Here is a 112,164-nt window from a genome sequence, read left to right as displayed (position 1 = left end):
GCGGCATGCGGGTTGCCGCCGACGGCGTAAAAAGCGCGGCCCAGTGTGGTGCGGGTCATCAGGATGTAGACCGCGATCACCGTCACGATGGCGATCCAGCCCAGCACCGGCAGGCCCAGCACCAGGGTTCGCGGGAACGCCTTGAAGGCGGCGCCCATCTCGTGGCTGTTGACCCATTTGCCGTCGGAAATCAGGAAGATGGTGCCACGAAAGATGGTCATCGTGCCCAGCGTGGCCACGATGGGCGGAATGTCCAGTTTCCACACCAGCAGGCCGTTGATCATGCCCAGCGCCGTGCCCAGGGCGACGGCGATGGCCAGCGTGGCAACGACCGGCAGGCCGGGCAGCGCGATGTTCAGCATCGCCACGACCATGCCGGTCAGCGCGAGGTTGGCGGCGACCGACAGGTCGATGCAGCGGGTCAGGATGACGATCATCTGGCCGGTGGCCAGCAGGATCAGCGGTGCGGTGTCGTTGAACACGTTGGCCAGGTTCGACGGGGTGACAAAGCCGGGAAACCGGGTCGCGATAAGCCCCAGCAGAAGGCCGATGGCCCCCAGCAGCAGGACTTCGCGGGTGGTCAGCAGGCGGTGCAGCATGATCAGTCCTCAGATCCCGGCCGCGTGGCGGACCAGCGTTTCAGGGGTCAGCGCGTCCTTGGTCAGTTCCGCCACCATGCGGCCTTCGCGCATGACGATCACCCGGTCGGCCATGCCCAGGATTTCGGGGATCTCCGAGCTGACCATGATCACCGCCAGGCCCTGCGCGGCCAGTTCGGCCATGAACTGGTGCACGGCGGCCTTGGACCCGATGTCGATGCCCTTGGTCGGCTCATCGAGGATGATGACCTTGGGCTGGGTGGCCAGCCACTTGGCGATGACGACCTTCTGCTGGTTGCCTCCGGACAAGGTGCCCACCGGCGCATCCAGCGCGGCGGCGCGCAGGTCGAGCCGCTGGGTATAGCTGCGCGCCATGGCGAATTCCTCGGCCAACCGCAGAAAGCCGTTGCGCGAGGTGCGCCGCAGCGACGGAAGAGTAACGTTCTGAAAGATCGGCAACGCGGTGATGGCGCCCTGCTTGCCGCGATCCTCGGGCACGTAGACGATGCCGTTGGCCACCGCATCGGCGGGTGAGCGGATCACCCGGATCTGCCCGTCGATCCGCGTCACGCCCTTGGTCGGTTTCGTGATCCCGAACAGCGCCTGCATGAACTCGGACCGCCCTGCCCCGACCAGCCCGTAAAAGCCCAGGATCTCGCCCTTGTGCAGGCTGAAACCGATGTCGGCGAACTCGGTGGGGTGGTCGTAACCCACGACCTTCAGAACCTCCTCGCCGATGTGGCTCTGGCGCCTGGGAAAAATCTGGCTGACGTCGCGGCCGACCATCATCCTGACCAGCTCGGCCTCGGTCACGTCGGCGATGTGCCCTTCGCCGACGAACTGCCCGTCGCGGAACACGGTGTAGCGGTCGGCGATGCGAAAGATCTCGTCGAACTTGTGGCTGATGAACAGGATCGCCTTGCCCTGCGCCTTCAGCTTGGCGACCAGTTCGTAGAGCTCCTGGATTTCCTTGTGCGACAGCGCGGCGGTGGGTTCGTCCATGATGACCACCCGCGCGTCGATCGACAGGGCGCGGGCGATGGCGACCAGGTGCTTGTTGGCGATGCCGAGGTCGCGCAGCTTGTGCGCGGGGTCGATCTGCGCGCCGATCCCCTTGAGGATCCCGGCGGACCGCCGCGTCATCTCGGCCCAGTCGATCAGCCCGAACCGGCCGCGCGGGGCATGACCCAGAAAGATGTTCTCGGCCACGGTCAGCTCGTCGAACAGCACGGTTTCCTGGTGGATCGCGGTGACACCGGCCTCCGCCGCGGCCTGCGCCGTGGGAAAGCGGGTGGCCACGCCGTCCACGAGGATCGACCCGCCGTCGGGCTGGTAGATGCCGGTCAGGATTTTGACCACGGTGGACTTGCCCGCGCCGTTTTCGCCGATCAGCGCCGTGACCTGGCCGGGATAAAGGCTGAGCGCGACCTCGGACAGCGCCTTGACCCCCGGAAAGACCTTGGTGATGCCGTCCAGGGCAAGGATCGGGGCCGCAACGGCTGTGGCTTTGAGGGGGGTCTGCATCCGCATGTCGTCCATCCGTGACGGGAACCCCGGCGTCGCTGACGCCGGGGCCATGAGATTGCTCGATCAGAAGATCGACTTGAACGCGTCGATGTTGCTGCTGTCGTAGACGAAGGGATCGGCCATCGCGCCCGAGTTGGTGTCGTCCAGCGTGACGGCGCCCATGCGGCCCATCGGGATCGAGGCGCCCGGCTCGGCCGTGGCCGCACCCGTGGCCAGCGCGTGGGCGATCATCGTCGCGGAATAGCCCAGGTCGATCGGGTTCCAGATCGCAAACGACTTGGACGCGCCCGAGTCGATGGCGCCGGCCATCTCGGAGGGCAGGCCCAGGCCGGTGACGTTGATCTGGCCGATCTTGCCGGCGTCCGCCACGGCCTGCGCGGCGGCGACGATGCCCACCGAGGTCGGCGCGATGATCGCGTCGAGGTCCGGGTAGGACTGCATCAGGCCCTGCGCCTCGCGGTAGGACTTGTCGGCCAGATCGTCGCCGTAGACCGTCGCGACAACCTCGATGCCGGGGTAGTTGCCCATGACCTTTTCCATCTCGGCGATCCAGATGTTCTGGTTGGTCGCCGTGGCGGTGGCCGACAGCACCGCGACCTGGCCACCATTGGGCAGGTGATCGGCGGCCAGCTTGATGATCATGTTACCGATCAGCGGGCTGGACGAGGGGTTCAGGTGCATCTGGCGGCCCTCGGGGGCGACGCCCGAGTCCCAGGAGATCACGGTGATGCCGCGGTCCATCGCCTTTTTCAGCGCCGGGACCAGCGCGTCGGGATCGTTGGCCGAGATCGCGATGGCGTTGACGCCCTGCGCGATCAGCGCGTTGATCACTTCGATCTGGCCTTCGGCGGTGGTGGAGGTCGGGCCGGTGTAGATGATCTCGACATCGCCGAGTTCGGCGGCGGCCTGCTCGGCGCCCTTGGCGGCAGCCTCGAAAAAGCCGATGCCCAGCGCCTTGACCACCAGCGCGACGCGGACCTTGTCCTGCGCCATGGCGGTGGTGCCCAGCAGGCTGGCGGCGATGGTGGTGACGGCAAGCAGCCTGGTAAAGTTACGACGGATCATGGTGGGTTCCTCCCTGGAAGCACGATGCAATGAGGCGGTCACGAGGCCGCCTCGTCCTCTTGCTGCGCGCCGCCCGACTGGGCGACGATCAGCGACACGTCTGCCGCCTCGATCATGGCGGCGGCCTTGTCCGGGATCCCCTCGTCGGTGATCACGGTATCGATCCGCTCCAGCGGGCAGAGCACCAGGCTGGAGCGGTTTTCGAATTTCGAGGAATCCACCAGCACGATCAGCTCGTCGGCCTGGCCGATCAGCTTTTGCTCGGCCTGGATCAGCAGCGGATCGGCCTCCATCAGGCCCAGCCGCCCCAGCCCCTGCGCGCCCATGAACATGCGTCGCGCGTAGAAGTTGCGCGTCACGTCGTTGTCAAAGGGGCTGAGGATGATGTTCTGTTCGCGGTAGATCACGCCGCCGGACACCATCACCGTGTTCTTGGAATGCTTGAGCAGGTGTTCGGCGATGGGAAAGGAATTGGTGAACACCTGGCAGCGGCGCGAGGCCAGCGGGTGCACCATCTGAAAGGTGGTCGTGCCGCCGTTGATGATGATCGGGTCGCCGTCCGCGCACAGATCGACCGCCGCGCGGGCAATCGCCTGCTTTTCGCGGATGTGCATGGTCTCGCTGACCGCGAAGGGTCGCCCGGCCAGCCCGACGAACTGCGGCGGGCTGATCGCCTCGGCGCCGCCGCGCACCCGGCGCAGCTTGCGCGCGTCGTCCAGCGCGGCGATGTCGCGCCGGATCGTCGCCTCGGAGGCGTCGGTCAGGCTGCACAGGTCCGCCACGGTCACGACGGGCCGGTCCTGCACCGCGGACAGAATGATCCTGTGGCGTTCCTTCTCGTGCATCGCGTCCTCCCCTGAGGTTTGACAATGCTGAGATTCGCGGCACCAGTCAATCATCTATCATCACAATCAATCATGCTGCACCGCAGTATGACTGAACATGATTGACCTTGATTGACAGAGCGGTGTCCGAGGTGCATCGTCACCGGGAGAATTGCACCGGCGCGCGGCGCCGTTTGGGAGGTCACCGTGCTGAAAACGTCAGGAAACAAGTTGCTTGAGAACCGCTGGGACGCGGAGGCCACGCAGGGCATGTCCGAATCGGAATTGCTGCTCTACCGCTCCAACATCCTGGGCGCGGACAAGCGCGTGACGAACTACGGCGGCGGCAACACCTCGGCCAAGGTCATGGAACGGGACCCGCTGACCGGCGAGACGGTCGAGGTGCTCTGGGTCAAGGGCTCGGGCGGCGACATCGGCTCGATCACGATGGACGGTTTCGCCACCCTCTACATGGACAAGCTGCACGCGCTGAAGGGGCTGTACCGCGGCGTCGCCTTTGAGGACGAGATGGTCGGCTACCTGCCGCACTGCACCTTTCGGCTGAACCCGCGCGCCGCCTCGATCGACACCCCCCTGCACGCCTACGTCCCGCGCAAGCACGTGGACCACGTCCATGCCGACGCGATCATCGCCATCGCCGCCGCGCAGAATTCGCGTCAGCTGACACAGGAGATCTTTGGCAGCCGCATCGGCTGGCTGCCGTGGAAACGGCCGGGCTACGAGCTGGGGCTGTGGCTGGAGGCCTTTTGCAAAGAAAACCCCGAGGCCGAAGGCGTCGTGCTGGAAAGCCACGGGCTGTTCACCTGGGCCGACACCCCGCGGGACTGCTACGACACCACCATCGACGTCATCAACACCGCGACCCGCTGGCTGGACGAGCGCACCGCCGGCACGCCCGCCTTTGGCGGTCCGCTCCATGACAGCCTGCCGCCGGAGGCGCGGCGCGCCGTCGCCGCCCGCCTGATGCCGGCGATCCGCGGCTTTGTCTCGGGCAGCCATCACATGGTCGGCCATTTCAACGACAGCGAGGCGGTGCTGGACTTCGTCAACGCGCGCGACATGGCGCCGCTGGCCGCGTTGGGCACCTCCTGCCCGGACCATTTCCTGCGCACCAAGATCCGCCCGCTGGTCATCGCCTACGACCCGGCGCGCGACAACCTCGACGCGGTGCTGGAGGGTCTGCCCGCGCAGGTCGCCGCCTACCGAGAGGACTATGCCGCCTATTACGCGCGCTGCCGGCATGACGACTCCCCTGTCCTGCGCGACCCCAACGCGGTGGTCTACCTGGTGCCCGGTGTCGGCATGATCACCTTTGCCCGCGACAAGGCGACCGCGCGGATCTCGGGCGAGTTCTATGTCAATGCGATCAACGTGATGCGCGGCGCGTCCTCGGTCAGCACCTATGTCGGCCTGCCGGAACAGGAGGCTTTCGACATCGAGTATTGGCTGCTGGAAGAGGCCAAGCTGCAACGGATGCCGAAGCCCAAGAGCCTCGCGGGACGCGTGGCGCTGGTCACCGGCGGCGCAGGCGGGATCGGCAGCGCCACGGCCGAGAAATACCTCTCCGAAGGCGCCTGCGTGATGCTGGCCGACATCGACGAGAGCAGCCTGAAGGCCGTGTCCGACCGCCTGGTGCAACGCTATGGCAATGACATGGTGCGCACCGTGACCATGAACGTGACCGACGAGACCGCCGTCGCGCACGCCTTTGACGAGATCGCTGTCGCCTTTGGCGGGGCCGACATCCTGGTGTCGAACGCGGGCATCGCCTCTTCGGCGCCGGTGGAGGAGACCACGCTGGCACTGTGGCAGCGCAACATGGACATCCTGTCGACCGGCTATTTCCTGGTCTCGCGCGAGGCCTTCAGGCTGTTCCGCAGGCAGGGCATCGGCGGCTCGGTGGTCTTTGTCGCCTCCAAGAACGGTCTCGCCGCCAGCCCCAACGCCGCCGCCTATTGCACCGCCAAGGCCTCGGAGATCCACCTGGCCCGCTGTCTCGCGCTCGAGGGGGCCGAGGCGGGCATCCGGGTGAACGTGGTCAACCCGGATGCCGTGCTGCGCGGGTCCAAGATCTGGGAGGGCGAATGGCTGGAGCAGCGCGCCGACACCTACAAGACCGACAAGGAGGGGCTGGAAGAGATGTACCGCCAACGCTCGCTGCTGAAACGGTCGGTCCTGCCCGAGGACATCGCCGAGGCGGCCTATTTCCTGGCCTCCGACCTGTCGGCCAAGTCGACCGGCAACATCCTCAACGTGGATGCGGGCAACAAGGAAGCCTTTACCCGCTGACCGCCCGCGCCGGGCATCCAGCGGGCACCGCCCGCGCACAGGAGCAAGACGATGACGACCAGAGCCTATGACGCCGCGCGCGAGACATTTGCCGAATGGGGCGCCGACACCGAGGCGGCGATGACCGCGCTGGCCGCTATCCCGATCTCGGTGCATTGCTGGCAGGGCGACGATGTCGTCGGCTTCGAGACGCGCAAAGGCAACTCGGGCGGCGGCATCCAGGCGACCGGCAACTACCCCGGCCGCGCCCGCACCCCCGCCGAGCTGCGCGCCGACCTCGAATTCGCCTATGCGCAGATCCCCGGCCGACACCGGCTGAACCTGCACGCCTTCTACCTCGACACCGACGAGACCCCCGACCGCGACGAGATCGAGTACCGGCACTTTGAGCCCTGGGTCGACTGGGCCCGCCAGCAGGGCATCGGGCTGGATTTCAACCCGACCTTCTTTGCCCACCCCAGGGCCGACGACAACCTGACCCTGAGCCACCCCGACAAGGGCATCCGCGACTTCTGGATCGAACACGGCCGCCGCAGCCGCGACATCGCCGCCCGGATCGGCGAGGCGCTCGGCTCGCCGGCGGTCAACAACATCTGGGTGCCGGACGGCTACAAGGACACCCCGGTCGACCGGATGGCGGCGCGGCGGCGGCTGGAGGCCTCGCTGGACGAGATGCTGAGCCCGCCGCAGGACCCGCGCCACATGCGCGACGCCGTGGAATCCAAGCTGTTCGGCATCGGGGTCGAGGCCTGCACCGTCGGCAGCCACGAATTCTATCTCGGTTACGCGATCCGCAAGGGCACCCTGCTGTGCCTCGACATGGGGCATTTCCATCCGACCGAGAACATCGCCGACAAGCTGTCGTCGGTTTCACTCTCGGTCGACGAGATCCTGCTGCATGTCTCGCGGCCGATGCGCTGGGACAGCGACCATGTAATCCTGCTGAACGACGACATCCTCCAAATGGCGCAGGAACTGGTCTTTGCCGACCTGCTGGGCAAGACCCGCATCGGGCTGGACTTCTTCGACGCCACGATCAGCCGCACCGCCGCCTGGGTGATCGGTGTGCGCAACATGCAAAAGGCGCTGCTGCGCGCGCTGCTGCTGCCCCGCGCCCGGTTGCAACAGGCCGAACACGACCTCGACCACAGCACCCGGCTGATCCTGACCGAGGAACTGAAGGACCTGCCCTATGCCGCCGTCTGGGCCGAGTTCTGCGACAGGATGGGTGTGCCGACCGGCGCCGGGCTGATCGCCGGTCTGAACGCCTACCAGTCCTCCGTCGCGTCGCGCGGCTAGGGAGAGCGACACGATACCCTTCACCCACACGATCCCGTTTGTGCAGGAGTTCGCGCACCTGTGCTGGAAGATGGGCTGGAATTAGGCCAACGGCGGCAACCTCAGCTGGCGCCTGCCCACCGAGGAGATCACCGGCACCTGTCGCGGTTCTACCCGGAGCTTCAACCCTCCGAGCCAAGGCCGGTGCCGGTCGCCCAGCCCGATCTTGACGGAGAATGCTTCCTGGTCACCGGCACCGGGTGGTTCTTTCGCCACGCGCTGGAAAAGCCCAACCAGGTCTTTGGCATCGTGCAGCTGGTCGACGGCGGCGCGGCCTACCGCAAGGTCTGGGGGTTTTCCGACGGCGGCCGCCCGACTTCGGGCTTCGCCACCCACCTCGTCGCCCACGCCGTGCGCAAGCCGGTGTCCGGCGGGCGCAAGCGCATCATCCTGCACGCCCACCCGCGCGAATTCATCGCGCTGTCGTTCCTCGAACCGGTGGAGACCGCCACGCTGCAACACAGCCGGATCATCAGCTGGACCCACCACGGAATCCTTGTCTCTGAAAGCTGCCCGGACGGGGTATTCGCGCTGGTCGAGACGGTGGAAAAGGCGGCGGCGATCCATCGCAAGGCGCTGTGCGCCGAGCGGTCCTAACTGCGGGTCTTGTAGTGCCTATCGGGCAGGTCGCGCAGGCGCTGCGCCGCCTGTTCGGCGGTGAGGTCGCGCTGCGCCTCGGCCAGCAGCTCGTACCCCACCATGAACTTCCGCACCGTGGCAGAGCGCAGCAGCGGCGGGTAGAAATGCGCGTGCAGCTGCCAATGCCCCATCGGCTCTGCCACCGTCGGCGCGCCGTGCCAGCCCATCGAATAGGGAAATTCCGTCTCGAAGAGGTTATCGTAGCGCGTACACAGCACCCTGAGCAGGTCCGCCAGCGCGTCCCGCTCCTGCCCATCGAGGTCCGGCAGCCGCAGCACGTGGCGGCGCGGCAGAACCAGCGTCTCGAACGGCCAGACCGCCCAGAACGGCACCACCGCGATCCAGTGGGCGTTCTCGACCACCACCCTGTCGCCCAGCGCGGCCTCTTGCGCGGCGTAGTCCAGCAGCATCGGCCGGCCGTGCCGTGCCTGGTAGGCCGCCTGGGTGCGGTCCTCGTGCAGCGCCTCGTTGGGCAGGAAATCCGATGCCCAGACCTGGCCGTGCGGATGCGGGTTGGAGCAGCCCATGACCGCGCCCTTGTTCTCGAACACCGCCACCCAGGGGTAGGTCCGGCCCAGGTCCTCGACCTGCCCGGCCCACATGTCGACGACACGTCGGATCTGCGGCTGGGGCAGTTCCGGCAAGGTCAGGTCGTGCCGCTCGGAGAAACACAGCACCCGCGCGGTGCCCCGCGCGGTGGCGGCGCGAAACAGCGGGTCCTCCGGCATGGCCCCTTCGGCGGTGTCCGGCAGCAGGGCCGGGAAATCGTTGTCAAAGACGAAAGGGCCGGAATAGACCGGGTTCTGCACCCCGTTGGCGCGCAGGGTGCCCGAACACAGGTAGCAGGCCGGATCATGCGGTGGCTTGCCCTCGGCGGGCGCGGGCTCGGCCTGGCCCTGCCAGGGCCGCCGGTTGCGGTGCGGCGAGACCAGCACCCACTCCCCCTTCAGCGGGTTGAAGCGGCGGTGCGGGTGGGTGTCGAACAGCGCGCCGTCCATCGTCGGGTCCTCCATCCAGCCGGCTGCTCAGCCCGAGGCCAGCCGGCTTTTCAGCAGCTTGCCGCTTTCGTTCAGCACCGGGTAGGCGATCATGGCAAAGGACGCGTTCACGGTCTTGATCGCGCGCAGCAGGTCGAGGTGGATGCCGCTGGTTCGCAGCGTGTCCACCGCGCCCTGCTGCAACCGCAGCAGGTGCCGCGCCTCCAGCGTGCGGGCCATGTCGCGCACCTTGTCCTTCTGTTCGACCAGCGTCTCGGCCAGCGCGGGATCGCCGTTCATCAGCACCGAGACGGCCAGTTGCACGTTGCGCAGCACGGTGTCGTGGAACTCGGTCAGCTCCTTGCGGCCCTCGTCGGAAAAGCGCAGCTTTTCCAAGTCCTTCTGCGCCGCAAGCTGCACCATGTTGCGGGCGATGACATCGGCGGCGGCCTCCAGGTTGACGCCGGTGCCCACGAGGTCGAAGGCGCGGGCGACGATCTGGTCGCGCGCATCGTCGGCGCGGATGTCGGCCAGGTAGATGCGCAGGTTCAGCGAGATCCGCTCTACCTGGGCGTTGGCCTCGGTGATGCGCGTCGCCGCCGACTCGTCGTAGGCATCGAACAGGGCCATGGACTGGCGGAACATGCCCTCGACGATGCCGCTCAGGTGCACCAGTTCGCGGGTGGCGCAGGACAGGGCGCGCTTGGGGTGGGCCAGCGCCTCGGGGTCGAGCGCGCTCTGGTGCCGGGTGGCGGCACTGTCAGACACCGTGTCCGGCAGCACCCTCTGCGCCAGCCGGTGGATGACCCCGACCAGCGGCACGCAGGCCACCAGGACCAGCGCGTTGAAAGCCAGGTGCAGGTGCAGCGCCGCCTGACCGGGCGCATCGCCCAGCCAGCCGGGCGGCTGGTCCAGCACCGACAGTCCGTAGAGCACCAGCAGGGCACCGCCGCCGCGCAGCGCGAGGTTGGACCAGACCACCCGGCGCACGGTGACATCGGCGTTCAGCGTCAACAGCAGCGCGATGACGCAGCCGCCGAAGTTCGCGCCCAGAACCATCGCCAGCGCCGCCTCCATCGGCAGGATGCCCTGCGCCGCCATGGTGGCGTACAGCAGGACGGCGGCCACGCTGGAATGCACCAGCCAGGCGAACAGCGCCGAGACCGCGAAGGCGGTCAGCAGGTCGCTGGCGAAATAGGTCATCAGGGTGCGCGCGCCGGGGCTGTCGACCAGCGGCGCGCTGGCCGCGCGGATCAGGTCCAGCGAGACGAAGATCAGCGCCAGCCCGATCAGCACGCGCCCGATCTGCCGCGCCGCGCGGCGCTGGCTGCGCAAGAAGATCAGCACCCCCGCCAGCATCAGCACCGGCGCCACGGCCGAGAGCCCCGAGTTCAGCACCAGCGCCACGATGGCCGAGCCGAGGTCCGCCCCCAGCAGCATGGCCAGCGCCGACACCCCGCCGATGCTGCCGGCCGAAACGAACCCCGCCATCATCACCGCGACGGCGGTCGAGCTTTGCAGCAGGATCGCGGCGACCGTGCCGCAGAGCGCCGCGCGCAGCCGGTTCGACGTGGAATGCCTCAGCCAGACGCGCATCTGCGCGCCAAAAGCCCGTTCGAACCCGGTGCGGACCAGCCGCACCGCCCAGACCAGCAGCGCCGCGGCGCTGGCGATGTTCAGCACGAAGAGCATGATCGGCCCTCCGCCCTGCCCTGCGCCAAGGACGTGCCCGGCTCAGCCATGGGTCTGCCTGCGCCGGCCGGGGAAATAGGCCTCCGACACCTCGACCCCCAGCTGTTCGGTCGCGGCGGCGACCATGTTGCCCTGCCGCATCAAGGGTGAATAGGGCGTGTCGCCCCCGACGGCGGACCAGCCGCCCGCCTCCTGCACCACCAGCTGACCGGCCGCGTGGTCCCAGGGGTTCAGCCCGGAGGACACCATGAAGTCCGCCTCGCCGGTCGCCAGCAGGCGGTAGTCGTGGCATGAGCAGCGCAGGTCCAATACCTGGCCGGCGCCTTCGAACCGGGCCATGACCGGCGCGCGCTGTCCCGGTGGCAGCGAGTTCAGCGGCACCAGGCCGGTGCTGTGCGCCACCTGCCGCGCGCCGCTGGCCGACAGGCGCGCGGGCGCGCGCCCCGCCCCCGCCAGCCACGCGCCTTCGCCGCGCCGTGCCAGGATCCAGTCATCCACGACAGGATCGTAGAGCAGGCCCAGCACCGTCTCGCCCCGGGCGACCACCGCGACGATCATGCCGAACAGGGCCAGCCCGGCCGCGAAATTCGCCGTACCGTCGACCGGGTCGAGGATGACGCACAGCTCTGCCTCGGCCAGCCTGTCCAGTGCTGCGGGCTCTCGCGACACCCGTTCCTCACCGATCACGGCGGCCTGCGGCAGGATCTGCGCGATGGCGCGCTCCAGCGCGCGTTCGGCGGCGATGTCGGCCTCGGTCACCAGGTCGTGCGGACCGGACTTGGTGGCGATCTCGTCCGGTGACAACCGGCGGAACCGGGTCATGATCTCGCGCCGCGCGGTGTCCCGCACCGCCTCGATCAGGTCGTCCGTGGTGCGGTCATCCAGCATCGCGCGCCCCGCTCGCCCCCGGAGGGACGCTCCGGGTCGTGAGGACATGGGCGCCGTCCGCGCCGACCTGGTGAACGAGGTAGGCATAGGCCTCGTCCGACGGCGCGATGTCGCCGTCGCCAAAGGGCAGCGGCGCGGCAAAGGGCGCCACCGGCGTGCCGGCGGCGAGGCAGAGCGTGCCGTGGACCAGCGCGGTATAGGGCCGGTGGATGTGGCCGCAGAGGATCGTGGGCTTGTGTGCGGCCCCCTCCAGCAGCGCGGCAAAGCGCGCGGCGCCCTCTATGACCGAGATTTCGTCGTACACGCGCTGCCCCGGCACGAACGGCGGGTGGTGCATCACGATCACCAGCGGGCCGTCCTGCGGCGCGTCCAGCGCCCCGGCCACCGTGTCTAGCGCCTGTTCCGACACCGCGCCCGTGGTCATCCCTTCAAGGCAGGTGTCGATCCCCAGCAGCCGCACGCCACCGACCTGCACGATCCGCCCGGCGATGTCCGCCCCGCGCAGGAAGGCGCTGCGCGTCTTGCGGTCATGATAGGCGGCGGGGCCGTCATGGTTGCCCGGGATGGTGAAGACCGGCACGCCGATCCCGGCGAACATCTCCTCGAACTGGGCAAAGGACTCGTCGTGTGCGTCGTCGGTCAGGTCCCCGGCGACGATCACGCAGTCGAGGATGCCGGCAATGCGCCGCAGGTCGCGGGCCAGCGCCGCGACGATGGCGGGCGTGTCGTCGCGCAGCGCCTCGATCCGGTCGGGGTGCCGGCAGAGGTGCAGATCGGATACCTGGGCAAATCGCATTGTGCTGTCCGTTCCCTGTTCATCGAAAGCCGCCCTTGCGGGACGGTCACTTGATCCCGGCGCGCATGAAGTTGGCGACGAACTGCCGTTGGAAAATGATGAAGGCGATGATCAGCGGCGCGGTGGTCATCAGCGTCGCGGCATTGACCAGCGACCATTCGATGCCGCTTTCGACCGTGGCAAAGACGCTGAGACCCACCGTCACCGGCCGCACCTCGGGCGAGTTGGTGATGATCAGCGGCCAGAGGAAGTTGTTCCAGTGAAAGCTGATCATCACGAGGCCATAGGCCAGGTAGATCGGCCGCGCCAGCGGCACGTAGACCGTCCAGAGCACGCGCCAGGCCCCTGCCCCCTCGATCTGCGCGGCCTCGTCCAGTGACTTGGGCACCGTCATGAAGGTCTGCCGCAGCAGGAAGATGCCAAAGGCCGAAGTCAGGTAAGGCAGCGCGATGCCGATGATCGTGTCCGTGAGGCCGATCTGCGACAGCGTGCGGTAGTTCTCGACGATCAGGATCTCGGGCGAAATCAGCAGCTGCACCATCACCAGGCTGAACAGGAACCCCGCCCAGCGAAAACGGTAGCGCACGAAGGCATAGGCGACCAGTGTGCAGAGGATGAAGTTGGCCACCAGAACGATGGTGATCAGGATGAAAGTGTTGACGAAGTACAGCGCAAACGGCGCCGAGTTCCAGGCGGTGACGAAGTTCTCGAAGACGATCGGCGCGTCCCACTTGAAGTTCGCGGCGTAGATCTCGTCATGAAACGCGGTCCAGACCGAGTAGAAGAAGGGCAGGCCCCAGACCCCCGCCAGGACGACGGACATCGTGCCGAACAGGATGCGGTTCAACTCGCGGGTCATTGGTAATGCGCCTTTCTGTTGAGCACCCAGAACTGGAAGGCCGCCAGCACGCCCAGGATCAACACCATGAGCACGGTCAGCGTCGCACCATAGGCAAAGTCGCGGTGGCCGAAGGTCACTTCGTAGACGTAGTACAGCAGCAAGGCGCTGGAATTGTTGGGGCCGCCCCGCGTCATGACGATGATGTGGTCAACCAGGCGAAAGGCGTTGATCAGCGCGTTGACCGCGACAAAGATCGTCGTCGGGCGCAAGAGCGGCAGCACCACATCCCAGAAGACCCGCACCGCCCCCGCACCTTCGAGCCGCGCGGCGTCCTTGAGGTTGGCCGGGATGCTTTGCAGCGCGGCCAGGTAGAAGATCATGAACAGGCCCGCCTCCTTCCAGATCGCCACCACCATCATCGATACCAGCGAGGTATCGGTGCGGCCGAGGAAGTTGATCGAGGGCAGCCCGAAGACCGACAGTATCTGCGAGGCGAGGCCGATGCCCGGCGCGTAGAAGAACAGCCAGATGTTGGCGACGGCGACCAGCGGCAGCATGGTCGGCATGAAGAACGACAGCCGCATCAGCCAGGTGCCGGGAAGTTTCGAATTGACCAGCAGCGCCATGCCGATCGACAGGCCGATCGCCAGCGGCACGGTGCCGATGGCGTAGATCGCGCTGTTGATCAGAACCTGCGCCAGCCGGTCGTCGTCCATCAGCGCGCGGTAGTTGTCCAGCCCGACAAAGCGCGACGGGCGGAAGGAACTGGAGTTGTTCCACAGCGAGTTCACCAGCGCCTTGATCGCGGGGTAATGCGTGAAGGCCACCAGCAGGCTGCACGGGATCACCAGCAGGACAAAGCCGAGACCCCAGGGCAATCGCTTGTTCATGGTTTCCGTCTCTCCGCTGGTGCCGGGGCTTGAAGGGGATGGGGTGGGCGCGCGCCCGGATCGTCGGGGCGCGCGCCGGGGGGCTTAGCGGTAGTCCTTGAGGACCGCGTCGGCCTTTTCCTGGGCCTCGGCCACGGCGGCGGCCGGGTCCTTGCTGCCGGTGACGACACCCTCGATGGCCTCCACCAGGTACTGCGTGACCTTGGAGCGCTGGAAGGTGGCGAACTCGCGCTCGGCGTAGGGCAGTTGCTCAAGTGCGACCAGTGCCTGCGGCAGTTCCGCGGCATAGTCCTTCATCACCTGGGTTTCCCAGGTGTCGGGGCGCGGCGCGACATAGCCGGTGGCGATGCTCCAGCGTGCCGCCGCCTCGGGCGAGGTCATGAACTTGATGAAGTCCAGCGCCGCCTCCTGTTCGTCCGGAGTGGTGTTGGAGAAGATGTAGAAGTTGCCGCCGCCCACGGGCGCGCCCGGACCGTCGCCGCCGGGCAGGAAGCCGACGCCCCAGTCGAAGGTCGCGTTGGAGTTCACGAAGGCGAGGTTGCCGGTCGAGGTCCACATCGAGGCGGTCTGTCCTTCGAGAAAGGCCTTGGGCGTGTCACCCCAGGAAATGCCGCCCGGCGCCATCACACCCTCGGCCGCCAGCCGCTGCATGAACTCCAGCGAGGCGATGGCCGCCGGCGTGTTGATGCGCGCCTCGGTGCCCGTTTCGGTCGACAGCACGTCACCCTTGGAGATCACCAGGCCGCCGAACATCCAGGCCCCGGCCAGCCCGAGGTTCGGAATCCGCGTGCCCCACTGGGTGACGTTGCCGTTGGCATCGCGCTTGGTCAGCTTCTTGCCCACCTCGACCATCTCGTCCCAGGTCTTGGGCGGCGCTTCGGGGTCCAGCCCGGCCTCGCGGAAGGCGTCCTTGTTGTAGTAGAACACCGGCGTCGAGCGCTGGAACGGCACCGAGTAGATCTTGCCGTCGAACTTGGTGTCGTTCATGAAGCCTTCGTAGAAGCCGGCCAGCCATTCCTGCTCTTCGGGCGAATCCGCGATGTCCGAGATCGGCACCACGGCGCCTTCCTCGATCAGGGTAAAGATGTCGATCGCCAGCAGAACGGCAACCTGCGGCGGATCCCCCGCGGCGGCGGCGGTCAGCGCCTTGGTGGTGGTCTCTTCGTAGTTGCCGGCATAGACCGCCTTGACGTTGTGCTGCGGGTTTGCTGCGGCCCATTCGTCGGTCAGGGCCTGGATGGTTTCCACCGCCGGGGCGTTCACGCCGACCGGAAAGTAGAATTCGAGGTCCGCCGCGCTGACGGCGGTGCCTTGCAGCCCCAGCAGCCCGCCGGCCACCAGCGCCAGTGCCGTGTTGTTCCTGAATGTCATGTTGGTTCCTCCCATGGTCTTCGTTGTCCGGCGGCCCGATGCTTCGGGTCCGCCCGGTTTCAGCTTGTCTGCGGGATCGCCGCGCCGTCCGCCTTTGCAAAGAAATGCGTGGCGCCGTGCGACCAGCCCACCGTCACCTCGTCTCCCGGCGCGGGGGCGTCGTGCCCGCCGTGCGCCACGATCACCTTGGCGCCGGATGCCGCCTGGAGATGCAGCAGCGTCACGCTGCCTTCGTATTCCAACGACAGCACCCGCCCGCGCAGGGTGAACGCCTCTCCCTCTCCCGGGTGGCGCATGTCCTCGGGGCGCACGCCGACCAGGCAATCCTTGAGCGCCACGCGGCCGTCGATGCCCAGGTTTGCGGGCACCGTCACATCGGCGGGCTCCAGCAGGTTGGTCGGCGGCGTGCCGATGAAGCTGGCGGAAAAGGTGTTGGCCGGGTTCTCGTAGAGGTCGCGCGGGGTGCCCCACTGGGCGATCCGGCCGGCGTTCAGCAGCACCACCTCGTCGGACATCGACAGCGCCTCGCTCTGGTCGTGGGTGACGTAAATGACGGTGATGCCCAGCTTCTTGTTCAGCGCGCGGATCTCGCTGCGGATCTCGGTGCGCAGCTTGGCGTCGAGGTTGGACAGCGGCTCGTCCATCAGCACCAAGGGTCGTTCCGACACCAACACGCGCGCCAGCGCGACGCGCTGCTGCTGGCCGCCCGACAGCTGGGCCGGCTTGCGCTTGAGCAGCGGACCCAGGCCCATCAGCTCGGACACGCGGGCGATGGTCTTGTCCTTGCGGGACTTCTCGACCTTGCGGATCTTCAGCCCGTAGCCGATGTTTTCCTCGATGGTCAGGTGCGGGAACAACGCGTAGTTCTGGAACACCATCCCGAGGTTGCGGTTGGCGGCCGATACCCTGGACACGTCGCGCCCGTCGATCAGGATCTGCCCGCCCGACACCTCGTCGAGGCCCGAGATCAGCCGCAAAAGCGTGCTCTTGCCGCAGCCCGACGGCCCCAGCAGCGTCAGGAACCCGCCCGCGCCGATGCTGAAGCTGACGTCCTTGAGCACTTCGGTCTTGCCCCAGCTCTTGCGCAGATTGCGCACCTCCAGCGAAACGGCCGGGGTGGCGCTGCCAAGAGCGGTGTCTGCGGTCATGTTCATGCGGTGACGACTTCCATGCCGGTGTTGCACAACTGGGCGACCACGTCCTCGGCCAGTTCGACGTTGGTGATCAGGCCGTCGATCTCGTCGAACCCGGCGGTGCGGGTAAAGGCGTAGGTCTCGAACTTGCGGTGGTCGGCGATGAAGAACCGCTGCCGCGACGAGGCCAGCGCCTCGCGCTGAATCAGGGCGTACATCTCGTCGCCGATCTCGATGCATTCGCGCGCGAGATTCACCGCCGAGCAGCAAAAGAACGACACGTCGAAGGTGAGCGAGCGCAGCCCGGCGATGGCGACGCTGCCGACAAACGAGTCGTTCACCGGCAGGTAGCTGCCGCCGATCATGTAGAAATTCGAAACGCCCTGCGCCTTGAGCCGGTTGGCGACGCCAAGGCAGGTCGTGACATAGCGGCAGCCCGGTTTCTGCCCGGCCAGTTCCGCCACCGCCAGCGCGGTGGTCCCGGCATCCAGAAAGACCACCTCCTGCCCGTTCAGCCGGTCCATCGCCGCCTGCGCGATGCGCTGCTTTTCGGCCCAGCCGATCAGCTTGCGTTCGTCGTTGGGCAGGTCGGACACGGCGCTGGTCTTGGCCATGACGCCGCCGTGCGTCCGCGAGACGATCCCCTGCCGCCCCAGTTCGCGCAGGTCGCGGCGAATGGTGGCCTCGGACCGGCCCAGTTCGTCGCAGAGGTCGCGCACCGCGACAGAACCGCGCCGCTCGACGATCTCGGCGATCTTGCGGCGGCGGATCTCGGACAGGTCCAGCGAATCCTTCATCGGCGTCCTTCACTTCTCCGGGTGGTTCGATCGTCAACGGCCCGTTCGGCCGGCCGTGACCGAAAACGATCACTATTGATCACCAGCGTTTCCCCACAGGCGAGTTCTGTCAAGAAAAATCATCACGCCCGGTCGAAGGCGGTTTGGGCCGCCTCGGCAGAAAACCTTCAATAATGATTATTTATGAGTGTCTTGAGGCAGACACGCCGGATCACTCAGCACGTACACCCCCATGACCGACTCCGGGCAGTCGATCAAACACGATCACACCAAAGGCGGCAATTCAGAGAATCGCCCCGGGGGCGACGCAGCCGGCACCGCCCCGGCGCGCCCGCGTGTCAGTCCTTCTCGACCTGCACCGCCACGTCCATCGACAGCAGGTCCGTGTTGCGGCCATGGAAACTGCCGGTGACGGGCGAAACCTGCTGGATCTTCCGCGCGACGGCGACGGGGATCAGGTTGGCAGAACCGACGGCGCGGTTGGTGGGGTCAAAGGCGATCCAGCCCGCCCCGGGCACAAAGACCTCGACCCAGGCGTGGGTCGATCCGGCGTCCGCCGACCCAAGCTGGTCGCCGGCCGGGTTGTAGAGATACCCCGAAACCAGCCGCGCGCCAAAGCCCAGCGTGCGCGCCGCCTCGGCGAACAGGACGGCAAAATCGCGACACGATCCCCAGCCCCGGTCCAGCGTTTCCAGCGGCCCCTGCGTGCCCTCGGTCTCGCGGCTCTGGTAGGAGATCCGCGCCGTGATCCCGTTGCTGACGTCCTTGAGCAGGGACAGCGTGTCCGTCGGCCGCGTCATGACGAATGCCTCGGCCCAGGCGGCCAGCCGTCCCTTGACGTCGGTGTATTGCGGCATGGCCAGCGCGCCAAGGTCCAGCTGGTCGTCGGGGGAATACTGGAACGGGTAGGACGCCGCGTCGGCCGCGATGGGAAAGACCGGCCAGACGGCCGCGCGGAGATCGACGCGCGTGCAGGAGCGGATCACCAGCGTATCCGTCGGGCTGTCAAAGCTGGCCGTGGCGATCGCGTTGCCGGCCACGTCGTGCGACCAGTCGATGCGTGGCTTGGGCGTGATTTCAAGCTGAAACGAGGTCAGCGTCAGGTCGCGGGTTTCGCGTGGCCGCAGCATCATCCTGTGCGGCCCAAGCGAAACCGCCGTGCCGTAGCGATAGCTGGTCAGATGGGTGATGGTGACATTGGGCATCGGCGCGGCCTAACTCGGCCGGCCACGGGCAAGCCAGCGCGCCGGCCAGCCGGTCCCGGCCCCTGCCCCGGTCGGCGCTTGGGATACTGTCCTGCACGTCATTCGCCGGCCTCGCGTTTCCTCAGGCGCTCCAGATCGGCCAGGGCGCGCTGGATGAGTTTCTGAATGCGGGCATCCGCCGCCTCGGGCGTCTCGGCGTAGCGTTCCAGCAGGAATCGCCACTTGGTCATGACCTCGGGCCAGGTCCGCGCCGGGTCCGCCAGCATCTGCTTCTCGAGTTCGTCGAGAGGCGGCTGCCCCGAAGCGACCATGCGGGACGGGCTGTTCACCGGCCGCCGCCGCATCTGGGTCTCGCGTTGTCCGGCCGCGCTGCGGCGGCCATCCAGGTTGATCGGATCGTCCTTCATGGCACCCCTCTCGCGGCCCCATCCAGCCCCGTTCCCGACAGGAATGCAAGCCGCCGGCCGGTTCTGCGGGTCACTCCCCGATCCCCGGCCGCGTGGTTTCGCCGCGTGTGCCACCACCCTCTGCGTGATCGTCGCTGTGCGGCTTGTCCCGGTCCTGCGCGGGGCCTGCCGGGCCGGGCCGTCCCTGCGCGCGGGCCGCGTAGAAATCCCGCAGGTCGGACTCGGCCACGCCGTCGGCCTGCATGACAAGCCGGATCATCGGGTCGGCCAGCATCTCCTCGAGGAAGAAATCCAGCAGCGCCTTTCCGGTCAGCTTGTCTCTGGCCACCGCGCGCTCCAGTTCGGCCAGCGGCACGGTCAGCGTTCGTGTCAGGCCGGGATGCGAAGTGCGCGGATGAAGCTGCACCATGACGGACGAAACCCAGGCGGCCGGGTCGATGCCCTCCGCCGGCTGCGGCAGGGTGGTCTCGATCTCGTATTCGCCGGGCGGCAGGGTCTCGTTGAAACTCGGCAGGTCGAAGGGGCGCAGAAAGACGGCCGTCGTCTTGATCGCAGGGATCATCGTGGCTCTCCAGGAAAGCGGGTGTTCGGTGTTGCCACGCCGGAGGGCGGGCCGTCGGTCCCCGTGATGTCGGGCGAGCGACGTCACCGGGGCACGCGCCCCGGCGACAGTCCCCACTCACCCGCGCGCATCGGACGGTGGTTCAGGGTGGCCGTCTTCGGCGGGCCAGGTCCAGACGTCGAATTGTGTCAGCACGTTCGGCCCGAAGGTCTGCGTCAGCGGCACGTCGGCCGCGTCCCGGCCACGGGCCACCAGGATCCTGCCGGTGCGCCGCCGGTTGTTGCGCGGATCGAAGACCCACCAGCGCCCGTCCAGAAAGACTTCCATCCAGGCCGCGAAATCGCCGGGCGCATGCGGCTCGGGTTCGCCGATTTCGCTGAGATAGCCCGTGCAATAGCGCGCCGGGATGTTCATGCAGCGGCAAAAGGCGATCGCGAGATGTGTGAAATCACGGCAGACCCCGAAGCGCCCCGCCAGCGTTTGCGACGCCGTGCGCGTGGCGCTGGCCTTCATGTAGTCGAAGGCGACGGAGGTGTGCACGAAATCGCAGATCGCCTGCACCCGCGCCCAGCCGGGCGGAGTCTTTTCGAACAGGCGCCAGGCTTCGTCCGACAACAGGTCGGTGTCGCAGTAGCGGCTGCCCAGCAGGTACACCAGCGTGTCGAACGGCAGGTCCCGCACCGCGTGCTGTGCCGCCTGCGGCGCAATCGGGTCAGGCAGCCCGGAATCCCGGAATATCCCGTCGGAGGACAGGGTGAAGTCGCCGGCCGGCGCCTCCATCCGCGTGCACCAGTTGCCAAAGCCGTCGCGGTAGCTTTCCAGCGGCACGCTGGGCGAGGTGGCCAGGTAGTCGGCGCGCTCCAGGTCGCCGAAACGCGAATAGTGCACGTTCAGCGTGGCGATCAGCGGCGTCGGCTGCGTCAGCCGGTAGCGCAGGCGGCATCCGATGCGCATGCGGAGGCCGGGCGCGGCCTCGGGCCGGGATCCGGGGGCTCTATCGTCCAAGAACGCACTCCCTTGCGGCAAGTTGAAAGCCGGTGTCGCAGCGCCACCGGTTGCCCGACCTGTCGAGATGGGCGTTTGCCGGCACATCGAGCGCGATGCAGCCGTTTCCCCTGGCCGCGTATCCACGCGCGCAGCGCCATCCCGGCCCATGGCTGTCCGGATCCAGGTAGGCGTTCGCCGGCAGCGCCACGGGGTCGCATCGGTTTCTCATCTTGAAATATCCCCTCTCGCAGGCCCATTCGGCGCCGCGGTCCGCATTGGTGAGATAGCCATTCTCGGGTGTCGCGATCGGCACGCAGGCACCGGCGCGGGCGGTGTAGCCGCGGTCGCAGGCCCAGGCGCCCTCTGACGGTTCGACCGTCAGGTAGGCATGGTCCGGCAGCACGATGGGCACGCAGCGTTCGCGGTCCCGCTTGTAGCCGCGGTCGCAGCGCCAGTCATACCCGGACGCGCGCAGATAGGCGTTGTCCGGCACCGGGATCGCCCGGCAGGACGCGCCCGACACCTCCTCATAGCCGCGCCGGCAGGTCCAGCCGGATCCGTAGCGGCGGCCGGTGGCGTAGGCGTTTTCCGGGACCACGATCGCGAGGCACGCGGCCCCCTCGGCGCGGTATCCCGGGGAACAGTCCCAGCCATCGCCATAGCTGCGCGCCTCGGCGTTCTCGGGCACGCGTCCGGCGGCCTCCTGCGCCAGCACCGGGAAGGCCAGCAGGGCCATCAGCGCGGTCAGCGCCGCCAGGCCGTACAGGACCCGACGCCGATCCCCGGGCAGGGGCATCGCCACCGCGCGGGTCATCCGCCGTCAACAGGCGCTTCGGCTTCGGTGACCACGGTGTCCACGTCCAGCGACGCAAGGCAGGCCTGCGCGATGTCGCGGTTCGGCGCATCGCTGCCCGGCATCGTCGCCCAGCCGGTGGCCATCAGGGCATCCCGCCGCTTGTAGGACTGCGCGTCGCGGATCGACTTGAGCGCCGCAACCCGTCCGGGATCGACCCGGGCCATGTCCAGGCAGACCGGGACCATGGCCGTGACCACGTCCTGGCGCGACATCGCCACCGCCTGGTCATGCGCGGTGCCGCCGGTGACCCAGCCGCCCCAGGAAAACCCGGCGATGCCGACAAAAGCCGCGCCGACCAGGGCGCCGTAGATGCCCGGCTTGAGCCATTCGGGAATGTTCATGTCAGTCCTCCTGCGGAGAAAGCGCCGCCTCGCCATGATGACTGCCCTGGCGCGCAGCCGAAAACCGGCAGGGCGCTTCGGTCAGATCGAATAGGGTGGTCGCGCGTGTCCGGGGTCAGGTCTGGCCCGGCAACTCACGTCAGACGCATGCTCGTCATCGACCGAAGCACCATCGTGGGCGCGTCGGACCCGGCCGGAACAAAGCGCCGGCCGCCGAACGTCATACTCGTGTGGAAACTCCGCACCCTTGTGCGGTCCTACCCTTCGCGGGTCATTCAAAGGTGGGGCGCGCGGCCAGGTAAATCAACCACGCCACGCAATGGCGGGCGCTGTTTTTGCATCGTCCCTTGTAATCCGGTGCGCCAGGGTCCATCTAGAATGCACCAACGTTATTCTCTGCGAACCTCTGCTTCCGTTCATCCGGCTTCAGTTGATCACTCAGTCTGACTTTGCCGGGCTGCCGCATCCTGTGGGCAGCATTCTAGAACAGGAGACCACGGAAATGGCCAATGGCACCGTGAAATGGTTCAATTCTTCCAAAGGCTTCGGCTTCATCCAGCCCGAATCGGGCGGCAAGGACGTGTTCGTCCACATCTCGTCCGTCGAGCGGGCCGGCCTGACCAGCCTTGCTGACGACCAGAAAGTGACCTTTGACGTCGAGTCCGGCCGCGATGGTCGCGAAAGCGCGATCAACCTGGCGCTGGCCTGACCTGAGTTCGCCCGGACGCCCGCAACGGCGTCCGGCACTCTACGTGGCAGGTAACGGCTTACCTCGACCCTGCCATCCAAGCCCGATCCGGCCACAGGCCTGGGTCGGGCTTTGTCGTTTCGCCTGCCCGCCTGCTGCCGACCTGCCAGTCACCTTGCCCCCTTCCGCCTGCGTCGGGCCGGATCAGAGGCGGATGACATATTCTTTCGTCGTCGTCTCAACGACCTCCCATGTGCCTGAAAAGCCGGGACGAATGACGAAACTGTCACCGGCCCGCACCTCGAAGGCCTCACCGCCGTCTTCGGCGATGATCGAATGCCCCTCAAGGATGCGGCAGTACTCCCACTCGTCGTAGCGGATCGTCCACTTGCCCGGCGTGGCGCGCCAGGTGCCGCAATACAGCCCATCACGGTCTTCGATATTCCAGGTGGTGAACTCGGGCGCACCGGAAACCAGCCTGTCGGCTGCCGGCCGATCGACCTCGGGCGTTCCGGTTGCGGTGATGCGCAGGAAGGTTTCTGTCACGGGGCACCCTTTTCTGATGAGGCTTTGCCCTGATCTATACACCGCAAGGCGCGGGAATTGCACGTCCATGGTGCTTTGCATCGTCGCGGTCGGCGCGGCCTCCCGGTGTCCAGAACACCGCGCGATCCAAGACTGGGTTGCAGATGTTGAGTTGGGGTTTCGCTACACGGAACGACTTGCGACCCGCCAAAGGGGCTTTTGAGATCGTATCGCTGTTGGTGAAAGTGGCAGCCCGTAGGGGAGTCGAACCCCTCTTTTCAGGTTGAAAACCTGACGTCCTAACCGATAGACGAACGGGCCACTGCTTGGCGTGAGGCGGTGTTTATGAGAAGCTCACGGTGCTTGCAAGCAGAAATTTCGGGTTTTTCGCCAAGTTTTTTCGCCCCCGAAAGCCCCGCCTCAGCGTCCCGGCGCGGCCGGTGCGGCGTCGTCCAGGCGCAGCTGGACCGTGCTCCGCCCCTGCCAGAAATTCACGTCCAGCTTGCCCGCAAGGTGGAACCGCGCGCCGCCGTGGCCCTCCAGCGCGGCGCCCAGCGGGCTCTCGAAGGCCGAGAACAGGATCGCGTCCAGCGTGCCCGCCAGACCGTCCGAGACCGTGAGCTTCAGGTGCCCCTGGCCGACCCGCTTGGCAAAGCGGACCTGCATGTCCGGCAGCACGAATCGCGGCCCCGGGACCGCCGCGCCAAAGGGGCCGGCGCGCTCCAGCTGCTCGACCAGCTCGACGCTGGCCGCGCCGGGCATCAGCACGCCGTCCAGCCGCAGGTCCGCCGCCCCGCCCTGCCCGGCCCCCTGCCGGCTCAGCAGTTCGGCCAGCCGCGCCATCGCCGGCTCCAACATGTCGCGCGCCACGGTCAGGCCCGCCGCCATCTTGTGCCCGCCGCCCTTGACCAGCAGCCCCTCAGCGGCCAGCCGCTGCACCGACGCGCCCAGGTCGACCCCGGGCACCGACCGGCCCGAGCCCTTGCCCTCGTCGCCGTCCAGCCCGATCACCACCGCCGGCCGGCCGGTCTGCTCCTTGAGGCGCGAGGCGACGATGCCCACCACGCCGGGGTGCCAGCCCTCGCCCGCCGCCCAGACAAGCGGCGCGTCCAGCCCGCGCGCCTCGGCCTGCGCCATCGCGGCTTCGCGCACCGCGCCTTCGATCTCGCGCCGCTCGGTGTTGAGCTGGTCGAGCCGTTCGGCCATGGCCCGCGCTTCCTGCGGGTTGTCGCAGGCCAGCAGCCGCGCGCCCAGGTCCGCCTGGCCGATCCGCCCGCCGGCGTTGACCCGCGGCCCCAGCACGTAGCCCAGGTGATAGGCCGCCGGCGCCCGTTCCAGCCGCGCCACGTCGGCCAGCGCCACCAGGCCCGGCCGCGCCCGCCGCGCCATGACCTTCAGCCCCTGCTGCACCAGCGCCCGGTTGACCCCCCGCAGGGGCGCCACGTCCGCCACCGTCGCCAGCGCCACAAGGTCCAGCAAGGCCATCAGGTCCGGCCCTTGTGCCCCCGCCTCGCGTAGCTGCCGCCCCGCCTCGACCAGCATCAGGAAGACCACCGCCGCCGCGCAGAGATGCGCCAGCGCGCCGTCCTCGTCCTGCCGGTTAGGGTTCACCACGGCCAGCGCCTCGGGCAGCGTCTCGCCGCCCAGGTGGTGGTCCAGCACCACCACGTCCGCCGCCCCCTTCGCCGCAGCGATGGGCTCTTGCGACAGCGTCCCGCAATCGACGCAGACGATCAGGTCATGTGCGGCAGCCAGCGCCGCCATGGCGGGCACGTTGGGCCCGTACCCTTCGTCGATGCGGTCGGGGACATACAGCGTCGCCGCCCGGCCCATCAGCCGCAGCCAATCGATCAGCAAGGCCGCCGAGGCGCCGCCATCCACGTCGTAATCGGCAAAGATCGCGATCCGCTCGCGCCGCTGCACCGCCTGCAAAAACCGCGCCGCCGCGCGCTCCATGTCCTTCAGCCCGCGCGGATCGGGCAGCAGCGCGCGCAACTTGGGCTCCAGGTAGCCCTCCACCTCTTCCGGCGCCACGTCCAGGCGCGCCAGTACCGCGCACAGCGCATGCGGCAGGCCGGTCCGTTGCACCAGCGCCTCGGCCAGGCGCGCCTCGTCGGCGCCGGGACCGACCCAGCGCCGCCCGGTCAGGCTGCTCTCGACGCCAAGATAGGACAATCGGCCTCCCGGCTTCTTCTCTGCAAAAATACGCCCGGGGGAGTCCGCCAAAGGCGGACGGGGGCAGCGCCCCCTCCCCCCCTGTCAGGCCGAATGCCGGAACGGGTTGCGGTAGATCATCCGCCGCACCGAGCCGGTCTTCGACCGCATCAGCAGCGTCTCGGTGGTGGTCCAGCCCACCTCGCGCTTGATCCCCGGCAGGAGCGAACCACCAGTCACCCCGGTCGCGGCAAAGATCACGTGCTCGGTCACCAGCTCGTCGCGGGAATAGACCCGGTCCAGGTCGGTGATCCCGGCCTTGGCCGCGCGGCCGCGCTCGTCATCGTTGCGGAACAGAAGCCGGCCCAGGATCTGGCCGCCCATGCATTTCAGCGCCGCCGCCGCCAGCACCCCCTCGGGCGCGCCGCCCGATCCCATGTACATGTCGATGCCGGTGATGTGCGGCTCGGCGCAATGCATCACCCCGGCCACGTCGCCGTCGGTGATCAGCCGGATCGACGCCCCGGTCGAGCGGACCTCGGCGATCATCTCCTCGTGGCGCGGCCGTTCCAGGATGCAGACGGTGATGTCGCCGGGCGTGCAGCCCTTGGCGGCGGCCAGCGCCAACACCCGCGCCGCCGGGGCCATGTCCAGCGTCACGACACCCTCCGGGTAGCCCGGCCCGATCGCCAGCTTTTCCATGTAGACGTCCGGCGCGTGCAGCATGCTGCCGCGCGGCCCCATGGCGATCACGGTCAGCGCGTTGGGCATGTCCTTGGCGGTCAGCGTGGTGCCTTCCAGCGGGTCCAGCGCGATGTCCACGCCGGGGCCGTTGCCGGTGCCGACCTCCTCGCCGATGTACAGCATCGGCGCCTCGTCGCGCTCGCCCTCGCCGATCACCACGACGCCCTGGATGTCCAGCTTGTTCAGCTGCTCGCGCATGGCGTTGACGGCGGCCTGGTCGGCGGCCTTCTCGTCGCCGCGACCGATCCAGTCGGCGCTGGCGATGGCGGCCTGCTCGGCCACCCGGGCAAGCCCGAGCGACAACATGCGGTCATTGAAATCTCGTGGAGTGGACATGGGCCGGGAATCCTTTGCCGGAAAAGGGACACCTGTCGTCTAGCCCGCCCCCCCGTCCGCGTCCAGCATGGCGGCGCTAACACGGCCGAGAAAGCGGCGCTTCGCGCAGGAACATCTGCACCAGCAGGCCGACCATCAGACCGTTCAGAAGGTGCCACAGAAAGTGCGTTCCCAGCGGCAGCGCTTCGCACAGGTCGCTGTCGAGCGTGCGGAAGACCAGCGACAGCAGGAACACGCCGGTTGCGGCAAGGACCCAGGGCGCCGCGGGATGGCCGCGCCGCCGCGTGAGGATGGCAAAGACGATCAGGGCGACCAGCGCCGGCGCATATTGCCCCGATCCGTTCAGCGGATCGGGCGTGGCCTGGGCTGTGGATGCGCCTTCGCCGCTGGCCAGGAACACCAGCGTCAACACCGCCGCCGCCACCACGACCAGAGCGACCCGCGCCACCCGCCGCGCCGCCATGCCGCCGATGTAGCGCATCGCGGCGATGACAAAGACGGCGACAAAGCTCCAGATCGGCAACGTGTCAGCCAGTTCGCTCCAGCCATTGGCAAAGGTGTGAAAGAGGAAGGAGCCCGCCCCGATCAGCCCCGTCATGACGATCAGCAGCCATGCGACCGGGTGCGACACCCCCAGCCGCCGCGCCGTCAGCGCGCCCCACAGGGCGGCCACGACGAAGGAAAGGTTGGACAGCGCATTGACCGGCTCGGCCCAGAAACCGGGCGACAGCCGTTCGCAATAGAGGTCGACAGCTGCCAGCCAGTCCACCGCCGCTCAGACTTCCTCGATGCGCAGCGCCACGGGGCTGTCCAGCACCACGCCGGTGCCCTGCATCGCCGCCAGCGCCTGGTCCAGCGCGGTGCGCGTCGTGCGGTGCGTCACGATCAGCACCGGCGCGCTCTCGTCGACGTGGTCGTATTGCCGCATCCGGTGGATCGACACTCCCGCCTCGCCCAGCGCCGCCGCCACCTTGGCCAGCGCGCCCGGCTTGTCCACCAGCGCCATGCGCAGATAGTAGGGCGCCGGGGTCGACACCTTGGCCGGCACCGCCCGCGCCAGCGCGCCCGCCGGGCGGCCAAAGGTCGAGACCCGCAGCCCGCGCGCGATGTCCATCACGTCGCCCATCACCGCGCTGGCGGTCGGCCCCTCGCCCGCGCCCGCGCCGCGCATCACGATCTGGCCCACCTGGTCGCCCTCGATCACCACCATGTTGGTGCCGCCCTGCAACTGCCCCAGCGGCGAGGAGGCCGGCACCAGGCAGGGCGCCATGCTCTGCTCCAGCCCGCGGCCGGTCATCCGCGCCACGCCCAGCAGTTTGATCTTGAAGCCCATGTCGGCGGCCTGGCGGATGTCCTCGATGCTGACGCTGCCGATGCCCTCCAGCTCGACCGAGCCGAAATCGACCTGCGTGCCGAAGGCGATGGCCGCCAGCAGCGACAGCTTGTGCCCGGCGTCGATGCCGCCCACGTCCAGCGTCGGGTCGGCCTCCAGGTAGCCCAGCCCGTCGGCCTCGGCAAAGGCCTCGTCATAGCTCAGCCCGCCGTCTTCCATCCGCGTCAGGATGTAGTTGCAGGTGCCGTTCATGACCCCCATGACGCGCTCGATCTCGTTGCCCGCCAGCCCTTCGGTCAGCGCCTTGATGACCGGAATGCCCCCCGCCACCGCCGCCTCGAAGCGCAGCACCGCGCCACTGGCCTCGGCCATGACGGCCAGAGACTGGCCGTGGTGCGCCAACATCGCCTTGTTGGCTGTGACCACGTCCTTGCCCGCCTTCAGCGCCGCCTCGACGGCGGCCTTGGCCGGCCCGTCGCTGCCGCCCATCAGTTCGACAAAGACATCGACATCGTCGCGCGTGGCCAGCGTGACCGGATCGTCCTCCCAGGCGTAGCCGGTCAGCGACACGCCGCGGTCCTTTTCGCGGGTGCGGGCCGACACGGCGCTGATCTCGATCCGGCGGCCCGAGCGTTCGGCCAGCAGCGCGGCCTTCTGGCGGATGATCTTGACCACACCGGTGCCCACGGTCCCCAGACCGGCAATACCGAGACGCAATGGCTGGGACATGGGACGGGTTCCTTCTGGCATGGGTCGCTGTCGCCACGGGGTTATCGCCAAGCCGTCCGGGGGGCAAGAGCACCCGTTCCTCCGGCCAACCACGGCGCTACTGCGCGCGCAGCTCCGCTGCCTTCTGCCGCAACCGCGCCAGCCGCCCCTGCACGCCTGACGGCGCGATGTCGATGCGCTGCAACCGCGCCGCGCGCGCCCGCAGCGCGCCGACGCGCCCCTCGACCGTGGCGATCGCCGCCTCGGAGGCGCGCGGCGCGGGGCCATTCAGCAGCGCCTCCAGCGGCAGCAGGCGCGGATAGGGCGCATCGGCCACGCCGGGTGTCTGGGCCGCGTCCAGTTCGGGGAACTGCGCGCAGCCGCCCAGTCCCGCCGCAAGGGCAGGCAGGCAACACAGCAACAGCGTTCGCAGGGCGCGTCTCATGCCACAGTCATGCCCCAGCGCGTGGCGGCAGGCAAGCATCCGGGTTGATCTGAACATGCGTTCAGATAATCTGGACGCCATGGCACGCACCCAGGGAAGCCACTCCGAGATCACCGGCCCGCGCATCCGCGACGCGGCGCTGCGGCTGTTCGCGGCGCATGGCTACGCGGCGGTGTCGATGCGCCAGATCGCGGCCGAGGTCGGGCTTCAGGCCGGGGCGCTCTACAACTACACGCCGGACAAGCAGGCGCTGCTGTTCTCGCTGATGCAGGAACACCTGGACGACCTGCTGTCCGAATGGCAGGCGCTGCCGGTGCCGGACGATCCCATAGGGCGCCTGGAAGCCTTCGTTCGGTTTCACATCGGCTACCACCTGGACCGGCCGGACCTCGTGTTCATCGCCTACATGGAGCTGCGCAACCTGACGCCAGAGCATTTTGCCGTGATCGAGGGGCTGCGCCGCGCTTACGAAAACCGGCTGGAATCGATCCTGCGCGCGGGCCGGGACCAGGGGATGTTCGACATTCCCGACACCAAGCTGGCAACATTGGCGGTGATCGCGATGCTGACCGGGGTGACGACCTGGTACCGCCCCGGCGGGCGGCTGGGCGTGACCGAGGTTCAGGACCTCTACAGCCGCATGGTGCGCAAGGCGGTCGGGGCCTGAGCCTGCGGCGGGCGGACAAGGCGGGGGCTCTGCCCCCGTCGCCTGCGGCGACTCTCCCGGGGCTATTTTCGCAGAGAAGAAACCACGGGGCGTTCCACACTGTCGATGCCGCGATGCGGGCGGCCGGGGACGGTGGGCGGGGCGATATCGGCGCCGAAGGCGACGAGGAGCGCCGTGCGCCGTGCGCCGTCCCCGCGATCACCTCAGGCGCCGTGGTCCGGCAGCTTGCCCGAGGGCGCGACATAAGGCCGGGTCACGTCGCGCAGCGCGACCTCCAGCGCCTCGACCCGCGCCCGCAGCGCGCCGTCGCCCGCCAGTGTCAAAACGACAAAGCCCTCGGCGTCCTCCCCCGGCTCGAAGCTGACCGAAAGCACCTGCAGGATCATGTCCTTGTCCGAGCGGTCGACCCCCTGGCTGGCGACGCCCAGCACGTTGTCGATCACCAGCAGCGCGCGCACCCGTTCGACCGGGCGGCCCCTCTGGCGCGCGGCCTCCACGTCTTCCCACCGCACCCGGTTGAGCAGCAGCCCCAGCCGCCGCTGCGACGGCTGCCAGCGGATCTCGGTCATCGGCAGCACCGCGTCCTGCACCAGGCTGGAGATCACCTGGAGGTCCTCGGCGTCCAGCGCGCCCAGGTTCAGCGGCCGTTCGGCACCATCCTCAAAGCGGGCGTCCTCGGTCATTGTCCCTTGATCCGTTCGATCCGGGCGCCCAGCGCCGACAGCTTCTGTTCCACATTCTCGTAGCCGCGGTCCAGGTGGTAGACCCGATTGACCAGCGTCTCACCCTCCGCCGCCAGTCCGGCCAGGATCAGCGACACGCTGGCCCGCAGGTCCGTGGCCATCACCGGCGCGCCGCGCAGACGCGCCACCCCGGTCACCTTGGCCGTGCCGCCGTGCACGTCGATCCGCGCCCCCATGCGGATCAGTTCGGGCGCGTGCATGAAGCGGTTCTCGAAGATCTTCTCCTCCAGCACCGACACCCCCTCGGCGGTGCAGAGCAGCGCCATCATCTGTGCCTGAAGGTCGGTGGGAAAGCCGGGGAACGGCTCGGTCGTCACGTCCACCGCCGAGACCCGGCCGTTCTTGCGCGACACCTTCAGCCCCTCCGGCGTTTCCTCGACCGACACGCCCGCCGCGTCCAGCCTCTCGCAGAAGGCCTCCAGCAGCTCGATGCGGCCGCCCAGGCAGGTCACCTCGCCGCCGCAGATCGCCGGAGCCAGCATGTAGGTGCCCAGCTCGATCCGGTCGGTCACCACCGCGTGGGTCGCGCCGCCCAGCCGGTCGACGCCCTCGATGATGATGGTGGAGGTGCCCTCGCCCTCGATCTGCGCGCCCATCCGGCGCAGGCAGCGCGCCAGGTCGACGATCTCGGGCTCGCGCGCGGCGTTCTTCAGCACCGTGGTGCCCTTGGCCAGCGTCGCCGCCATCAGCGCGTTCTCGGTCGCCCCGACCGAGACGATGGGAAACGCGACCACGCCGCCGCGCAGCCCGCCTGCCGGGGCCTTGGCGTGGACATAGCCGTCGCGCAGGTCCATCTCGGCGCCCAGGGCCTCCATCGCCTTGAGGTGCAGGTCGACCGGCCGCGCGCCGATCGCGCAGCCGCCTGGCAGCGACACCTCGGCATGGCCTTCTCGCGCCAGCAATGGTCCCAGCACCAGGATCGAGGCGCGCATCTTGCGCACGATGTCATAGTCCGCCCGGGTCGAGGTCAGCCCGTGCGACGACATCGCCAGCACCTTGCCCGAGGCCAGCGCGGACACCTCTGCCCCCAACGACTGCAACAGCAGCGTCATGGTGCGGATGTCCGACAGGCGCGGCGCATTGGTCAGCGTCAGCGGCTCGTCGCTGAGCAGCGTCGCCGGCATCAGCGTCAGGCAGGCGTTCTTGGCGCCCGCGATGGGCACCACGCCGTTCAGCGGGCCGTTGCCCGTCACCAGTATCGAATCCATGCCTGTCCTAGTCCTTGCTGCCCGTGTCGTCGTGGTCCGCGGTGGCGGCGGCATCGCCGGTCTTCTGCCGCGCGCGGGCCTGCGCCTTGCGACGCGCCAGGTTCGCCTTCAGCGCCGCCTTGAGGCGCGCCTCGCGTGTCGTGCCCTTGTCCTGCCCGCGTGATTTGTCCTGCCGCTCCATGGCCGGGGTGTACCGCAGCCGGGAAACCGGGTCCAGAGCGCGGCGCGGCCCGCGGCGCGGCATTGGCGGTTTTTTCCGAATGCCCCCCTTGCGCGACCTGGCAAAGCGGTCTAATAGCCCCGCCACACGCTTCGCCGCGCAGGTGCAGGGCCTTCGCCCTGCGGGCAATCGGGGTGGCGTTGAAGGGTTCGTCCAGAGCCTGCTTGCATCGGGGAACCGCCCGGGCTAGCTAACTGGAGACAGAGATGCTGTGGTAGCTCAGTGGTAGAGCACACCCTTGGTAAGGGTGAGGTCGAGAGTTCAATCCTCTCTCACAGCACCATCTCACCCCCCCCTGAGATCTCAGAAAACCCGTGCAAACGACGGGCGGCTTGGTCTGACCCTCACCCTCGCCTGACAAAGCGCATCCGAACACGGCCGGCAAGCAGGCGCTGTCTGTGTCCGCGGTGCTCGTGTGAATTTCCTGCCGCCAGCGGTGCGATCCCGGGTGGCCATCGAGGTATTTGGTCGAGGGTACCCGGAGCGCGCCCGCCCGGAGGCGCTTGTGGCCATTCGCAACGACCAGTTTTACGCCCCGCATCCCAAGGGTAGCCAATGACCGCAGGACCTCGGTCCAGAAGGGGATCGGGATCAGAAATCAGTCCGAGGGACCGTTTTCCCCGCGCACGCGCCGGACAGGCCCGGTTGCCCACCGGGACTTCGCGCTTGCCGTCCTCGTTCAGTGCCACCGCGAGGATCACGGCGTTGCTGATGATCCGCCCACCTTCCAGGACCTTGAGGTATGTCGCGTCGAGCCAGAGAGATGGCCACGCGCCCGCCAAGGGTCGGGATGGGACGGCGTTCGTCCCCGCTTGCCTTGCGGATTTGCCAGCCCTCGTTGCAGGATGTCGCCATCGGCCTGTTTCTCAACCAGCTCGGTCAGAGCCATTCTGTCGCCGGTGATCGACATCTTTGGCCCAGGTTTCAGGTGTCGCACCCCAAACCTATCCGAAGATCGGCGGTGATCGCGCCACCCGCGGCATCCCACTCCACGCGCCGGGGCACTATCGGGAGGACAAACATTCTCAAGGGCTCGTTGCATGATGTCTCCCGGGATACTGCGATGTATCGACCCCGCCGACCCTGCTCGGGTCACGCCGCGAACCTGAATGCCTCGGCAGGTGCGCGCATGACGAACGCCTGAAATGGGCGGGTCCTTTGCGCCGCGTCGGCTTGGGCACATGGGGAAAGGAACGCTCGTCGCTTTCACTGCATCGCCGCACATACCTCTGCCGGTTCGCGGACGATCTGAACGTCCTTACCTGTGCTGGCGCAAGAGCGGTGTGCGAGTAACGCCGCGCACGGGTTTGCTGGGGCTCGCAACCTGAGGCGGTTTTGCGCTATGATAACTCAATTGATGCGTTCTTGAATCAGGTCATTGCGAGGGAAGATGTCCGCTTATGTTGTCTTTGTTCACGGCGTTGCCAACCGCGAGGGTGACGCGTACCGGAACACCGTCGCCAAGCGCACCGAACGGTTCCGCAAGCTGGTCTTTGGCCAGCAGGCGACGATCGAGAACCCGTATTGGGGCAAGTTCGGCGCCAACCCCGAGGGCGGACGCTACAAGTGCCTGCCGGACTACGATGACCCGACCGCTGGTGGGGTCGAGGTGCTGGCTGTTGCGGTCCCTGCCGCCGAGGGGCCCGCGCCGCGCCTGATCGACTTCGCGCGCGAGGACTTCCCCGAAACCGTCGACCTGCTCTTCGAGGGGGTCCTGGACCAGGCGCAGGAAGGCGGTGCGGACCTGCCCGGCGAGGTGGTGGACCGGGCACAGACGGCGGCGGCCTATGCGGTGGCGGTGCCCAACCCGCCCTGGTTGCAGGCCGACCTCACCGACGAGCAGTTCCTCAGGGAACTCACCAGCCGTGCTGCCGCCTTTGCTCAGGCGCAGGCTGCTCCGGCTGCGCCACAAAGAGAAGTCGAGGTGCTGGGACTGGGGTCGTGGCTGCGCGACAGCGCCGAAGCGCTGATCGACCGCGTGCGCAATGCCGGGGGGCGCGTCGCGCTGGCCGTCGGACGCGACACGTTGCATGGTCACGTCGCCACCTTCATCGGCGATGTCTTCAGCTTTCTCAAGGAGGGGTCCGGGCGCACGCCGATCCGGGGCTTGATGAAGGAAGAACTGACCAGGGCGGTCGAAAGTGGCGATCCGATCGTGCTGATCGGGCATTCCATGGGCGGGGTGATCCTTGCCGATTGTCTGGGCGACCGGGCGTTCTGCGACAGCGTCGGGCTGAAGGATGGGCGCCGGGTCAAGGCGCTGGTCACGGTCGGCTCTCAGCCCGGCTTTTTCCAGGAGTTGAACCTGCTGGGCATGGACCCGAAGCCGAAACTCGATGTGGTGGACAACTGGATCAACGTTTTCGACGAACTGGATGTGCTGTCCTTTCGCGCGGCGCCGCTGTTCGATGGCGGTGTCAGGGACATGATGTTCTCCAGCCGGACCGGCATCCTTGACGCGCACGGCGCCTATTTCTCGCGCGTGCAGTTCTACGAACGCCTTCGCAAGCGTCTGAAAGACCTGGGAGTTCCCGTGAGGGCGGGCGCATGACCCTGGTCTTCGAACGCCCGTCCGAAGCGCCGCAGACTCATGCCATCGTTATCGGCGTGGGCCACTTCCCGCATCTCGACGGCACGAACGCGGAGCTGATGAAGGAGCTGCGCACGGTGGACGGCGTGACCAGCCCGCCCAACAATGCCCGCGCCATCGCCACATGGTTGATCGCCGCCGCCGACCGGCTGGTGCCGCCGCTGAGCTCGGTCGAGCTGCTGATCAGCGAAAAGGACGGCAGCGTCGCGCAATTCCCGCGCGCGGCGCATACGCCCGCCGCGCGGCAGAGCGACGATGTCGACCGGGCGACCGGCGACAATGCCTCGAAGGCGTTGACCGACTGGTTGAAGCGCTGCGAAACCGGCCCGAACAACCTCGCGCTGTTCTACGGCAGCAGCCACGGCATGCAGGCGCAGGAACACATCCTGCTGCTGGAGGACGCCGGCAAAGATGCCTTTGATCCGTGGCGCAACATGCTGTCGCTCAACCACCTGCACCGCAATCTCTACAAGAAAACCCACAAGCGCAGCGTGTTGTTGGCCGATTGTTGCCGCAACCTGCTGGAAGGCGGGATCACCTCGCTCGATGATTTCTCGGGGCGGCGGATCGGCAACATCTCGCAGCTGGAATACGCAAAAGCGCGGAACGAGGCGGATCGCTTTGTCTACCTGCTGCGCGCATCGCCGCCGGGCGTGGTGGCCAAGGCGACGAAGAACGGACTGGGCTACCTGACCGAGGCGCTGCTGAAATGCCTTGACGGCGGGGCCGGCGAGAAAAAGCCTGAACATGGCTGGTGCATCTCGCCGGGGCGGCTGCGCGGCTGGGTCGAGGCGGCCGGCCGCTATGGGCTGGGGATCGAGGATCCCGACCTGCGTCCCATCGACGACGATAGCGCATGGGACAACACGCCGATCCTGAAGCTGGAGGCAATGCCGCGCTATCCGGTGCGCGTGCGCGAGGCGAGTGTCCTCGACCTGGGGCGCGCAACCTTGACGCTGGCCCAACCCGCGACTGCCTTTCTCGAACAGCGCCAGCCGTGTCTTGACCACGTGCATGCGCTGTGTGCCTGGGTGCCGCCCAGCATGGACGACTACGAGGCTGCGGGCGAGATCGTCGAGCCGGGCGTCGGGGCGGTCGCGCTTCAGACGGTCGCCGTGCCGGTCATCAGCGATGGCCAGGACGTGGCCTTGCGGCGGTCGTGATGACGGATCAGGACAGATCGCCCACCGCATCGCTGACCGTCGAAAAGGCCTATGCCATGCCGTTTCAGGACGTCACGGTGATGGACCGGGACTTCAACATCCATTCTCAACAGACCCTGAACGAGACGGCTTCCAGCCTGACCCTGCCGCTCCCGCCCGGGCGCTACATGGTCAGCGGCCTGTCACCCAGCGGTGCGCGAGCCAGGATCGCCGTCGATCTGAAGGCGGGCGATGCCCGCTCGATCGTCGTCGCCAGCCAGCAGGACTCGCCTCATGAATGGCTGGCCGACATCACCGCGCGCCAGCAATTGCCGCGCTCGGCCTCGAATGTCAGCAGTTCGGTCGTCGATGCGATGGGGTCGCTGTCGCTGAGTTCGCTGCTCGACGTCAGCCCGGTCTCGTCCCTGTCGCTGCCCGTCGGCGTGGTGTCCTACGCGGCGAAGGGGATGGTCGAGGACGCGGTCGGGGCGCTGAACCGGCGTCTGAACCTGCGCAGCCGCCCGAAACGCGCGACCCGCCGGCCACAGGACGTCAACATCCGCACCTATGTCTGGGCGTCCGATCTTGGCCGCTGGGTACGGTCCGACCTGATTGACCGGGCAAAGGGGGTCTATGCGATGGATTACACCCGGCTGATCTTTCCTCCGCGTCCCGGACTTGGGGATGGATTGGCCGAGAATATCCACCTCGTCGGTGCGTTCCGAAAGGATCAGCCCGCACGATTCATTGCCATGCCGCTGTTTTCTGCCGGTGCGCAACTGGTCCTGTCGCACAGCGGCGCCCGCGCCAGCGAAACGGGCGGCGAGGCACAGGCGCGCAAGTTCTCCTGGTATCTCTCGGCGGTGGATGACCGGATCGACGCACTGCTACAGGCGCTCAAGGGGCGCGGCTTCGAGAACAGCGACGCGGTGTCCGAAGAGGCATTCAAGGTCGCCGACCTCGCGTTGCGCGAAAAGATCCATGATCCCGAGGCTGCGGTGGTGGCCGCCTTGTTCCTTTTGCGCCACCGGCGGCTGGGTCACCGGCCCGACTGGGTCGAGAACCTTGCCAAGTGGTTCCCATGGTCCCCTGATGCGCTGGCTTTGGGGGCATGGGTGAACCTGCTGTTCGAGACCGGCGACCAGGCCGAGGTCCTGTCGAAACTGACCAAGGTCCACGCCGCCGGACCACCCCAATTTCTGCCGGCGAGGCGCCTGTTGCGCGATCTGGTCGCGATCTCGACCAGCGGCGAGACATGGGACGACGTGCCGAGCGATGCGCGCCAGGTGCTCGATCGGCTCTGGGCACGGCTGGGCCGTGAAATGCAGCATGAGGTTGCAGGGGGGCCGTTCTATGCCTTTGCCACCGAGTTTGGAGGGGATACCCCGCCCTAAGGAGAGTGCCTCGGCGCGTGGTCCTGGATGCCGCGTGCGGCGCGGCAGGCGACGCTGGCGATCACCGCCGATCTTCGGAGAAGGTTCGGGGTTGCGACACCTGAAACCTGGGCCGGAGATGTCGATGACCGACGACAGAATGGCTCTGATCGATCTGGTTCAGAAACGGGCCGATGGCGACATCGTGCAACGAGGGCTGGGAAATCCACAAGACAAGCGGGGAAGAACGCCGTCCCATCCCGGCCCTTGGCGGGCGCGTGGCCATATCTCTGGCTCGACGCGACATATGTCACGGTCCGGGAAGGCGGGCGGATCATCAGCAACGCCGTGATCCTCGCGGTGGCACTGAACGAGGACGGCAAGCGCGAAGTCCCGGGGGAACAACCGGACCTGCCGGCCGCAGTCAAGTGCCTTTGCCATCCGGGACCTGGACAACGGCGCTTGGTGTCGCCGCGCTTGATCATCGAGAGCATGTTCACATCGGTAAAGTCGGCATCTTGGGCGATCTCTTTCTGTCATTCGGTGCCAGAGCACCGATTTAGGTGCATCTGATCTTCCAGGGCTCCTGAACATCGGCAGGATCGTCCTTATCTCTGCGTCTGACCAGGGACGGGATGATCAACCGTCCAACAAAACAGAAAGGCGCGCATGACCGGGAACGGAGACCCCCTGACAACACCGTCGACGTGGCGGCATCCCGATCGCCGGGCCGAGGTGGACGCCTTTGTGGCGCGTCACTTCACCTGGCCCGGGACCCTGCGCCTGCACCGCGCCGCGCTGGGTCTCGACGTGCTGCGGGCGCCGGTGAACGTGGTGATGTCGCCCCTCCTGCTGCTGGCGCGGCTTGCGGCCTGGATAGTCCGGCGGCTGGGGCTCGGGCGGGCGGCGGACTGGCTGGGCAACCGGCGGCTGCTGCTGCGCACCGATGTCGCGGCACGAGTCGAGGCGGACGTGCTGACGGACCTGCTGCGCGTGCCGCTGCCCGATGGCGCGCTTGCCCTTGGCCGCGAAGGGCAAATCCGCGCCATCCTCGCCGCGCCCGCCTATCGCACCGCGATCCGGTCGCGCGGGAGCGTGGACGAGGCGCAGGCCTTGGCCGAAAGGATCGCTGGTGCGGTCGCCGATTACTCTGGCACCCGATCGGCCATCGCCGAGTTCACCAGCGCGCTCTTTGCGCTGACCCTGGGCGCTTTCGTCTTTCGGGCCGTCACACCCGGGCTTTTGTCGATGGCGCCCGGCGTGGCGCAGTCGATGACGCACGGCACCGCCGTCGCGGAGTTCCCGCTTGGGGCTACTCTGGGCGCGGGCTGGTACGCGGTGTTCCCGGTGGGGCCGTCGCCCGAACTGGTCACGGTGACGGTCGTGGGGTTGGTCGCCGCGGGGTCAATCGTCGCCGCCTTTGCGGGCACGCTCGCCGATCCGGTGCAGGCCTGGCTGGGGATCCACCGGCGCAGGCTCCTGCGCCTGATGGACCAGGTCCAGGCCGAGACGGCAGGGCACGGGCTGAAGCCCTCCCTTCCCCGCGAACACCTGCTGGCACGGTCCTTCGACCTCTGGGACGCGGCCCTGTCGCTGCTGCGGTTCCTGCGCGGCTGACGGGGGCAAGGAGCGGTCCGGCGGTGCGCGAGACGCCCCGCCAGGCAAGAGCGCGCCGCTGGCCGACAGGCTGTCTGCCCCCGTTTTCAGCCACTCGCGGCCCCCTTTACGAAGCGTCGCCATGACCGAGCGGAAGCACTCGACCGCGAAGTCCTCGAGAACACGCAACCGACGCGGCGGACGGGTATGCCGGGAAAAGACAAAGACGATGTCGGCCCCGGGATAAAGCCAGTCCTCGAGAACCGGCAATAGGCGGCCGGCGGCGATGTCGGGCGCCACGAGATACTGGATCATCTGCAAGACGCCGCCGCCCCAAGCCTATGCCGCCCTCATGGCAGGGGTCGAGGCGCGCCGCGCATCCCATGGGGACCAGGCGGCGGCCTGACCCCCGAGGGCCGGCGGATCGCGCCGGCCCTTCAAGCACACGGCAGACCAGGAATACACGCACATGCTTACATATATTTTGAACACCCGGCCCCAGGCTCGATGCCGTACTCGCGCCGAGGACCTTGAGGAAGCCGTGGCGAGGCTCGGCCGGCTCGAGGTCTAGTACTCGGATCGCAGCAGCCAGCTCAGGTCCACGGACGTCATCAAGGTGCTGAGCGTTCGAGCAGACGGGATCAACATCGATGGCAAGTGAGCCTGGACCGATAGTGTCTTGGTCGAACGCCTGTGGCGGCACAGACTATCTTAAAAGGTCTAAAGGGGGCCTGTTCCGGCGTATCCGAGACCCGCGCCGGCATCGGTCGCTACATCGGCTTTGATATCAGCCGGCGGCCCCATTCATCGCCAGGCGGCTGAACACTCGATCAAGCCTACGCCAACCCCCTGTCTGCCAAGCACGGCAGCGGCGGAATCGAGGCCCAAGACCGCCTGGGAAAAGCCCGGAACCTGTTCGGAGAAACCGAGCCGCCTCTGCCCCCCGGCCCGCTCCGGGACGCCCCCTTACCGCGCGTTCGTGGCGATCGACATGCCCCTGCACGTCGGCGTCTACCGGGGTCTGATAAACGGCCGGGACGTCCTGGCCCCGAATTTCCCTGCCCCCAGAGAGCGGAGCGTCGCCGACAGCCACTCGCCCAATAACCGCAGCGCTATGATGGAAAGTCGCCGCATGGTAGACTTGGGTAAGGTTTTGCAACACAGCCCATTTCGAGGAGTCGTACCGATTTGACACTCCGGCAGGCCGCCCGTGCGACAGACGAAGCGGGTCCGCGTGACCCGCCCTGTGCCTTCGCTGTGCTGGACGGCGTGTTCAGGATCGTGCTGCCGGACGGCAGGGACGCAACCCCCAGCAGTCCGCTGAGGCAGGCCTTGCTGGCCGTTCTCCTGGTGTCTCCCGACCAGACAAAGCCGCGCCGAACCCTTTTGGACATGTTCTGGGGCGGCCAAGACCGCACACGCGGCTCGGCAAGCTTGCGCACGGCCCTGCACATGCTGCGACGCGACCTTGCACCTCTGGGCGGCGTGGTGCTGCAGACGGACAGAAACGCGGTCTGGCTGACACCCGGGCGGCTCCGTTTGCGCGACCCTCCGATGGACGGACGCCAGTTCCTTGAAGGGATCGACCTCGATCTGGACGGCTGCGAGGCCTTCGAGGAGTGGCTGCGCGACATGCGCGCAAGCCGCGACATGCCGGACACGTCCGGAGACGACGCGGAGACCCGGGCGCCCCCCCGCCACCGCAGGACATCAGGCAGCGGCCATTCGGCACCGGACATCATACCGCGCATGTCGCGCAGGCCCCCCGCTCTGGGCATGCTTCCCGCGGTTCACGGATCGCTTTCTGCCGCAGACAGCTTGCGGATCACCTCGGTGCTCGACGCGGTTGCGCGGTCCATCATGGCGGAATCCTGGCTGGTCCTGCATGATTTGCGCGGCGGCGATGGCCCCATCGCGCCTCTGCCGATCGAGACCGGACGCGGCCCGACGCATCTTCTGGAGCCTCTGGCGGAACGCCACGGGCGCCAGCTCTTCCTGACGCTGCGCCTCAGGGACGCCGCCTCGCGCCTCGTCTGGATCAGCAAACCCGCCTGCGTCCTGGCAGGCGAAATCGAGGAACTGGCCGCCGTGGCGGCCGAAACCATCCTGGACCACTTGGCATCCAGCGAGGTCTCCCCGGACACACCGGACCTGTTTCCGTGGACGGCACTGACGGCGCTTTTCTCTCTGGATATCGATGCCATCCACCGGACCGAGGCGCAGGTCGTGCATATGTACGAGAACGGCGCCCCTCCGGTGATCGCCTGCATCGGCCACTTTGCCCAGGTGTTCAAGGAGAACGAGGGCGTCGAACCGCCTCTCAAGATCACGCGCGATCATCTCTGCGACCTGGTCGCCAGCGTCCCTGCGTCCAGCCCGTTGTTGCCGCTCTGGCAATCGCTCGCGGGCTATTGCGCGCACATGCTGATCGGTGACAACGCTCTTGCCACGGCCTTGCTGGATGCCGCGCAGGAACGGTCTCCAACGCTCTCGCTGAACCTCGACCATATTGCCGTCCTGCGCATGTCGGTCGGCGATCTTGCCGGCGCGGAAGACGCCTTTCGGCGCTGTCAGCGTGCCGGTGCCGGCAGTCCCTGGCGCTACACCTACGACGTCACGGGCGCCATGCTGCACATGGCAAAGGGTGACTACCGCCAATCGCTGCACTTCGCGAACCAGGCGCTGCTGCGAAAACCGCGGTTCATCGGGGCGCTGCGTTACGCCATGGCGGGCTGCGCGCTGGCGGGAAACACCCAGGACGCAAAGCTGATGCAGGCGCGACTCATCCGGCTGCGGCCGGACTACGACATGGGGGGATGGCTGGAGGCCATGGTGCGCCGAACGCCCGGCGAGATCGGTCGAACATTGTCGCGCACATTTCAGAAGAACGGATTTGTCTGACAACGGGAGGGAAAGGACATGCAAGACCAAATTGAAGGTGAGACCGGCCAAGCGGGGGATGTGGTAGACGATGTGCGTGGCATCCTGCAATCCGCCTGGCTGGAGGTGGCCGGAACGCGGATCAGCGTGGAAACACCGGAAAAAAGTACCCGGGACGCTCTCGATGCCATCAGGACGTATTTCGCGAAAGTCCCGATTGACCCGGCCGGCGACGATCCATCGCACCAGGCCCTGCTTGACCTCCGGGGCGCCCTTGAAGCTGCAGCGAGAAATGCCAGCGGGTCGAGCATCAGCGCCGGCGGCGGTCTCCTGCACAAGGCGTTGCACAAGAGCCTGCACAAATCCCTGCACAAGGGATTGCACAAATCCGCCTTTCCGGGCGGCGGCGGCGGCGCGGGCAGCGGGCTCGACTGGCCGGTCATCGAGGTGCCCTGGCGCGAGTTGACCCGCCTTTACCAATGCCGCGATCACTACCGCTGGGACCGATTCCGCCTGTCCGAGATGCCGCCACCGCCTCAGGTCAGGCAGCGGCTGGCGGAGACCGCCGACCTGCACCAGAAGCAGAAGGACCTGCGCGAACCCGAGAACGCCTTTCGCCGCGACCGCATCCGGATCGAGGCCAGCAATGACCTGACCGCCTACATGCTGCCGTTGGGGGCCAATGCCTCGTCCCCGGCCAGCGCGACGGCGATCCTGTTCCAGACCATCCTGTGGCTCGCCAGCCTGATCGGGCTGCTGTACAAAGAGCGGTTCAACGCGCCACGGCCGCACCAACTGGACCCGACGCTGGAGCCGTTCATCCCGGTGCCGGTCTATTCGTCCTATCCGTCGAACCACGCGTTCCAGTCCTACCTGATCGCCGAGGTTTTTGCCCGCGCGGTGCCCGAGCATCCCGGCGTGGAGGCCCTAGCCCTTGCGGCAGGAGAGGTCGCAAGGAACCGCGAATGGGCGGGTCTGCATATCAAATCGGATACGGAGGGTGGCCAGACGCTTGCGCGGCTATGCGCGCCGATGTTCGAGGAGATCCTGCAGGACCAGATCCGCGAAGTGCGCAACGAATGGCTTGGAGGGGAGTGACCGCGATGACCAGTACAAATGACATCGATGATGACTATGGATTTCCTGGGTCAGATCCCTCGTCGAAGGCACAGGACGAGCAGCCCGAGGGGATCGGGTTCAGGCCGGCGTTCCATGCGCTCTGGCATTTGCCCAAATTGGGCGTCGTGTACAATCTGGATACTTACGCGGGATGTGCCTGGGACGATGCGGACAAGGGCCTTGCCGCGACCCGCATTGCACTCATCGACACGGCCGTCGACCACAAGCACCCCAATCTGGAGGGCGCCATCGACGCCGGGCTGATGCGTGACTTCAGCGGCGGTGGGACCGGGGCGTTTGTCGTGCGCGAATGGGCCGACCTGTCCCCGGCGGACTGCAAAGCCCGGATCGAGTTGCTCGAAAAGATACAGGGCGAAAAGGACGCGATTTCCAATGCGATCAGGGAAGAAGTCAAGTGGATCGAAGACAAGACCGCGAACCCGCGTCCCGAGAGACTGCCGCGCGTGGCCCCCGGCGCGCTCTACGGTGCGCACGGGACGGCCGTCGCGGGGCTGATCGGGGCCAGGCCGAGACCTGTGCAACTGCGGCACCCGAAGTTCACGCCGAAGGAATCCGAAAAGAAAACCGGCACGATCAGCCTGAACCTGCCCTACTGCGGCATCAACCCGTTCTGCCGGATCATCCCGATTTCGGTCACCGCGGTTCCCGGTCCGGAAATGCTGCTCGGGGCGCTGGAATACGCGGCGCTGATCGAACCGGACATCGTCGTGATCGCCGATTCCTGGGATGGCGCGCTGGATGAACAGGGGGGCGTCAGCGGCGCCTGGCGCAGAGTGGATGACGCCCTGACCGACCTGTGCGAACGACACATCGTCCTGTGTGCCGCCGGCAACGAGGCGCTGGACTGGCCGGTTTATCCTGCCAGCCGATGCAACGACAAAATCGAGGGAAACGATGCGCCGGGCCCCTGGGCCGTGGGGGCCTGCGATACCTTTGGCAAGGACCTGACCTATTCGCCGGTCCAGGCGACAATCGTCGCGCTTGGCGGCTGGATGATCCAGACGCTCAGCACGGAGGTGCCGCTCTTCGATGAGAACAGGACCCGGATCGACCCATGGGAGATCGCCGATGACATCCTCGGCACGCCCAAGTACAGCGAGGGGTTTCCGCCCGCCGATATCGTGACGACCGACCTGCCCGGCCGCGCCGGTTACAATCCGTCACCTTACCGGCATCGTCCGGATCCGGGCGGACCCTACTACGAGATCGCCTCGCTGTTCTGCCGATTTGCCGGCACGTCCGCCGCGGTGGCGATTGCCGCGGGACTGGTCAGTCTGATCCCCAGAGGGAAAAGGCGGCCGAACGGCCGTCCGTCGGGCACGCCATCAGGTAATGACATGAACAAGCTGTTCGGGATCGACCTTGCCAAGGCCCTGTTCGGGAAGGCCAGCGGGTCCGGGTGACGCCAGCCGGGGGAGGGCCGAGGCCCTCCCCCGACCTCGCGTCGGCACGATCAGTTCGACGTGGACGTGACACCCAGGAATTGGAGCCTCTTGCGCTCCTCCGCCCGGCGGCGCTCGACCGCCTTCATCTCGGCCTTCTTGTCGTCGGCGAACATGATCTGAACCAGCTCCGACGTGGTGTACTTGCCGGGCTCGACACCGATCGTGCGGGCAAGCCCGTCATTGGCGAAAGCCGGGCCGGCAAGCCCCAGAACCAGGGCGGCGATTGCGAACTTGTGGTACATGACATTTCCTCCTTGTCAGGTTGGGGTGTCCGCCGGGATTGGCGAGACAAGGGAACCCTGACACAGTGCCGTCAGCGCACCGTCATCGAGTCGTCATCGGCGGGAGGCTGGCCAGGGTCGGGACCGGCAGCACCATTCTGGGCCGCGGCCGGGCCGGCCGGCGCGAACCTCATCTTCGGCTCGTGCGCTCTGAAGGGACCAGCCCCCGGCGCGATCCGGTCTCTTTTCGCCCCGAAACGCGCCGACCCATGCGCCGTATTCGCAAAGCTGCGCGAAATGCCCGGCCTTCTGCCGCTTCTGACGCCGGACTTCGCCCATGACGTCGCCTTCCCCTTATCCTGGGCTTGCCTACCTTGGCGCGTTTCGGCTTGGGTGCCGCAATGGTTGGCCTGTCCCTCGCCATCGTTGGGACCTTTATGGCCGTCGTGAGGTGGGGCTGATCCGGATCATCCTTGAGCGTTTGGGCGCGGCGCGAACGATCGCAGGGGATAACCCCGTCGTCCATCGTCTTGCTCATCGCTACGTTCTCCCTTGTCGCATGAGAAGGAAATCATTGAGCCTTCATGTCATGCTCAAGTGTCCGGTCGAAACGGGGGCCAGTTCAGACGCGTCATTTTGCGACCAGATCGGCTGTCATGCAGAAGCCGCAAGGCACCTATGCGGCAATTGCTGTTCCAAGTTCGGGGGCGCAGGCTTAGTTGCACCTCATCACAATCGCGGCTTCCAAGGAGCAATACGATGTCTAAACTTGCAAGAGACGTGTTCGGCATCGCGGCGCCGGTAGCGGCCACAGCGCTGTTCATCGGTCTCCATTCCTGGCTGTTTGTCCTGTAGTCCTAGCCGCCCGAGGCATGCACGGCCTGGGCAGGGCTGATCTGATCGGCATCAGGACAGAAAAAGGGCGCCCCGGACGGGGCGCCCTTTTGCAGTTCGCTGGTCCCTGCCTACTTGCCGAGCAGAAGCTCCGGCAACCAGAGTGCCAATTCGGGAATGAATGTCGTCAGCATCAGCGTCGGCAACCAGGCGAAAACGATGAACACCAGGGTCGGCCAGAGCATCTTCGAGACCGGCACGTCGCAGACCTGAGCGCCAAGGTACAACAGCGGCGCGGTCGGCGGTGTGATGTTCGCCATTCCCAGGTTGACGCCGATCACCGCGGCAAAGTGGATCGGATCCATGCCCGTGCTCTGGGCGATCGGCAACAGGATCGGGGTCGCCAGGAGCAGGCCAGAGATATCATCCATGAGCATCCCGATCAGGATCATCACGACATTGATCATCAGCAGGATCACGATCGGATTGTCCGAAACCGAGTAGACCATCTTCTTTGCCAGATCGGGCGCGCCCTGCGCGATCAGGTTGTCGGAAACGATCAGGACCATGAAGATCATCACCATCACCACGCCGATCGTCACACCGGACGTCTGGATGGTCTGCGCCAGGGTTCTCCAGGTCAGGCCGCGGTAGAAGTAGATCGCCACCGGGATCGCATAGACGACGGCAATGCCCGCAGCCTCTGTCGGGGTCATGATGCCGCCATAGATGCCGCCCAGGATGATGATCGGCATCATCAAGGCGGGCCCCGCCAGCCGACCCTGACGCGCGAAGGTGGGAAGGAACGGCTTGGGGCGATCCGTCAGCTGGATATTGTGATACTTTCGCAGCATGTACTGGTTGGTCACGATCAGCAGAGTGATCAGGATGATCGCCGGAAGGACGGTGGACAGAAAGCACTTGAGCACATGCTGCTGTGCGACCCAGCCATAGAGGATGTGGGACGAACTGGGCGGGATCAACAGGCCCAGCGGGCTGGCGGAGACGATCAGCGCGGCGGATTGCCCGCGCGGATAATTGGCCGTTTTCAGATGCGGCATCATGATGCCACCGATACAGGTCAACGTCGCGTTCGCGCTGCCGGAAATGGATCCGAAAACACCACATGCCAGAACGCCGGCGGCGCTGAGACCGCCCTTGATATGGCCGATGAACATTTCGGCCAGCGCCACGAGGGGTGCGGCGATCCTGCCCCTTTCCATGATGCCACCGGCAATCATGAAAAGCGGGATCGCCAGAAGCACAAGCGAGCGAATGCCGGTCGATCCTGTGGGCAGGTAACCGGAGATCGACTGATCTCCGACGATGGCGATGAAGATCAGGACTGCCCCGAACGCCACATAGACGCTCACGCCCAGCAGCAGCATCACACATACAATTGCGAGACTTCCGGTAATTATCACGTGGACGTCTCCTTGGCGGTATCGGACTTCAGGGGAAGCCCAAGCCCTTTGCGGATATGCACATAAAGATACGCGCCGGTGAACATCGCCATGAAGCCGAAGGCAATCATGATCGCAATCCGCCATGACACGAACGGAATGCGCAACACCGGGGTTGCGCGCAGCCGCGGGAACGAGAAGTCGTCAAGCAGAGAGACGTAGCACGCATAAAAGAGAAACAGGATCACGATCAACTCGACCATGAGGACGACAAAGCCGCGCCACCAGATCCACTTTGGGTTTTGGATCACGATGCCCAGGATATCGGCGTTGATGTGCAAGTTGCGCGATGAGGCCAGGACGGCCCCGGCAAAAAAGCCCACGATGCTGAAGGCCAGCAGCCATTCCTCATAGGCGAAAAGGTCGCCCCCAAAGCCGTACCTGATCACCACGACGGCACCGAAGGTGAACGCCATGAGAAATCCGGAGATCGTCACGATCACCCTCATGACCAGGGCCACGAACTTCAGGGGGTACCCAATAATCGGCGGCAGTTCGTCCGTTATCTTTGTCTGGCCTTGAGTGACCGCATAGCCGAAGAACGACGGTTTCTCAGCTCTAGTGTTCGACATTTCACCCCCTGGTCTTCCTGTTCGTCTTGTCGAAAAAGGGCCGGCTATTTGCCGACCCTCCGGGTTCTCGGGGTGTCAGTTCTTGTCCGCCAGCATGCGGTCGACGATGTCCTGCCCGACGCTTTCGACCATCATCGGCCAGATTTCTTCGCGGATCTTCGCCGCGACCGCAGCCTGCTCTTCGTCGGTGTACTTCAGGATGGTATAGCCTGCTTCGACGAGCTTGGCCTCAAAGACCGCATCGTTCTCGCGATTATAGGCAAAGAAATCGTCCGAAGCCTTGGTCAGGGCCGCTTCCAGCACCGCGCGCTGTTCGTCGTTCAGCTTGGCGAGCGAGCGCTGCGACCCGTAATAGGTGGTCAGTTCCGAAATCGCGTTCACTTCGATGAAATGCGTGCCGACGTCGGATTGCGCGAAAATGGAATAGGTCGCCGTCTTGGTGCAGCAGATCGCGCCGTCGACGATGCCCGATTGGATCGCCGGGAAGATATCGCCCCAGGCCATGGTGGTGGCCTTGTAGCCAAGCGTTTCCACCATGGCTTTCACGATGGCCGACGACCAGACGCGAATGTTCATGCCCTTGTCGTCGAAGGTGTTGTAGTTCGTCGGCTCTTTGGTGGCGACAATGCCGACAAAGCCTTCGGGGTTCTGTGCGAAGACGTGCACGCCGTATTCGTCGGTCAGTTCCTGCAGCACCTGGTTGTACTGCGACTCCATGTTGCGCATGATGCTGTCCATCTCGTCCCAGCCGCTGACGAGGAACGGCATGGACAGGAACTCAAGGCGCGGGTCGGTGTCGGCATAGATGAAGGCCGAAGCCAGATCGATGTTGCCGCGGGCCACGTCCTCGAACAGCGCTTCGCCAGAGCCCAGCTGGTTTGCCGGGAACACGTTGATGGTCAGGCCCACGTTGGCGGCGGCAACGTCCGCCGCAACCTGCTCCATCATTTTCGTACCTTGGTGGTCGATCGGAAAGACGCCCGCAAAACGCAGCGTCACGTCTTGGGCAAACGCGGTCGTCGAAATCAGCGCGCTCACCGCACCTACTGTCAAAGCCTTGGAAAATTTGGTTGAAAACATCGCGATATCTCCCTGTTGTTTGTCATGATCCGGCCTAGAATCATTTGTTGCGCCACTTCACGGACGCGTCAATCAAGCCTAGGGAAATCGCCACCAGCCTGCAAATTATTTCTCCATGGCCCTGATTCTTATAACAATATTTCCATGACCTCGGGGCAGCCGGGTCCGCCGGCGACCTCCCGGTTTGTGTCCGCGTCGAGGCCGCCCAGGCAATCCCGGGCGTCGCGACGGCCAGCCCGCCGAAGGCCCCCGCAGGCGTCAAGGCCAATGCTGTGGTGCAGGTCGATACCCACCTTCGCCGCCCGTTTTAAGGATCGCGCGCGTGCGGGTGGAGGATCAAGGCCCCGCCTGTCCCGTCTCGATCACCGTCTTTGCGATCTGGTCAGGGGTGAGGGGCAGACGCGGGCTCACGCTCGGGGTGCGGACCGATCCGGTGGCGGCACCGGTCAGGATGATCTTGCGCGCAGCGTCAACTCTCCAGTCTGATTTCCCGGGCGAAGGCTGCCAGGCTGTCATCGAGGATATCCAGGATCTCGCCGATCTGGGGCTCGGTCACGATCATCGGCGGGCAGATCATGAAATGATCCCCCTCTATTCCGCCCCGGGTGCGGCGCGCATAGGTGATCAGGTTGCGGTCATGGCAGAGGTCCACGAAACGTTCATAGGCGTTCAGCGCCTTTGGCAGCGGTGCCATGGTTTCGCGGTCGGCGACCAGCTCCAACGCGCACAACAACCCCTTGCCGCGCACATCGCCGACCAGGCGGTGGCGGTGCATCAGGCCCTCCAGGCCGGTCATCAACAGATCGCCCATCGCCCGGGCGTTGCTGATCAGGTCGAGCCGGTCGATTTCCCGCAGCACCGCCAGCCCGGCGGCACAGGCCAGCGGATTGCCGGCATAGGTGTGACCATGGGCAAAGCCGCCGGCATCCAGCACCTTTTCGACCATCCCCTCGTCCGCGATCATCGCGCCCAGCGGGACGTAGCCGGCGCCAAAGCCCTTGGACAGCGCCACCAGATCGGGGCGTATATTCCAGTGCTCGGATGCCAGGAACCTTCCGGTGCGCCCGACACCCGACATCACCTCGTCCATGATCAGCAACACGCCGAACTCGTCGCAGATCTCGCGCACCTGGCAGTAATAGCTGTCGGGCGCCACCAGCGCCCCGGTCGAGGCGCCGCCCACCGGTTCCATCGCAAACGCCAGCACGCTCTCGGGCCCCTGGGCGATGATCTCGTCCCGCAGCATCTCGGCGTATTTGAGGCCCCGGTCGTGGTCGGACAGGTTGTCGCGATCCAGGTAGCAGGTCGGCGCCGGGATCTTCGGCATCGCGGTCAGCAGGGGTTTGAAGGCATCGGTCAACGGCCCGTACCCGGTGAGCGCAAGCGCCCCCAGGGTCGACCCGTGATAGGAGGGAAAGCGCGAAATCACCTTCCAGCGGCTCCCCTGCCCCACGGCGACAGCCCACTGGCGCGCGAACTTCACGCAGGATTCCATCGCTTCGGACCCGCCCGAGACGAAAAACACCCGGTTCAGCCCCTCGGGCATCCGCTCTGAAATTGCGCTGGCCAGTTCCTCGGCGGGACCGTTTTCGAAATGCAGCCGATAGGCGAATGTCGCGCTGTCCATCTGCGCCTTCATCGCGGCGAGCACGTTGGGGTTGGAATGACCGATGTTGCTGACCATCGCCCCGGACGACCCGTCGATAAAACGGCGGCCGGTCCGGTCCCAGATGTGGATCCCTTCGGCGCGGTCGACCTCGGGGCGGCGCTTGCGGTTTTGATAAAACAGGTTGGATGTCTTCACGTCGGGCTCATCTCGGTGATGCCCTGTGCGCGGCAGGGCCATTGGTCCGCCTGCCCAGCTTGTGCGCGCCGCCGCTTTCGCACAACCCGTCATGGTGCGGCGCCCAGAGAAAACATGCTGGCAAACCCAACAAATCCGGTGCAATCTCAGTGTTCTTGACAAACGCGAGCCGCATTTCCCACGTCGGAACTGCGCCGACGATAGGACGCCACGGCACGCACGACCGGCAAGGCAGCCCGACGCAAACGAGTTTTCGTTGTTATGGTCAACCCGGTCCACGAAGGAGCATGTCGGTCGAATGACGTCACAAGAAACCCTGAGCCTGCTGGCCTGCCAGATCGAAATTCCGCCGACGCCGGACGCCGCAGCCCGCGACAGGCACCTTGCCGAGACCGCCGCGAAAATTCGGGCACGGCTGGCCGAAAAACCCGCCGACATCGTGGTCTTGCCCGAGCTTTCCAGCATCGACTATTCCCGCTCCGCCTTTGCCCGTCTCGACGAGATCGCGGAGCCGCTGGACGGCGCCTCGTTTCAGACCTGGTCGGCGCTGGCCGTCGAATGCGGCGTGTTTGTCTGCTATGGATTGGCCCGGCGCGACGCGACCGGCACCTATATCTCGATGGCCGTCGCAACGCCGCAAGGCACGCTTGCGGGGCATTATGACAAGTTGCACCTTTGCCAATACGGCGCGTCGATGGAAAAGGAGTACTTTTTCAGAGGCAGCGGAATTTTCACGTTCAGGATCAAGGGCTTCACCCTTGCTCCGATCATCTGCTACGACATACGCTTTCCCGAGTTGTCGCGCGTGCTGGTTCTGAAACACGGCGTCGACGTGATCCTGCATTCCGGCGCCTATTTCCGCGATCCGAGCTTTCCCACTTGGCATGCCTTCGCAACGACCAGGGCGATCGAGAACCAGGTGTACTTCCTGTCGCTCAACCGCGCGGGACAGGACTACGGCAATTCGCTGTTCTGCTACCCCTGGATGGACGACACCTCTGGCCCGCAGCCTTTCGCCGAGCACGATGAAGACTTTCGCTACCTCGAAGTTGACCGGCAGCACATCGGCGAGGCCCGCGCCGACTATACCTTCCTGAAGGACCGATGGGACAGTTACGACCGGCCCTGCCTGGTTCATCCGTGACCGCGCCGACCGAATAGAACTGGCACAGCCAGCACAAACGACAATTGGGAGACACGCACCATGACCAAGGCTTCTGCTGCAACCAGGGATATCGACAACCCGTACCGCGCCCGGGTGCGTGCGAATTACACCGCCGAGGAAGCCGCGCTGCTCCGGTCTCTTGCCTCCGGGATCAAGCTGTCCCCGGAAGAACGCAACAAGGCCGCCGCAGCAGGCGCGACATACGTCAAACGGGTCAGAAGCGAGACCAAGCCGTCGATGATGGAGGCGTTCCTGGCCGAATATGGCCTGTCGACCTCCGAGGGTGTGGGCCTGATGTGCCTGGCCGAAGCCCTGCTTCGGGTGCCGGATGCGGAAACCATCGACGACCTGATCGAGGACAAGGTCGCGCCGTCCAACTGGGGCGCGCACCTGGGGCATTCCTCGTCCTCGCTGGTGAACGCCTCGACCTGGGCGCTGATGCTGACCGGCAAGGTGCTGGACGACGATCCCAGGGGCCCCGCGCGGGCCCTGCGCGGGCTGGTCAAACGTCTGGGCGAGCCGGTGGTGCGCAACGCCGTCGGTCAATCCATGAAGGTGCTCGGTCGCCAATTCGTTCTGGGGCAGACCATCGAGGAAGGCATGAAGAACGCCAGAGATCTGGAAAAGAAGGGCTTTACCTATTCCTACGACATGCTGGGCGAAGCCGCGCGCACCGATGCCGATGCCGTGCGCTATCACGCCGCCTATGCCAAGGCGATCACCGCGATCGCCAGGCAGGCCAAGGGCGATGTCCGATCCTCGCCCGGGATCTCGGTCAAGCTGTCGGCCCTGCACCCGCGCTATGAATACACCCACAAGGCCACGGTGATGGCCGAACTGGTGCCGCGCGCGGTCGAACTGGTGAAACAGGCGGCGGCGGCAGGTATCGGATTCAACATCGACGCCGAGGAGCAGGACCGGCTGGACCTGTCGCTGGACGTGATCGAGGCGATGATGGCGACGCCCGAGCTTGTCGGCTGGGACGGCTTCGGCGTGGTGGTGCAGGCCTACGGCCGCCGTGCCGCGCCGGTGATCGAGACGCTATACGACATGGCCGAACGGTATGATCGCAAGATCATGGTGCGGCTGGTCAAGGGGGCCTACTGGGACACCGAGATCAAGCTGGCGCAGGAACTGGGGGTCGAGCGTTTTCCCGTCTTCACCCGCAAGAACAACACCGACGTCAGCTACATGGCCTGTGCGCAAATGCTGCTGGACCGGCGCGACCGGATCTATCCGCAGTTCGCCACCCACAACGCGCACACCTGTGCGGCCGTCGTGCAGATGGCGGGCAATGACAAGGACAGCTTTGAATTCCAGCGCCTGCACGGCATGGGGGAATCGCTACATCAGATCGTCAAGGAGTCCGAAGGCACCCGCTGCCGCATATATGCGCCGGTCGGTGCGCATCAGGATCTGCTGGCTTACCTGGTCCGCCGCCTGCTGGAAAACGGGGCCAATTCGTCCTTCGTGAACCAGATCGTCGATCCCAACATCCCCGCCGAGGCGATTTCAAGGGATCCGGTCGCCGAGATGGAAAAGCTGGGCGATCAGATCGCCAGCCCGTCGATCCGGCAGCCGTCCGACCTGTTCGCGCCGCACCGGCCCAATTCCAAGGGCTACCGCATCAATGAACCTGCGTCGATCCTGCCGCTGATGGCGGCGCGCGAGGCCTACGCCGATGCGACCTGGGATGCCGGCCCGATGCTGGCCGGTGGCCACGTCTCGAACGGACCAAAGCGCGAAATCCATGCGCCGGCCGACAGCACGCGGCGGGTCGGCACCGTTCAGGAGGCGACGGCCGAGGATGTCGCCGCAGCGCTGGACGCCGCCGAGGCGGGGTTCAGGGACTGGTCGGCAACGCCCGTCGCCGAGCGGGCGAATGTGCTGCGCAAACTGGCCGACATGTACGAGGACAACATCGCCGAACTGACCGCGATCACCACCCGCGAAGCGGGCAAGACCGTGCTGGACGGCATCGCCGAAGTGCGCGAGGCGGTCGACTTTTTGCGGTACTACGCCAACGAGGCAGAGCGTCTTAACGAAGACGAACCGGGCAACCCGCGTGGCATCTTCGTGTGCATCAGCCCGTGGAACTTTCCGCTGGCGATCTTCACCGGCCAGATCGCGGCGGCGCTGGCCGTGGGCAATGCCGTGCTGGCCAAACCGGCCGAACAGACCCCGATCATTGCCGCGCGGGCGGTGCAGATGCTGCGCGACTGCGGGTTGCCGGAGGCCGCGCTGCAACTGCTGCCCGGCGACGGGCCCACGGTGGGCGGCCCGCTGACCAGCGATCCGCGGATTGCCGGTGTCTGTTTCACCGGCTCGACCGAGGTGGCAATTATCATCCACAAGGCGCTGGCGCAGAACGCCGGTCCGGACGCGGTTCTGATCGCGGAAACGGGCGGCCTGAACGCAATGATCGTCGATTCCACGGCGCTGCCGGAACAGGCGGTCCGGGATATCCTGATCTCGTCGTTCCAGTCGGCCGGCCAGCGCTGTTCGGCGCTACGCATCCTCTACGTCCAGGAAGACGTACACGACAAGCTGATGGAGATGCTGTCCGGCGCGCTGGATGCGCTGGTGATCGGTGACAGCTGGAACCTGGATGTCGATGTGTCGCCGGTGATCGACGTCGATGCGCAAAAGGACATCATGGGTTACATCGACCAGCACCGGAAGGCGGGCACGCTGGTCAAGACGCTGCCAGCCCCCGAGGGCGGCACTTATGTGACGCCGGCAATCGTGAGGGTCCGCGGCATCGCCGACATGGAGCGCGAGATCTTCGGGCCGGTTCTCCATGTGGCCACGTTCAAGGCGCAGGAGATCGACAAGGTGGTCGACGCCATCAACGCGCGGCAATACGGCCTGACCTTCGGCCTGCACACCCGCATTGACGACCGGGTGGAGCAGATCATCGACCGGATCCAGGTCGGCAACTGCTATGTGAACCGCAACCAGATCGGTGCCATCGTCGGCAGCCAGCCGTTCGGCGGCGAAGGCCTGTCCGGAACTGGCCCCAAGGCTGGCGGCCCCCTGTACCTGACGCGGTTCCGCAAGGTCGGAACGACCGCCAGTCATCCCGCACCTGCGGGAAACGCGATCAGCGAGACGGACCTGACCAAGGCCCTGACCGCGCTGGATGCGCGAAACTGGGCGGCGCGGCCCGACCGGGTGCAGGCCCTGCGCACCGCGCTCAGCGACCGATCGGGCCTGGTGCGCAAGGCCCTGTCCGAAACAGCCGCCTTCGACATGGCGCCGCAGACGCTGCCCGGGCCGACCGGCGAAAGCAACCGGCTGAGCACCTATCCGCGTGGCACCGTCCTGTGCCTCGGCCCGACCTCGGAGATCGCGATGGCGCAGGCGATTCAGGCGCTTGGGGTCGGCTGCGGCGCGGTGATCGCGGTTCCGGGGTCGCCGGCGCTGGCCAAACCTTTGTCGGATGCCGGGGCGCCGGTAAGGGCGCTCGACGGGACGGTTGATCCCGGTGTGCTGACACATGTCTCCGGCGTCGACGTGGTGGCGGCCGCAGGCGCATCGGACTGGACCCGCGCCCTGCGGATTGCCCTGTCGCAGCGCGCTGGCCCGATCATTCCGCTGGTGGTCGATGCGATCGCGCCGGAACGCTTCGTGCTCGAACGCCACCTGTGCATCGACACGACCGCGGCGGGTGGCAACGCCAAACTGCTGGCCTCTGCCTCGTGACGGGATGCCGGCTGTTGCGCCCGATATGACACGGCGTTTGCGGACCGGTTCGACCCATGGCGATGTCGAAGGCGGCGTCATCCGAGTGCCTGGAGTGCGCTGCCCCGCCGACGGTGCGGTTTGTTTCGGGGCGGCAGGACGATCGGCGGCTTTCGCTGACGGGTTGCGCTTCGTCAATGGCGTGTCGCCAGCAACGTGTTTCCCAGCAAGTCTTTCAAGACGACGTTATCCAGCATGGTGTCTGCCAGCAGGCGCTTGAGCTTGGCGTTCTCATCCTCGAGCGCCTTCAGCCTGGCCGCCTCGGACACTTCCATCCCGCCATATCTGGCCTTCAGCTTGTAGAACGTTGCCGTGCTCAGGCCATGCCTGCGGCACACCTCGGCCGTCGGCATTCCGTTCTGCGCTACGATTGATCCACTGGATCAATCGCTTAACGCTTGAACCCTGTTCCTTGATCATCCCGATTATCTGCGCCTCGGTGAAACGGCTCTTTCTCATGTGTCTGCTCCTTCAGGGTTGGCGCAGACTCTACATTACGGTGAGGGATTTCGCGGGGGGCAGGTCAAGGGTCGTCGTTCATTCCTTTAGCCGATACTTCCGGGATGCCGTGGAGGCAGAGCTTTCCATTCGCGCCTTGCGCAAGCGCGGGATCGAGGTGGTGAGCGTCACCCAAGAGGTGGGCCACGACGAAATCGGCGATATGATGCGTCGTCTCATCATGCTCGTCGACGAGCATTCCTCTCGCGAGACGTCAAAACATGTGAAGCGTTCCCTGCGTGAGAATGCAAAGCAGGGCTTTTGGTGCGGCAGCCCAACCCCTTACGGCTTCCGCACCTATGTCGACTCGCATCGAGGCGAAACTGCCAAGAAAAAACTGGAGCCGAATCCCCTCGAGGCGGAGGTTGTTCGGAAAATGTTCGACCTGCTGGAAAACGGAGACGGCCAGTCCGGCCCCATGGGGTCAAGTTGATCACCGTCTGGCTGAACGAGAACGGTTTTCGAACCCGGCGTGGAAAACACTGGACGATCGGTATGGTTCACCAGCGGCTGACGGACAGCGCGGTCAAGGGTGACTACCTCTACGGAAAAAAGGCGGGCCGCGAGACAGCCATCCACGTTCTGGTCCCGGAAATTATTCCTCCACATCGCTTCGACATGGCGCAGAAAATACTTCGCAAGCGGAATCCCCAAATAACCGCGCCGCGCACTACCACCAGTAACATCCTGCTCTCGAGGATCGCCGTCTGCGGCCACTGTGGTTCGGGAATGGTGATCGATACCGCTAAGAGCGGAACATATCGCTATTACAACTGCTCCGGGGAGAGGCGTCGTGGCAAGTCGACATGCCCGGGTATGCGCGTTCCCATGGAGGCGTTCGACCAGTTCGTTATCGAGACGGTCAGCACACACCTGTTCTCAAGCCAGCGGGTTCGCGAAATGCTCTCGAACCTGATGGAGCGCCAAGCGATCAGGCGCCATGAGAACAGCGGCCATCTGGACCGGATCCGCACCGAGCTGAACGAGGCGGAAAAAGATAGTGTCCCACGGCGTGGTGTAGGATCGCCGACCCTCGGAGAGGTCAGGGTTTGATCAGGAAGCCACAGCGGGCAGCCTGACGGTGGGATTGTCGGTCACGCGTGCGAGAGTTTCAAGGCTCATGTAGCGTCTTGCGACAGCCCATTCATCGTTTGTCTCCAGCATCAGCGCACCGACCAGGCGGATGATGGCGTCATCATTGGGGAAGATGCCGATCACGTTTGCCCGGCGCTTGATCTCTCGGTTCACCCGTTCGAGCGGATTCGTCGAGGCGATCTGGGCCCAATGCTCTCGGGGGAAGTCCATGTAGGCGAGGACGTCGTCGCGGGAGGCATCCATGAAGGCACCGAGCTTGTCCTGCTTTTCGCGGAGCGCGTCGGCGACGGTGTCCCATTGCGCCTCGGCATCAGCCTTGGTTTCCTGAGCGAAGATGGTTTTCAACATCGCCGCCACCGCGGTGCGCTGCTTGGCCGGGGCATGTGCCGGGGCGTTTCTCATCCAGTGCACGCGGCACCTCTGATGGGTTGCGGTGAAGACCCGGCGCGTGGCCGCCCGCAGGCCCTTGTGGTCGTCCGCGATAACCAGTTTGACGCCGCGCAGGCCGCGGTCGGCCAGGGATCGCAGGAAATTGGTCCAGAAGGGTAAGCGGGATCAGAAAACAGTCTGGGGGACTGTTTTCCCCCGCGCACGCTTCCGACGGGCCGGCGGCCACGCCCAGCACCTCGCGCTTGCCATCTTCATTGACCGCCACGGCCACTATCACGGCACGGCTGACGATGCGCCCGCCTTCCCGGACCTTGAGGTACTTGCGCAGGCTCACTCGAACGCATGGCGTTCGCCTGCTCACATCAAGCCAGAGGTAGGGCCAGGCGCCCTCAAGTGGCCGGGTGAGGAAGGCGTTCACCCTTTCGTCAATCTCGGCGCACAGCCGGCTGACCTGGCTCTTCGACATCCCGCCGGCACCCATCGCCTTGACCAGGTCATCGACCGAGCGGGTCGAAATGCCCTGGACGTATGCCTCCTGAATAACGGCCACCAGGGCCTTCTCGGCGGTGCGCCGGGGCTCCAGAAAGCTCGGGAAGTAGCTGCCCTTTCTGAGCTTGGGGATCTCCAGCGCGATCCGGCCGGCACGGGTGTCCCAGTCGCGCTCGCGGTATCCGTTCCGCTGGACCTCGCGCAGGGGCGAGCGCGTGCCCTTCGTCGCGCCAGTCCGCACCTCAACCTCGGCCTCCATGATCCGTTCGGCCGCAAAGGCCAGCATCTCGCGAACGAGGTCGCCATCGGCCCGCTGTTCAACCAACTCGATCAGCGCCATTCTGTCGTCGGTCATCGTCATCTCCGTTCTTGGTTCAAGGTCTCGCAACCCGAACCTTTTCCGAAGATCGACGGTGACCGCCAGCGTCACCCACGGCCGCGCGCTACGCTACGCCGAAGGCTCCGCGCGCGGCCTCCTACACCACCACCAGGGACACTGCCCGGAAAAAAGGCTCGGGCGCTTCTACGATGCCATGGAAGACGGCGCGATCGATCCTTCCGAACCGACGTTCAAAGAGCGGCTGGCCGCACTCACCGAAAAACGAAACCTCGCCAAGGCCGACGAGGAACGCGCCCTGGCCGAGCTCCAGCCGACCGCCAAACTGACCGAAAAGCCGTGAAGAAGTTCGCCGACTTCGTCAGAACGCAGCTCAGCGAAGGCAACCTCCAGTTCAAACGCGAGTATCTAAGCGCCGTCCTCCACAAGACCATCGTCAATGAAAATAGCGTGAAAACTATTATAGATCAAAGAGATATAGAATCTGCGGCGCTGAGCCACGCGACGGGAAACACCGGGCCTACTGTAGTGCCCATTTTTTTCGGGAATGGCGGAGGCTGTGGGATTCGAACCCACGGAGGGCTCTCACCCTCAACGGTTTTCAAGACCGCCGCATTCGACCACTCTGCCAAACCTCCGTTGCCGTCTTCGATAGTGACCTCTTTCCGATTCTGAAAGCACACCCGGCGAAAATCCGACCTCGCCCGTATTGCAGGCTTTCCTTGGCGCGTACGACAGGGTAGTCTTGCCGCAAAAGGAGCCGACAGAGCTCCGGTGAGGCTTTGCGCGACCGGGAAAACCCGGCGCATGTCCGGGGATCCCCGTGACAGGACTAGGGCAAGAGGCAAGACATGAGCGGTATCCTATCGACCTTTTCTGGACTCCTGCGTCTCTCCGTGGCGGGGACGACGTTGCTGGTGGTGTCCGGCTGCGCGGACGGCCAGATGCCGTCCTTCCTGAAACCCAAGGCCGGCGGCAGCGACGAGGTTGTCGCGCGGGCCAGCACCGCGGAGACCCGCGGCGCGCCCCGGGACGTCGAGGCGCCCGAGATCTTCCAGGCGAAGGAGGCCGGCCTTTGGGACGGACGCCCATCGCTTGGCGGGGTCTGGGTCGCGCATCCCGACGTGCAGGAACCCGAACGCATCATCATCCGCAACCAGCAGAACGGCAAGTTCGTCATCGGCGCGCTGTTCCGCAAGGAGCGCGAGACGCCGGGGCCACGGCTCCAGGTGTCCTCGGACGCGGCCGCCGCCCTGGGTGTGCTGGCCGGACAGCCGACAAACCTGGACATCGTCGCCTTGCGCCGCGAAGAAGCGCCTGAACCCGACATCGCCGCCGTGACCGAAGACCCGCTGGGCGCGGTTCCGGCGGCTCCGGCCGTAGCAGAGACCGCACTGGACCCGGTGGTCGGCGGTGCGGCCGCGGCGATCGAGACGGCGTCGCTCACGCCTGCCGCCGTAGAGGCACGCCCCGAACCGCGGCCCAAACCGGCCGCTCCGCCGGCGGCATCGACGCTGGCCAGGCCCTACATCCAGATCGGCATCTTCAGCGTCGAGCAGAACGCCAACAACACCGCGACGGCGATGCGGCAGGAGGGCATGGTGCCCACCGTCAAGTCGCACAGCTCGCAGGGCAAGAAGTTCTGGCGGGTGGTCGTCGGTCCGGCGCAGACCAAGGACGAACTGGCGACGCTGCTCGCCAAGATCAAGGGCACCGGCTTTACCGACGCCTATGCCGTGAGCGACTGATCCGGGCCGGGCAGGTCGGCGGGCCGGTTTCCGCACCCGCCGACCCATGAAGGAGGCGCACCCGTCAAGGAGGCACCCCGGTGGCAGGAGCGTCCCCCATGGTGGCGATTGGCCTGAATGCCCCTGCCCGTTCGATGCCCCAGGGAACTCTCTGCCCGCGATTTCCGCATCGCGGCCGGCCGGCGAGACCGTCTCATATCTCTTCACACGGTACTCAACAGTCCGGGCGGACGTCGTTCCACGTCCCCCCTGCCCGCCGGGACATTCCCGCACAGACGGACCGACACGCACGGGCCGATACGGGACAAGACGCCAACGGCCTTCCCCCCTCCGCACGCACGCCCGATCAACGGCACCACCGTGGCGCAGGTGCGGGCCGGGAGGTGCCTGACCAAGGTGACAACCAACCTTGCCCCGCCTTGCAAAAGCCGAACGACCCAACCGGGCGGAAAGAGCCCGCCGCAATGACCGGTCGATGCGCGATTGCCCGCCCAGCCGGGATGACAGCCGCCGCCGCATGGGCGATAACTGCGCAGACCGACCCGCCAAAGTGACTCGGAGAACCGTGATGAGCCTGATGTCCCGCAGCCTTCTCGCCGCCGCCATGATGGCGATGGCGACGCAGGCCCCGGCCTTTGATACCCGCGCCGCCGCCGCCTTCGTCATGGACCAGACGACGGGGACCGTGCTGCTGGCCAAGCGGGCGGACGAAGCCCTGCCGCCCGCCTCCATGTCCAAGCTGATGACGCTCTACATCGCCTTCGAGGCGATCCGCGACGGGAGATTGCAGCTGGACGAACGGTTGCCCGTCTCGGCGCATGCGATGTCCTTTGGCGGGTCGACGATGTTCCTCGACACCACCGACCGGGTCAGGGTCGAGGACCTGTTGCGCGGCATCATCGTGCTGTCGGGCAACGATGCCTGCGTCGTGCTGGCCGAGGCGCTGTCGCCCGATGGCACCGAGGCCGGCTTTGCCCGCATGATGACCCAGCGCGCGCAGCAGATGGGCATGACCTCGTCGGTGTTCAAGAACGCCTCCGGCTGGCCGGCGGACGGGCACGTCATGTCGATGCGCGACCTCGTGCTGCTGGCAAGCCACATCATCGAGGATTTCCCGCAGTTCTACCCGATGTTCGCCGAGCAGAAGTTCGAATTCGACGGCCGCGCGCCCTCGAATGTCAGCAACCGCAACCCGATCCTGGGCCTGGGCATCGGTGCGGACGGGCTGAAGACCGGGCACACGCAAGAGGCCGGTTATGGCCTTGTCGGTTCGGCCAAGAGCGGCGAGCGGCGGGTCGTCTTTGCCATCACCGGGCTGGACACCACCCGCGCGCGGGCCGAGGAATCCGAATCCATCGTCAACTGGGCCTTCCGGCAGTTTGCGGAACAGACCGTGGTGACCAAGGGCAAGTCGATCGCCAGCGCCGAGATCTGGATGGGGGCGCAGGACAGCGTGGGACTCGTGGCCGAAAAAGACGTGACACTGCTGTTGCCGACCATGGGGGCGGGCAGCATCAAGGCCGAGGTCGTCTACACCGGGCCGATCAACGCGCCGGTGGTTGCCGGCCAGAAGCTGGCCGAACTCATCATCCAGCCGGACGGTTTGCCGGAGACGCGGGTGCCGCTGGTCGCCGCCGAAAACGTCGACGCGGGCGGCTTTGTCGACCGCATCCTGACGGTCAGCGGCCTGCTGATGAAGCGCTATTCCGAAGAGCCCGGAGAGGCGATGTGACAGCACCCGAACGGCCCTGGCCCGGTCTCTTCGTCAGCTTCGAAGGCATCGACGGGTCAGGCAAGTCCACGCAGGCGCGGCGGTTGCATGACCACCTGCGCGGTAGCGGCCATGCCGCCGTCCTGACGCGCGAACCCGGCGGCAGCCCCGGCGCCGAGGAAATCCGCGCGCTGGTCCTTCAGGGCGAGCCGGACCGCTGGTCGGCCGAGACGGAGCTGTTGCTGTTCACCGCCGCGCGGCGCGATCACCTGGAACGGGTGATCCTGCCCGCCTTGCAGGCCGGGCAGATCGTCATCTGCGACCGCTTTGCCGACAGCACGCGGATGTACCAGGGGCGCGGCGGGTTGCGCGCCAAGGTCGATGCGCTGCACGCGCTGATGATCGGCATCGAGCCGGACCTGACCCTGCTGGTCGACATGCCGGCCGAGGCGGGCCTGTCGCGCGCCAAGGCCCGCGCCACCGCCGAGGAGCGCTTCGAGGACTTCGGCCTTGGTCTCCAGCAGAAGATGCGCGCGGGTTTCCTGGCACTCGCCGCCGAATACCCCGCGCGGTTCCGGGTTGTCGACGGCAACCGCGACGTCGATATCGTGGCAGAGGAGATCCTGGCCACCGTCACCCCTCACCTGCCCTGCCCCGTCTCATGAGCGATCTGTCCGACCTGCCGGAACCCGACCGCCTGGAAGGTGCGCCGCATCCGCGCGAAACCGCGCGCGTGCTGGGTCAGGCGCAGGCGGAACAGACCTTCCTGGCCGCCTACACGTCCGGCCGGATGCACCACGGCTGGCTGCTGACCGGGCCGCGCGGCCTGGGCAAGGCGACGCTGGCCTGGTCCATCGCGCGCTTTCTGCTGGCAACGCCGCCGGCCGAAGGTGACGGCCTGTTCGGCGCACCGACGCCGCCCGACAGCCTGCACATCGACCCGGACCACCCTGTCGCGCGCCGGACGCGCGCCCTGTCCGAGCCGGGCCTGTTCCTGCTGCGCCGCGGCCCGAACGAAAAAGGCGACAAGCTGGCGGATGTGATCCGGGTGCAGGAGGTGCGGCGGCTGGGCGGATTCTTTGCCATGTCCGCCGCCGATGGCGGCCGCCGTGTCGTCATCGTCGACAGCGCCGACGAGATGAACACCCAGGCCGCCAACGCGCTGTTGAAGATGCTGGAGGAGCCACCCGCGCGCACCACGCTGCTGCTGCTCAGCCACCAGCCCGCCCGCCTGCTGCCGACGATCCGGTCGCGCTGCCGCACGCTGCGGCTGGCCCCGCTGGACGCGGATGACATGGCCCAGGCGCTGGCCCAGGCGGGCGCCGAGGTTGCCCCGGACGAGGTGGCCGCGCTGACCGTGCTGGCCGAAGGGTCGGTCGGGGCGGCGCTGCGGCTGATCACGCTGGACGGGCTGGCGCTCTACCGCGACATCCTGGGCCTGCTGGGCAGCCTGCCCGCGCTCGACCGTCCGCGCCTTCTGGCGCTGTCTGACAGCTGCGCCGGCAAGGGCCGCGAAGAGCGGTTGGACCTGCTGCTGACCCTCACCGGCCAGATCGCGGCCCGGCTGGCACGCACCGGCGCCACCGGACAGCCCCCGGCCGAGATCCTGCGCGGCGAAGCCGAGCATCTGCTGCGGCTGTCGGCGGACCCGGCGGCGGGGCGGCGCTGGGCCGACACGATCCAGACCGCAGGCGACCGCGCGCGCCATGCCCGCGCCGTCAACATCGACGCGGCGGCGCTGGTCACGGACCTGTTCCTGCAACTGCAAAGGGCGGCCTGACCGGGCCGCCCCAGGGTTTTGCCGCCGACACGTGTGACGTCAGACGATTCCGCCCTGGATCAGCCGGTCCGCCAGCGCCGCGTAGGCCTGCGCCATCTGGCTGTCCCCCAGCGCGATCGGCCGCCCGCCATCCCCGCCCAGCCGCGTGTCCAGATCGATGGGCAACTGCGCCAGCAGCGGCAGCCCCAGCTTTTCGGCCTCCGCCACCACCCCGCCATGACCGAAGATATGGCTATCCTTGCCGCAATGCGGGCAGGTGAAGACGGCCATGTTCTCGATCAGGCCCAGCACCGGCGTATTGAGCGTGGCGAAAGCGTCCAGCGCCTTGCGCGCGTCCAGCAGCGCCACGTCCTGCGGGGTGGAGACCACGATGGCCCCGGCCACGTCGCCCTTCTGGCACAGCGACAGCTGCACATCGCCGGTGCCGGGCGGCAGGTCGACCAGCAGCACGTCCAGCGTGCCCCAGTTCACCTGCGTCAGCATCTGTTGCAGCGCGCCCATCAGCATCGGCCCGCGCCAGACCACGGCCTTGTCCTCGGCCAGCATCGAGCCGATGGACATCAGCGTCACGCCATGCGCCTTCAGCGGCTGGATGATCTTGCCGTCCGGGCTTTCGGCGCGCTGGGTCAGGCCGAACATGCGCGGCTGCGACGGGCCGTGAATGTCGGCGTCCAGCAGACCCACCTGCTTGCCCGCCCGCGCCAAGGCCACGGCGAGGTTGGCCGAGACGGTGGATTTGCCCACGCCGCCCTTGCCCGACCCCACGGCAAGGATCGTGCGGACTCCGGGCGGCTTCATGCCGCCTGCCTGCGGTTTCGGATGGCCGCCCACCTTCAACTGCGGCGGCGCCTTGGTCGCGGTCGGCGCGGACAGCACGGCCAGCGCCGTCGTCACCCCGTCGACCGAGGCGGCGGCCCGTTCGGCGGCCTGGCGCAGGGGCTCCATCCGCTGCGCCATGTCGGCGCTGGGCGCCTCGATGACAAAGCGCACCGCGCCCGCTTCGACTCGCAACGCTCGAATCATGTCTCTCGAAATCAGGTTTCCGCCATCCGGCAGCTCCAGCCGCGCCAGAACCGCCTCAACCTCTGACTTTACGTCACCCATGCAACATCTCCATCACCCTGCCCATTTTTTCAGCTTCGGCCTCTGTCGACCTCGACCGCTTAGGTTCTTGTGCCTGCAAGACAAGCTTAACCATCAAGAAATGCTCACTTTTCATATGCACTTTCTGCATAGCAGCATTGACGCGGCGGGTATTGTGCAGTCGCAGCATTTGGCCCATCTTCAGTCCAACGAAACAACAACACACAAAACGAGGCACGTACACAATGGCCTTTGCAACTGATAACTTCTCGAACACCCAGACCGGTTTTGGCGCCCGCGTGAGCAGCCTGATCACCGCCTACCAGACGCGCCGCGCCAAGTCGCGGGTGTTCCGTCAGACCTACGCCGAGCTGTCCACCCTGAGCGACCGCGATCTCGCGGACCTCGGCCTGGCCCGCAGCGAAATCCGCCGGGTGGCCTGGCAGGCCGCCAACGAGGCGTAACGAGGTCCGGGCAGGACACGCCTCCCAGCGTCCCGCCCACTCCGGCGCCGGCTTCGTCCTGAACGGAACCGGCGTCCCGAATACCGGGGCACATGGCCCAGACATTGCGGGTCTCTCCTCCCATTGGCCCGCGATACAGCGCGGCGGCACCGCTCCTCCTCCCAGGTGTCGCCGCGACGAAATTCGGGGACGCGCGCGTTCCCAACACATGCAAGGCCCTCTCCTCCTCCCTGGGCCTTACATAGGCGGCGGCACCTCTCCTCCTCCCTGGTGCCGCCGCACATCCTTCCCGGAGCTTTGCTCCGGACCGTTGTCGGGTCCCTCTCCTCCTCCCTGGGGCCTTGCACAGGCGGCGGCGCCCCTCCTCCTCCCAGGCGCCGCCGCGTCCATTCAGTTTCGAAGCCCCTTCTCCTCCTCCCTGGGGTTTCGTTTACTCAGCCCGCGGTGCCCGTCACCGCGGGCTTTTTTCGTCGCGCGCGTCCCAGCGCGCGCGACGGGTGGGCAAGGTCGTGTTTCCGCAGGAAACGTGACCGCCCACACCCTTCCATCCCAGGCACAACGCCAGACAGCGCGTCCCAGCGCGGGCGACGCGTGGGCAGCGTCATGTTTCCGCAGGAAACGCGACCGCCCACACCCCTCCATCCCGGGCACAACACCAATCCGCGCGTCTCGCAGCCGCCCGCGAACCACACCCAAAAGAGACGGTGGGCGGGGCGATGTGCGCAGCACGAGCGTCCGGCCGCCGCCCAACCGCCCCTTTCCCTTCCGCCATCCTTGTCGTAGACCCACGCCCGACACCGAGGACAAGGACCAGACCGATGCCGCTGGAAAAGAGCTTTGACGCCGCCGAGGCCGAACCGCGCCTCACCAAGCAATGGCTTGACACCGGGGCCTTCCGCGCCGGCGCCAACAAGTCGCGCGACGAGAGCTTTACCATCATGATCCCGCCGCCGAACGTGACCGGCGCGCTGCATGTGGGCCATGCCTTCAACAACACCCTGCAGGACATTCTGATCCGCTGGCACCGGATGCGCGGCTTTGACACGCTCTGGCAGCCCGGGCAGGACCATGCCGGTATCGCCACCCAGCTCCAGGTCGAGAAAAAGCTGATGGCGGACAGCAACATGCGCCGGACCGACCTGACGCGGCAGGAATTCCTCGACAAGGTCTGGGAATGGAAGGGCCAGTACGGCGGCACCATCGTCAACCAGCTGCAGCGGCTGGGCTGTTCCTGCGACTGGGAGCGCAACGCCTTTACCATGGCCGGCGCGCCGGGCGATCCGCGCACCGGGCACGAGAACTCGCCGAACTTCCACGACGCGGTGATCAAGGTCTTTGTCGACATGTACGAAAAGGGCCTGATCTACCGTGGCAAGCGGCTGGTCAACTGGGACCCGCATTTCGAGACCGCGATCTCCGACCTCGAGGTCGAGAACACCGAGGTCGCCGGCCACATGTGGCACTTCAAGTACCCGCTCGCCGGTGGCGCGACCTATGAATACGTCGAAAAGGACGAAGACGGCACCGTCACCCTGCGGGAAACCCGCGACTACATCTCGATCGCCACGACGCGCCCCGAGACCATGCTGGGCGACGGCGCGGTGGCGGTCCACCCGAGCGACGAACGCTATGCACCCATCGTCGGAATGCTCTGCGAGATCCCGGTGGGGCCCAGGGAACACCGCCGCCTGATCCCGATCATCACCGACGAATACCCCGATCCCACCTTTGGCTCGGGCGCGGTCAAGATCACCGGCGCGCATGACTTCAACGACTACCAGGTGGCCAAGCGCGGCGGTATCCCGATGTACCGGCTGATGGACAGCCGTGGCCAGATGCGCGCCGACGGCGTGCCCTACGCCGAGGCCGCCGAGATCGCCATGCAGGTCGCCGAGGGCAAGCGCAGCCTCACCGAGGCCGAGGCCGACGCGCTCAACCTCGTCCCCGACCACCTGCGCGGGCTCGACCGGTTTGAGGCGCGCGAGAAGGTCGTCGAGGAGATCACCGCCGAAGGCCTGGCCGTCATGACCAGCTCCGACGACCCGCGCCTGGGCAAGCCCCGGAAAAAGGGCGAGGACGAGGAGATCATCCAGGTCCCGCTGGTCGAGGCCAAGCCGATCATGCAGCCCTTCGGCGACCGCTCCAAGGTGGTGATCGAGCCGATGCTGACCGACCAGTGGTTCGTCGACGCCGAAAAGGTCGTCGGCCCCGCGCTGGAGGCAGTCCGCTCGGGCCAGATCACCATCCTGCCGGAGTCGGGCGAAAAGACCTATTACCACTGGCTCGAAAACATCGAACCCTGGTGTATCTCGCGCCAGCTGTGGTGGGGGCACCAGATCCCGGTGTGGTACGGGCTCGACCTCGACGCGATCTCTGGCAAGACGTACGACGAGGAAGGCGACGGCGTGCTCGACCTCGTCGAGATGCGCGAGCTGCTGGACGACCAGCGCCTGCTGGCGGGCGACGAACGCCACCACGCCGCGCATGACTTTGACGCGGTGAAGGGCCAGTTCGAGGATGTCCTGGGCCGCCTGCCGACGCCGCTGAACCATGCCCGCGTGGTCGAGGTGGCAGACCGCGCCGCCGCCGTGCACCAGCTGGCGCAAAGCCTCGCGCAGTACGAGGCCACGCAGGATCCGACGCAGCTGGTCTACCCGGTCTGGCGCGACGGCGACGTGCTGGACACCTGGTTCTCCTCCGGCCTCTGGCCCATCGGCACGCTGGGCTGGCCCGAGGACACCGACGAGATGCGCCGCTACTTTCCGACCAGCGTGCTGGTCACCGGCTTTGACATCCTGTTCTTCTGGGTCGCCCGGATGATCATGATGCAGCTGGCCGTGGTAGACCAGATCCCCTTCCACACCGTCTACCTGCACCAGCTCGTCCGCGACGAGAAGGGCAAGAAGATGTCCAAGACCACCGGCAACGTCATCGACCCGCTGGAGATCGTCGACGAATACGGCGCCGACGCGCTGCGCTTCACCAATGCCGCGATGGCTTCCATCGGTGGCGTGCTGAAACTCTCGGTGGACCGCATCGCCGGCTACCGCAACTTCGGCACCAAGCTGTGGAACGCCTGCCGCTTTGCCGAGATGAACGCCGTCTTCGAGGGGCATGCGACCTCTGCCGCCGTGCCGCAGGCGTCGCAGACGGTGAACCGCTGGATCCTGGGCGAAACCGCGCGCGTGCGCGAGACGGTCGATGCGGCGCTGACCGAATACCGGTTCAACGACGCGGCGAACGCGCTCTATGCCTTTGTCTGGGGCAAGGTCTGCGACTGGTACGTCGAGTTCTCCAAGCCGTTGTTGACCTCGGACGATGCCGCCGTGGTGGCCGAGACGCGGGCGACCATGGCCTGGGTGCTGGACCAGAGCCTGGTCCTGCTGCATCCCATCATGCCCTTCATCACCGAAGAGCTGTGGAACACGCTGGGGCAACGCTCGGGGCTGCTGGTGCATGCCGACTGGCCGACCTACAGCGCCGCCGAGATCGTCGATCCGGCGGCAGAGGCCGAGATGTCCTGGGTGATCGCGCTGATCGAGGGTGTGCGTTCGGCGCGGGCGCAGATGCATGTGCCGGCTGGCCTCCATGTGCCCATGCTGGTCAAGGGCCTGTCCGAGGCCGAGCAGACCGCCTGGGACAACAACGCCGCGCTGATCCTGAAACTGGCGCGGATCGAGGGACTGACCGCGGTCGAGGAGTTCCCCAAGGGCTGCATCACCGTCCCGGTGGGCGGCGCGACCTTTGGCCTGCCGCTGGCGGACATCATCGACGTGGGTGAGGAAAAGGCCCGGCTGGAAAAGACGCTGGGCAAGCTCGCCAAGGAGATCAGCGGTCTGAAGGGGCGGATCAACAACCCCAAGTTCGTCGAGAGCGCGCCCGAAGAGGTGGTCGAGGAAGCCCGCGAGAACCTCGCGGCACGCGTAGGCGAAGAGGCCCAACTGAAAGAGGCTCTGGCGCGACTGGCCGAACTGGGCTGAACCGCCGGACCGGGGCGAAAGGCGCTTCGAAGCGCCTTTCCAACGCTCTTGCAAGAGCGTTTCAAGCGGCTTCAAAGCCGCTTGAAAGCGATTTTCAAATCGCTTCCCAAGGTCTTTCGAAAGACCTTGGCGCTCAGACCAGAGCGGGGGTCATCCGGATCAGCGTTGGTCCCTCGGCGGCAAAGGCCGCCGTCAGCGCCCGCTGCAACCCCGCCAGGCTCGCCGGTTCCACCGCCCCGGCCCCGTAGGCCCGCGCCAGTGCGAGGAAATCGGGATTCCGCGCCACCACCGAATTGGGTGCGATCTGGCTGCGCACCATCGCATCCTTGATCTCTCCCAGCCTGCTGTTGTCCCAGACCAGGATCGGCAACGGCAGGCCCAGTTCCACCGCAGTCCCCAGTTCCGGCAGGGTGTATTGCAGCCCGTAGTCGCCCAGGATCGCGCAGGTCGGCAGGCCCGGCCGCGCGACCGCGCCGCCGATCGCCGCCGGCAGGGCATAGCCCAGCGTGCCAAAGCCGAAGGGGTGATGCCAATGGCCCGGGCGCGGCATGTCCCAGACCTCCTTGGCGCCGTAGGCGAACTGGGTCATGTCCGAGTAGATCATCGCGTCTTCGGGCATGACCGCCTGCAGGGTCTCCGCCACCTCGACAATTCCCGGACGTTCGGCCATGACCTCCGCCCGCCAGCGCGCCCGCGCTGCGGCCACCCGTCCGGCGTCCCAACAGGGCGGCCGGTCACTGTTGCGGGCAGGGATCGCGATGGTCATCGCGCGCACCAGCGCCGCGGCGTCGCCAATGTAACCCAGGTCGCCGGCAGAAAGACCCGACAGCCCCTCGGGATCCAGATCGACGCGGATCATGCGCCCCTTGTGGCCCAGCGCGTCGCGCCACAGGTCCACCTCGGACAATTCGGTGCCCAGCGCCACGACGACATCCGCCTCTGCCAAGACAGCGGCGCTGTCGGGCCGCGCCAGGAAGCTGCCGTAATGCAGCGGCGTGCCCGGCGGCACGATGCCGCGCCCGGCATAGGTGGTAAAGCTGGCCGCGCCGGTCTGGCGCAACAGGTCCGGCACGTCGCGCGCCGCCCCGATCGCGCCGCCGCCGAAGACGAACATCGGCCGTTCCGCTGCCGACACCATGTCGATGATCTCGTAGATCTGCGCATGGGTCAGATGGGCGCGCGCGGGCCGCGCCGGAGGCGGCGGCGCCGCGTCAGCCAGCCCGCCCAGCGCCGTGATCGGTACGTGCAGAGCCTTGGGTCGCGGACGGACCGCGGCGAATTCGGCCAGCGCCCGGTCGATCAGGCGGAACACCGCGCTGGGATCCGAGGCCATCTCCGACCAGTCGCAGACCGTCGCCCCGGCGGCGCGCTGGTCCCGCATCTGGTGCAACTGGCCGCGCCGCGCCGCGGTCTCGTCAAGACAGGAGGCCAGCGCCAGGACCGGCACGCTGTCGGACCAGGCCTGCCCCAGCGCCGTCATGGCGTTGAGAAAGCCGGGCCCGGTGATCAGGTAGCAGATCCCTGGCTGTCCGGTCGCCCGGGCATAACCGTCGGCCATGAAGGCGGCGCCCTGTTCGTGCCGGGCGAGGATGTGGCGCAGACCGGCCTCCTCGATACCGCGGTACATTTCTATATTGTGCACACCGGGAATGCCGAAGATCACTTCGACCCCGCGCTCCTTCAAGGCGTGGCTTATCTGCGCTCCAAGCGGTCTTTGCATCAATCCCTCCAAAACCTGACAGTGAAAAGCGTCAGAACCGCCAGCAGTTCCAGCCGCCCCATGACCATGGCCAGACTCATCAGCCATTTCGCCGTGTCGCTCAGCCCCTGAAAATTGCCCGCCGGACCGATCTGGTCACCCAATCCGGGGCCGATGTTCGCAATGGCGGTGGCTGCGCCGGACACCGACGTGATGAAGTCCAGCCCCGTCAGGCTGAGCGCGACAGAGAACACGCCCAGGCTGACGATGAAGAACACGAAAAAGCTCATGACCGAGGACATGACGTCGTCGCCCACCGGCCGACCCTGATAACGCGGGACAAAGACGCCATGCGGCGCGCGGATGCGTTTCATCTGCACCCGGATCGAGGCGACCAGCAGCTGGTAGCGGAAAATCTTGACCGAACAGGCGGTCGACCCGGCGCAACCGCCGATCAGCCCGATGAAAAAGAACATGGCGATCAGGAACGGCCCCCACTTCATGTAGTCGACGCTGGAATAGCCGGTGCCCGAGATGATCGAGGTGATGTTGAACAGAGCCTCGCGAAAGGCCTGCTCGGGGTGGTGCGGAAAGATCGACAGCAGGGTGACGGAGGTCACCGCCACCAGCACGCCGATGATCGAGATGAAGGCCACGACCTGGCTGTCGGAAAACAGCACCAGGTGGTGGCCGCGCATCATCTGCACGAACCGGACGAACGGCAGCGCCGCGAGGATCATGAAGACCGAGGCGACATATTCCGCCGGCCCGGTGAACCGGCCGAAACTGGCGTCGTAATTGGCAAAACCGCCGGTCGAGACGGTGGTCATGGCATGGACCGTCGCGTCAAAGGCATTCATGCCGCACAGCAGGTAACCGACCGCGCAGAACAGCGTCAACGAGATGTAGATCGACGAGATCGAGGACGAGATCTGCGTCGCGCGCGGCAGGATCTTGCCCATGGTGTCAAAGGCTTCGGAGCGGAAGATCTGCATGCCGCCGACGCGCAGTTCCGGCAGGAAGACCATGGCGACGACGATGATGCCGACCCCGCCCAGCCATTGCAGCAGCCCGCGCCACAGCAGCAGGCCCTTGGGCAGATCATCTAGCCCGGTCAGGACGGTGGCCCCGGTGGTGGTGAGGCCCGACATCGCCTCGAAGAACCCGTCGGTGTAGCTGACGCCGGTGGCGCCCAGCACGAAGGGCAGCGCACCGAAGACCGGCAGCGCGACCCAGACGCCGGTGGTCAGCAGAAAGGTCTGCTGCAGCGTCAGCCCTTCCTTGACCGCGTTGCGGCAGGACAGCGCCGTCAGGCTGCCCGCGAGGATGGTGATGATCGCGCTTTCAAGGAACACGGGCCATTCGCCCCGCCCTTCGGCAAGGTCGATGATCAACGGCAACAGCATGGTCCCGCCCAGGCAGGCGACCAGCAGGCCGATGACGTAGACGACGGGACGCATGTCGAACATGGGTGCAGCGTTGGCCGCGTCGCGTCAGAGTGTCAAGCCGCCCGCAGAGGTCGCGTCGTCAGGCGGCCAGCAAGTCGCGGAAGACAAAGGGCAGGATCTGGTCGCGGGCGATGCCGATGCTGGCCAGTTCGGCGTCGGTCGCGCTTTCCAGCGCGATGATCTGTCCCAGGCGCGCGCGTTTCAGCGCCGCGGGGTTCATGCCGAAGCCGACCTCGGTCAGGTAGAGGTCGATCTTGCCCTTGAGGGAGGTGTGGCCCATCCCGATTGTTACGTTGTCGCGTGGCATGTCTGGAAACCTTTCCTGTTGCGGTCGGTTTCCTCCCTGCCGCCAGCCTGTCACACAACAGATGACCAGACCATGAACGCAACGCGCGCCGGACTGTCTTCCGACGCGCGTGCATGGTTTTCGGGCGGTGGAGCGGGACGCTGCCCAGAGCCTCAGCCGACGTGGAAGAGGGTCGAAAACAGCTTGGGGTCCAGGCTCTCGGCGGCGAACAGCGCGCCTTCGGTCAGCACCGACACGGCGTCGTGGCTGTGCAGGCTTTCCTGGTGGCTGGCAATCACGCGGAAATCGCCCACCCGGGCATCGGCCTGGAGCTGCTCGGCGAACAGCCGGGCCGCGTCTTCGACAAAGATCGGGTTGGCCGCGTTCAACTCGGCAAAGGCCTGCTCGTCCTCGCGCTTGACCATGACCTGCGTCTCGGTCGGCACGGCGCGGCGGCACATGTCCACCAAGTCCTCGAACCACAGGCAGGCGCCGTCCTTCACCTCGACCGATATCCGCGCCACCGAGCGCTGCGAATGCGGCGTGGCCAGCTGGCCGCGCTCGCGCCGGGCATGCTCGCTCAGTTCCAGAGAACAGGGGCAGGTCGAGCTGTAGACATAGTCGAGATGCATGATCTTGCGGCGCACGCCATCGACCTCGACAAGTTCCAGCGCGATGTCGTAATACTGGTAACCCGACAACCCGGAACGCAGGCTCTGCACTTTCATCGGAAAGGAAAAGCGCATGTTGATGCGCGCGTCAAAGCTTTCTAGGTCGGACTTGTAGTCGTCCAGCGCCGCCTCGATCACGCCAAAGCTGAAGGTCTTGTCCGCATGGACATAGAAGGACCGCATGATGCGGCTCATGTTGATGCCCTTCTTGTCGGCATCCAGGCTGACCGTGCCGGTGACCGAGGTCTCCAGCCGCAGGTCGCCGTTGTCGCGGGTGTGGTACTGGATCGGCAGGCGGAAGTTGGAGATGCCGACATGCTGGATCGCGCGGTTGGCGCCGCGGATCAGCGAGGACGGGCCGTTCTGCAGGTCGGGCAGCGTCGCCTTGTAGCTGCCGTCCACGGCAAAGCCTTCGGGATAAACGCGCGACAGCACCGGATAGCTGTCCTTTGCCGCCTCCGGGGTCAGGCGCGCCAGCACGGGGTCGAGCGCCTCGATCTCGGCGTCGTGGGCTTTGGACGTCCAGCGGCGCAGCAGGGCAAGCGCGTCGGCGGCCTCCTCTGCGCTGGGCTTGCGATCGATCTCCGGGGTATGGATGTTCATGGCGGGTTCAACCCTCTCGCGCGTCACTGTTATGTACCTAGGAACCGCCGGGGCGAATTCCAATCTCATACATAGATACGTCACAGTCGCACATTTGGATGAGTCCCGCGCGGTTTTCCGTCATCACACCGCGTCCAGAGCGCGCAACACGTCGGCCACTAGGTCCTGCGCGTCCTCGATCCCCACCGAAAGGCGGATCATTCCGTCGCCGATTCCCAGCGCCGCGCGATGCTCGGGCTTCAACCGCTGGTGGGTCGTTGTCGCGGGATGGGTGGCAATGGATTTCGCATCGCCCAGGTTGTTCGAGATGATCACGATGTCGAGCGCGTTCAGAAAGCGGAACGCCGCCTCTTTGCCACCGGCAATCTCGAAGCTGACCAGCGTGCCGCCCGCCCCCAGCTGACGCATGGCAAGGTCGTGCTGCGGGTGGCTGGGGTGGCCGGGAAAGATCATCCGGGCGACCTTGGGGTGATCGGCCAGCGCCAAGGCGATCGCCTGCGCGCTTTCGGTCTGCGCGCGCACACGCAGAGCGACGGTTTCCAGCCCCTTCAGCATCACCCAGGCGTTGAACGGGCTCATCGAGCCGCCGGTGTGCTTCATGTAGGGTTCCACCACGCCGCGGATATGATCCCGCTTGCCCAGGATCACGCCGCCCAGGCAACGGCCCTGCCCGTCCACGTGCTTTGTCGTGGAATAGACAACCAGATCAGCGCCTTGCGCGATGGCCTTCGAGTAGATCGGGGTCGAGAACACGTTGTCGACGACCACCTTGGCGCCATGCCTGTGGGCAATCTTGGAAACCCCTTCGATGTCAACCAGTTGCAGCGTCGGGTTCGACATGGACTCGAAGAACACCGCCTTGGTGTCAGGGCGGATCGCCGCCTCCCACTGGGCCAGGTCCTCGCCATCGACAAAGGTGACCTTTACGCCGTAGCGCGTCAGCACCTCTTCCAGCACGTAGAGGCAGGAGCCGAACAGCGCCCGGGCCGACACCACGTGATCCCCCGCGCGCAGCATCGAGGTCAGCGCCCCGCTGACCGCCGCCATTCCGGACGCGCAGGCAAAGCCGTCCTCGGCCCCTTCGAGCAGCGCCATGCGCTCTTCGAACATGGCGACGGTCGGGTTGCCGTAGCGGGCATAGATGTATTCGTCCTGCCCGGCCTTGAGAAACCGCGCCTCCGCCGCTTCGGCGGTGTCGTAGACAAAGCCCTGGGTGAGAAAGAGCGCCTCGCTCACCTCACCCCACTGGCTGCGCTTGGTGCCGCCGTGCACAAGGTTCGTGGCCTTGGCGCGCGGCGCGTGATCATCGGTCGTCATGGGTTCTCTCCCAACAAAAAAGCCCCGATCGCGGTCAAGCGAAAGGAGCCTCTCGTCTGACCTCTTTAGCGGATTCTGAAGGGTCGCCGCCCCCCGTGGCCCGCAATCCGGTTACAAATCGCCACGGGCGATGGCATAGAACCGTTAAGGATGCATTGCAAGGGTGTCACAGCGATGTAACCGCAGCTTCACCAAACCGTCGCAGCCTTGGCGTAGAGGCCACACACAAGATGTAGTGGGACGCTGCCATGCCAATGCTACGCATCACGGTGAAGAACGGAGAGCCCCGCCTGCACGGCGAAGCGGACCAGGTCCGGCCCGCCCTGCGTCGGAAACTGGCCGCCAACGCGGGACCGGTGACCCTGATGGTGCATGGTTACAAGTACCTGCCGGGGCATCCGGTCCATTGCCCCCATGCCTCGCTTCTGGCACATGCGCCGCAACTCCGGGACCGTCGTATCGTCAGTTGGCCGGACCAGCTGGGGCTGACCGGCCGCTCTGGCGGGGCGCTGGGCATCTCGCTGGGCTGGCCGGCGCGCGGCTCGATCTGGGCGGCGCACCGGCGCGCGGTCGAGGCCGGGCACGGACTGGCCGCGCTGGCGGCCGAGATTCGCGCCATCGACCCGGACCGCCAGGTCAACGTGATCGCGCATTCGCTGGGCGCGCGGGTCGCGCTGGCGGCCCTGCGCGCCGGGCCGCCGGGCACCATCGGCCGGGCCGTGCTGCTGGCCGCCGCCGAATACGGCGAAACGGCGCGCGCGGCCCTAGACAGCCCCGGCGGCGCCGAGACCGAGGTCCTGAACGTCACCACGCGCGAGAACGACCTCTACGATTTCATGCTGGAGCGGCTCATCGCGCCGGAACGCCGCGGCGACCGCATGCTGGGGCACGGCCGGCTGCGCCATCCCCGGCTGGTCACGCTGCAGCTGGACAACCCGCACAGCCTCGCGGCGCTGCGCGGCGCGGGCTACCCGGTGGCCCCGCCCGACCGGCTGATCTGCCACTGGTCCCCCTACCTGCGCGAGGGCGTCTTTGCCCTCTACCGCGCGGTCCTGGACGGTCGGCTGCCCCTGGTGCGCCTGCGTGCCCTGTTGCCACAGGAGGTCACGCCGCGCTGGTCGCGCCTGCGTCCGCGCCTGCCACGCCCGCAGGCGCCCCTGTTGCCGGCGGAATAGGCCAGAGAGCGCCCAGCGGGCACCGGCTGCCTGCATTTCCGGCAAAAGATGCATCTGTCCGGTTGCCTCTTTCGATCCGTGCCGCGCAATATGACCCCGAGCTTCTGTATCGGGGACACCATTGGATTCCTTTCTGCTTCAGGCCTCTGTCCTGCTTCTTGCCGCGGTGATCGCGGTGCCCCTGGCGGCGCGCCTGGGGCTTGGCTCCGTGCTGGGATACCTTCTGGCCGGGCTTGCCATCGGACCCGGTCTTGGGCTGGTCGTGGACACCGAGGACATCCAGCACTATGCCGAATTCGGCGTGGTCATGATGCTGTTCCTGATCGGGCTCGAACTGGAGCCGCGCGCCCTCTGGGACATGCGGCACCGGCTGATCGGCCTTGGCGGGTTGCAGATCGCGATCACCACCGGCGCGGTGATGGCGGTTGCCATGGCGCTGGGGTTGCACTGGCAGACGGCGCTGGCGCTGGGCCTGGCGCTGGCACTGTCGTCGACCGCGATCGTGCTGCAAACGCTGAACGAAAAGAACCTGATGCAGACCAATGGCGGTCGCTCGGCCTTTTCCGTGCTGCTGACGCAGGACATTGCCGTCATCCCGATGCTGGTGATCTTCCCGCTGCTGGCGGCGCCCGTCTTCGTCAGCCCGCGCGAGTTTCTCGAGGCCAACGACGTGCCCATCGAAGAGGCGCACCATGCCGCCCTGTCGCTGGTCGAAGGGCTGCCCGGCTGGGGCGCCGCACTGGTGACGCTGGGCGTGATCATCGCGATCATCCTGGCCGGCATCTACGGGGCGCGTCCGCTGTTCCGCTACATCCATGCCTCGCGCCTGCCCGAGATGTTCACCGCCGTCGCGCTGCTGATCGTGATCGGCATCGCCCTGTTGATGACCCTGGTGGGCCTGTCGCCGGCGCTCGGCACCTTCCTGGCCGGCGTGGTGCTGGCCAACTCCGAGTTCCGGCACGAACTGGAATCGGACGTGGAACCCTTCAAGGGCCTGTTGCTGGGTCTGTTCTTCATCACCGTGGGCGCCGGCATCAACGTCAATGGCTTCCTGCGCGAACCGTTCTTGATTCTCGGGCTGGCGATTGCCGTCATCGTGGTCAAGGGCATGGTGCTCTACGGGCTGGGCCGCGCCTTTGGCCTGCGCAAGCGGGGGCTGTGGCTGTTCACGCTGGGCTTGGCGCAGGCGGGGGAATTCGGCTTTGTCCTGGCCTCTTTCGGGCGGCAGCAGAACGTCTTTTTCGCATCGCTGGCGGACCGGCTGCTGCTGGTGATCGCCATCACGATGCTGATCACGCCGCTGCTGTTCCTGCTGTTCGACTACCTCAACAAGAAACGGTTCACGACCACGGCCGAGACGATCGAACCCGACACCATCGACACCGAAGGCCCGGTGGTCATCGCCGGGATCGGCCGCTTTGGCCAGATCGTGAACCGGCTGGTGTCCTCCTCGGGCTTTCGCACGGTGGTGCTGGACCATGACATGCAGACCATCCAGCTGATGCGCCGTTTCGGGGTCAAGGGTTACTTCGGGGATCCGACCCGCCCGGAACTGCTGCATGCCGCCGGGATCGACTCGGCGCGCGTGCTGGTGGCCGCGCTCGACGATCCCAAGGCCACGACCAAGCTGGTCGCCTACGCCCGTCGCATTCGGCCCGACCTGCACATCGTCGCCCGCGCCCGCGACCGCAACCACACCTATGCGCTCTACCAGGCCGGGGCCAACGACATCGTGCGCGAGATGTTCGATTCGAGCCTGCGCGCCGGGCGCTACGTGCTCGAAAACGTGGGCCTCAGCGAATACGAGGCCGCGCTCGCCGAAGAGACCTTCTATTACCATGACCGCGAGACCATCCAGGAACTTGCGTCGCTCTGGGATCCCTCGATCCCGCCGGCCGAGAACGCGGCCTACATCACCCGCTCCCGCGAGTTGGAGAAGGACCTTGAAACCGCGCTCTACAACGCGTTGACAGAGCGCGGCAAACAGGACGCGGCCTGACACGGGCGCCCGGGATGGTCCCACCAGGGGCCATCCCGAACGGTTTTCCTTCAAAACCGTTCCCCCGGCACGGCTCCGAAAGCACGACACCGACAGCACGACACGAAAAAACCGCGCCCCTCTCGGGACGCGGTTTTCAATACTCAGTCGAAACCGGTGCTTACGCGGCGCGCAGGCCCAGGACCTCGTCCACCTGCTTGGCGGCGGCGGCCTCGTCACCGGAGACGGCGGCGATTTCGCGGGTCAGCCGCTCGAGCGCGGCTTCGTAAAGCTGGCGCTCCGAGTAGGACTGCTCGCGCTGGTCGTCGGCGCGGTGCAGGTCGCGCACCACTTCGGCGATGGCGATCAGGTCGCCCGAGTTGATCTTCTGTTCGTACTCCTGGGCACGACGCGACCACATGGCGCGCTTGACCTTGGCCTTGCCCTTGAGGGTCTTCATGGCCTCGTTCACCACGTCCGGCGACGAGAGCGAGCGCATGCCCACCTCGGTTGCCTTGTGCGTCGGCACGCGGAGCGTCATCTTGTCCTTTTCAAAGGAGATCACGAAGAGTTCGAGACTGATCCCCGCGATCTCCTGCTTTTCGATCGACACGATCTGGCCGACGCCATGCGCCGGGTAAACAACGTACTCGTTCGGGCGGAAGTCGGGTTTTTTGCTCTTGGTCATTTAGCTCTTTCCTCGCAACTCGAAGGTCGACAGGCGACAAAAAGACGAGCGGGGATCACAGGATTCCCGTTCATCTGGATGTGATTTGGTTTGGCTAGGCCCCGAAGGGCGCTTGGGCAGCATGCCACGCGCTTGCAGTCATCATATGAAGCAAATGTATAACATGAATCGAATGCACATCCTAGCAGCATCGCGGAATCGGCGTAAACCGGCCGTTTTCAGCATCTTGCGTGGAAAAGCTCAGGCGCCGCCGGAAGACGCTGACCGAATCGTCAGCCGCCCTCGCCGGGCTTTTCCGAAAAATACTTGTCCAGCTTGCCGGTTTCGCCATCGCGATCCTCGGCCCCGGGCAGCGGGTCTTTCTTGGTGATGATCACCGGCCAGAGTTCCGCGTACTTGCGGTTGAACTCGACCCATTTGTCCATATCCGGTTCGGTGTCGGGGCGGATCGCGTCGGCCGGGCACTCCGGTTCGCACACGCCGCAGTCGATGCATTCGTCCGGGTGAATCACCAGCGCGTTCTCGCCCTCGTAAAAACAATCCACCGGGCAGACCTCGACGCAGTCGGTGTATTTGCAGGCGATGCAGTTGTCGGTGACGACGTAAGTCATGGAACTCTCGATCCTGAACAGGCGCGTTTGGGGCTACGTAATCCAGTGACCCGGATCATTCAAGCGCAGAGGACCGCGACTTTTCGAGCATGCGGCGATCCTTCTTGGTCGGTCGGCCACCGCTTTCGGCATGCGGTGCCGCCAGGTCCGGCGCGCGCGCCTTCGGCGGGTCCAGGTCATCGTAAAGCGCCTGCGCCTCCGGTGCCGGGCCGCGTCGCTCCCCCAGGGCCACGACGCGGATCACCCGGACGTCGCGCGCCTGGGAAAAGGTCAGCACGTCCCCCGGGGTGACCAGGAACGCCGGCTTGGCGACCGGCGTTCCGTTGACCCGGCACGGACCGGATGACACCGCCTTGGCCGACAGCGTGCGCGTCTTGAAGAAACGCGCATGCCAGAGCCACTTGTCGATGCGGATCCTGACAGCCGGTTCAGCCACTCAGGTCTTGTCCCGGAGTCCCATCAGCGCGGCTGCAAAGGGGTTGTCGGGATCGATCGGCTTTTCCTTGCGCGGCGGGCGGGCCTCAAAAGTCTTGCCGCCTTCGGGCTTGCCGCCGCCCTTGCCCTTGCCCTTGCCCGGCTTGCCGCCCTTGCCGCGTGGGCGGTCACCGCCCTGCTCGGTCCGGTCACGATCACCGCGCTGCGGTCTCCCGCCACGGTCGCCGCGCGGCGCATCGGCTGCGCGCTCTCCGCGCGGGGCATCACCGCCGCGTGCCTCGCGGCGCGGCTTGCCGCCGCCGCGACGGGCGTTGGCATTGCGCATCCCGCCCCAGGTGAAGGTGTAAAAGACCTCCATCTCGGGCCCGGCCAGAGCCTCGTCCGGGGCGTGACCCGGCAAGATCTCTTCCTCAGGCGTGGCGGGAACCGGATCTTCTGCCACCGGCTCGGCCGGTTCCGCGGAAATCGGCGCCTCGCCTTCATCCGGCAGTCGCGCGACAGGCTCGGCGACATCGGCGGGTGCGGGCGTCAGGTCGGCATCCGGCTGCTGCCCATCCGGGGTTCCGGCGGTTGCATCCATGACCGGGGCGTCCTCGGCTGGCGCGGCATCCTCGGCGATCACGGCATCCGCCGGCTTGACCTTGGCGCGCTCACCCTTCTCGGCCTTGTAGCCCAGGCCCTGCATCAGGTCCGCGAACTGCTCCAGCGTCATGCCGGTGATCGACAGCATGTCGGCCTTGGCCTCGAACCCGGCGCGGCTGTCCTCGGCGCGCAACATGTCGGCCAGGCGCTCCAGCATGTCGATGCGAATCGCCCGCGCGCCCGACTTGCGGTAGCCGGCCAGCATGTAGTGCTGCGCCGGGACATCCGCGATGTTGGGCACCGTCACCAGCCCCGGAGGCGGCGCCTCGGGGAGTTCGTCCAGCCCGTTGGCCAGCGACCACAGCACCAGCCGCAGGCGCGTCGGCGCGGGCTTCAGCAGCAGCGGCATGAAGATCGTGTACTGGCCAAAGCGCACGCCGTGGCGGCGCAGCGCGCCGCGCGCGTCCTGGTCCAGCGCCTTGACGTCATCGGCCACCTCGGCGCGGGGGATGATCCCCATCGCCTCGACCAGCCGGAAGGCAAAGCCGCGCGCCAGCCCGGTCAGGGCCTCGTCGTTCTGCATCTTCAACAGCGGTTCGAACTGCGCGGCGATCTTGCGGTCCATGAAGTGCTGCAGGCGCCGTTCGACCTTGGCGGCCACGTCCTGGCCTGCCTCTTCGTCGACAAAGGCCACGATGCGCGGCTTCATCGGGTCGTCACCCTTGGCAAGCCGGCCCACCGCCTGGTCGCCCCACATCAGGCCGCCCTGCTCGGTAAAGTCGATCTCGGTGTCCGGTGCGTTGTAGAACCGGTCCGCGCGCAGGTGGAAATGCGGCGCAAGCGCCTGCAACGAGGCCTGCCGCAGCGTTTTCGCTTCCTGGCCCGTCGCGTCCTTGTCCTGACGGAACCGGAACCCCTCAAGCCGCCCGACGAGATGACCCTCGACGGTGACTTCCCCTTGATCGTTCACTTCGGCCAAAAGGGCCTCCTTCTGCTTCAACCGGCGCAGCAGCACGCTGGTGCGCCGGTCTACAAATCTCTGCGTCAGCCGCTCGTGCAGAGCGTCCGACAGGGCGTCTTCTACAGCGCGTGTCCGCCCGCGCCAATGGTCTTCGTCGGCAACCCAGCCGCTGCGCTGCGCGACATAGGTCCATGTGCGGATATACGCCAGTCGTTTCGACAATGTGTCAATGTCGCCATCTGTCCGGTCGATCCGGTTGACCTGCCGGCCCAGGAAATCGTCCGGAACTCGGCCGCGTTCGTGCAGATGACCAAAGATCGTGCCCAGCAGGTCCGCGTGTTCGGCTGCCGAGATGCCGCGAAAGTCGGGGATCCGGCAGACGTCCCACAGCAGCTGCACCGAGGCCACGTCCGAGGCCCGCGCCTGCACCTCGGCCTCGGCCGCCAGCGCCCGCAACGCCCGCAGGTCGTCGGACTCGCGCGCCTTGGACAGCATCTCGTGGTCGGGGCTGGCGTCGAGGCTCGCCTCCAGCGCCGCGATGGAGCCAAAGCGCAGCGCGGCGCTGCGCCATTGCAGCTTTTTCAGCGGCATGAACTGGTGGTTGCAGATCGCCTGCGCCCATTCGTCGGGAATCGGCCCCGCCTCTCCGGTGACGCCAAAGGTGCCGTTGGCCATGCCCCGCCCGGCCCGCCCGGCGATCTGCGCCAACTCGTTGGGTTGCAGCGGCCGCATCCGCCGCCCGTCGAACTTGGTCAGCGAGGAAAAGGCGACGTGGTCGATGTCCAAGTTCAGCCCCATGCCGATGGCGTCGGTGGCCACCAGGTAATCGACCTCGCCGTTCTGGTAGAGATCAACCTGAGCGTTCCGCGTCCGCGGCGAAAGCGCCCCCATCACGACTGCCGCACCGCCCTTCTGCCGCTTGAGCAGTTCGGCGATGGCATATACATTATCGACCGAAAACCCAACAATCGCGGTGCGCGCGGACAGGCGGCTTATCTTTTTCGAACCTGTGTAGCTCAGCTGGCTCATCCGCTCGCGGCGCAGGAACTCTACCCCCTGCACCAGCGCCGAGATCGGGCCGCGCATGGTGTCCGAGCCCAGGAACAGCGTCTCCTGCAGGCCGCGCATCCGCAGCAGCCGGTCGGTGAAGACGTGGCCGCGTTCCGGATCGGCGCACAGCTGGATTTCGTCCACGGCGACGAAATCGGTGCCCATGCCCTCGGGCATGGCCTCGACCGTGCAGACCCAGTATTGCGCGCGCGGCGGCACGATCCGTTCCTCGCCGGTGACCAGCGCCACCACCGAGGGCCCTCGGGCCTTGACGATCTTGTCATAGACTTCGCGCGCCAGAAGGCGCAGCGGCAAGCCGATCACCCCGGTCCGGTATCCCAGCATCCGCTCGATGGCGTAGTGGGTCTTGCCTGTATTGGTCGGGCCGAGAACGGCCGCGATCCGGGGTTTCAAGGCCATGGGGCCGCCTATCCTGCGGGCCGCCGCCTGTGGTGGCGCCGTGCCCGGTCCTGTCCTCAGAGCTCGATGCCGATGGCCTCGCGCTCCAGCCGCTCCATCGCCGTCTTGACGTCGGCATCATGGGGCCTGAGTTCAAGTACCTTCTGGTAGGCGCGGTATGCAAGCGTGGTGTGGCCCACCCGTTCGTGGATCGCCCCCACCCCGCGCAAGGCGCCAAAGTGGTCGGGGTTCAGCGCCAGGACGTGTTCCAGCGCATCCATCGCCGGGCCGAAGTTCTCGGCGGCGAAATAGGCCAGCGCCAGCCCGTGCCAGCCTTCGGCGAAATCCGGCGCATGGTCGGTCAGCGCGTGGAAATGCTCGATCGCGGCGGCGCTGTCGCTCACCTCCAGCGCGTCGCGGCCGCGTTTCAGCAGCAGATCCATGCTGGCCGAGCCGCTTTTCGACCATTCGGTGATGATCTGATTCTCGAGCCGTTGCGCGGCGGTCTCGGTCTCGGCCTGCTTGAGTTCCTGCATCAGCCCGCCCAACCTGTCTTCCGCCCGTACAGACAAAGGTAGGGAAAACATGACTAGGGTGGCCAATGCCGTGAGGGTAGGTTTGAATTTCATGGGTGCCGTCCTCATAACATGAGCTAGTGTAGCGCTTGCGCACGGGTTGGCCAGCGCACGATTATGAGAGCAAGGCGAGGAGCGGATATGAGCGACACAGTTACGGCGGCCGTCGCGGCCCTGACCGAAAAACTGGGCGGCGATGGGTTTGACGGCACGGCAAAGATGACGATCGAAGGCGAAGGGAGCCTGATCATCGACGAAAACGGCTGCCGCGCGGGGGATGACGACGCCGATGTGACCCTGACCGCCAGCGCGGAAACCTTCCAGGCCATCCTCGAAGGTGAAATCGACCCGACCTCCGCCTTCATGTCCGGCAAGCTTGCTATCGACGGCGACATGTCGGCGGCCATGCGCCTGGCCCAGGTCCTGTCCTGATGCCCGCCGCCCCCGCCCCGTTTCATGCCGATCTGGCCGAGGGTCCCGCGGATTCTCGTGCATGGTGGATGGAGACTTCGGACGGCTTGCGTGTCCGGATCGCCCACTACGGCAGCGACGGGGACCGGGGGACGGTGCTCATGTTTCCGGGCCGCACCGAATACGCCGAGAAATACGGCCGCGTGGCCCGCGTCCTGTCGGATGCGGGCTATCACACCCTGGCGATCGACTGGCGCGGCCAGGGGCTGGCCGACCGGATGCTGGGCGAACGCCGAACCGGGCATGTCCATGTCTTCGAGGATTACCAGCGCGATGTCAGCGCGATGCTGGACCTCGCCCGGCGGCTGAACCTGCCAGGGTCGATGCACCTGATCGCCCATTCCATGGGCGGCTGCATCGGGCTGCGCGCGGTCTTTGACGGCTTGCCGGTGGCCTCCTGCGTGTTCACCGGGCCGATGTGGGGCATCCGCATCTCCGACCCGGTGCGCCCGGCAGCCTGGGCGATCTCGCGCATGTCCAAGACGGTGGGCCTGGGTCACCTGTTCGCGCCCGGCACCGGGGTCGACAGTTACGTCGCCTCCAGTTCCTTTCCCGACAACCTGCTGACCACCGATCCCGAACAGTGGGAATACATGCGCCGCCAGGTCCTGGCGATCCCCGAGCTGCAACTGGGCGGCCCCTCGCTGCACTGGCTGCACGAGGCGCTGGCCGAATCGCGCCGCCTGGCCCGCCGGCCCTCACCGTCGCTGCCCTGCATCTGTTACTGCGGCACCAACGAACGGATCGTCGATGTGGACCGCATCCGCAGCCGGATGGACAGTTGGCCCGGCGGCCGGCTGGAGATGGTCGAGGGTGGCGAGCACGAGGTTCTCATGGAGGTGCCGCGCATCCGCGAGCGTATCCTGGCCGAGATCGTCGATCATTTCGACGCGACCGGCGCCAAGTCCGCGATGCGTGCCTGAGAGGCTGGTCCGCGCCGCTTTTCCCTCTATCCTCCGGCCATGGCCGACCCTGTCCTTACCTTCACCGAGCGTGGCATATACTGCCCGGCGGGCGATTTTTACATCGACCCCTGGCGCCCGGTGCCCCGCGCGCTGATCACCCACGGCCACGCCGACCACGCCCGGCCCGGTCACGGCGCCTATCTCGCCACCTCCGCCGCCCTGCCGGTCATCCGGCACAGGCTGGGCGAGATCGCGGCCGACTCGATCCGCTACGGCGAGACACGGCAGATCGGCGGCGCCACGGTGTCCTTTCACCCGGCAGGCCACCTGCCCGGATCGGCGCAGATCCGGGTCGAGGTGGGCGGCGCGGTCTGGGTGGTTTCGGGCGACTACAAGACCGCGCCCGACGGGCTGTGCGAACCGTTCGAACCGGTGCGTTGCCACGCCTTCATCACCGAATGCACCTTTGGCCTGCCGGTCTTCGCCTGGCCCTCGCAGGCCGAGGTGGCGGCTGAGATCAATGCCTGGTGGGCCGCCAACGCCGCCGCGGGGCGCACCAGCCTGCTGGGCGCCTATTCCCTGGGCAAGGCGCAGCGCCTGCTGTCCCTGCTGGAGACGCAGGGGCCGATCCTGACCCATGGCGCGGTCGAGGCCACAAACGCGGTGCTGCGCGCCCAGGGCTATGCCTTGCCCGCGACGGTGCAGGTCACGCCGGACCTGGACCTCAAGCCGCTGAAGGGCGCGCTGGTCCTCGCCCCGCCCTCGGCCCTGGGCAGCGCCTGGGCGCGCCGGTTCGGGCCGGTGTCGACCGGCTTTGCCTCGGGCTGGATGCGGTTGCGCGGCATCCGGCGGCGGCGGGCGATGGACCGGGGATTCGTCATTTCCGACCACGCCGACTGGCCCGGACTGCACCAGGCTATCGCGGCAACGGGCGCGGAAACCATATACGCCACGCATGGTTACACGGATATCTTCGCACGCTGGCTGAGAACAAGGGGCTATGAGGCCCGCGTGGTGCCCACCGAGTTCGGCGGCGAAGACGGGGCCGAGGCAGAGGTTGCGTCATGAAACGCTTTGCCGCGCTGTTCACCGAGATCGACCAGACGACAAAAACTTCGGTCAAGACAAGGGCTTTGGCGGACTACTTCAGAGAAGCGCCAGACCAGGACAAGCTGTGGTGCATCGCGCTGTTCTCCGGCCGCCGGCCAAAACGCGCGGTCACCACGACGCAGCTGCGCGAATGGGCCGCTGAACAGGCCGGCATCCCGCTCTGGCTGCTGGAAGAGGCCTATCCCATCGTCGGTGACCTGGCCGAGACCATCGCCCTGGTCCTGCCGCCGCCCGGCGCCACCTCCTACCACGACTTATCCCATTGGATCAATGTCTTGCGCGGGCTTCATGACATCCCTCCAGAGGCGCGCAAACCCCAGATCCTGGCCGCCTGGGACCAGCTGGATGCCACCGAACGCTTCCTGTTCAACAAGCTCATCACCGGCGGTTTCCGCATCGGCGTCAGCCGCAAGTTGATGACCCGCGCGCTGGCGCAGGCCACCGGGCAGGACGAGGCGGCGCTGGCGCACCGGCTGATGGGCAGCTGGACGCCGGACAGCACCAGCTTTCACGCCCTGATCGAGGCCGAGGATCCGGCCGCCGACCAAAGCCGCCCCTATCCCTTCTACCTCGCCTACCAGCTGGACGAGGGGCCGGAGGTGCTGGGCGATCCCAGGGACTGGCAGGCCGAGTGGAAATGGGACGGCATCCGCGGCCAGCTGATCCTGCGCGGCGGCGATCACCACGTCTGGTCGCGCGGCGAAGAGCTGATGACCGACCGTTTCCCCGAACTCGCCCGCGCCGCCGATTTCCTGCCCCCCGGCACCGTGCTGGATGGCGAGATCGTCGCCTGGGAGGGCACGCAGCCGATGCCCTTTGCCAGCCTGCAACCGCGCATCGGCCGCAAGACCGTGCCGAAAAAGCTGCTGCGCGAGGCACCGGTGATCCTGCTGGCCTACGACCTGCTGGAAGCGGGCAGCACGGACCTGCGCGACCGGCCGCTGGAGGACCGGCGCGCCCGGCTGGACGAGCTGCTGAAAGGCTTGCCCGCCGATGCGCCGGTCTGCCCTTCGCCGCTGGTCCCGTTCGACGACTGGGCCACGCTGGCCCGCATCCGCCAGGCGGCCCGTGACATGCGCGCCGAAGGGCTGATGCTGAAACGCCGAACCAGCCCCTACCTGTCCGGCCGCAAGAAGGGCGACTGGTGGAAATGGAAACTGGACCCGATGACCGTCGACGCGGTCATGATCTACGCCCAGCAGGGCCACGGCCGCCGCGCCAACCTGTTCACCGATTTCACCTTTGCCGTCTGGCAGGGCAACGACCTCGTCCCCTTTACCAAGGCCTATTCCGGCCTCACCGACGCCGAGTTCGACGAGATCACCCGCTGGGTGCGCAAGAACACGCTGCAACGCTTTGGCCCGGTGCGGCAGGTGCGGCCCGAACACGTCTTCGAGATCGCCTTTGAGGGCATCCAGGCCAGCCCGCGCCACAAGTCCGGCATCGCCCTGCGCTTTCCGCGCATGGCGCGCTGGCGGCACGACAAGAGCCCGCAAGAGGCGAACACGCTGGACGATCTGCGCGCTTTGTTGGCAAGCCATGGCTGAACCGCGCCTTGCGGTGGCGGGTCGGGTATTTCGGACTCGCACGCGGTGCACGAATATGGGTATTTCGGCAGTCCTGTCACATAGGTCTGGTTCCGCCATGTTTCGTCCCTTCTGCCTCGCGCTCTCCCTGGTCTGCCCCTTCGGCGCCTCGGCCCAATCGCTGTCTTTCGACGGGCTGTCGTTCGACGGCACCGTCGCCATTGGTGCGACGGACCTTATGGGTGGCTCGGGAATCGGGGTCATCGACGCCACGCTGGACATCCCGCTGACACGGCGGCTGCCGCTCAGCTTCGAGATCGGCACCTATCTCTTTGCGCTGGACGGCAAGCGCCCGCACGAAACCTATGCCGCGTTCAACTGGGACGACACCTGGCGGCTGGGGGTCGTGCGCCCGGCCTATGACCTTGTCCTGCCGTCGGTCTTTGCCCGTGCCGCGTCCTACCTGGCCTACGAGCGCGCCGAATACACCCGCGCCCACGCCACGGTGGAGGCCATGCGCCGCACCGCCGTGCCCTGGGGGCTGTCCTGGACGCAAAGCTATGGGCGGACGGACGTTGCGGTTTCGCTGCATGACGCGGTCAAGGGCACCTTCCGCGCGGTGTCCGCCTCGGTCCGGTACAGCGGCGATGGCTGGCACCTGGCGGCGGCGGTCGAGTCGGTCTGGTCGCGCAACAACGCCCACCACGGGATCAACGCCAAGCTGGGCGCGCGGTTCGACCTGGGGGAGGCGCAGGTCGGGCTGGCCTGGCTGCACCCGGAGGCGAATGACCGCCCCGACGCGCTGGCGCTGGACCTGGTGTTTCCGCTCAGCCACCGGCTGGATGTCATGGCCTTTGGCGAGTTCACCGACGGCGGCAGGGACGACGCCTATGGCATCGCCCTTGATTACAAGGTGCGGCCGGACACCAGCGTGCTGTTCGCCCTCACCGACGGCGCGCGCGGCGGCGTCGTTCACCTGACGCTTGAACGGCGGTTCTGAGAGCCCCGCAACGGCACGGGGCGAGCCTGCGCCAAAGGCCCACCCCGCCGGTCCCATCACGGGAAACGGATCAGCCGCAGCTGGCCTCCAACCCGACCATGCCCTGGCCCACGCCGGTCACGGTCAGGGTGCAGGCCTTGTCACCCGAGGTGACGTCGATGGTCTCACCCGCCGCGACCGTCTGTGTCGCCACGCCGTTCACCGCGATCCGGGCCGATCCCGCGGCGGCGTCGACGGCCGACACAAAGACCCGCACCGCGCCATCGGCCAAGCTGACCGCATTGCCCGGCGCCACGCCGTTTTCCGGGGCCACCTCGGCCGCAGGTTCGGCCGCCGCAGCCTCGGCCGGCGCCGCCGCCGCGCCGCAGGTGGAGTCCACCGTCGCGCCACTGGCGGACACGCCGGTCAGGGTGACCGTGCAATCGCCGCTGTCGATCGAAACGGTGGTCGAATCCCCGCTGGACAGCGTGACCAGCCCGCCGTTCACCGACAGGCGGGCCGAGCCGCTGGCCGGGTCGACGCGCGAGACGAAGACGCGCACCGCGCCATCGGCAAATGCCGCCGTCTGACCCACGCTCAACGCGTTGGCATCCGCCATGCCGGCATCTGCCGCAGCGGCCTCGGCGGTCTCATCCGGGGCGATCGACCCGCCGCCTGGCGCCGCCGGAGCGACGGCTTCGACAGCGGCACGGGCGCGTTCGGCCATCATCTGGGACATCTTCGCCATGCCGTCGGACATGTCGGCCATGGCGGCCTTCACGGCATCTGCCTGCGCGGCGGCGCTCTTGCCCAACTCGTCGCTCAGCGAGGCGCCGAGGGCGTCAAGTTTCGCCCCCACGTCCTCGGTCACGCCCGCCTTCAGCGCGTCGAGATCCGGCGCGGAGGCGGCCAGGCCGCTTTCCAGCGCGGCCAGCTTCTCCTCCAGCGCGGCCAGCGCCTCCTGCTGGGACTTGGCCGCCGCCGCTGCCTCTTCTTGCAAGGGGGCCAGTGTCTTGTCGATGGCGCCGCTGATCTTCGACTGGCTGGTCGAGGTGCCGACGGCAACGCCGCCCAGCAGGCCCAGCACCAGCCCGCCGGCCCCGAACAGGATTGATTGGTTCGACATGTCAGAAATCCTCCCGATATTGGTTCCGATGTTCTTGCCGCCAAGATTAGCCAGACTCGGACATGAACACGAACCCCTTTTCTCACGCTCCGGCATCGAAATCCGGCCGCTCGGCTTGTCTTTGCGTCGGGTCCGCCCCTATGTCTGGGAAAAGCAGACAACTGGGGGTCCCATGCGCATCACCGCAACCACACCGCTCTTTGACGCCAACGCCAGCGCCGGTGGCAAGAACCTGGGCGCCCTGCCCGAATGGGACCTGACGGACCTCTACCCCGCCCCCGACGCGCCGGAGCTCAAGCGCGATCTCGACTGGCTCGAAGAGGCCTGCCGCAGCTTTGCCGCCGACTACGAGGGCAAGCTGGCCGGGCTGTCGCCGGACGAGTTCCTGACGCTGGTGCATCGGCACGAAAGGATCGAGGCCGTGGCCGGGCGCATCATGTCCTTTGCCGGCCTGCGCTACTACCAGCTGACCACCGACTCTGAGCGGACCAAGTTCCTGTCCGACTGTCAGGAAAAGATCACCAACTTCACCACGCCGCTGGTCTTCTTCTCGCTCGAGATGAACCGGGTCGAGGATGACGCCTATGCCGCGCTGTTCGCCGGCAACGCCGAGCTGGCCCGCTACCGCCGCGCCTTTGACCGGATGCGCGCGATGAAGCCTTACCAGCTGTCCGACGAGCTCGAGAAATTCCTGCACGATCTCGGCGTCGTCGGCGACGCCTGGGAGCGGCTGTTCGACGAAACCATCGCTGGGCTGACCTTCGAGGTCGACGGCGAGGAAATGAACATCGAGGGCACGCTCAACCTGCTGACCGAGCAGAAGCGCGAGACCCGCGAGGCGGCGGCGCGCGAACTGGCCCGCGTCTTTGCCGACAACATCCGCACCTTTGCCCGCGTGCACAACACCCAGACCAAGGAAAAGGAAATTCTCGACCGCTGGCGCGGCATGCCCACCGCGCAGACCGGCCGCCACCTGTCGAACGATGTCGAACCCGAGGTCGTCGAGGCGCTGCGCAACGCTGTCGTCGCCGCCTACCCGCGCCTGTCGCACCGCTACTACGAACTCAAGCGCAAGTGGCTGGGCCTCGACGTGATGCAGGTCTGGGACCGCAACGCCCCCCTGCCGATGGAGAGCGACCGCATCGTCAAGTGGGACGAGGCGCGCGACATGGTGATGAGCGCCTACAGCGCCTTTGACCCGCGCATGGGCGACCTGGCGCAGCCGTTCTTCGACAAGGGCTGGATCGACGCCGCGGTGAAGCCCGGCAAGGCCCCCGGTGCCTTTGCCCACCCCACCGTGACCGAGGTGCACCCCTACGTGATGCTCAACTACCTGGGCAAACCGCGCGACGTGATGACCCTGGCGCACGAGCTGGGCCACGGCGTGCATCAGGTGCTGGCAGCGGGACAGGGCGAGATGCTGTCATCGACGCCGCTGACCCTGGCCGAGACGGCATCGGTCTTTGGCGAGATGCTGACCTTCCAGAAGATGCTGGAGGGGGCGAAAGACGCGCACGAACGCAAGGTCCTGCTGGCGGGCAAGGTCGAGGACATGATCAACACCGTGGTGCGCCAGATCGCCTTCTACGACTTCGAGTGCAAGCTGCACGCGGCGCGCCGGGGCGGCGAGCTGACCCCCGACGACATCAACGCGCTGTGGATGTCGGTGCAGGCGGAATCGCTCGGGCCGGCCTTCGAGTTCATGGAAGGGTACGAGACCTTCTGGGCCTACATCCCGCACTTCGTGCACTCGCCCTTCTACGTCTATGCCTATGCCTTTGGCGACGGTCTGGTGAACGCCTTGTATGCCGCCTACCAGGAGGCGCCCGAGGGCTTCCAGGACAAGTATTTCGAGATGCTCAAGGCAGGCGGATCAAAGCACCACAAGGACCTGCTGGCGCCCTTCGGCCTCGATGCGACCGATCCCACCTTCTGGGACAAGGGCCTGTCGATGATCGAGGGCTTCATCGATCAGCTCGAGGCGATGGAGGCGTAAGGCTCGTACGTCAGGTGTAGGGTGGGTTTTCAACCCACCGCACCGCCTGACCGTTCCGGCGAAAGGGCTGGTTCCGGGAGCCCGGTACGCGCCGCACATGCTCCGCGTTGCGCCCTTTGCCGCGGGGACACCCTCAGTCCAGCTCCGTCCACGGCCAGGGCTTCACTTCGCTCGCCCCGGTCTGGAAACGCGCCGCCTTGGCCATCCAGATGCCAAGGTCGGTGCCGAACTCGGCCAGCCGCTCGTTCGGCTGGCGCTTGTTCACCAGCATGACGACCACCTGCACCACAGTGGCGACGGTCAGCACGGTCGAGGCAAGGCTCAGCATCACCCAGATCAGCACCATGTGCAGCAGCCGCATCGGCACCGAGTCGGCCTGAACCTCCGGTTGCTCCCCGTGCAGCCGGCCCTGGATCCTGTCGTCGTCGCCCGTCATCGTCACCCCCACCCTGCCTTGCGTCGCGCGAACTCTAGCGGCGGCGCGGCCCTCCGCCAAGCCCCGCCCCAACCGCCCCTGTCGTCGCAAGCCCGGTCGCAGGGTTGCGCGAGGACATGAAGCGTAGTCTGCTGCGCAGACCCGTCCCCCAGCATAGGCCGCCGGCATGACCATCCCCTTCTTCGACGGCCACAACGATTTCCTGCTGCGGCTGATGAAATCGCCCGCCCCGCGCGAGGAGACCTGGCTGGAGGACTCAGGCCAGGGCCACATGGACCTGAAACGCATGAAACGCGCAGGCTTTGCCGGCGGGCTCTTCGCCATCTTCGTGCCGCCCGTCTCCGGTGGCAAACCGCCGGATTTCAAGGCGCTCATGGCCAACCCGCCCTACGACTTGCCGATGCCGCCGCAGATGGACCATGCCACGGCCCAGCCCGCCGCGCTCACCATGGCGGGGCTGCTGCACTGGATGGCGCGCGCCGCACCCGACGACTTTGCGCTCTGCCGCTCCTCCGCGCATATCCGCGCCGCCATGGACTCAGGTCGCATCGCCGGCGTCATGCACATGGAGGGCGCCGAGGCCATCGGCCCCGACCTCGACGCGCTGTATCTCTTTCACGACATGGGGTTGCGCTCGCTTGGCCCGGTCTGGAGCCGCCCGACGCTCTTTGGCCACGGCGTGCCGATGGCCTTTCCCGGATCGCCCGACATCGGCCCGGGCCTGACCGAAAGGGGCAAGGACCTGGTCCGCCTGTGCAACGCATTGCGCATCGTGATCGACCTGTCGCACATGAACGAGGCCGGGTTCGACGACGTGGCGCGCCTGTCGACCGCACCGCTGGTCGCCACCCATTCCAACGCCCACGCGCTTTGCCCGACGCCGCGCAACCTGACCGACCGGCAGTTGCACGCGATCCGCGACAGCGGCGGCATGGTGGGGCTGAACTACGCCAGTTTCTACCTCAACGCCAACGGCACCGCCGCCACGGACACCGGCTGGGACACGATCCTGCGGCACATGGATCACCTGGTCGAAACACTGGGCGAAGGCCATGTCGGGCTGGGGTCGGATTTCGACGGCTGCGTCCTGCCCGACCTGATCGGCGACGTGACCGGCGTGCCCGCGCTGCTGGAGGCGATGCGCGCGCATGGCTACGGCGACGCGTTGATCACACGGATCGCGCGGGACAACTGGCTGGACTGTCTCGCCCGCAGCATCGGCTGAGCGGGGCCGGCCTTACAGCTTTGAATGCGTCCCGTCGCAGAGCGGCGCCCTGGCGCTGTGCTTGCAGCCGCAAAAGAACACCTTGCCGTCCTTTTCGGCGGTGAACTTCACCGGGGTAAAATCCGTGCCCTTGTGCGATCCGTCGCAAAAGGGCTGGTTCCGCGATTGTCCGCAGGCGCACCAGAAATACGATTTCCCCTCGGTCACATCGACCGCGTAGGGGGCCTTTTGCGCAATGGTCGGGGCCTCGGCTGCCATATCCTGTCCTTTCATGCTCGGCGTCTGTGCCGGTCAGGTAGGACGAAAGATACGAGGGCAAGAGCCTATTTCAACTGGCTGTCCTTGGACCCGCGCCGGTTGATCCCTCCGCGCCGCTGGTCGCGGCCCTGCCGTTCGGCTGCGCAGTCGATGCACAGCTTGACGCCCGGGATGGCCTGCCGCCGCGCCTCGGGGATCTCTTCCTCGCATTCGGCGCAATGGGTCAGGCTCTCGCCGATCGGACCGCGGCGCAGCTTCATGCGCTCCAGTTCCTCGGCGATGCTGGCCTCGATCTGGTCGTTTACCGCGCCGTCGCGGCTCCATCCGCCCGCCATGGCTGATCTCCCTGTGTGCGCCCGGATGGCGGCAGCGTAGAACACCCCCGCCACCGGAGTCGAGACGGTTGCAAGGGATAGACGCGGCGCCGCCATATCTCCCTCAGAAGGCGGCGATCCCGTCAAAGTGTTTGGGCAAGTCGGCCAGCGGGGTGTGGACCAGGTCCTTGGGCAGATCGGCGGACAGCTTTGCCCGCGTCTCTGCCGACAGGGCCTCGCGCAGGGCGCCCAGCATCTTGGGCGGCGCGCAGACGATCAGCCGGTCATGGCCGCCCAGCGCCAGGTCGCCAGCCACCATCTCGGCCAGCGCGGCGGCAAAGCGTGCGCGGTTGACTGCCTCTTCGTCGGTAGCCGGCTCCATGCCGTGCCGCGCCATGCCCGGACCGGCCTGCGACCGGCCCCTCTGGTCGGCCTGGCCGCCCCCCAGGTCCAGCGCCGCATCGCGGTTGACCTGCCCCAACTGGTGCAGCCCCTTGCCCACGCCCTCGTTCTCCAGCACCCGCGCCTCGCGGTCGTTGGCGACAAGGACCAGCGTCCGTACCGGTCTCATCTCGTTCCTCCTTCGGTTACTCTCACCGGCAAAGTTACTGCTGTCGGGGTCGCGCGCCTTGACCTCGCGCAAGCGCCGCGTCGCCGGCGGGATTGACCTGCCCCCCGGCGCTCTATCTCAGAGGGAAAAGGAGATCTTCGATGACACGATTTCTCACCTTCCTCGCCGCTGTCGTGGCCTTCCCCGCCTGGGCCGCGCAGGGCTTTACCTTTGACAGCATCGACGGCGGCACGCTGTCGATGGACGATTGGCGGGGGCAGCCGGTGCTGGTGGTCAACACCGCCTCGCGCTGCGGATTCACCCCGCAATACGAGGGGCTTCAGGCGCTTTATGACCGCTACCGCGACCAGGGGCTGGTGGTGCTGGCCGTACCCTCCGACGATTTCAGGCAGGAACTGTCCAGCGCCGAGGCGGTCAAGGAGTTCTGCGAGGTCAATTTCGGCCTCGATTTGCCGATGACCGACATCACCCATGTGCGCGGCGCGCAGGCGCATCCGTTCTACAAGTGGGTGGAACAGCAGACCGGCTTCAGCCCGTCGTGGAATTTCAACAAGGTGCTGATCGGGCCGGACGGACAGGTGATCGAGACCTACGGATCGACCACCCGGCCGACCGCGTCCAGCATCACCCGCGCGGTAGAGGCGGCGCTGAAATGAAAAACGCCCCGGGACCTCCCGGGGCGTCGCATGTCCAAGGGCCGGATCAGGCGCGCAGCAGCGCGTAGATCTGGTCCTTGAGCAGGGAGCGCTGCTTGCGCAGCTGCTCTTCAGCCAGCTGTTCCATCGGTTCCACGTTGGTCTCGGCGCGGTGCACCTGCCGGTTGATCTCGTGGTACTCGTCGGCCAGCTTGGCGAAATGGGCATCGGTTTGCTTCAGCGCGTGCAGCTTGTCGGTGAACTCCGGGAATTCCTCGGCCAGTTCGTGCGGCGTGTGTGACATGTGCGTCTCCTTCTTCACTCTTGTTCGGCTCACACCAAAGCCGAGCGGCGCGCGACAATCCTTGACCTTTGTCAAACCGGGCCGTTTTCCGTGTGAATTCTGCAGTGCTTTCGCAACCGCCAGGGTCAACGCGGCATGTGCATCAGTGCCGCGCCGGGCGCCAGCCGGCGGCGCGCGCCTCTGCCTCGGAACAGAACCAGCGTTCGCCCCTGGCTTCGCTGATCTTCGTCCCGGCGTACCAGGTCTGGCCCGGCATGTGGTAGATCCGGGCGCCGCTGCTGGACGACACGTTGCCCTTGATCACGCAGCCTTCGGGCGCGAAGGCCATGTGCTGCGCCGCGAGAATGCGGCGCTCGGTCCGCCGGTAGGCCTCGGGCGACTGGATGCCGGTCGCATGCAGCCCCGCCCGGCGCACCGCCGCCACGCGTTCCTGCGCCACGTAGGCCTCCGAGTACTTGCGGTAGGCAAAGGCCAGCCCGCTGCGGACCAGTTCCGCGCCGACGTCCACGCCATCGACGGTGCAGCGCGCCACGCTGCGGCCATAGCGATCGGTCTCCAGCGTCACGCAGGAGGCCATCCGCCCATCGTAGCGGGCGCGCACCTCGCCGGTGACCCAGGCACCGCAGTTCCACGCCGGCACGCCCTGGCCGCCGCAGTGCTGGTCGGTTTCCGGGGCGTCGATGCCGTGCAGGCGGACGCGGGTGTCCGCCACGACAAGGGTATCGCCATCCACGACCCGCACGACCCCGGCAACATCCGCCGAGGCTGCGCCACCCAGCGCGAGGAGAACAAGAGCGAAACAAAGTCTTAACATTCCGTTAAGATCGGATCGCCCGGGCCTCCGTTCAAGTCAAAAGTTAACGAAAGGTTAACTTGACCCCAAAGTGGTTAACGTCTCCTAGCGCTGCGCCGTGCGCCAGTCCGGATGCACCCAGGGTTCGGCATTTTCGGGCGGCAGACGCCGGCCCAGCACGTGGTCGGCGATCTTTTCGCCCACCATGATCGACGGCGCGTTCAGGTTGCCGTTGGTGATCTGCGGAAAGATCGAACTGTCCGCCACCCGCAACCCATCGACGCCGATCACCCGGCCCTCGGGGTCGACCACCGACATCCGGTCCTCCGCCGGGCCCATCTTGCAGGTGCCGCAGGGGTGATAGGCGCTTTCGGCGTGCTCGCGGATCACCGCATCCAGGTCCTCGTCCGACTGCGCAGCGTCGCCGGGCTGCAATTCCTTGCCGCGATAGGGGGCAAAGGCCTCCTGCGCAAAGATCTCGCGCGTAAGGCGGATGCAGCGGCGGAAGTCGATCCAGTCCTGCTCGGTGCTCATGTAGTTGAAGAAAATGCGCGGCGCCTCGGCCGGGTCGGCCGACCGCAGCGTGATCTCCCCCCGCGAGGGCGAGCGCATCGGCCCCACATGTGCCTGAAAGCCATGCCCCTCGGGCGCGATGCGACCGTCGTAGCGCACCGCGATGGGCAGGAAATGGTACTGGATGTCGGGATAGGACACCCCCGCCTGCGACCGGATGAAACCGCAGCTTTCGAACTGGTTCGACGCCCCCGGCCCCTTGCGCGCCAGCAGCCATTGCAGCCCGACCCAGCCCTTGCCGAAGAGGTTCCAGTATTTCGCCAGGCTGACCGGCTGCGTCGCCGCCATCTGCACATACAGTTCCAGGTGGTCCTGCAGGTTCTGCCCCACGCCGGGCCGGTCCGCCCGCACCGCAATGCCGTGTTCCGCGAGATGCGCACCGGGGCCGATCCCCGACAGCATCAACAGCTTGGGCGAGTTGATCGCGCTGGCGGCCAGGATCACCTCGGCCCGGGCGCGGATCACCTCGACCTTGCCGCCGCGCGTCACCTCGACCCCCACCGCCCGGCCGTCCTCAAAGACCACGCGCCGCGCCAGGGCTTGCACCAGCTGCGCGCCCGCCTTCAGCGCGGGTCGCAGGTAGGCCTTGGCCGCCGACCACCTCTCGCCCTGCCAGACCGTCATCTCGAAGGGGCCGAACCCCTCTTGCTGATGGCCGTTGTAGTCGCCTGTCACCGGGTAGCCCGCCTGCTGCCCCGCCTCGACAAAGGCCTGCACCAGCGGGTTGTCCCGCTTGCCGCGCGTGACGTGCAGCGGCCCGCCCTTCCCGCGCCATTCCGGATCGCCGCCATGGCCACCATCGTGCCAGTCCTCCATGCGCTTGAAGTAGGGCAGCACATCGGCAAAGCCCCAGCCCTCGCAGCCCTCCGCGTCGCGCCAGTGGTCATAGTCCAGCGCATGGCCGCGCACGTAGATCATGCCGTTGATCGAGGACGACCCGCCGATCACCTTGCCACGCGGACAGACCAAGCGCCGGCCGCCCAGGTGCGGCTCCGGCTCGGTCTGGAACCCCCAGTCGTAGCGCCGCATGTTCATCGGGTAACTCAGCGCACCGGGCATGTTGATGAAGGGCCCCCAATCGCTGCCGCCGTGCTCGATCACCAGCACGCGCTTGCCCGCCTCGGTCAGCCGTCCGGCCATCGCGCAGCCCCCCGAACCCGCGCCGACGATCACATAATCCGCTTCCATGTCCTACCTCTTTGGCGGCCGCGTCGGGCCTGCCCTCATCCCGCGCGGCGCCCTCTTGACAGCGCCCCCCGCGCTCCATTTAAAGCCGCGGCAATTCAGCCTCGGCACGGCGCGGTCAGATCCCCGCCGGGGCCCGAGGTCCCCTCCGACAAACACGCTTTCGAAAGTCACAAGTCGATGCAGGTCCTGCATTTCTCGTCTGGCAGCCCGCAGGCGGACCGCCGCGCGCAGTTCGCCGAAACCCTGTCCCAACTGGGCGATACCACCGGCGCAGCCGAGGCCCTGGCAAGCGCGCTGGACCTCGTGCCACGCTGGGCGGCAGGCTGGTTCCGCCTGGGGGAATACCACGAGGCCGCTGGAAACCCCGAGGCCGCCGCGCGCGCCTTTGGCCGCGCCGTCGAGGCCGATCCGGCAGACCCGCTGGGCGCCGGCATCCGCCGCGACCTGCTGACCGGAACGCCACTGTCCGAAAGCCTGCCCGCGGCCTTTGTCGAATTGCTGTTCGACCAGTACGCCCCGCGCTTCGACTCGGCGCTGATGGGTCGGCTGGGCTACCAGGGGCCGCAGATCCTGTGCGACACGCTGGACCGCGCCGGGATCGCGCGCGTCGGTCACGCGCTCGACCTGGGCTGCGGCACCGGGCTGACCGGCGCCGTGTTGCGCCCGCGCTGCGACCGCCTGACTGGCATCGACATCTCGGCCCGGATGCTGGCCGAGGCGCGGGCCAAGGGGATCTACGACCACCTCGACAAGGCCGATATCGGCACGCTCGAGATCGGGCCGCGCTACGACCTGATCGCCGCCAACGACGTGTTCAACTACCTCGGCGCGCTGGAACGGGTGATCAGCTGGTGCGCCGGGTCTCTGGCGCCCGACGGCGCGCTGGTCTTTACCGTCGAACAGGGCGACCGGGGTGTCGCCCTGCACGAAACCCGCCGCTTTCGCCATGCGCGCCGCTACGTCACCGACCTGCTGGCCGAGGCTGGCTTTGCCCGGGTCGAGGTCACGCCCTGCGTCCTGCGCCACGATGGCGGCGCGCCGATCCGGGCGCTGGCCGTCACCGCGCAGGAGCTGACCCCGCGCACCACCCGCCAAAGCGACGGCGAAAGCGAAATCGCCGCCTGAGACGCTGGCCCCCGCCGGTTGGCCGGGCGGGGGTGGGTGGGCGGGACGCCCGGACAACCGGCGGTCCGACATCACTCGCCCCGCGGAAACCGCTGGCTGCCTTCCAGCACGTTCAGGTCCATGTGGTTGCGCATGTAGCGCTCCGAGGCCTTCTGCAACGGCTGGTAATCCCAGGGGAAATAGCCGCCCTGCCGCAGCGCCTCGTAGACCACCCAGCGCCGCGCCTGGCTCTGCCGCACCTCGGCGTCAAAGCGCTCCAGGTCCCAGCGCGCCGCCGCCTGCACCCGGAACCGCTCCAGCACCGCGGCGTGCTCCGGCACCTCGGCCAGGTTCACCAGCTCGTGCGCATCGGCCTCCAGATCGAACAGTTGCTCGGGGTCCAGCGCGCAGTTGGTGTATTTCCACCGCCCCTCGCGCAGGCAGACCAGCGGTGCATTTGACGCCTCGGCGGCGTATTCCATCGCCACCGGGCTGATCCTGCGCCCGCCCTTCATCAGGGGCACCAGGCTTTCACCCTCGGTCCAGGGCATGACCTCGGACATGTCGACGCCGGCCAGGTCGCACAGCGTCGGGCACAGGTCGATGGTCGAGACCGGTGCCGTCACCGCGCGCCCTTCGCCGCCCGGCATGGCCACCATCAGCGGCACCCGGGCCGAGCCTTCGTAGAAGTTCATCTTGTACCACAGCCCGCGCTCGCCCAGCATGTCGCCGTGATCGCTGACAAAGACCACCACCGCCTCCTGCCGCGTGTCCTTCAGCACCTGCAACAGGCTGCCGATCTTGTCGTCGAGGTAGGAGATATTGGCAAAATAGGCCCTGCGGGAGCGGCGGATGTGCTCTTCGGTGATCTCGTACGACCGCCAGTCGTTGGCGTCGAAGATGCGTTGCGCGTGCGGGTCGTGATCCTCGTAGGGCATCGCCGGGACCTCGGGCAGCAGGTGGTCGCAGTCCTCGTAGAGATCCCAGTACCGCTTGCGCGCGACATAGGGATCGTGCGGATGGGTGAACGACACTGTCAGGCACCAGGGGCGGTCGTCCTTGCCGCGCGCCAGGTCGTAGATCTTGCGCTCGGCGTGGTAGGCGACCTCGTCGTCGTATTCCATCTGGTTGGTGATCTCGGCCACGCCCGCGCCGGTCACCGACCCCATGTTGTGATACCACCAGTCGATACGCTCGCCCGGCTTGCGATAGTCCGGGGTCCAGCCGAAATCGGCCGGGTAGATGTCGGTGGTCAGCCGCTCCTCGAACCCGTGCATCTGGTCCGGGCCGACGAAATGCATCTTGCCCGACAGGCAGGTCTGGTAGCCCGCCCGGCGCAGGTGATGCGCGTAGGTCGGGATATCCGACGCGAATTCGGCGGCGTTGTCATAGACCCGCGTCATGCTGGGGAGCTGCCCCGACATGAAGCTGGCCCGCCCCGGCGCGCAGAGCGGCGAGGCGGTGTAGGCGGTCGTGAACCGGACCGAGCGCGCCGCCAGCGCCCTCAGGTGCGGCGCGTGCAGCCAGGCGGCGGGGCCGTCGGGGAACAGCGTCCCGTTCAGCTGGTCGACCATCACGATCAGGATGTTGGGGCGGGTCATGGCGTCCTCATCAGGGCATAGGCGGTTTGGGTGACCTGTTGCGCCGCGCCCTCGATGCCGCCGCCCGACAGGGCGGCGCGCAGGTAGACACCGTCGATCAGCGCGGCCAGGGTCTCGGCCACCTCGGCGGGGTGGTCGGTGCGGGTCCGCAGGGCGTGAACCAGATTCGACTGCAGGCGGCGCTGGTAGACCCGCAGGAGGCGCGCGGCCTCGGGCTCTCGCTGCGCCAGCACGTAGAAGTTCAGCCAGGCCGAGACGGCGGCGGGGCGAAAGCAGCTTTCGGCGAAATTCGCGGCGATCACCGCCTCGAGGCGCCGCCCCTCTGGGGCCACGGCCAGCGCGGCACGCACCTCGGCGCCGTAGTCGCTCAGGATCTGGCGCATGGCGGCGAGGAAGATCTGCGCCTTGCCACCGAAATAATGATGCGCCAGCGCGCTGGACATGCCGGCGCGCTTGGCGATCTGCGTCACGGTCACGTCCAGCGATCCGGCCTCGCCGATCACGGCCACCGTCGCCTCGAGCAGCGCCGCGCGCCGTATGGGTTCCTGTCCGATCCTGGGCATGGCGAGACCTTGGTTTTTCTTGACTGGCGAGTCAATCAAGAAAAACCGGGGACGGTCAGGCTGGGCCTGCCGCGCGTCGCCGGGATTGCCGGTCAGGCCGCCGATGACGGGTCAGTCAATCCGTTGATAGGTCAGGATATTGCCGCGCCCCGGGTTGATGAACTCGATGAAATCCGGGCCGAAGTGGCCCAGCAGCACGCACCAGTAGTCATCGGTGCCCAGCTCCATCCGGGTGATGCCGATGCCGTCCGTCGGCGCGTCCGGGCAGGTTTCGCTGATGGTCATCCACTGTTCGGCGATGAACTCGCCATCGTAGTAGTCATAGACGTCGCCGCCGACCACGCGGAATTCGGATCGCGGATCCTCGATCGACCGCCAGGTGCCCTGCAAGGCCGCGCGCTCGGCGGCAAAGGCATCGCTGCCTGGCACCTCGGTCACGCGGCCCAGCGCCACCTCGACCGTGATGTCGCCATAGGTGATCATGTCGCCTTCCAGCTCGACACCCAGGGGCAACGGCCAGCCCTGCAACGCGTCCAGCAGCGCATCGGCGGTGCCGCCGCCGTAGTAGGCGTCATAACGCCAACCCTCGACCTCGAACCGGCAGTAATCCAGCCCGTCGATGGTGTGACAGCCGTAAAAGACGCCCCACTGGGCAAAGGGTTCGCCCAGGGTTCCGCGCGGGACGGGAAAGCTCACTTCGAGCGGGCGGGAAGAGTGGCTCTTGCCGGCATCGGCGCCCTGCCTGGGGGCGGGAGCCGGGCCTTCGGCAACCAGAGTCAGGGTGAAATCCGCCACCTCGCCGGTGTCGACCTTGCGAAAGCGCGTGCGCTCATAGCCGCGCGACTCGCAATCCTCGTCCCCGGCGATGGTGAAGGCATCGGTCGTCGTGCAAAAGGCAAAGGGCCCGTCAAACCCGCCCCCGGCGACCGTCGCGCGGTAGTAGAAATCGCGCCGACCCAGCGCGCGCGCCATGACCAGCTTGCAGTCGCCGGCATCGACATGCCACCAGCCTTCGGAGGTCCAGACGCCGCCGGGCGCCTCGTAGCCGATGGCCACGCTTTGCAGCTGTTCGGTCTCGTTGCAGACGGTCAGCCCGGCCTGGACCTCCGTCGCCAGCCCCGCCACGACGATTGCCGCCGACCAGAGCCCCAGAAGTGATTTCGCGATCCCGTGCATGTCGTGCCCTCCCTGCCGTCAGAGCGCATTTGACACGCGTCGGTCCGGGAATGTCCAGACGTCGCGCCGACGCCTACAGTTCCAGCGTGCCCAGCACCGTGTTCTGCGGCAGGCGGGCCACTTCGACGCCCTTGTCGGTGCGCCGCAGGTTGTAGCCGTAGCCGCGCATCCGGAACCGCCATTCCGCCTCTGACAGGACTTTCTGCCGCTCGCGCCGCAGGAACTCCAGCACCTCGTTCATATCCTCGGTCAACCGTCCCTCCACAAACATACCTTGCGCCTTTCCTCACCAAGAGTGACTCCGATAGCTTGCAGACTCGTAAAGGAATGCGGCGCCAATACGCCGGACCCGGGGGTTTTTCGCGATACGCGGACAAAGCTGCAAAGCTCAGGTCTTTGTTTCCGAAACCACCGGGGTGATGCGCCGTTTCAGCACCGCCTCGCGCCAGGTGATGAAGATCACCGCGCCCATGATGACCGTCCCGCCGGCGATCACCCAGAGGTCGACCGGCTCGCCAAAGGCAACCGCACCCAGCGCCACCGCCCAGACCAGCTGCAGAAAGGTCACCGGCTGCGTCACCGTCACCGGCGCCGCGGCAAAGGCCAGCGTCATGGTGTAATGCCCCGCCGTGGCAAACCCCGCCACGGCCAGCAGGATCAGCATGTCCCAGGCCGTTGGCCAGACCCAGACCGCCAGCGCCAGGGGGGCCAGGCCGATCGTCACCCCGACCGACAGCAGCCCCACCACGACGCCGGCATCGACCTCGCCCGACAGGATCTTGGCCAGCAGGTAGGACCCGGCAAAGAACAGCGCGGTGAACAGCATGGCAAAATGGCCCGGGTCCAGCTCGCGAAAGCCCGGCCGCAGGATCAGCAGCGCCCCCACCAGCGCCGCGACGATGGCCAGAATGCGCCGCAGCGCCAGTTTCTCTCCCAGCACAAAGACCGCCAGCACGGTGACATAGACCGGGTTGATGTAGTTCATCGCCGTCACCTCGGCGATCGGGATGCGCGTCATGGCGTAGAACCACAGCACCACGCCGCCGGTGTGGAACAGCGCCCGCAGCGAGAACAGCCGCCACTGCCGCGCGGTCAGCCGCACCGCCAGCAGCCGCCGCGCGATGGGCAACAGGAAGACAAAGCCGAGGACGTAGCGCAGGAAGGCGGACTCGGCCGCCGGGATGCGCTGGCCCAGCGATTTCACCAGCGCCGTGACCGCGACAAAGCACAGCCCCGTCACGACCATCCAGAACACGCCCCGCGCGGGGCTTTGCACCGTTTCCGCCATGCCTCCGACTTACCGCAAGGACGGGCAGGTGCAAGGCCGACCGATGGCTTAGCGCAACAGGATCAGTTTCAGCGCGATGGCCCAAATCACCAGCGCGACGATGACATCCAGCACCTGCCACGCGCGGGGGCGGGCAAACAGCGGCGCCAGGGCGCGCGCGCCGTAGCCCAGCGAGAAGAAGAAGGTGAAGGAGGCCGTCATCGCCCCCAGCGCAAAGGCCGTGCGCGCCGCGTATTGCGCCGAGACAGAGCCCAGCAGCACCACCGTGTCCAGGTAGACATGCGGGTTGAGCCAGGTCAGCGCCAGGCAGGTCAGCAGCGCCGCGCGCAGGCTTTGCGCCCCCTCGCCCGCCTGTAGCGTGCCGCCGCCCTTCCAGGCCTGGCGCAGCGTGCGCGCGCCGTACCAGATCAGGAACGCCGCACCGAAGATGCGCATGAAGGTCTCCAGCCCCGGCACGGCCTCGGCCAGTGCGCCGAAGCCGGCAACCCCCGCCGCGATCAGCGCCGCGTCGGACACCGCGCAGACCAGCACGACCGGCAGCACATGCGCCCGCCGCAACCCCTGCCGCAGCACAAAGGCGTTCTGCGCGCCGATGGCCAGGATCAGGCTGAACCCAAGCGCAAACCCCGCAACGAATGACCCACCCAACCTGGTGCCTCCTGCCCTGACCGGCCGCCCCATTGGCCCAAACCGGCCCGGTCCGCAAGCCGGAACCGGGACGGCCAAGCCGTTGACCCCGCTGCACCGCCGCCGCACTGTGGGCGAAAACCACGAAAGACCGGAGGCCGTCCCATGTGCTGGAGCGAAACCGCAACCTACGGAATGGTCGGTCTCGGCGCGGCCGCAACGCTGGTGACATACCACCGCAAGGACAGCGCCGCGATCTGGGGCACGCTGGGCTATTTCACCGCCATGGAGGGCTTGCAGGCCTGGGGTTACGCGGTGATCGACCAATGCGGCACACCGTCGAACTATGCCGTGACCCTGCTGTCCTACCTGCACATCGCCTTTCAACCGATTGTCATCAATGCCTTCTGCATGGCGCTGGTCGGCACGGCGCTGTCCCCGGCGGCGCGGCGGCGGGTGTTTGCCCTGGCCGGGCTGGCGACCTGCCTCATGCTGGCGCGGCTGATGCCGATGCCCTGGGCCGGCACCTGCCAGCTGGGCACGCCGCTCTGCGGTCCCGGTTTCTGCACCATCTCGGGCGGGTGGCACCTGGGCTGGACGGTGCCGCTGAACGACCTGCTGGCCCGGGGGCTGATGATCGGCCCGTTGCTGGACATGCTGCCCGTCACGGGCGGCGGCATGCGCTTTCTCGACTACATGCTGGCGGTGTTCCTCTTGCCCTGCTTCTACGGCGCCTGGCGCTTTGCGCTGTTCCACCTGCTGCTGGGCCCGGTGCTGGCAACCCTGCTGACCGGCAACCCGAACGAGGCGCCCGCCGTCTGGTGCCTGTTCTCGATCGGCCTCGCGCTGGCCGCAATCAGCCCGCTGTTCCGCCGCAGCCTCGTGCCGCCCCGGCACCCGCGCCCGGCCTGAGCCCCCCTCAGCGCCGCCCCGGCGGGTGAAACAGGTATTCGGCCAACAGGCCCAGCTTGAACGGCAGGCTTCCCTTGCGGTCGACCAGCTGTTTCAGCGTCATCCGCCGGCGCCGAACGACCTGGCGCACGATCCGGAACTCGGCCCACCGCTTCCACGCCAGGAACCGCGCGGGCAGCAGCCGGCGCACCGCCCGCCACAGCCATTTCAGCTGGAAGAAGGCCAGCGCCTTGAACGCCATCTTCTGCACGCTGGCCGAGGTCATCCGCACCAGCGCCCCCATGGCCGCCGCCAGCCACAGCGGCAGTTGTACCGAGAACAGGACCAGCCACAGGCCGACCGTCGTGACCGACAGCGCCAGCGTGGCGAACAGGATGATCAGCCAGGCCAGCGCGCGTTCCAGCGGGCTGAGACCGCGAAACCAGCCCATCAGCCGGGCATGGCTGTCGCGCACGATGCCCATGTAGCCCTGAACCAGCCGCTGCACCCGCCGCAACAACGCCTTGCCCAGCACCAGCGGCACGGCGGAGGTGGTCAGCCACTTCTTGAGCAGTTCGACCCGGAAAAAGGCCGCCGCCTGCGTCTTCAGCCAGAGGATGAAAACCGGCAGCTCGATCCCGGCCAGTTTCTTCAGCAGGACCTTGGCCTGCGCCAGGATCAGCCCCAGCGCGATCAGCACCTCGTTGCCGAAATAGAGCGTCGCCGCGACCGACAGGGCGACGAAGATCAGCAACAGAAGGAGCGCGCGCAGCAGCATGAAACCGGATTAGGCGCAGTTGCGGTGATGCTGCAAGATGCGGCTGGCCCTCCGGCCGCGGGAAATCGACCATCGCCAGCGGTTTTCCATATTGGAAACAGACTGTTTCCAATTCACCCAAGACCGCCATGTACTGGCCTTAAGGTTGCCGGATTGTCACCGCTTGTTTGGGACATCCCCTTACTTTGAGACAAATCCTCATGCTTCAAGCGAGTTGCGATTTACCAAGCGCTCGGGAACGCAACCTGAAGACGACTATCACCGCATGAGCCGGTGCACCACAAGACGCGGGGGGCACGCAGGGCTCTTGCAACATCGTTGACTCTTTGAGTCTGGGGGTCTCAGACAGATGCAGGAAAAATCCATGGAGAATTCAGTGAAGTATTCTGTAATCGCGCTTTGCGCTGGTATGCTGTCGCTTGCCAATGCGCCGACAGCGGATGCCGCCTCGATCCTGAGGTTCTACGATTCCTACTCCAGCGTTGGAGATGGCGTCGTGGGCGCCGCCCTGTCGGACCTGGGCGAAACCGCCACCGGCACCAGCCACAGCGGCCTTGCAAGTGCCATCGTGTCGCAATCCTGGGACCTGTTGATCATCGACGTTCCCGGGTTGAGCATCAGTGCCGCCAATGCGGCCGCGATCGACAACTTCGTCTCCGGAGGCGGTTCGGCGATCCTGAGCTACTGGAACTTGAACTCGTTGCCGGCCCTTGCCGCGACATTCGACGTCTCGGTGGCATCGTCCTTCAATTCCGTTCAGAGCGTGTTCACCTGGAATGCCGGGTCCGCCGCAGCGGCAAACCTGACCGCCGGAGTCGATTTCACCGACCGTGCCGGCGACAACGGCGACAGGCTTGACGCGATCAACGGTGCATCAGCGGTGGCGGGCTTCACCGCGGCGCCGGCGGCCGGTCAGGGCGCCATCGTCGTCGGGAACGGCGGACGCACGATCGCAAACGGTTTCCTGTTCTGGGACATGGGCACCGCGCCGACCGCCGCAAGCGTCAGCCTGCTCAAGGGTCAGATCGACAGCCTGATCAACAGCCCCTCGCCCGTCCCGCTCCCGGCATCGCTGCCGCTCCTGCTTGGAGGTATCGCCGCATTCGGTGTGATCCGGCGAAAACGCAAGGCTGCCTGACCCGGCCCAGACCACCATTGCACAAGGAAAGGCAGCCTGCTGTGCGGGCTGCCTTTCTTGCCCGTCGCTGGGTCTTGCGGGGCTGTTCCAGTCCGGCGTTTTCGGACAGAACCGCCGTGCCGCCTACCGGGACAATGCCACAGTGGCCCCTCGGCGACGGTCCATTGTCGCCCTTGCCTGCGTGAACACAGACGCCCGCCCGACAACAGGAAACCCCCGCCGGGGCGGGGATTTCACGTGCCTGAACAGGCAAACGATCAGGCGTTTTCCAGCTGCGCCATGACCGCGTCGTCGGCCTCGAAGTTGGTGGTCACGCGCTGCACGTCGTCGTCCTCTTCCAGCGCATCGACCAGCTTCATCAGCGCCTGCATCCCGTCCAGGTCCAGTTCCGTCGTGGTGGTCGGCTTCCAGACCAGCTTGGTCGACTCGGATTCGCCCAGCGCCGCTTCCAGTGCGGTCGCCACCTCGTTCAGGTCGGTGTCGGCGCAGTAGATGACGTGTTCCTCGTCCGAGCTTTCGACATCCTCCGCGCCCGCCTCGATGGCGGCCATCATCACGTCGTCGGCGCTGCCCGCCGAGGCCAGGTAGACGATCTCGCCCTTGCGTTCGAACATGAAGCCGACCGAGCCGGTTTCGCCCAGGTTGCCGCCGTTCTTGGTAAAGGTCGACCGCACGTTCGACGCGGTGCGGTTGCGGTTGTCGGTCATTGCCTCGACGATCACCGCCACGCCGTTCGGGCCGTAGCCCTCGTAGCGGATTTCCTCGTAGTCATCGCCCTCGCCACCGATCGCCTTCTTGATGGCGCGTTCGATGTTGTCCTTGGGCATGGACTGTCCCTTGGCTTCCTTCACCGCCAGGCGCAGGCGCGGGTTCTTGTCCGGGTCGGGGTCGCCCATCTTGGCGGCGACGGTGATTTCCTTGGACAGCTTGGAAAAGATCTTGGCCCTCAGCTTGTCCTGACGGCCCTTGCGGTGCTGGATGTTTGCCCATTTGGAATGGCCGGCCATGGTGATCTGCCTCTTTCGGGTGCCTCGAAGAATCGTGCCTCTATATGCCAGCATCCGTCCTTTTGCCAAGGCCGCGCGCGGTCATGCGTTGCAAGGCGAGCGCGCGCGGGGTAGCCCGGAAGGCATGAGCCGATTCCTGCTTCTCCAGTTGCGCCCCGAGACCGAGGCCAGCGATTCCGAGTACCGCGCCATCCTGGACAAGGCCGGCCTGCCGGCCGCGCGCGTCCACCGTGTTCGTCTGGACCGCGAGGACCTGCCCGCCAACCTCGACCTGGCCGACTATGCCGGCACCATCGTCGGCGGCGGGCCGGGCTGCGTCAGCGACGCGCCACGCGACAAGGACCCGGTGGAGCGCCGCATCGAAGAGACGATCCTGCGGCTGATGCCCCGGATCACCGCGCAGGACCTGCCCTTCATGGGCTGCTGCTACGGCATCGGCATCCTGGCGCATCACCTGGGCGCGGAGGTGTCCAAGGCACGCTTTGCCGAGCCGGTCGGCCCGGTCACCTGCTACACCACGCCCGAAGGGGCCTCTGACCCGCTAACCGTCGGGCTGCCGGCGCAGTTCGACGCCTTTGTCGGCCACAAGGAGGCGGTGCAGCACCTGCCCAAGGGCGCGGTGCACCTGGTGTCGTCCGGTCCCTGCCCCTACCAGATGATCCGCTACGGCGAAAACGTCTACGCCACCCAGTTCCACCCCGAGGCCGACGCCGCCGAGTTCGAAACCCGCATCCGCATCTACCGCCACCGGGGCTATTTCGCCCCCGAGGAGGCCGACGCCCTGATCGAGATGTGCCGCACCGCCCGCGTCACCGAACCGGCCCGCCTGCTCGAAGGCTTCGTCGCGCGCTACGGCTGACACACCGACCCGGTTGTGGCGCCCCGGCACCGCGGCCATGTTGGGTCAACCGCCCCGTGCCGGGCATCGTTGCCCGGAGGGCCCGATGGAGGGCGCAGGACAGCCACCCGGACTCGCCCCGCAGACCGATGCCTATGACGCCGACTGGTGGCGCGCATCCTGGCCGCACATCCGGCCCCGGACCGGCCAACGCAGTTCCTTGCCTATGGTTCGCTGGATGCCGACCCGGCGTCGCAGTGCCGGGGCGTGCTGTTCGAACTGCCCCGGCAGGACCTGGACACCCAGTTCAACAAGCTGTTCCGCCGCGCGTTCACGATCAAGCCGAACACCAACACCCCCCGCTGGATGCAGGTGCAGACAGACGCAGGGCCGGTGCCTGCGCTGGTCTTCGTGATGAACTCCGCGTTGCCGCAGTACGCCGGCGGCCTCAGCCCCCGTAGAGGTGGCCGAGGTGCTGGTGCAAAGCTGCGGCCATCTTGGCACCGGAGCGGAATACCTGCTGAACACCGTCACCGGGCTGGAAAGCCGGGGCATGCACGATCCCGGCCTCTGGCACCTTCAGGCGCTGGTGGTGCAGAGGATCGGCCCGGTCTGACGGCCATTCCGCGCTTGGCCAAGGGGCCGCAACCACACGACACCCCCGGGCGAAGGTAAGGATCGCCGCCCGGATGATGCGCGCGCGCCGGCTCAGTTGCCGGCGCGAACGTCTTTGGCCCATGCGCCGCCCCAGGCGAACCGGGCGATTGAGCCGTCCGCCTCAGAGCGGAAAGAACCACGGGATCAGCAGCGACGCCAGCACGCCGATGCTGAGGTTCAGCGGCAGGCCCACCCGCAGGAAATCCGAAAACTTGTAGCCGCCCGGACCGTAGACCAGCGTGTTGGTCTGGTAACCGATCGGCGTGGCGAAACTGCACGAGGCGGCCACCATCACCGCCACCACCAGCGGCCGGGGATCGACCCCGATGGCCGCTGCCAGGCTGATCGCGATGGGGGTCACCACCACCGCCACCGCGTTGTTCGACACCGCCTCGGTCAGCATCGAGGTCAGGACATACACCGACCACAGCAACAGCGGCGCCGGCAGGTCCTGCATGACCGGCGCCACGGACCCAACGACCAGCTGGACCGCGCCCGAGGATTCCAGCGCCGCACCGATCGCCAGCATGGCAAAGATCAGCGCCAGAAGCTGCCCCTCAACAAAGGAAAACGCCTCGTCCGCGTCGATGCAGCGGGTCAGCAGCACCGCCGCCACGGCCACAACGGCCAGCGACAGGATGGGGGCCACGCCAAAGGCCGACAGCAGGACGATCCCCGCCAGCGCCGCCAGCGCCACCGGGGCATGGCTGCGGCGAAAGGCGCGCACCTTGGGGTGTGCCACGTCCACCAGCTCCATCTCGTCGGCCAGCCGCTTGATGTCGTCCGGGCTGCCTTCCAGCAGCAGCGTGTCGCCCACGCGCACCACCAGCTCGTCCAGCTGGCGGCCGATGTTCTGGTTGCGCCGGTGCACCGCCAAAGGGTAGACGCCAAACCGCCGCCGCAGCCGCAACGCGCCCAGGGACCGCCCGACCATCTTGCAGCCGGGCGTGATCAGCGCCTCGACCGTGGTGGTCTCCTTGGCCGAAACCTGGTCGACGCGTTTCAACTCCTTGTTGCCCTGCAACGACAGCAGTTCGGTCATCTGCGTGCGCAGGACCACGCGGTCGCCGACCTGCAAGGTCACCCCGTCCAGGTTGCGGCGCAGCGACTCGTCACCCCGGATCACGTCGATCAGCCGCACGCCCTCGCGCTTGAACAGCTGCACCCCCAAGACCTCGCGGTCGATCAGGTTCGAGTCCGGCGGGATCACCGCCTCGGTAAAGAACTTCATGCGCGACCGGTCCGACAGCATCCCCGCCATCGACGCCCGGTCCGGCAGCAGGAAACGCCCGACGAAATAGAGATACCCCATGCCGAAGGTCACCAGGATCAGGCTCAGTGGCGTCACCTCGAAGATGGTGAAAGGCTCCAGCCCCTGGGTCCGCGCGACACCGTCCACCAGCAGGTTGGTCGAGGTGCCGATCAACGTCAGCGTGCCGCCCAGGATCGCCGCATAGCTCAACGGGATCAGCAGCCGCGACGGCGCCAGGCCCAGCGTCTTGGCGATCTGGACAAAGACCGGCAGCATGACCACGACCACCGGCGTGTTGTTCATGAAGGCCGAGGCCAGCACCACCACCACGAGGATCCCGGCAATCGCCCGCCTGGGTCGCAGCGCCACCTGTTCCTGCGCGTAGCGGGTAAAGGCGTCCAGCGCGCCGGTGCGCACCAGCGCCCCCATGACGACGAACATCGCCGCGATGGTCCAGGGCGCGGGGTTCGACAGCACCGACAGTGCCGCGTCATAGGGCAACACGCCCAGGAACAGCAGCACCGCGACGCCGCCGATGGCGGTCACCTCGGTCGGGTAGGTCTCCCGCACGAACAGAACGAACATGCCGACCACGACGGCAAGCGTCACCGCCGCCTGGCCCGTCTGGCTCAGTTCCAATCCCAGCATGTCCCGATGGTCCGCCTGTTCTCAACCCGCCGCATTCTGACCCGGCACGGCACCGGGGACAAGCGCCTTGGCACGGCGCGGCTGCACCAGCGCCAGACCGCCCATCATCAACGCGAGCGCCGCCCAGACCCAGCCGGCATAGGCCTCGCCCAAAAACAGCATCGCCCAGGTCAGCCCGAACAGCGTGACCAGGTAGCTCACCTGCGCCGCAAACACCGCCCCCGCCAGGCCCACCAGCCAGACATAGGCCGTGTAGGCAAAGGCGTGGAACACCGCGCTGGCGATCAGCGCCCGGTCCGGCGCCGCCAGCGGCCAGGGCGGCACGATGAACTGCCCGCTTGCCAGCGCCAGCGGCAGGCTCAGCACCACACCCAGGATCGAGGCCCCGGCCAGCACCTGCACCGCGTCCAGCCCCTGCGTGCCCCAGCGCGCCACCACGTTGCCCTCGACCGCGTAACAGCCCGAGGCGATCAGCGCGACACCGATCCAGCCCGCCTCGGTGCCCGCCGGCAGGCTCGCCTCCGGCAGCACCAGCAGCGCCACGCCGCCCAGCCCCATCAGCAGCCCCAGCAGCCGCGCCCCCTCCAGCCGATCGGTGCCCAGCGCCAGCGCCACGGGAAGCGCCAGCATCGGCACCGAACTCAGCAGGATCGACAGCACGCCCGAAGGCAGGTGGACCGCCGCCTGGTACGACGCGATCCCCGGCAGCACCGTGCCGATCACCGCGATGAACAGGTACAGCCGCAGCGCGCGCCCGTGCCAGGGCAGCCGCCTGCCGCGCAACAGCACCAGCCCCCCCAGGATCAGCGCCAGCAGCACCGTCTGCCAGAAGATCAGCCCGAAATGACGATAGCCCTCGGACACGGCGATCTTGCTCAGGGGTTGCGTTGCCCCCCAGGCCGCGCCGATGGTGACCAGCGCCGCGAACGGCAGCAGCCGGTTCACGGCCCGGCCTGCGCCAGCCGCCCGCCCTGCCGCACCATGTGCACCGTCACCGCCTTGCCGCTGGCGTCGTCGGTCTCGACATAGACGCCCGACAGCGTGGCCTCGCCCAGCGCCGGAGTGAACCGGCCCTTTGCCATGCCGTTGACAAAGCGGCGCAGGGGCTCGTCCGGCTCCATCCCGATAACCGAGTTGTAGTCGCCACACATGCCCGCGTCGGACTGGAACGCCGTGCCGCCGGGCAGGATCTGGGTGTCGGAGGTGGGGACATGGGTGTGCGTGCCGACGACAAGGCTGGCTCGGCCGTCGCAGAAATGCCCCATGCC

The 112,164-nt window shown here is 66.8% G+C and carries 104 protein-coding genes, 3 tRNA genes and 4 pseudogenes (2 of these 111 cut by a window edge); 40 read left to right on the top strand and 71 right to left on the bottom strand.

The features are described 5' to 3' along the window. The 4 genes in view from MAA8898_RS14705 to MAA8898_RS14690 are tightly spaced (at most 60 nt apart) and all read right to left on the bottom strand, a layout consistent with a single transcriptional unit that may run on beyond the window. On the bottom strand, positions 1–599 hold the 5' portion of the coding sequence (locus MAA8898_RS14705) for an ABC transporter permease (RefSeq protein ID WP_176445176.1). The gene continues 385 nt to the left of window position 1, outside the view; 599 of the gene's 984 nt are visible here — the first part of the coding sequence; the start codon lies at positions 597–599; its stop codon lies beyond the left edge, outside the window. Between the two features lie 9 nt (positions 600–608). Then, entirely contained in the window at positions 609–2,129 is a 1,521-nt protein-coding gene (locus tag MAA8898_RS14700) for a sugar ABC transporter ATP-binding protein (protein ID WP_370738625.1), read from the bottom strand. Positions 2,130–2,189: 60 nt separating this feature from the next. Beyond that, the gene (gene rhaS, locus MAA8898_RS14695) at positions 2,190–3,191 is read right to left on the bottom strand and encodes a rhamnose ABC transporter substrate-binding protein (RefSeq protein WP_094021779.1); all 1,002 of its coding nucleotides are present in this window, start codon (positions 3,189–3,191) and stop codon (positions 2,190–2,192) included. A 38-nt stretch (positions 3,192–3,229) separates the two neighbouring features. Continuing rightward, on the bottom strand, positions 3,230–4,036 hold the full coding sequence (locus tag MAA8898_RS14690) for a DeoR/GlpR family DNA-binding transcription regulator (RefSeq protein ID WP_094021778.1): 807 nt from the start codon (positions 4,034–4,036) through the stop codon (positions 3,230–3,232). Positions 4,037–4,246: 210 nt separating this feature from the next. On the opposite strand from MAA8898_RS14690, the gene MAA8898_RS14685 reads away from it, so the two are divergent. The 3 genes from MAA8898_RS14685 to MAA8898_RS14675 all read left to right on the top strand — a co-directional run bounded on the left by MAA8898_RS14685 (position 4,247) and on the right by MAA8898_RS14675 (position 8,260). After that, entirely contained in the window at positions 4,247–6,325 is a 2,079-nt protein-coding gene (locus MAA8898_RS14685; protein WP_281252886.1) for a bifunctional rhamnulose-1-phosphate aldolase/short-chain dehydrogenase, read from the top strand. 51 nt (positions 6,326–6,376) lie between these two features. Next, positions 6,377–7,624: an L-rhamnose isomerase gene (locus MAA8898_RS14680; RefSeq protein WP_094021776.1), complete on the top strand. Its 1,248-nt coding sequence runs from the start codon at positions 6,377–6,379 to the stop codon at positions 7,622–7,624. Positions 7,625–7,807: 183 nt separating this feature from the next. Continuing rightward, on the top strand, positions 7,808–8,260 hold the full coding sequence (locus tag MAA8898_RS14675; RefSeq protein WP_176445175.1) for a class II aldolase/adducin family protein: 453 nt from the start codon (positions 7,808–7,810) through the stop codon (positions 8,258–8,260). On the opposite strand, the gene MAA8898_RS14670 is transcribed toward MAA8898_RS14675, so the two are convergent. From MAA8898_RS14670 to MAA8898_RS14600, 15 genes are all read right to left on the bottom strand, one after another. Beyond that, positions 8,257–9,315, bottom strand: a complete 1,059-nt coding sequence (locus MAA8898_RS14670) for a UDP-glucose--hexose-1-phosphate uridylyltransferase (RefSeq protein WP_245853424.1) — start codon at positions 9,313–9,315, stop codon at positions 8,257–8,259. The two genes, MAA8898_RS14675 and MAA8898_RS14670, sit on opposite strands and share 4 nt — an antisense overlap. Positions 9,316–9,327: 12 nt before the next feature. After that, positions 9,328–10,971 (bottom strand): Na/Pi cotransporter family protein, encoded by a 1,644-nt coding sequence (locus tag MAA8898_RS14665; RefSeq protein ID WP_094021773.1) that lies wholly within the window; start codon positions 10,969–10,971, stop codon positions 9,328–9,330. Between the two features lie 42 nt (positions 10,972–11,013). After that, the gene (locus MAA8898_RS14660) at positions 11,014–11,859 is read right to left on the bottom strand and encodes an inositol monophosphatase family protein (protein WP_176445174.1); all 846 of its coding nucleotides are present in this window, start codon (positions 11,857–11,859) and stop codon (positions 11,014–11,016) included. Beyond that, on the bottom strand, positions 11,849–12,655 hold the full coding sequence (locus MAA8898_RS14655; protein WP_094021771.1) for a metallophosphoesterase family protein: 807 nt from the start codon (positions 12,653–12,655) through the stop codon (positions 11,849–11,851). Before MAA8898_RS14655 ends, MAA8898_RS14660 begins: the two co-directional genes overlap by 11 nt. A gap of 46 nt (positions 12,656–12,701) precedes the next feature. After that, on the bottom strand, positions 12,702–13,514 hold the full coding sequence (locus MAA8898_RS14650) for a carbohydrate ABC transporter permease (protein ID WP_094021770.1): 813 nt from the start codon (positions 13,512–13,514) through the stop codon (positions 12,702–12,704). After that, the gene (locus tag MAA8898_RS14645) at positions 13,511–14,386 is read right to left on the bottom strand and encodes a carbohydrate ABC transporter permease (RefSeq protein WP_094021769.1); all 876 of its coding nucleotides are present in this window, start codon (positions 14,384–14,386) and stop codon (positions 13,511–13,513) included. Before MAA8898_RS14645 ends, MAA8898_RS14650 begins: the two co-directional genes overlap by 4 nt. Before the next feature lie 84 nt (positions 14,387–14,470). After that, positions 14,471–15,757 (bottom strand): ABC transporter substrate-binding protein, encoded by a 1,287-nt coding sequence (locus MAA8898_RS14640; RefSeq protein ID WP_094021768.1) that lies wholly within the window; start codon positions 15,755–15,757, stop codon positions 14,471–14,473. Positions 15,758–15,816: 59 nt separating this feature from the next. Then, positions 15,817–16,911, bottom strand: a complete 1,095-nt coding sequence (locus MAA8898_RS14635; protein ID WP_245853423.1) for an ABC transporter ATP-binding protein — start codon at positions 16,909–16,911, stop codon at positions 15,817–15,819. Beyond that, positions 16,908–17,687 (bottom strand): DeoR/GlpR family DNA-binding transcription regulator, encoded by a 780-nt coding sequence (locus MAA8898_RS14630; protein ID WP_094021766.1) that lies wholly within the window; start codon positions 17,685–17,687, stop codon positions 16,908–16,910. The genes MAA8898_RS14635 and MAA8898_RS14630 overlap by 4 nt, the downstream gene beginning before the upstream one ends. Before the next feature lie 338 nt (positions 17,688–18,025). Next, entirely contained in the window at positions 18,026–18,892 is an 867-nt protein-coding gene (locus MAA8898_RS14625; RefSeq protein ID WP_094021765.1) for a transglutaminase family protein, read from the bottom strand. A gap of 98 nt (positions 18,893–18,990) precedes the next feature. After that, on the bottom strand, positions 18,991–19,299 hold the full coding sequence (locus MAA8898_RS14620) for a hypothetical protein (RefSeq protein ID WP_094021764.1): 309 nt from the start codon (positions 19,297–19,299) through the stop codon (positions 18,991–18,993). A gap of 70 nt (positions 19,300–19,369) precedes the next feature. Then, positions 19,370–19,861 (bottom strand): hypothetical protein, encoded by a 492-nt coding sequence (locus MAA8898_RS14615; protein ID WP_245853422.1) that lies wholly within the window; start codon positions 19,859–19,861, stop codon positions 19,370–19,372. 117 nt (positions 19,862–19,978) lie between these two features. Further along, entirely contained in the window at positions 19,979–20,815 is an 837-nt protein-coding gene (locus tag MAA8898_RS14610; RefSeq protein WP_094021763.1) for a transglutaminase-like domain-containing protein, read from the bottom strand. 40 nt (positions 20,816–20,855) lie between these two features. Continuing rightward, entirely contained in the window at positions 20,856–21,662 is an 807-nt protein-coding gene (locus MAA8898_RS14605; RefSeq protein WP_094021762.1) for a hypothetical protein, read from the bottom strand. After that, the gene (locus MAA8898_RS14600; RefSeq protein WP_094021761.1) at positions 21,659–22,045 is read right to left on the bottom strand and encodes a hypothetical protein; all 387 of its coding nucleotides are present in this window, start codon (positions 22,043–22,045) and stop codon (positions 21,659–21,661) included. Before MAA8898_RS14600 ends, MAA8898_RS14605 begins: the two co-directional genes overlap by 4 nt. A gap of 502 nt (positions 22,046–22,547) precedes the next feature. On the opposite strand from MAA8898_RS14600, the gene MAA8898_RS14595 reads away from it, so the two are divergent. Next, entirely contained in the window at positions 22,548–22,754 is a 207-nt protein-coding gene (locus tag MAA8898_RS14595; protein WP_094021760.1) for a cold-shock protein, read from the top strand. Between the two features lie 183 nt (positions 22,755–22,937). On the opposite strand, the gene MAA8898_RS14590 is transcribed toward MAA8898_RS14595, so the two are convergent. From MAA8898_RS14590 to MAA8898_RS14560, 7 genes are all read right to left on the bottom strand, one after another. After that, positions 22,938–23,279, bottom strand: coding sequence for a cupin domain-containing protein (locus MAA8898_RS14590; protein ID WP_245853427.1), 342 nt, complete (start codon positions 23,277–23,279; stop codon positions 22,938–22,940). 225 nt (positions 23,280–23,504) lie between these two features. After that, a tRNA-Glu gene (locus tag MAA8898_RS14585) sits at positions 23,505–23,579 on the bottom strand. Between the two features lie 99 nt (positions 23,580–23,678). Then, positions 23,679–25,433 (bottom strand): single-stranded-DNA-specific exonuclease RecJ, encoded by a 1,755-nt coding sequence (gene recJ, locus MAA8898_RS14580; RefSeq protein ID WP_094021759.1) that lies wholly within the window; start codon positions 25,431–25,433, stop codon positions 23,679–23,681. An 84-nt stretch (positions 25,434–25,517) separates the two neighbouring features. Beyond that, on the bottom strand, positions 25,518–26,492 hold the full coding sequence (glpX, locus tag MAA8898_RS14575; RefSeq protein WP_094021758.1) for a class II fructose-bisphosphatase: 975 nt from the start codon (positions 26,490–26,492) through the stop codon (positions 25,518–25,520). A gap of 76 nt (positions 26,493–26,568) precedes the next feature. Continuing rightward, a complete protein-coding gene (locus tag MAA8898_RS14570; RefSeq protein ID WP_094021757.1) occupies positions 26,569–27,261 on the bottom strand; it encodes a ceramidase domain-containing protein in 693 nt (230 codons plus the stop codon). Between the two features lie 6 nt (positions 27,262–27,267). After that, positions 27,268–28,554: a homoserine dehydrogenase gene (locus tag MAA8898_RS14565; protein ID WP_094021756.1), complete on the bottom strand. Its 1,287-nt coding sequence runs from the start codon at positions 28,552–28,554 to the stop codon at positions 27,268–27,270. Positions 28,555–28,651: 97 nt separating this feature from the next. After that, complete coding sequence (locus tag MAA8898_RS14560) at positions 28,652–28,978, bottom strand: hypothetical protein (RefSeq protein WP_094021755.1); 327 nt, start codon at positions 28,976–28,978, stop codon at positions 28,652–28,654. Between the two features lie 79 nt (positions 28,979–29,057). Here MAA8898_RS14560 and MAA8898_RS14555 point away from each other — a divergent pair, with 79 nt between their 5' ends. Beyond that, positions 29,058–29,645: a TetR/AcrR family transcriptional regulator gene (locus MAA8898_RS14555; protein WP_094021754.1), complete on the top strand. Its 588-nt coding sequence runs from the start codon at positions 29,058–29,060 to the stop codon at positions 29,643–29,645. A 203-nt stretch (positions 29,646–29,848) separates the two neighbouring features. On the opposite strand, the gene MAA8898_RS14550 is transcribed toward MAA8898_RS14555, so the two are convergent. Genes MAA8898_RS14550 through MAA8898_RS14540 form a run of 3 tightly spaced genes read right to left on the bottom strand, consistent with a single transcriptional unit; the run spans position 29,849 to position 31,840 of the window. Further along, entirely contained in the window at positions 29,849–30,328 is a 480-nt protein-coding gene (locus MAA8898_RS14550; protein ID WP_094021753.1) for a DUF2948 family protein, read from the bottom strand. After that, positions 30,325–31,596: a UDP-N-acetylglucosamine 1-carboxyvinyltransferase gene (gene murA / locus MAA8898_RS14545; protein WP_094021752.1), complete on the bottom strand. Its 1,272-nt coding sequence runs from the start codon at positions 31,594–31,596 to the stop codon at positions 30,325–30,327. The genes MAA8898_RS14550 and murA overlap by 4 nt, the downstream gene beginning before the upstream one ends. A gap of 7 nt (positions 31,597–31,603) precedes the next feature. Then, positions 31,604–31,840 carry a hypothetical protein gene (locus MAA8898_RS14540; RefSeq protein WP_094021751.1) on the bottom strand — a complete coding sequence of 79 codons (237 nt, stop codon included), beginning with the start codon at positions 31,838–31,840 and terminating at the stop codon, positions 31,604–31,606. Positions 31,841–32,024: 184 nt separating this feature from the next. Here MAA8898_RS14540 and MAA8898_RS14535 point away from each other — a divergent pair. Further along, a tRNA-Thr gene (locus MAA8898_RS14535) sits at positions 32,025–32,099 on the top strand. 192 nt (positions 32,100–32,291) lie between these two features. On the opposite strand, the pseudogene MAA8898_RS25830 reads toward MAA8898_RS14535, so the two are convergent. Beyond that, positions 32,292–32,619 (bottom strand): annotated as a pseudogene (locus MAA8898_RS25830) (transposase); the annotation flags it as partial. A gap of 587 nt (positions 32,620–33,206) precedes the next feature. Between MAA8898_RS25830 and MAA8898_RS14530 the strand changes: the two are divergent. From MAA8898_RS14530 to MAA8898_RS14500, 8 genes and pseudogenes are all read left to right on the top strand, one after another. Further along, positions 33,207–34,367: a hypothetical protein gene (locus MAA8898_RS14530; protein WP_094021750.1), complete on the top strand. Its 1,161-nt coding sequence runs from the start codon at positions 33,207–33,209 to the stop codon at positions 34,365–34,367. Beyond that, complete coding sequence (locus MAA8898_RS14525) at positions 34,364–35,569, top strand: caspase family protein (RefSeq protein WP_094021749.1); 1,206 nt, start codon at positions 34,364–34,366, stop codon at positions 35,567–35,569. Before MAA8898_RS14530 ends, MAA8898_RS14525 begins: the two co-directional genes overlap by 4 nt. Further along, positions 35,569–36,942 (top strand): hypothetical protein, encoded by a 1,374-nt coding sequence (locus tag MAA8898_RS14520; RefSeq protein ID WP_094021748.1) that lies wholly within the window; start codon positions 35,569–35,571, stop codon positions 36,940–36,942. Before MAA8898_RS14525 ends, MAA8898_RS14520 begins: the two co-directional genes overlap by 1 nt. Positions 36,943–37,167: 225 nt before the next feature. Beyond that, positions 37,168–37,320: pseudogene (locus MAA8898_RS14515) on the top strand (transposase); the annotation flags it as partial. 270 nt (positions 37,321–37,590) lie between these two features. After that, a complete protein-coding gene (locus tag MAA8898_RS14510; protein ID WP_094021747.1) occupies positions 37,591–38,538 on the top strand; it encodes a DUF6635 family protein in 948 nt (315 codons plus the stop codon). Positions 38,539–39,849: 1,311 nt separating this feature from the next. Further along, a complete protein-coding gene (locus tag MAA8898_RS14505) occupies positions 39,850–41,418 on the top strand; it encodes an AfsR/SARP family transcriptional regulator (protein WP_141194864.1) in 1,569 nt (522 codons plus the stop codon). Positions 41,419–41,436: 18 nt separating this feature from the next. After that, entirely contained in the window at positions 41,437–42,495 is a 1,059-nt protein-coding gene (locus tag MAA8898_RS26285) for a phosphatase PAP2 family protein (protein WP_176445173.1), read from the top strand. 5 nt (positions 42,496–42,500) lie between these two features. Continuing rightward, entirely contained in the window at positions 42,501–43,940 is a 1,440-nt protein-coding gene (locus MAA8898_RS14500) for a S8/S53 family peptidase (protein ID WP_245853426.1), read from the top strand. Positions 43,941–43,990: 50 nt separating this feature from the next. Here MAA8898_RS14500 and MAA8898_RS14495 read toward each other — a convergent pair whose 3' ends face one another. The 6 genes from MAA8898_RS14495 to MAA8898_RS14475 all read right to left on the bottom strand — a co-directional run bounded on the left by MAA8898_RS14495 (position 43,991) and on the right by MAA8898_RS14475 (position 49,998). Further along, on the bottom strand, positions 43,991–44,224 hold the full coding sequence (locus tag MAA8898_RS14495; RefSeq protein ID WP_094021744.1) for a hypothetical protein: 234 nt from the start codon (positions 44,222–44,224) through the stop codon (positions 43,991–43,993). A 944-nt stretch (positions 44,225–45,168) separates the two neighbouring features. Continuing rightward, positions 45,169–46,461, bottom strand: coding sequence for a TRAP transporter large permease (locus tag MAA8898_RS14490; RefSeq protein WP_094021743.1), 1,293 nt, complete (start codon positions 46,459–46,461; stop codon positions 45,169–45,171). Further along, a complete protein-coding gene (locus MAA8898_RS14485; protein WP_094021742.1) occupies positions 46,458–47,072 on the bottom strand; it encodes a TRAP transporter small permease in 615 nt (204 codons plus the stop codon). Before MAA8898_RS14485 ends, MAA8898_RS14490 begins: the two co-directional genes overlap by 4 nt. Positions 47,073–47,147: 75 nt before the next feature. Then, positions 47,148–48,152: a TRAP transporter substrate-binding protein DctP gene (gene dctP / locus MAA8898_RS14480; protein ID WP_094021741.1), complete on the bottom strand. Its 1,005-nt coding sequence runs from the start codon at positions 48,150–48,152 to the stop codon at positions 47,148–47,150. A 336-nt stretch (positions 48,153–48,488) separates the two neighbouring features. Next, entirely contained in the window at positions 48,489–48,668 is a 180-nt protein-coding gene (locus MAA8898_RS27295) for a 3-keto-5-aminohexanoate cleavage protein (protein ID WP_217900500.1), read from the bottom strand. Next, positions 48,622–49,998, bottom strand: coding sequence for an aminotransferase family protein (locus tag MAA8898_RS14475; protein ID WP_094021740.1), 1,377 nt, complete (start codon positions 49,996–49,998; stop codon positions 48,622–48,624). The genes MAA8898_RS27295 and MAA8898_RS14475 overlap by 47 nt, the downstream gene beginning before the upstream one ends. A gap of 256 nt (positions 49,999–50,254) precedes the next feature. Between MAA8898_RS14475 and MAA8898_RS14470 the strand changes: the two genes are divergently transcribed. Both MAA8898_RS14470 and putA read left to right on the top strand, forming a co-directional pair. Beyond that, positions 50,255–51,100, top strand: a complete 846-nt coding sequence (locus MAA8898_RS14470; protein ID WP_094021739.1) for a carbon-nitrogen hydrolase family protein — start codon at positions 50,255–50,257, stop codon at positions 51,098–51,100. A gap of 60 nt (positions 51,101–51,160) precedes the next feature. Beyond that, positions 51,161–54,826: a bifunctional proline dehydrogenase/L-glutamate gamma-semialdehyde dehydrogenase PutA gene (putA, locus tag MAA8898_RS14465; protein WP_094021738.1), complete on the top strand. Its 3,666-nt coding sequence runs from the start codon at positions 51,161–51,163 to the stop codon at positions 54,824–54,826. Here putA and MAA8898_RS14460 read toward each other — a convergent pair. Both MAA8898_RS14460 and MAA8898_RS14455 read right to left on the bottom strand, forming a co-directional pair. Next, a complete protein-coding gene (locus MAA8898_RS14460) occupies positions 54,711–55,004 on the bottom strand; it encodes a D-Ala-D-Ala carboxypeptidase family metallohydrolase (RefSeq protein ID WP_094021737.1) in 294 nt (97 codons plus the stop codon). The genes putA and MAA8898_RS14460 overlap by 116 nt on opposite strands. A gap of 13 nt (positions 55,005–55,017) precedes the next feature. Next, positions 55,018–55,324 (bottom strand): annotated as a pseudogene (locus MAA8898_RS14455) (transposase); the annotation flags it as partial. Here MAA8898_RS14455 and MAA8898_RS14450 point away from each other — a divergent pair. Then, positions 55,323–55,796, top strand: a complete 474-nt coding sequence (locus tag MAA8898_RS14450) for a recombinase family protein (RefSeq protein ID WP_094021736.1) — start codon at positions 55,323–55,325, stop codon at positions 55,794–55,796. The pseudogene MAA8898_RS14455 and the gene MAA8898_RS14450 sit on opposite strands and share 2 nt — an antisense overlap. Beyond that, complete coding sequence (locus MAA8898_RS14445) at positions 55,793–56,416, top strand: recombinase family protein (protein ID WP_176445170.1); 624 nt, start codon at positions 55,793–55,795, stop codon at positions 56,414–56,416. The genes MAA8898_RS14450 and MAA8898_RS14445 overlap by 4 nt, the downstream gene beginning before the upstream one ends. On the opposite strand, the pseudogene MAA8898_RS14440 reads toward MAA8898_RS14445, so the two are convergent. Further along, a pseudogene (locus tag MAA8898_RS14440) lies at positions 56,417–57,692 on the bottom strand (IS256 family transposase). A 58-nt stretch (positions 57,693–57,750) separates the two neighbouring features. Here MAA8898_RS14440 and MAA8898_RS14435 point away from each other — a divergent pair. Continuing rightward, a complete protein-coding gene (locus MAA8898_RS14435; protein ID WP_094021734.1) occupies positions 57,751–58,017 on the top strand; it encodes a hypothetical protein in 267 nt (88 codons plus the stop codon). A 205-nt stretch (positions 58,018–58,222) separates the two neighbouring features. Here the strand turns inward: MAA8898_RS14435 and MAA8898_RS14430 are convergent. Further along, positions 58,223–58,312, bottom strand: a tRNA-Ser gene (locus tag MAA8898_RS14430). Positions 58,313–58,525: 213 nt separating this feature from the next. On the opposite strand from MAA8898_RS14430, the gene MAA8898_RS14425 reads away from it, so the two are divergent. From MAA8898_RS14425 to MAA8898_RS14410, 4 genes are all read left to right on the top strand, one after another. Next, entirely contained in the window at positions 58,526–59,422 is an 897-nt protein-coding gene (locus MAA8898_RS14425) for an SPOR domain-containing protein (protein ID WP_094021733.1), read from the top strand. 568 nt (positions 59,423–59,990) lie between these two features. Continuing rightward, entirely contained in the window at positions 59,991–61,154 is a 1,164-nt protein-coding gene (locus MAA8898_RS14420) for a D-alanyl-D-alanine carboxypeptidase family protein (protein ID WP_094021732.1), read from the top strand. Next, on the top strand, positions 61,151–61,798 hold the full coding sequence (gene tmk / locus MAA8898_RS14415) for a dTMP kinase (RefSeq protein ID WP_094021731.1): 648 nt from the start codon (positions 61,151–61,153) through the stop codon (positions 61,796–61,798). The genes MAA8898_RS14420 and tmk overlap by 4 nt, the downstream gene beginning before the upstream one ends. Then, on the top strand, positions 61,795–62,913 hold the full coding sequence (locus MAA8898_RS14410) for a DNA polymerase III subunit delta' (RefSeq protein WP_094021730.1): 1,119 nt from the start codon (positions 61,795–61,797) through the stop codon (positions 62,911–62,913). Before tmk ends, MAA8898_RS14410 begins: the two co-directional genes overlap by 4 nt. A gap of 39 nt (positions 62,914–62,952) precedes the next feature. On the opposite strand, the gene MAA8898_RS14405 is transcribed toward MAA8898_RS14410, so the two are convergent. Together MAA8898_RS14405 and MAA8898_RS26280 are read right to left on the bottom strand one after the other, a co-directional pair. Next, on the bottom strand, positions 62,953–64,017 hold the full coding sequence (locus MAA8898_RS14405; protein ID WP_094021729.1) for an Mrp/NBP35 family ATP-binding protein: 1,065 nt from the start codon (positions 64,015–64,017) through the stop codon (positions 62,953–62,955). Further along, positions 64,010–64,186: a hypothetical protein gene (locus MAA8898_RS26280; protein WP_176445169.1), complete on the bottom strand. Its 177-nt coding sequence runs from the start codon at positions 64,184–64,186 to the stop codon at positions 64,010–64,012. Before MAA8898_RS26280 ends, MAA8898_RS14405 begins: the two co-directional genes overlap by 8 nt. A gap of 109 nt (positions 64,187–64,295) precedes the next feature. Here MAA8898_RS26280 and MAA8898_RS14400 point away from each other — a divergent pair, with 109 nt between their 5' ends. Together MAA8898_RS14400 and MAA8898_RS14395 are read left to right on the top strand one after the other, a co-directional pair. Then, entirely contained in the window at positions 64,296–64,460 is a 165-nt protein-coding gene (locus tag MAA8898_RS14400; protein ID WP_306456446.1) for a DUF1127 domain-containing protein, read from the top strand. 818 nt (positions 64,461–65,278) lie between these two features. Next, the gene (locus tag MAA8898_RS14395) at positions 65,279–68,440 is read left to right on the top strand and encodes a valine--tRNA ligase (protein WP_094021727.1); all 3,162 of its coding nucleotides are present in this window, start codon (positions 65,279–65,281) and stop codon (positions 68,438–68,440) included. A 133-nt stretch (positions 68,441–68,573) separates the two neighbouring features. On the opposite strand, the gene MAA8898_RS14390 is transcribed toward MAA8898_RS14395, so the two are convergent. The 5 genes from MAA8898_RS14390 to metZ form a co-directional block, all read right to left on the bottom strand. Further along, complete coding sequence (locus MAA8898_RS14390; RefSeq protein ID WP_094021726.1) at positions 68,574–70,160, bottom strand: thiamine pyrophosphate-binding protein; 1,587 nt, start codon at positions 70,158–70,160, stop codon at positions 68,574–68,576. Beyond that, on the bottom strand, positions 70,160–71,608 hold the full coding sequence (locus MAA8898_RS14385) for a TrkH family potassium uptake protein (protein WP_094021725.1): 1,449 nt from the start codon (positions 71,606–71,608) through the stop codon (positions 70,160–70,162). Before MAA8898_RS14385 ends, MAA8898_RS14390 begins: the two co-directional genes overlap by 1 nt. Before the next feature lie 58 nt (positions 71,609–71,666). Further along, positions 71,667–71,867 (bottom strand): hypothetical protein, encoded by a 201-nt coding sequence (locus tag MAA8898_RS14380; RefSeq protein WP_245853420.1) that lies wholly within the window; start codon positions 71,865–71,867, stop codon positions 71,667–71,669. Between the two features lie 179 nt (positions 71,868–72,046). Continuing rightward, on the bottom strand, positions 72,047–73,147 hold the full coding sequence (gene folE2, locus MAA8898_RS14375) for a GTP cyclohydrolase FolE2 (protein WP_094021723.1): 1,101 nt from the start codon (positions 73,145–73,147) through the stop codon (positions 72,047–72,049). Positions 73,148–73,270: 123 nt separating this feature from the next. Continuing rightward, positions 73,271–74,464, bottom strand: coding sequence for an O-succinylhomoserine sulfhydrylase (metZ, locus tag MAA8898_RS14370; protein WP_094021722.1), 1,194 nt, complete (start codon positions 74,462–74,464; stop codon positions 73,271–73,273). Between the two features lie 248 nt (positions 74,465–74,712). Between metZ and MAA8898_RS14365 the strand changes: the two genes are divergently transcribed. After that, the gene (locus tag MAA8898_RS14365; protein WP_141194862.1) at positions 74,713–75,639 is read left to right on the top strand and encodes an alpha/beta hydrolase; all 927 of its coding nucleotides are present in this window, start codon (positions 74,713–74,715) and stop codon (positions 75,637–75,639) included. 121 nt (positions 75,640–75,760) lie between these two features. Beyond that, positions 75,761–77,638, top strand: a complete 1,878-nt coding sequence (locus MAA8898_RS14360) for a monovalent cation:proton antiporter-2 (CPA2) family protein (protein WP_094021720.1) — start codon at positions 75,761–75,763, stop codon at positions 77,636–77,638. Positions 77,639–77,798: 160 nt separating this feature from the next. Here the strand turns inward: MAA8898_RS14360 and MAA8898_RS14355 are convergent, their stop codons facing one another. The 5 genes from MAA8898_RS14355 to MAA8898_RS14335 form a co-directional block, all read right to left on the bottom strand. Then, positions 77,799–78,305: a CarD family transcriptional regulator gene (locus MAA8898_RS14355; protein WP_094021719.1), complete on the bottom strand. Its 507-nt coding sequence runs from the start codon at positions 78,303–78,305 to the stop codon at positions 77,799–77,801. A 272-nt stretch (positions 78,306–78,577) separates the two neighbouring features. After that, positions 78,578–78,916 (bottom strand): ferredoxin FdxA, encoded by a 339-nt coding sequence (fdxA, locus tag MAA8898_RS14350; RefSeq protein WP_094021718.1) that lies wholly within the window; start codon positions 78,914–78,916, stop codon positions 78,578–78,580. Between the two features lie 55 nt (positions 78,917–78,971). After that, positions 78,972–79,352: an RNA-binding S4 domain-containing protein gene (locus MAA8898_RS14345; RefSeq protein WP_094021717.1), complete on the bottom strand. Its 381-nt coding sequence runs from the start codon at positions 79,350–79,352 to the stop codon at positions 78,972–78,974. Further along, positions 79,353–82,364, bottom strand: coding sequence for a helicase-related protein (locus MAA8898_RS14340; protein WP_094021716.1), 3,012 nt, complete (start codon positions 82,362–82,364; stop codon positions 79,353–79,355). Between the two features lie 56 nt (positions 82,365–82,420). After that, the gene (locus MAA8898_RS14335; protein ID WP_176445177.1) at positions 82,421–82,930 is read right to left on the bottom strand and encodes a tetratricopeptide repeat protein; all 510 of its coding nucleotides are present in this window, start codon (positions 82,928–82,930) and stop codon (positions 82,421–82,423) included. Positions 82,931–83,059: 129 nt separating this feature from the next. Here MAA8898_RS14335 and MAA8898_RS14330 point away from each other — a divergent pair, with 129 nt between their 5' ends. The 5 genes from MAA8898_RS14330 to MAA8898_RS14310 all read left to right on the top strand — a co-directional run bounded on the left by MAA8898_RS14330 (position 83,060) and on the right by MAA8898_RS14310 (position 87,930). Then, a complete protein-coding gene (locus tag MAA8898_RS14330; RefSeq protein ID WP_094021715.1) occupies positions 83,060–83,350 on the top strand; it encodes an SCP2 sterol-binding domain-containing protein in 291 nt (96 codons plus the stop codon). Positions 83,351–83,418: 68 nt separating this feature from the next. After that, entirely contained in the window at positions 83,419–84,312 is an 894-nt protein-coding gene (locus MAA8898_RS14325; RefSeq protein WP_306456444.1) for an alpha/beta fold hydrolase, read from the top strand. A gap of 39 nt (positions 84,313–84,351) precedes the next feature. Next, on the top strand, positions 84,352–85,362 hold the full coding sequence (locus tag MAA8898_RS14320; RefSeq protein ID WP_094021713.1) for a ligase-associated DNA damage response exonuclease: 1,011 nt from the start codon (positions 84,352–84,354) through the stop codon (positions 85,360–85,362). Next, positions 85,359–86,951, top strand: coding sequence for an ATP-dependent DNA ligase (locus tag MAA8898_RS14315; protein WP_094021712.1), 1,593 nt, complete (start codon positions 85,359–85,361; stop codon positions 86,949–86,951). Before MAA8898_RS14320 ends, MAA8898_RS14315 begins: the two co-directional genes overlap by 4 nt. A 97-nt stretch (positions 86,952–87,048) precedes the next feature. Continuing rightward, positions 87,049–87,930 (top strand): hypothetical protein, encoded by an 882-nt coding sequence (locus MAA8898_RS14310; protein WP_094021711.1) that lies wholly within the window; start codon positions 87,049–87,051, stop codon positions 87,928–87,930. Between the two features lie 70 nt (positions 87,931–88,000). On the opposite strand, the gene MAA8898_RS14305 is transcribed toward MAA8898_RS14310, so the two are convergent. Next, positions 88,001–89,035 carry a hypothetical protein gene (locus MAA8898_RS14305; RefSeq protein WP_094021710.1) on the bottom strand — a complete coding sequence of 345 codons (1,035 nt, stop codon included), beginning with the start codon at positions 89,033–89,035 and terminating at the stop codon, positions 88,001–88,003. A 172-nt stretch (positions 89,036–89,207) separates the two neighbouring features. Between MAA8898_RS14305 and MAA8898_RS14300 the strand changes: the two genes are divergently transcribed. After that, positions 89,208–91,031 carry a M3 family oligoendopeptidase gene (locus MAA8898_RS14300; RefSeq protein WP_094021709.1) on the top strand — a complete coding sequence of 608 codons (1,824 nt, stop codon included), beginning with the start codon at positions 89,208–89,210 and terminating at the stop codon, positions 91,029–91,031. Between the two features lie 133 nt (positions 91,032–91,164). Here MAA8898_RS14300 and MAA8898_RS14295 read toward each other — a convergent pair whose 3' ends face one another. Beyond that, a complete protein-coding gene (locus MAA8898_RS14295; protein WP_094021708.1) occupies positions 91,165–91,467 on the bottom strand; it encodes a DUF4389 domain-containing protein in 303 nt (100 codons plus the stop codon). Positions 91,468–91,633: 166 nt separating this feature from the next. Here MAA8898_RS14295 and MAA8898_RS14290 point away from each other — a divergent pair, with 166 nt between their 5' ends. After that, complete coding sequence (locus MAA8898_RS14290; protein ID WP_094021707.1) at positions 91,634–92,692, top strand: dipeptidase; 1,059 nt, start codon at positions 91,634–91,636, stop codon at positions 92,690–92,692. A gap of 12 nt (positions 92,693–92,704) precedes the next feature. On the opposite strand, the gene MAA8898_RS14285 is transcribed toward MAA8898_RS14290, so the two are convergent. The 3 genes from MAA8898_RS14285 to MAA8898_RS14275 form a co-directional block, all read right to left on the bottom strand. Then, positions 92,705–92,950 carry a CDGSH iron-sulfur domain-containing protein gene (locus MAA8898_RS14285; RefSeq protein ID WP_094021706.1) on the bottom strand — a complete coding sequence of 82 codons (246 nt, stop codon included), beginning with the start codon at positions 92,948–92,950 and terminating at the stop codon, positions 92,705–92,707. A 65-nt stretch (positions 92,951–93,015) separates the two neighbouring features. Further along, entirely contained in the window at positions 93,016–93,285 is a 270-nt protein-coding gene (locus tag MAA8898_RS14280) for a DksA/TraR family C4-type zinc finger protein (RefSeq protein ID WP_094021705.1), read from the bottom strand. A gap of 103 nt (positions 93,286–93,388) precedes the next feature. Further along, a complete protein-coding gene (locus MAA8898_RS14275; RefSeq protein WP_094021704.1) occupies positions 93,389–93,835 on the bottom strand; it encodes a baeRF12 domain-containing protein in 447 nt (148 codons plus the stop codon). A 140-nt stretch (positions 93,836–93,975) separates the two neighbouring features. Between MAA8898_RS14275 and MAA8898_RS14270 the strand changes: the two genes are divergently transcribed. Next, positions 93,976–94,491 carry a glutathione peroxidase gene (locus MAA8898_RS14270; protein ID WP_094021703.1) on the top strand — a complete coding sequence of 172 codons (516 nt, stop codon included), beginning with the start codon at positions 93,976–93,978 and terminating at the stop codon, positions 94,489–94,491. A 46-nt stretch (positions 94,492–94,537) separates the two neighbouring features. On the opposite strand, the gene MAA8898_RS14265 is transcribed toward MAA8898_RS14270, so the two are convergent. From MAA8898_RS14265 to betA, 3 genes are all read right to left on the bottom strand, one after another. Then, a complete protein-coding gene (locus MAA8898_RS14265; RefSeq protein WP_094021702.1) occupies positions 94,538–94,774 on the bottom strand; it encodes an HP1242/YdcH family protein in 237 nt (78 codons plus the stop codon). Positions 94,775–94,916: 142 nt separating this feature from the next. Next, the gene (locus tag MAA8898_RS14260; protein WP_094021701.1) at positions 94,917–95,588 is read right to left on the bottom strand and encodes a thermonuclease family protein; all 672 of its coding nucleotides are present in this window, start codon (positions 95,586–95,588) and stop codon (positions 94,917–94,919) included. A gap of 84 nt (positions 95,589–95,672) precedes the next feature. Then, a complete protein-coding gene (betA, locus tag MAA8898_RS14255) occupies positions 95,673–97,328 on the bottom strand; it encodes a choline dehydrogenase (RefSeq protein WP_094021700.1) in 1,656 nt (551 codons plus the stop codon). Between the two features lie 177 nt (positions 97,329–97,505). Between betA and MAA8898_RS14250 the strand changes: the two genes are divergently transcribed. Next, positions 97,506–98,453 carry a class I SAM-dependent methyltransferase gene (locus tag MAA8898_RS14250; protein WP_094021699.1) on the top strand — a complete coding sequence of 316 codons (948 nt, stop codon included), beginning with the start codon at positions 97,506–97,508 and terminating at the stop codon, positions 98,451–98,453. Between the two features lie 71 nt (positions 98,454–98,524). Here MAA8898_RS14250 and betC read toward each other — a convergent pair whose 3' ends face one another. The 6 genes from betC to MAA8898_RS14220 all read right to left on the bottom strand — a co-directional run bounded on the left by betC (position 98,525) and on the right by MAA8898_RS14220 (position 103,741). After that, the gene (gene betC / locus MAA8898_RS14245; RefSeq protein ID WP_094021698.1) at positions 98,525–100,033 is read right to left on the bottom strand and encodes a choline-sulfatase; all 1,509 of its coding nucleotides are present in this window, start codon (positions 100,031–100,033) and stop codon (positions 98,525–98,527) included. Beyond that, positions 100,030–100,596, bottom strand: coding sequence for a choline-binding transcriptional repressor BetI (gene betI / locus MAA8898_RS14240; RefSeq protein WP_094021697.1), 567 nt, complete (start codon positions 100,594–100,596; stop codon positions 100,030–100,032). Before betI ends, betC begins: the two co-directional genes overlap by 4 nt. Before the next feature lie 111 nt (positions 100,597–100,707). Continuing rightward, positions 100,708–101,772: a DUF1036 domain-containing protein gene (locus MAA8898_RS14235; RefSeq protein ID WP_094021696.1), complete on the bottom strand. Its 1,065-nt coding sequence runs from the start codon at positions 101,770–101,772 to the stop codon at positions 100,708–100,710. A gap of 73 nt (positions 101,773–101,845) precedes the next feature. Next, positions 101,846–102,025, bottom strand: coding sequence for a hypothetical protein (locus MAA8898_RS14230; RefSeq protein ID WP_245853419.1), 180 nt, complete (start codon positions 102,023–102,025; stop codon positions 101,846–101,848). Positions 102,026–102,160: 135 nt separating this feature from the next. Further along, a complete protein-coding gene (locus tag MAA8898_RS14225) occupies positions 102,161–103,060 on the bottom strand; it encodes a DMT family transporter (RefSeq protein ID WP_245853418.1) in 900 nt (299 codons plus the stop codon). Positions 103,061–103,108: 48 nt separating this feature from the next. Next, entirely contained in the window at positions 103,109–103,741 is a 633-nt protein-coding gene (locus MAA8898_RS14220; protein WP_094021694.1) for a LysE/ArgO family amino acid transporter, read from the bottom strand. Positions 103,742–103,852: 111 nt separating this feature from the next. Between MAA8898_RS14220 and MAA8898_RS14215 the strand changes: the two genes are divergently transcribed. Beyond that, positions 103,853–104,599, top strand: a complete 747-nt coding sequence (locus MAA8898_RS14215) for a DUF5765 domain-containing protein (RefSeq protein ID WP_094021693.1) — start codon at positions 103,853–103,855, stop codon at positions 104,597–104,599. Between the two features lie 7 nt (positions 104,600–104,606). Here the strand turns inward: MAA8898_RS14215 and MAA8898_RS14210 are convergent, their stop codons facing one another. Then, on the bottom strand, positions 104,607–105,356 hold the full coding sequence (locus tag MAA8898_RS14210; RefSeq protein WP_094021692.1) for a hypothetical protein: 750 nt from the start codon (positions 105,354–105,356) through the stop codon (positions 104,607–104,609). Between the two features lie 364 nt (positions 105,357–105,720). On the opposite strand from MAA8898_RS14210, the gene MAA8898_RS14205 reads away from it, so the two are divergent. Beyond that, positions 105,721–106,494, top strand: a complete 774-nt coding sequence (locus MAA8898_RS14205; protein WP_176445168.1) for a VPLPA-CTERM sorting domain-containing protein — start codon at positions 105,721–105,723, stop codon at positions 106,492–106,494. Between the two features lie 257 nt (positions 106,495–106,751). Here the strand turns inward: MAA8898_RS14205 and MAA8898_RS14200 are convergent, their stop codons facing one another. Continuing rightward, the gene (locus MAA8898_RS14200; RefSeq protein WP_094021690.1) at positions 106,752–107,501 is read right to left on the bottom strand and encodes a YebC/PmpR family DNA-binding transcriptional regulator; all 750 of its coding nucleotides are present in this window, start codon (positions 107,499–107,501) and stop codon (positions 106,752–106,754) included. A gap of 124 nt (positions 107,502–107,625) precedes the next feature. On the opposite strand from MAA8898_RS14200, the gene MAA8898_RS14195 reads away from it, so the two are divergent. Next, positions 107,626–108,360, top strand: a complete 735-nt coding sequence (locus MAA8898_RS14195; RefSeq protein WP_094021689.1) for a glutamine amidotransferase — start codon at positions 107,626–107,628, stop codon at positions 108,358–108,360. Between the two features lie 442 nt (positions 108,361–108,802). Further along, positions 108,803–108,955 carry a gamma-glutamylcyclotransferase gene (locus MAA8898_RS14190; protein ID WP_094021688.1) on the top strand — a complete coding sequence of 51 codons (153 nt, stop codon included), beginning with the start codon at positions 108,803–108,805 and terminating at the stop codon, positions 108,953–108,955. 162 nt (positions 108,956–109,117) lie between these two features. On the opposite strand, the gene MAA8898_RS14185 is transcribed toward MAA8898_RS14190, so the two are convergent. The 3 genes in view from MAA8898_RS14185 to MAA8898_RS14175 are tightly spaced (at most 21 nt apart) and all read right to left on the bottom strand, a layout consistent with a single transcriptional unit that may run on beyond the window. Further along, complete coding sequence (locus MAA8898_RS14185) at positions 109,118–110,896, bottom strand: SLC13 family permease (protein WP_094021687.1); 1,779 nt, start codon at positions 110,894–110,896, stop codon at positions 109,118–109,120. 21 nt (positions 110,897–110,917) lie between these two features. Continuing rightward, the gene (locus tag MAA8898_RS14180) at positions 110,918–111,841 is read right to left on the bottom strand and encodes a DMT family transporter (RefSeq protein WP_094021686.1); all 924 of its coding nucleotides are present in this window, start codon (positions 111,839–111,841) and stop codon (positions 110,918–110,920) included. Then, positions 111,838–112,164: the end of a TIGR00282 family metallophosphoesterase gene (locus MAA8898_RS14175; RefSeq protein ID WP_094021790.1), read on the bottom strand. Its footprint extends 486 nt past the window's final position; only the last 327 of its 813 coding nucleotides appear in the window; its start codon lies beyond the right edge, outside the window; the stop codon is at positions 111,838–111,840. Before MAA8898_RS14175 ends, MAA8898_RS14180 begins: the two co-directional genes overlap by 4 nt.

Origin of the sequence: Antarctobacter aquimaris (assembly GCF_900184945.1) — a bacterium.
In the GTDB taxonomy this organism is placed as follows: Bacteria; Pseudomonadota; Alphaproteobacteria; order Rhodobacterales; family Rhodobacteraceae; genus Maliponia; species Maliponia aquimaris.
This window is presented reverse-complemented; position numbering and strand designations above follow the sequence as displayed.

Excerpts from the sequence above, each read along its gene's own strand:
- MAA8898_RS14200 (WP_094021690.1), bottom strand. The coding sequence starts at position 107,501 with ATGGCCGGCCATTCCAAATGGGCAAACATCCAGCACCGCAAGGGCCGT.
- MAA8898_RS14625 (WP_094021765.1), bottom strand. The coding sequence starts at position 18,892 with ATGCCCAATGTCACCATCACCCATCTGACCAGCTATCGCTACGGCACG.
- MAA8898_RS27295 (WP_217900500.1), bottom strand. The coding sequence starts at position 48,668 with ATGACAGCCTGGCAGCCTTCGCCCGGGAAATCAGACTGGAGAGTTGAC.
- MAA8898_RS14410 (WP_094021730.1), top strand. The coding sequence starts at position 61,795 with ATGAGCGATCTGTCCGACCTGCCGGAACCCGACCGCCTGGAAGGTGCG.
- MAA8898_RS26280 (WP_176445169.1), bottom strand. The coding sequence starts at position 64,186 with ATGCTGCGACTGCACAATACCCGCCGCGTCAATGCTGCTATGCAGAAA.
- MAA8898_RS14530 (WP_094021750.1), top strand. The coding sequence starts at position 33,207 with ATGTCCGCTTATGTTGTCTTTGTTCACGGCGTTGCCAACCGCGAGGGT.
- MAA8898_RS14265 (WP_094021702.1), bottom strand. The coding sequence starts at position 94,774 with ATGTCACACACGCCGCACGAACTGGCCGAGGAATTCCCGGAGTTCACC.
- MAA8898_RS14635 (WP_245853423.1), bottom strand. The coding sequence starts at position 16,911 with ATGAACATGACCGCAGACACCGCTCTTGGCAGCGCCACCCCGGCCGTT.
- MAA8898_RS14280 (WP_094021705.1), bottom strand. The coding sequence starts at position 93,285 with ATGGCGGGCGGATGGAGCCGCGACGGCGCGGTAAACGACCAGATCGAG.
- putA (WP_094021738.1), top strand. The coding sequence starts at position 51,161 with ATGACCAAGGCTTCTGCTGCAACCAGGGATATCGACAACCCGTACCGC.
- MAA8898_RS14700 (WP_370738625.1), bottom strand. The coding sequence starts at position 2,129 with ATGCGGATGCAGACCCCCCTCAAAGCCACAGCCGTTGCGGCCCCGATC.
- MAA8898_RS14645 (WP_094021769.1), bottom strand. The coding sequence starts at position 14,386 with ATGAACAAGCGATTGCCCTGGGGTCTCGGCTTTGTCCTGCTGGTGATC.
- MAA8898_RS14290 (WP_094021707.1), top strand. The coding sequence starts at position 91,634 with ATGACCATCCCCTTCTTCGACGGCCACAACGATTTCCTGCTGCGGCTG.
- MAA8898_RS14565 (WP_094021756.1), bottom strand. The coding sequence starts at position 28,554 with ATGTCCCAGCCATTGCGTCTCGGTATTGCCGGTCTGGGGACCGTGGGC.
- MAA8898_RS14665 (WP_094021773.1), bottom strand. The coding sequence starts at position 10,971 with ATGCTCTTCGTGCTGAACATCGCCAGCGCCGCGGCGCTGCTGGTCTGG.
- MAA8898_RS14600 (WP_094021761.1), bottom strand. The coding sequence starts at position 22,045 with ATGAACATTCCCGAATGGCTCAAGCCGGGCATCTACGGCGCCCTGGTC.
- MAA8898_RS14475 (WP_094021740.1), bottom strand. The coding sequence starts at position 49,998 with ATGGCCCTGCCGCGCACAGGGCATCACCGAGATGAGCCCGACGTGAAG.
- MAA8898_RS14605 (WP_094021762.1), bottom strand. The coding sequence starts at position 21,662 with ATGACCCGCGCGGTGGCGATGCCCCTGCCCGGGGATCGGCGTCGGGTC.
- MAA8898_RS14330 (WP_094021715.1), top strand. The coding sequence starts at position 83,060 with ATGAGCGACACAGTTACGGCGGCCGTCGCGGCCCTGACCGAAAAACTG.
- MAA8898_RS14485 (WP_094021742.1), bottom strand. The coding sequence starts at position 47,072 with ATGTCGAACACTAGAGCTGAGAAACCGTCGTTCTTCGGCTATGCGGTC.
- MAA8898_RS14390 (WP_094021726.1), bottom strand. The coding sequence starts at position 70,160 with ATGCAAAGACCGCTTGGAGCGCAGATAAGCCACGCCTTGAAGGAGCGC.
- MAA8898_RS14300 (WP_094021709.1), top strand. The coding sequence starts at position 89,208 with ATGCGCATCACCGCAACCACACCGCTCTTTGACGCCAACGCCAGCGCC.
- MAA8898_RS26285 (WP_176445173.1), top strand. The coding sequence starts at position 41,437 with ATGCAAGACCAAATTGAAGGTGAGACCGGCCAAGCGGGGGATGTGGTA.
- folE2 (WP_094021723.1), bottom strand. The coding sequence starts at position 73,147 with ATGAACATCCATACCCCGGAGATCGATCGCAAGCCCAGCGCAGAGGAG.
- MAA8898_RS14405 (WP_094021729.1), bottom strand. The coding sequence starts at position 64,017 with ATGGGTGACGTAAAGTCAGAGGTTGAGGCGGTTCTGGCGCGGCTGGAG.
- MAA8898_RS14325 (WP_306456444.1), top strand. The coding sequence starts at position 83,419 with ATGGAGACTTCGGACGGCTTGCGTGTCCGGATCGCCCACTACGGCAGC.
- MAA8898_RS14270 (WP_094021703.1), top strand. The coding sequence starts at position 93,976 with ATGACACGATTTCTCACCTTCCTCGCCGCTGTCGTGGCCTTCCCCGCC.
- MAA8898_RS14670 (WP_245853424.1), bottom strand. The coding sequence starts at position 9,315 with ATGGAGGACCCGACGATGGACGGCGCGCTGTTCGACACCCACCCGCAC.
- MAA8898_RS14550 (WP_094021753.1), bottom strand. The coding sequence starts at position 30,328 with ATGACCGAGGACGCCCGCTTTGAGGATGGTGCCGAACGGCCGCTGAAC.
- MAA8898_RS14680 (WP_094021776.1), top strand. The coding sequence starts at position 6,377 with ATGACGACCAGAGCCTATGACGCCGCGCGCGAGACATTTGCCGAATGG.
- MAA8898_RS14420 (WP_094021732.1), top strand. The coding sequence starts at position 59,991 with ATGAGCCTGATGTCCCGCAGCCTTCTCGCCGCCGCCATGATGGCGATG.
- MAA8898_RS14520 (WP_094021748.1), top strand. The coding sequence starts at position 35,569 with ATGACGGATCAGGACAGATCGCCCACCGCATCGCTGACCGTCGAAAAG.
- MAA8898_RS14185 (WP_094021687.1), bottom strand. The coding sequence starts at position 110,896 with ATGCTGGGATTGGAACTGAGCCAGACGGGCCAGGCGGCGGTGACGCTT.
- MAA8898_RS14395 (WP_094021727.1), top strand. The coding sequence starts at position 65,279 with ATGCCGCTGGAAAAGAGCTTTGACGCCGCCGAGGCCGAACCGCGCCTC.
- MAA8898_RS14215 (WP_094021693.1), top strand. The coding sequence starts at position 103,853 with ATGTGCTGGAGCGAAACCGCAACCTACGGAATGGTCGGTCTCGGCGCG.
- MAA8898_RS14510 (WP_094021747.1), top strand. The coding sequence starts at position 37,591 with ATGACCGGGAACGGAGACCCCCTGACAACACCGTCGACGTGGCGGCAT.
- MAA8898_RS14595 (WP_094021760.1), top strand. The coding sequence starts at position 22,548 with ATGGCCAATGGCACCGTGAAATGGTTCAATTCTTCCAAAGGCTTCGGC.
- MAA8898_RS14500 (WP_245853426.1), top strand. The coding sequence starts at position 42,501 with ATGACCAGTACAAATGACATCGATGATGACTATGGATTTCCTGGGTCA.
- MAA8898_RS14495 (WP_094021744.1), bottom strand. The coding sequence starts at position 44,224 with ATGTACCACAAGTTCGCAATCGCCGCCCTGGTTCTGGGGCTTGCCGGC.
- MAA8898_RS14540 (WP_094021751.1), bottom strand. The coding sequence starts at position 31,840 with ATGCCGCGCCGCGGGCCGCGCCGCGCTCTGGACCCGGTTTCCCGGCTG.
- MAA8898_RS14355 (WP_094021719.1), bottom strand. The coding sequence starts at position 78,305 with ATGACCAAGAGCAAAAAACCCGACTTCCGCCCGAACGAGTACGTTGTT.
- MAA8898_RS14640 (WP_094021768.1), bottom strand. The coding sequence starts at position 15,757 with ATGACATTCAGGAACAACACGGCACTGGCGCTGGTGGCCGGCGGGCTG.
- MAA8898_RS14630 (WP_094021766.1), bottom strand. The coding sequence starts at position 17,687 with ATGAAGGATTCGCTGGACCTGTCCGAGATCCGCCGCCGCAAGATCGCC.
- rhaS (WP_094021779.1), bottom strand. The coding sequence starts at position 3,191 with ATGATCCGTCGTAACTTTACCAGGCTGCTTGCCGTCACCACCATCGCC.
- MAA8898_RS14305 (WP_094021710.1), bottom strand. The coding sequence starts at position 89,035 with ATGTCGAACCAATCAATCCTGTTCGGGGCCGGCGGGCTGGTGCTGGGC.
- MAA8898_RS14310 (WP_094021711.1), top strand. The coding sequence starts at position 87,049 with ATGTTTCGTCCCTTCTGCCTCGCGCTCTCCCTGGTCTGCCCCTTCGGC.
- MAA8898_RS14225 (WP_245853418.1), bottom strand. The coding sequence starts at position 103,060 with ATGGCGGAAACGGTGCAAAGCCCCGCGCGGGGCGTGTTCTGGATGGTC.
- betC (WP_094021698.1), bottom strand. The coding sequence starts at position 100,033 with ATGACCCGCCCCAACATCCTGATCGTGATGGTCGACCAGCTGAACGGG.
- MAA8898_RS14220 (WP_094021694.1), bottom strand. The coding sequence starts at position 103,741 with ATGGGGCGGCCGGTCAGGGCAGGAGGCACCAGGTTGGGTGGGTCATTC.
- MAA8898_RS14320 (WP_094021713.1), top strand. The coding sequence starts at position 84,352 with ATGGCCGACCCTGTCCTTACCTTCACCGAGCGTGGCATATACTGCCCG.
- MAA8898_RS14315 (WP_094021712.1), top strand. The coding sequence starts at position 85,359 with ATGAAACGCTTTGCCGCGCTGTTCACCGAGATCGACCAGACGACAAAA.
- MAA8898_RS14260 (WP_094021701.1), bottom strand. The coding sequence starts at position 95,588 with ATGTTAAGACTTTGTTTCGCTCTTGTTCTCCTCGCGCTGGGTGGCGCA.
- betI (WP_094021697.1), bottom strand. The coding sequence starts at position 100,596 with ATGCCCAGGATCGGACAGGAACCCATACGGCGCGCGGCGCTGCTCGAG.
- MAA8898_RS14620 (WP_094021764.1), bottom strand. The coding sequence starts at position 19,299 with ATGAAGGACGATCCGATCAACCTGGATGGCCGCCGCAGCGCGGCCGGA.
- MAA8898_RS14205 (WP_176445168.1), top strand. The coding sequence starts at position 105,721 with ATGGAGAATTCAGTGAAGTATTCTGTAATCGCGCTTTGCGCTGGTATG.
- MAA8898_RS14380 (WP_245853420.1), bottom strand. The coding sequence starts at position 71,867 with ATGGGCCACACCTCCCTCAAGGGCAAGATCGACCTCTACCTGACCGAG.
- MAA8898_RS14660 (WP_176445174.1), bottom strand. The coding sequence starts at position 11,859 with ATGCTGGATGACCGCACCACGGACGACCTGATCGAGGCGGTGCGGGAC.
- MAA8898_RS14210 (WP_094021692.1), bottom strand. The coding sequence starts at position 105,356 with ATGCTGCTGCGCGCGCTCCTTCTGTTGCTGATCTTCGTCGCCCTGTCG.
- MAA8898_RS14335 (WP_176445177.1), bottom strand. The coding sequence starts at position 82,930 with ATGTTTTCCCTACCTTTGTCTGTACGGGCGGAAGACAGGTTGGGCGGG.
- MAA8898_RS14385 (WP_094021725.1), bottom strand. The coding sequence starts at position 71,608 with ATGTTCGACATGCGTCCCGTCGTCTACGTCATCGGCCTGCTGGTCGCC.
- glpX (WP_094021758.1), bottom strand. The coding sequence starts at position 26,492 with ATGTCCACTCCACGAGATTTCAATGACCGCATGTTGTCGCTCGGGCTT.
- MAA8898_RS14560 (WP_094021755.1), bottom strand. The coding sequence starts at position 28,978 with ATGAGACGCGCCCTGCGAACGCTGTTGCTGTGTTGCCTGCCTGCCCTT.
- MAA8898_RS14470 (WP_094021739.1), top strand. The coding sequence starts at position 50,255 with ATGACGTCACAAGAAACCCTGAGCCTGCTGGCCTGCCAGATCGAAATT.
- MAA8898_RS14615 (WP_245853422.1), bottom strand. The coding sequence starts at position 19,861 with ATGATCCCTGCGATCAAGACGACGGCCGTCTTTCTGCGCCCCTTCGAC.
- MAA8898_RS14655 (WP_094021771.1), bottom strand. The coding sequence starts at position 12,655 with ATGCGATTTGCCCAGGTATCCGATCTGCACCTCTGCCGGCACCCCGAC.
- MAA8898_RS14365 (WP_141194862.1), top strand. The coding sequence starts at position 74,713 with ATGCCAATGCTACGCATCACGGTGAAGAACGGAGAGCCCCGCCTGCAC.
- murA (WP_094021752.1), bottom strand. The coding sequence starts at position 31,596 with ATGGATTCGATACTGGTGACGGGCAACGGCCCGCTGAACGGCGTGGTG.
- MAA8898_RS14295 (WP_094021708.1), bottom strand. The coding sequence starts at position 91,467 with ATGACGGGCGACGACGACAGGATCCAGGGCCGGCTGCACGGGGAGCAA.
- fdxA (WP_094021718.1), bottom strand. The coding sequence starts at position 78,916 with ATGACTTACGTCGTCACCGACAACTGCATCGCCTGCAAATACACCGAC.
- MAA8898_RS14195 (WP_094021689.1), top strand. The coding sequence starts at position 107,626 with ATGAGCCGATTCCTGCTTCTCCAGTTGCGCCCCGAGACCGAGGCCAGC.
- dctP (WP_094021741.1), bottom strand. The coding sequence starts at position 48,152 with ATGTTTTCAACCAAATTTTCCAAGGCTTTGACAGTAGGTGCGGTGAGC.
- MAA8898_RS14275 (WP_094021704.1), bottom strand. The coding sequence starts at position 93,835 with ATGAGACCGGTACGGACGCTGGTCCTTGTCGCCAACGACCGCGAGGCG.
- MAA8898_RS14525 (WP_094021749.1), top strand. The coding sequence starts at position 34,364 with ATGACCCTGGTCTTCGAACGCCCGTCCGAAGCGCCGCAGACTCATGCC.
- MAA8898_RS14250 (WP_094021699.1), top strand. The coding sequence starts at position 97,506 with ATGCAGGTCCTGCATTTCTCGTCTGGCAGCCCGCAGGCGGACCGCCGC.
- MAA8898_RS14650 (WP_094021770.1), bottom strand. The coding sequence starts at position 13,514 with ATGACCCGCGAGTTGAACCGCATCCTGTTCGGCACGATGTCCGTCGTC.
- MAA8898_RS14340 (WP_094021716.1), bottom strand. The coding sequence starts at position 82,364 with ATGGCCTTGAAACCCCGGATCGCGGCCGTTCTCGGCCCGACCAATACA.
- MAA8898_RS14425 (WP_094021733.1), top strand. The coding sequence starts at position 58,526 with ATGAGCGGTATCCTATCGACCTTTTCTGGACTCCTGCGTCTCTCCGTG.
- MAA8898_RS14610 (WP_094021763.1), bottom strand. The coding sequence starts at position 20,815 with ATGCGCATCGGATGCCGCCTGCGCTACCGGCTGACGCAGCCGACGCCG.
- MAA8898_RS14450 (WP_094021736.1), top strand. The coding sequence starts at position 55,323 with ATGTGTCTGCTCCTTCAGGGTTGGCGCAGACTCTACATTACGGTGAGG.
- betA (WP_094021700.1), bottom strand. The coding sequence starts at position 97,328 with ATGGAAGCGGATTATGTGATCGTCGGCGCGGGTTCGGGGGGCTGCGCG.
- MAA8898_RS14690 (WP_094021778.1), bottom strand. The coding sequence starts at position 4,036 with ATGCACGAGAAGGAACGCCACAGGATCATTCTGTCCGCGGTGCAGGAC.
- MAA8898_RS14235 (WP_094021696.1), bottom strand. The coding sequence starts at position 101,772 with ATGCACGGGATCGCGAAATCACTTCTGGGGCTCTGGTCGGCGGCAATC.
- MAA8898_RS14555 (WP_094021754.1), top strand. The coding sequence starts at position 29,058 with ATGGCACGCACCCAGGGAAGCCACTCCGAGATCACCGGCCCGCGCATC.
- MAA8898_RS14285 (WP_094021706.1), bottom strand. The coding sequence starts at position 92,950 with ATGGCAGCCGAGGCCCCGACCATTGCGCAAAAGGCCCCCTACGCGGTC.
- metZ (WP_094021722.1), bottom strand. The coding sequence starts at position 74,464 with ATGACGACCGATGATCACGCGCCGCGCGCCAAGGCCACGAACCTTGTG.